Source organism: Pseudomonas putida (assembly GCF_001636055.1).
Lineage (GTDB): Bacteria > Pseudomonadota > Gammaproteobacteria > Pseudomonadales > Pseudomonadaceae > Aquipseudomonas > Aquipseudomonas machongensis.
In genome coordinates this window covers 688,126-800,996 of sequence record NZ_CP011789.1, presented here as the reverse complement: position 1 = coordinate 800,996, position 112,871 = coordinate 688,126, and the positions used below count along the sequence as shown (strand labels likewise).

Genomic DNA, 112,871 nt, shown 5'->3' with positions numbered 1-112,871 from the left:
TGGTGTGGATATCCTGCGCTCCAATCATGGCCCGCTGGTGATGGAGGTGAATTCGTCGCCGGGGCTGGAGGGCATCGAAGTCACCACCGGCAAGAACGTTGCCGGGATGATCATCGAACACCTGGAGAAGAACGGCGGACCGAACCAGACCCGGACCAAAGGCAAGGGTTGATTCGAAATCGTGTAGGTCTCTTCGCGGTTTTAGCCATAAAGAGACCACAGAACCTCACACGGCATCGCGCGGCAGCAACAACCCCAAGGGCAAGCGTACCCGCGCCTCGATCCCGCCACCGGAGCGGTTGCGCAACTCGACATTGCCGCCATGCTGGGCGGCGATCCGCTTGACGATCGCCAGGCCCAGCCCGGTGCCCTTGCCCCCACGTGCACGGTCGCCGCGAATGAACGGATTGAAGATGGTCTCCAGTTCCGATTCGTCGATCCCCGTGCCCCGGTCCAGCACGCTGAGTACCACGTACGGCGCCCCCTGCTCACCTGACACATAAGCCGCCACCTCGACGCCCTTGCCCGCATGGTGCAGGGCATTGCCGATCAGGTTGCCCAGCATGCGCTTGAGCGACACGCGCCGTAGCGGGAAGGGTGGAATAGGCTCCAGGCACAGGCGCACGCGCTCTTCGGGCTGGTTATACGGCGCCACCACCTCGCGAATCAGATCACCCAGGTCGACCTCCTCCACCGGCTCGTCGCGGCCATCGCGAATGAAGGCCAGGAACTGGTCGAGAATGGCGTCCATGTCTTCGATGTCGCGCACCATGTCGTCGCTGAGCTCACTTTCGTTCCCCATCAGCGACAGCGACAGCCGTAGCCGGGTCAATGGCGTACGCAGGTCGTGGGAGACACCCGCCAGCATGAGCTCGCGCTCGCGCCCGGCCTGCTCGACATCCTCGGCCATCTGGTTGAACGCACGGTACACCTCGGTCATCTCGCTGGGTGTATCGCTGATGGGCAGGCGCACGCTGCGCCCCTGCCCAAGCTGACGGGCAGCGAACACCAGGCGTTTGAGCGGCTGGTTGAGCTGGCGCACGAAGATCCAGGCCGACGCGGTGGACAGCAGGCCGATGGCCAGGAACCAACCGAGCACGTTCCAGATCTTCTGCCCGCGCAACGGGTGCGGATACAACGGCACCTTCAGCCAACCCGGCCCCAGGCTCGGCGCATTGACCCACAGTGCCGGCGGCGCATGGATGCGCAGGCGTACCTCGGTATCCTCGCCCAGCTCAGCCTGCATCTGGCGCTGGTAGATCTCGCTGTACGGCCAGTGCTGCTCACCCTCCGGCACACCCGAGCCGGTCACGCGGATCAGACCGGCCGCCTCGGCGATCTGGTCCCGGTTCTCTTCATCGGCCGCCCAATAGGCACGCAAGGTCAGCGCCACACCGTGGCTGTACTGGCGGTCGACCAGAACGTCCTCGTTCATCAGCAGGTACACCAGCGTCAGCGCCTTGGAAAACAGGACGACGATCAGTACCAGCCACAAGGTGCGGGCGAAGAAGCTTTGCGGAAACCAGAGAGGCGTTTTCATTGGCGACGATTACTGCACGGCGGGAACAAGCAAGGCGGGGACCACAGACGAAAACAGGGCGACCCTTGCGGGCCGCCCTGCCGTGTCATGGCAGCGGTTCATTTACCGGCATTTCCGTCCGGCACGAAGACATAACCCACACCCCAGACCGTCTGGATGTAGCGAGGCTTCGATGGATCGGGCTCGATCATGCGGCGCAGACGCGAGATCTGCACATCGATGGAGCGCTCCAGGGCATCCCACTCACGGCCGCGGGCCAGGTTCATCAATTTGTCGCGGGTCAGCGGTTCGCGAGCATGCATGACCAGAGCCTTGAGCACGGCGAATTCACCGGTGGTGAGCATGTGCACTTCATCGCCGCGCTTGAGTTCGCGGGTGGCCAACGACAGCTCGTAGTCGCCGAACGTGACGGTTTCTTCCTCGCTGCCCGGGGCGCCAGGAACGCTCGGAGCCTGGCGCCGCAGCACGGCCTTGACCCGCGCGACCAGCTCGTCGGGGTTGAACGGCTTGGCGAGATAATCGTCAGCGCCCAGTTCAAGGCCCTTGATGCGGCTAAGCTCGTCGCCCTTGGCGGTGAGCATGATGATCGGGATCTGGTTGTTCGCCGCGCGCAGGCGGCGGCAGGCGGAGAGGCCGTCTTCGCCCGGCAGCATGAGATCGAGCACCACCAGGTTGAACACTTCACGGGCCAGCAGGCGGTCCATCTGCTCGACGTTCGGCACGGCGCGGGCACGGAAGCCCTTGCTGGTGAAGAAACGCTCCAGCAGGCTGCTCAGCCCCGGATCGTCGTCAACGATGAGAATCTTTTCGCCTTCAGCAATGTTTGCGGTGCTGGTCATCAATAACTCCTCTGATATCGCCGCGCATTATGGCGTAGCCATTGCGACGCGTGCCGTGTGCATTGTTAGCAGATTTTTCCCCGGGTGCCACTTCTCGCTCGACACACATGGCTCAGCGCCATCACCGCAAGCCGGACTCGATGGGTATAATGCGCGGCTTTCATCCAGTGCCGCCGGGCCTGAACCCCCACTGCGGCCTTAGTATTCACTATTTGTCAGGTGGTTCTCATGGACAGCATCAACAGCCGTATCGCCGAGGAACTGGGCGTGCGCCCACAACAGGTCGAGGCGGCCGTGGGCCTGTTGGACGAAGGCTCGACGGTGCCCTTCATCGCCCGTTACCGCAAGGAAGTGACCGGCAGCCTGGACGATACGCAACTGCGCCACCTGGAAGAGCGCCTGCGTTACCTGCGTGAACTCGACGAGCGCCGCGCCAGCATCCTGGCCAGCATCGAGGAGCAGGGCAAGCTGACCCCGGAACTGGCCCGCGAGATCAAGCTCGCCGACACCAAGACCCGCCTCGAAGACCTTTACCTGCCTTACAAGCAAAAGCGCCGCACCAAGGGCCAGATCGCCCTGGAAGCCGGCCTGGGTGAATTGGCCGACGGCCTGTTCGACGACCCGCAGCGCGACCCTGAAAGCGAAGCCGCGCGCTTCGTCGACGCCGACAAAGGCGTCGCCGACGTCAAGGCCGCCCTCGAAGGCGCCAAGTACATCCTCATGGAGCGCTTCGCCGAAGACGCCGCCCTGCTCGACAAACTGCGCGGTTTCCTCAAGCAGGAGGCGGTGCTCACCGCGCGCGTGGTGCCGGGCAAGGAAGAGGAAGGCGCCAAGTTCCGCGACTACTTCGCCCACGACGAACTGCTGCGCAACGCCCCGTCGCACCGCGCCCTGGCGATCTTCCGCGGTCGCAACGAAGGCGTACTGAGCGCCTCGCTCAAGGTCGGCGAGGAACTACCGGGCACACTGCACCCCTGCGAGCTGATGATCGCCAGCCACGTTGGTATCGAGAACCGCGGCCGCCCGGCCGACAAATGGCTGGGCGAGGTGGTGCGCTGGACCTGGAAGGTCAAGCTCTACACCCACCTGGAAACCGACCTGTTCGGCGAGCTGCGCGACAACGCCGAAAGCGAGGCGATCAACGTCTTCGCCCATAACCTGCACGACCTGCTGTTGGCCGCCCCCGCCGGCCCGCGTGCCACCCTGGGCTTCGACCCGGGCCTGCGCACTGGCTGCAAGGTTGCGGTAGTCGATGCCACCGGCAAGCTGCTGGACTACACCACCGTCTACCCGCACGCACCGAAGAACGACTGGGACCGCACCCTCGCCGTACTGGCAGCCCTGTGCGCCAAGCATTCGGTGGAGCTGATCGCCATCGGCAACGGCACCGCCAGCCGCGAAAGCGACAAACTGATCGCTGACCTGGTGAAAAAATACCCGGCACTGCAGATCACCAAGATCATGGTCTCCGAGGCGGGCGCCTCGGTGTATTCAGCGTCCGAACTGGCTGCCCGCGAATTCCCCGATCTCGACGTCTCGATCCGCGGCGCGGTGTCGATTGCCCGTCGCCTGCAGGACCCGCTGGCCGAACTGGTGAAGATCGATCCGAAGTCCATCGGGGTAGGCCAGTACCAGCACGATGTGTCGCAGGTGAAATTGGCGCGCGGCCTGGACGCTGTGGTCGAGGACTGCGTGAACGCCGTGGGCGTGGACGTCAACACCGCCTCGGTGGCCTTGCTGACCCGCATCTCCGGCCTCAATGCGACGCTGGCACAGAACATCGTCGCCCACCGCGACGCCAACGGCCCGTTCGCCACCCGGGCGGCACTGAAGAAAGTCAGCCGCCTCGGCGAGAAGACCTTCGAGCAGGCCGCAGGCTTCCTGCGCGTGATGAACGGTGACAACCCGCTGGACGCCTCTGCCGTGCACCCCGAAGCCTATCCGCTGGTACAACGCATCGCCGCCGACACCGGCCGCGATATCCGCTCGCTGATCGGCGACAGCAGCTTCCTCAAGCGCCTCGACCCGAAGAAATTCACCGACGAATCCTTCGGCCTGCCGACCGTCACCGACATCCTCCAGGAGCTGGACAAGCCCGGCCGCGACCCGCGCCCTGAGTTCAAGACCGCGACCTTCCAGGATGGCGTCGAGGACCTCAAGGACCTGGAGCCCGGCATGATCCTCGAAGGCGTGGTGACCAACGTCACCAACTTCGGCGCCTTCGTCGACATCGGCGTGCACCAGGATGGCCTGGTGCACATCTCGGCGCTGTCGGAGAAGTTCGTCAAGGATCCGCGCGAAGCGGTCAAGGCCGGCGACGTGGTCAAGGTCAAGGTCATGGAAGTGGACATCCCGCGCAAGCGCGTCGGCCTGTCCATGCGCATGAGCGATACCCCAGGCGAGAAGGTCGAAGGCAACCGTGGCGGCCCACGCGGCAACGGCGGCAACCGTTCGCAACAGGCACCACGCCCGCGCGAAACCGCCACCGCCGCGCCGGCCAACAACGCCATGGCCGCGCTGTTCGCCAACGCCAAGCAGTTGAAGAAGAAGTGATGGACGTCCCGAAGGAATACGTCGAAAGCGCCTTCAGCCAGCTCCTGGGCTGCCGCCTGCAACGCCTGGACACAGGCGTTGCCGAGGTGGCCCTGGCGCTGGAACCACACCTGCGCAACCGTGGCCAGAAACTGCACGGCGGGGCGATCTTCAGCCTGGTGGACATCGCCATGGGCCTGGCCTGCTCGGCCAGCCATGGCTTCGACCAGCAAAGCGTGACCATCGAATGCAAGATCAACTACATGCGCGCTGTCAGCGACGGCGAAGTGCTGTGCACCGCCCGGGTGATACACGCAGGGCGGCGCACGCTGGTGGTCGACGCCGACGTGCTCCAGGGCGACAAGCTGGTGGCCAAGGCACAGGGAACCTTCGCGGTTCTCTAGCTGCCCGAGTGATAACTGCGGTATTTTTGCCGGTATTGGTCGGGCGCTGTCACTGACCCTATCGCGGGACAAGCCCGCTCCCACTGGTGCCTCGGTGCTTTTGTGGGAGCGGGCTTGTCACGCGATGGGTTCGGCAAGGCCCCGAAGTATCTGCGCTACCAGCACCGGAACCGCGTAAACCAGGCGACAACGCCAGTTCCTTTGTCCCTACCCTTGTAGACCGTCATTTCTACCCCCATATTGGGGCGACTGACGCGTGAAGGAATCCATCTTGAGCGACCTCCTCAATCGCCGCCTGAGCTTGCTCGGCGCCAATCTCTCCCTGCTCAAGCAGTGCCTGCACGGCATTGAGCGCGAATGCCTGCGAGTGACCGACGAAGGTCGGCTGGCCCAGACCCCACACCCCGAAGCCCTGGGTTCGGCACTGACCAACGAGCAGATCACCACCGATTACTCCGAATCGCTGCTGGAGTTCATCACCCCGGCCCTGCCTGATCCGGCCAAGGTGCTCGAGAACCTCGAGGAGATCCACCGCTTCGTCTACACCAAGCTCGGCGACGAATACCTGTGGAGCCCGTCGATGCCGTGCGCGCTGCCCGCCGAGGAAGACATTCCGATCGCCGAGTACGGCAGCTCCAACATCGGCAAGCTCAAGCACGTGTACCGCAAGGGCCTGGCCCTGCGCTACGGCCGCACCATGCAGTGCATCGCCGGCATCCACTACAACTTCTCGTTGCCCGAGGCCCTCTGGCCCTTGCTGCGTGAAGCCGAAGGCAGCGAACAGGACGACCGTGACTATCAGTCGTCGGCCTACATCGCGCTGATCCGCAACTTCCGCCGCTACAGCTGGCTGCTGATGTACCTGTTCGGCGCCTCGCCAGCGCTGGACAAAGGCTTCCTGCGCGGCCGCCCGCACCAGCTCGAAGAGCTGGACGCCGACACCCTCTACCTGCCCTACGCCACCAGCCTGCGCATGAGCGACCTGGGATACCAGAGCAACGCCCAGGCAGGCCTGACGCCCTGCTACAACAATCTGTCCAGCTACACCGACAGCCTGCGCAAGGCCGTTGGCACGCCTTACCCACCCTATGTCGAAGTGGGTACGCACAAGGACGGCGAATGGGTGCAGTTGAACACCAACATCCTGCAGATCGAGAACGAGTACTACTCGAACATTCGCCCCAAGCGCGTGACCTACACCGGCGAACGTCCGATCCAGGCCTTGATCTCGCGCGGCGTGCAGTATGTCGAGGTGCGCTGCCTGGACATCAACCCGTTCCTGCCGGTGGGCATCGACCTCACCGAGGCGCGCTTCCTCGACGCCTTCCTGCTGTTCTGCGCGCTTGATGAGAGCCCGTCGCTGGACAACGGCGAATGCGGCCAGTGCACCAGCAACTTCCTCACCGTAGTCAAGGAGGGGCGCCGCCCAGGCCTGGAGCTGCAGCGCGATGGCCAGCCGGTCACCCTGCGCGAATGGGCCAGCGAGCTGATCGCCCGCATCGGCCAGCTGGCCGGACTGCTTGACCAGGCGCAAGGTGGCGACGACCACGCCAAGGCCCTGGAGGCGCAGCAAGCCAAGGTCGACGACCCTGAGCTGACACCTTCTGCACAGGTCCTGGCGCGCATGACCGAGCACGACGAAAGCTTCGTCGCATTCTCGCTGCGCCAGAGCAAGCTGCACGCCGAAACCTTCCGCGAGCAAGCGCTGCCTGGCGAGCGCCAGCAAGCCTTCGAAACCCTCGCCCGTGATTCGCTGGCCGAACAGTCGCGTCTGGAGCAGCAGGAAGTCGGCGACTTCGACCTGTTCGTCGGTGCCTACCAGGCCAGCATCCTGGCGATCAGCAACTGATGAGCCGCACGCCCTCGCCGCGCAAGCCCCGCGCCAGTAGCCAGGCCAGGATCGAAGCGATCCTGGCGGCCGCTCGCGAGCTGCTGGCAGGCGAAGGTGTGGCGGGGCTGTCGATCTACAGCGTGGCCGAACGGGCGCAGATCCCTCCGTCCTCGGTCTATCACTTCTTCGCCAGCGTTCCGGCGTTGCTCGAAGCCCTGACCGCAGATGTGCACCGCGCTTTTCGCGAGGCGCTGAGCGCGCCGATCGACGCCCACGCCTTCAGCACCTGGCAGGGCTTGTCACGCCTGGTCGAGCAACGCACGCTGGAGATCTACCGCCAGGACACCGCCGCCCGGCAGTTGATCCTTGCCCAGCATGGGCTGAGTGAAGTGGCGCAAGCCGACCGCCAGCACGACCTGGAGCTCGGCAAGCTGATGCACAGCTTATTCGACCGGCATTTCCAGTTACCCAGCATGCCCACCGACGTGGATGTGTTTGCCCTGGCGATGGAACTGAGCGACCGGGTCTATGCCCGGTCGATGCAGTTGCACGAACAGATCACGCCGCGCATGGCGGAGGAAGGGATGCGGGTCTTCGAAGCGTATCTGGGGCTTTACCTGCCGCCTTTCCTGGCCAGACGCTCAAACTGAAACCTTCGCGGGCAAGCCCGCTCCTACGGGGCACCGTGGGAGCGGGCTTGCCCGCGAAGGCCTTCACAAGGACCTGGGAGTCGAACGCCATCACAGCTTGGCGATAGACACCTCGGTCGATTTCACGAAGGCAATCACTTCACTGCCAACCTGCAGTTCCAGCTCGCGCACGGAACGGGTGGTGATCACCGAAGTGACGATGCCGGAGGCGGTCTGCACGTCGATTTCCGACAATACCGGGCCTTCGAGGATTTCTTTGACGGTGCCTTTGAACTGGTTGCGGACGTTGATCGCTTTGATGGTCATGGCTTGATTCCTTTGGTTGGCTTCGCAGATTCAGTGGGCCCAACGCAGTTGCGTGGGCAAAGGGGCTACAGGCTCCGGCTCGGGCGGGGTGCCAGGGACGGACAGGACACGGTTGAGCACTTCGCTTTCCAGCGCAGCCAGGCGGTGCGAACCACGCGCCCGCGGCCTTGCCAGGTCGACGGTAAGGTCCAGGCCGACCTCGCCGTCCTCGATCAGGATCACCCGGTCGGCCACGGCGACGGCTTCGTTGACGTCGTGGGTGACCAGCAGAACGGTGAAGCCGTGTTCGCGCCACAGGCGCTCGATCAGTTGCTGCATTTCGATCCGGGTCAGGGCATCCAGCGCACCCAGCGGCTCGTCGAGCAGCAGCAGGCGCGGCTGGTGGATCAGCGCTCGGGCCAGGGCCACGCGCTGTTTTTGTCCGCCGGACAGCGCAGCAGGCCATTCGTTGGCTCGATCGGCCAGGCCCACCTCCTCCAGCGCTTGCACCGCGCGCGGCCGCCAGTCACCGGACAAGCCCAGGCCGACGTTGTCGATCACCTTCTTCCAGGGCAGCAGACGGGCGTCCTGGAACATCAGGCGGGTTTCCTCGCGCGCATCGGCCAGCGGCGCAGCACCGGCGAGCAAATCACCGGCACTGGGTTGGTCCAGACCGGCCAGCAAGCGCAGCAAGGTGCTCTTGCCGCAGCCGGAGCGGCCGACGATGGCAACGAACTGACCGGCCGGGATGTGCAGGTCGATACCGCGCAGCACTTCACGCTTGCCGAACGTCTTGCGCAGGCCGTTGGCAGCCAGCGGGATGCCACGCAGCAGGCGCGGCGGTTGTTCCTTGAGCACGGTCATGCGCCCTCCTTCTTCGCCACCTGGTAGGCGGGGTGCCAGCGCAGCCAGACACGCTCCAGGCCACGGGCGGCGAGGTCGGCGAGCTTGCCGAGCACGGCATACATGACGATGGCCAGGACCACCACGTCGGTTTGCAGGAATTCACGGGCGTTCATCGCCAGGTAACCGATGCCGGCATTGGCCGAGATGGTCTCGGCAACGATCAGGGTCAGCCACATGAAGCCCAGGGCGAAGCGCACACCGACCAGGATCGACGGCAACGCACCGGGCAGGATCACCTGCCGGAACAGCGAGAAACCGGACAGGCCATAGCTGCGTGCCATTTCCACCAGCGCCGGGTCGACATTGCGGATGCCGTGGTAGGTGTTCAGGTAGATCGGGAACAGCGTGCCCAGCGCGACCAGGAAAATCTTCGCCGACTCGTCGATGCCGAACCACAGGATCACCAGCGGGATCAGCGCCAGGTGCGGCACGTTGCGGATCATCTGCACCGAGCTGTCGAGCAGGCGTTCGCCCCAGTTCGAAAGGCCGGTGATGAACCCCAGCAACAGGCCGATGCTGCCGCCAATCAGAAAGCCCACACCGGCGCGCCAGCCGCTGATCGCCAGGTGCGTCCAGATCTCGCCGCTGCGCACCAGCTCGACACCGGCACTGACCACCGCGCTCGGTGCCGGCAGGATGCGCGTGGACAACCATCCAGCGCTGACCGCCAGCTGCCACACCGCCAGCAGCAACACGGGCAAGGCCCATGGCGCCAGGCGCTGTGTCAGGGTGGAAGAAGTTGCACGACTCATGGCCTGACCCTCAGCTCTGCGACACGGACTTGGGCAGGATGTCGTTGGCGACCATTTCACCGAACGGGCTCACATAGCCCCCGGTCTTGGCCTGCTCCGGGCGCTGCACGTCCAGGTGCGGGAACAGCAGCTCGGCGACGCGATAGGACTCTTCCAGATGTGGGTAACCGGAGAAGATGAAGGTATCGATGCCCAGGTCGGCGTATTCCTTGACGCGTGCCGCGACCGTCGGGCCATCGCCCACCAGTGCGGTACCGGCGCCGCCTCGCACCAGGCCGACGCCCGCCCACAGGTTGGGGCTGACTTCGAGCTTGTCGCGGTTGCCGTTGTGCAGGGCTGCCATGCGTTGCTGGCCAACCGAATCGAAGCGCGCCAGCGAGGCCTGGGCGCGGGCAATGGTGTCGTCGTCCAGGTGCGAAATCAGGCGATCGGCGGCAGCCCAGGCTTCTTCGTTGGTTTCCCGCACGATCACGTGCAGGCGGATACCGAAGCGCACCTCGCGGCCTTGCGCAGCGGCTTTCTCACGCACTGCGGCAATCTTCTCCGCTACGGCAGCCGGTGGCTCACCCCAGGTCAGGTACAGCTCGACCTGCTCGGCGGCCAGATCCTGTGCGGCCTCGGACGAACCGCCGAAATACAGCGGCGGACGCGGCTGCTGGATCGGCGGATAGAGCAGCTTGGCGCCCTTCACCTGGATGTGCTTGCCGTCATAGTCGACCACTTCGCCTTCCAGCACCTTGCGCCAGATGCGGGTGAACTCGACCGAGGCTTCGTAACGCTCCTCGTGGTTCAGGTGCAGGCCATCACCGGCCAGCTCGTCCGGATCGCCACCGGTCACCAGGTTGAACAGCGCACGGCCGTTGGACAGGCGATCCAGGGTCGCTGCCTGGCGAGCGGCCACGGTCGGCGAAATGATGCCCGGGCGCAGCGCAACCAGGAACTTCAGGTTCTGGGTCACCGGAATCAGTGATGCCGCAACCAGCCAGGAATCCTCGCAGGAGCGACCGGTAGGGATCAGCACGCCACCGAAACCCAGGCGATCGGCCGCCTGGGCGACCTGGGTCAGGTAGCCGTGATCGACGGCGCGTGCGCCTTCGGTGGTACCCAGGTACTTGCCGTCACCGTGGGTGGGGAGGAACCAGAAAATGTTAAGGCTCATTGGAGTTGTCTCCTCAAGGGTGGCTCAAGCCGCAGCGATGCTGCGGCGCAGGCGAATCGTTCAAGGTGCGCTGGCGACCTTGGCCGGTGGGGTCCAGATCACGTCCTTGATGCTCAAGGGCTTGGGAATCAGCTTCAGAGCCTGGAAGGTGTCGGCGATCTTCTGTTGCGCGGCGATCACTTCGGGCGTCAGCGGCGCAGCGCCGTAGCCCTGGCGCTTGACCGAGGTCAGGGTGATGTCGGCCGGCAGGCCGAGCAGCGGCGCGACCTGGTCGGTCACTTGCTGCGGGTTGGCCTGGGACCACTCACCCACGGCGCGCACCTCGTCGATCAGGGCGCTGATCACCGCCGGGTGCTGGGTCGCGTAGCTGCGGGTGGCCAGGTAGAACTGGTGGTTGTCGACCAGGTCCTTGCCATCACGCAGGGTACGGGCCTGCAACTGCTGTTCGGCGGCAGCCTGGTACGGGTCCCAGATCACCCAGGCATCGACGCTGCCACGCTCGAAGGCGGCGCGGGCATCGGCAGGCGGCAGGTACACGGGCTGGATGTCGCTGTATTTCAGGCCGGCGTCCTCAAGGGCGCGGACCAGCAGGTAGTGCACGTTGGAGCCTTTGTTCAGCGCGACTTTCTTGCCTTTGAGCTCCTTCACCGACTGGATCGGCGAGCCCTTGGGCACGAGGATCGCCTCGCTGTGCGGCGCAGGCGGCTCATAGGCCACGTAGAGCAGGTCGGCACCGGCGGCCTGGGCGAAGACGGGTGGCGTTTCGCCGGTGACACCGAAATCGATCGAGCCGACGTTCAGCCCTTCGAGGAGCTGCGGGCCACCGGGGAACTCGGTCCACTGCACGTCGATGCCCTGTTCCTTCAGGCGCTTTTCCAGCGAGCCCTTGGCCTTGAGCAGCACCAGGGTGCCGTATTTCTGGTAACCGATGCGCAGGCTCTCGGCCTGGGCTTGGGTGATGGCGCCGAAGGACACAGCCGCCGCAAACAGGGCGACCAGACCACGACGCAAGAAGACTGTGCGCATGGCGCTCTCCTGTGCGAATGAGGTTCGGGTTGCACCTGCTTGCCTCGTTGTCGGGCGAGTAAGGTGGAAAAACGGTGACGCATGTGCGGGGTCGTTCAGATGCTCCAGCGAGCACTGATCAGGCGTTCGTTGAGTACACCTGGAGCGACCGGCTTGGGCCGACGCGCCAGGGCACTGTGGAAGGTTTCCAGCGAGTCCAGCAGGCGGGCCTCCAGGGCCTCGGCCAACTGTGCCGGGCGATTGCCTTCGGCGTAAGCGACCTGGCTGTCGTCGGCGAAGATCCCTTGAAGGGTCTCCTGCGCCTTGAGTGCCGACAGCACAGGCTTCAATGCGTAATCCACCGCCAGCATGTGGGCGATGCTGCCGCCGGTCGCGATCGGCAGGACCACCTTGTGTTCCAGCGCGCGCTCGGGCAGCAGGTCGAGCAACGTCTTCAGCGCCCCGGCGAACGATGCCTTGTACACCGGGGTCGACACCACCAGCCCATCAGCCTGGGCTACCAGTTGCTGGAAGTGCTGCACCTGCGGGCTGTCGAAACGTGCGTGGAGCAGGTCCTCTGCCGGAAACTCGCGCACCTGGAAGGTCACCACCTCCACACCACGATCTTGCAACCACTGGCGCGAACGCTCGAGCAGCACGCCGGAGCGTGAACGGGTACTGGGGCTACCACCTATCGAAACAACCAGCATTGCAGCGCTTCCTTCAATTCGGTTCCGGGGTGTGGCCCCTGTGAATGACTCCGACATTAGCAGCTCGCCACATATATCTAGAAATCATATTTTTTCATTTGTTTATTCGTTATGGAGATATAGCTTTTCACCCTGAAGCGCGCCCTCTCATTCGCTTCACGGGCAAGCCTGCCCGCACGAAGAGCAGGCATAAAAAAGGGCCGTCGAAACGGCCCGAAATCCCTGCTATGGCTAAGAACAATGCAACGAGGATTCAACGATTGGGTTGCGGGGTGAGGCGCAGATAGGGTTTGACTGCCCGATAACCTTTCGGGAAGCGCTGCTTGATCTCGTCCTCATCCTTCAGCGAAGGCACGATCACTACCTCGTCGCCGTCCTGCCAGTTACCTGGGGTGGCGACCTTGTAGTTGTCGGTCAGCTGCAACGAATCGATCACCCGCAGGATCTCGTTGAAGTTGCGCCCGGTGCTGGCTGGATAGGTGATGGTCAGGCGTACCTTCTTGTTCGGGTCGATCACGAACAGCGAGCGTACGGTAAGCGTGTCGTTGGCGTTGGGGTGGATCAGGTCGTACAGGTCGGACACCTTGCGATCGGCATCGGCGATGATCGGGAAGTTGACCACGGTGTTCTGGGTCTCGTTGATGTCATCGATCCACTTGTGGTGCGAGTCGACCGGATCCACCGACAGTGCGATAGCCTTGACGCCGCGCTTGGCGAACTCATCCTTGAGCTTGGCGGTCAGGCCCAGTTCGGTGGTGCACACCGGGGTGAAGTCGGCCGGGTGGGAGAACAGCACGCCCCAGCTGTTGCCCAGCCACTCATGGAAACGGATCTTGCCGGCGCTGGAATCCTGTTCGAAGTCGGGGGCGATGTCGCCGAGTTTGAGGCTCATGGAAGCGGCTCCTGTGCTGTGTCTGGCCTTGTGGGATTCAATGTGCCTGCTTCCGATTAAAAACAAAAAGAATAAATACTGATTTATTTATAACCGGAAAGAATACGAATTCGCAGGCACAAAAAAGCCTCGCACCAGGCGAGGCTCTTTCGTTGCAGCTACGACTTACATGAAGTTGTAAGTGTAGTTGAAGATCAGACGGGTCTGATCGGCATCGTTGATGCTCTCGCCGCCGCCACGGTAGGTGCCGTGACGCAGGCTGACGCCCAGGCCCTTGAGGGTGCCTTCCTGCAGTACGTAGTCGATACGCGCGTCGCGTTCCCACTCGCTGTAGGTGCCGCTGGTGCGGGCGTTCTTGATGTCATCACCGCGCAGGTAGGCCACGGATGCCTTCAGGCCCGGTACGCCCAGACGTGCGAAGTCATAGGAGTACTGACCGAAAGTGGTGTTCTCGCCAGCACGGGCGAACTGGTTGATCATGCTGTCGGTGAACAGGTAGAAGCTCGAGCCACCGTTGCCTTCCAGCGGCGAGGTGCTGCCGTCCTTGCGAACGTTACCCTGGTTCAGCCAGACGAAACCGCCGTCGTCGCCAACCTGTTGGTGACCCAGCATGATTGCGTGGCCGCCGATGGTGTAGGTGAACATCGCGGACCAGGTCTTGTTGTCGACCTCGCCTGCGTTCTTGGCGTAGCCACCGTTGTTGTTGAAGGTGTAGCCGGCTTCGCCGTTCTTGCCGTCGCTGCTGCTCTTGAACCAGCGCAGGTCGGTCTTGAACGACTGATCGTTGGCGATCTGGTAGACGTGGGTCAGACCCAGGAAGTGCTGCTTGTAGAAGTCTTCCAGGTTCGAGTAGTAGTACTGCAGGGTCAGGTCTTTGGTGACCTTCCAGTCGCCGCCGGCGAACTGGAACTTGTTGCTGTCGCGGTAAGCGCCGCCAACGGACAGGCCGGTGCGGTTGCTCGAGGCACGACCCATGGCGTGGGTCAGCTGACCCGCGTTGAGGGTAACGTTGTCGATTTCCTTCGACTGGACGGTACCGCCCTCGAAGGTTTGCGGCAGCAGACGACCATCGTTGGAGACCAGGATCGGCAGGTTTGGCGCCAGGGCGCTACCGTAGTGGACTTCGGTCTTGGAGAAGCGAGCCTTGGCGTTACCACCGATGCGAGCCCACTGGCTCACGGCAGAGCCGTCGCTGTCGCTTGGGAAGAAGGTGTTGTTATCCGGGTGACGGCCACGGCCGCCATCGAGGTGGATACCCCAGAGAGCTTGAACGTCGACACCGAAACCAACGGTGCCTTGGGTGAAGCCGGACAGGTAGTCGAGCTTGAAACCTTGGGCGGTTTCGCGCTGGTCACCGTTACGACCCTGAGCGTTCGTGCGAACTTCATGGTCGTCGTTGTTGAAGTACATGGTGCGCGAGCTGATGGATACCTTGCTGTCTTCGATGAAGCCAGCGGCGCCCGCTTGTTGGGCGAGAACCCCCAGTGCCACGGCCAGGGCCAGGCTAGACTTGTACATGCTTTGCTCCTCTACGTTCTAATTTTTGTACTCTCAAGGCGGAGGGATCTGCTGCCCCCCTCGCCACGGGTAAGCGATTTAGCACCAAAGTGTGACTGGTAAGTCAATCGTTACCAGAAATTTCACGACTTTGGTCTAATGCACCTGCGCTACAGGATAATGACAATCCTATAAATCCAAAATGACCGTTTTATGAAATCGTCAGATTTTTCCGGAATAACTACGGAACCTTAAGCGTCATTTGGTGTATGCACATCCTTCGCTCATAGCTTCCGGTTATCTGCACCCCTTTGCCAGAGGGCGCTCCGTGAAAAGTTGTGAAAGCGTAGCTTTTCACAAAAATTTCACAACCCGTCCTCTGAAGGCGCCGATTTCTAAGCGTTTTGTCTCCTAAGCTAATTCTGAAAAGTTATTTATTTTGTAATTCTTAGATCATTTAGTCTTCACGTCATTCATCACCCGATGCCTGACGAGAGGTTCGATCATGATCCCCCACGCCCCCCTGCGCCTGTTCGCCGCGCTGACCCTGGCCAGCGCCAGCTGGTTCGCCCAGGCCGCCGACCTGACCGTGGCCTACCAGACCACCGTGGACCCGGCCAAGGTGGCCCAGGCCGATGGCAGCTACGAAAAAGCCAGCCACGCCAGCATCGACTGGCGCAAATTCGACAACGGTGCCGACATCATCGCCGCCGTCGCCTCCGGCGACGTGCAGATCGGCTACCTGGGCTCCAGCCCGCTGGCTGCCGCGACCACCCGCAAGGTGCCGGTGGAAACCTTCCTCATCGCCACCCAGATCGGTGCCGGTGAAGCGCTGGTCGCCCGCGACAGCATCAAGAGTCCACAGGACCTGATCGGCAAGAAAGTCGCCGTGCCCTTCGTCTCCACCGGGCATTACAGCCTGCTGGCGGCACTCAAGAGCTGGAACATCGACCCGTCCAAGGTGCAGATCCTCAACCTCGCGCCACCGGCGATCATCGCCGCCTGGAAACGCGGCGACATCGACGCCACCTACGTCTGGGACCCAGCGCTGGGCGTGGCCAAGGAAAACGGCAAGGTGCTGATCACTTCTGGCGAACTGGCAAAGAAAGGCGCCCCGACTTTCGATGCCTGGATCGTGCGCAAGGACTTCGCCGAGAAGCACCCGGAGATCGTCAAGTCGTTCGCCAAGGTCACCCTTGACGCCTACGCCGACTACCGCAAGGACCCGAAAGCCTGGTTGGCCAATCCAGACAACGTGAACAAGCTCGCCAAGCTGTCCGGCGCCAAGACCGGCGACATCCCGGGCCTGCTGGAGGGCAACGTCTACCCGTTGGCCGCCGACCAGACCGCGGCACTGGGCGCGCCCACCACCCAGGCACTGACCGACACCGCGACGTTCCTCAAGGAGCAGGGCAAGGTCGAGGCGGTGCTGCCGGATTACTCGCCGTACGTAACGGCCAAGTTCCTGCCCAACTGAAGCACCCGCCCAACCGATCGAACCCAGGGGCGCCCTGCGCCCCGAACCGGAGCCCATCATGGCCTTGCTCGAGCTGGAGCGCATCAGCGCACAGTACCCCGGCGCCACCACCCCGGTGCTGGATGACATCAACCTGACGCTGGGGCCACGCCAACTGCTGGTCGCCCTCGGGCCCTCCGGCAGCGGCAAGACCTCGCTGCTCAATCTCATCGCCGGCTTCGTCGCCCCCAGCGGCGGGCGCATCACCCTTGACGGTGCGCCCGTGCAAGGCCCAGGCGCCGACCGCGGCGTGGTGTTCCAGGATGACGCCCTGCTGCCCTGGCAGGACGTGCTCGGCAATGTCGCTTTCGGCCTGGAGCTGGCCGGCGTACCTCGCGCACAGCGTGAAGCCAAGGCACGTGAGATGCTGGCACTGGTCGATCTGGCCGGGTTCGGCGACCGGCGCATCTGGCAGCTTTCAGGCGGACAGAAGCAACGCGTGGGCCTGGCCCGCGCCCTGGCTGCCGACCCCCGCGTACTGCTGATGGACGAACCCTTCGGCGCCCTCGATGCCTTCACTCGCGAGCAGATGCAAGAGTTGCTGCTGCAGGTCTGGCAGCGCACCGCAAAGCCGGTGTTCCTGATCACCCACGACATCGAGGAAGCCGTATTCCTGGCCAGCGAACTGGTGTTGCTGGCACCGAATCCGGGGCGCGTGGTCGAGCGCCTGCAACTGGACTTCGGCCAGCGCTATGCCGCGGGCGAACCGGCGCGGGCGATCAAGTCCGATCCACGTTTCATCGAAACCCGCGAGCATGTGCTGTCGCGAGTCTTTTCCCAACGTGCCGCCCGCCGCGAGGAGTCCGCATGAGCAGCCTGGACCTGCCGGTCGCCGGCAAAACCGACACCCGCACCGCGTCGGCGATCAAGGCCCGCCGCCCGCTGCCGACCCGCTGGATCAGCGCCCTGACCCTGGGCAGCCTGCTGCTGGCCTGGTGGCTGGTGACCGCTGCCGGCTGGGTCGAGCCACTGTTCCTGCCCGCCCCCGGCGACATCCTGGCCAAGGCCTGGGTGCTGCTGACCCAAGGCTATATGGACGCCAGCCTCTGGCAGCACCTGGGCGCGAGCCTGGGGCGTATTGGCGTGGCGTTGCTGGCGGCAACCCTGACCGCGATTCCGGTCGGCATCGCCATCGGCTACAACCGCGTGGCCCGCGGCATCCTCGATCCACTGATCGAGTTCTACCGGCCAATCCCACCGCTGGCCTACCTGCCGCTGATCGTGATCTGGTGCGGGATCGGCGAGTTGTCGAAGGTGCTGCTGATCTACCTGGCGATCTTCGCCCCGATCGCCATCGCCACCGCCACCGGCGTGCGCACCGTCGACCCGGCCAAGCTGCGCGCCGCGCAGTCGCTTGGAGCGAGCAAGGTACAACTGATTCGCCATGTGATCCTGCCCAGCGCCTTGCCCGACATCCTCACCGGCATTCGCATCGGCCTCGGGGTCGGCTGGTCGACCCTGGTCGCCGCCGAACTGATCGCCGCTACCAGCGGCCTGGGCTTCATGGTCCAGTCAGCCGCGCAGTTCCTGGTCACCGATGTGGTGGTGCTGGGCATCTTGCTGATCGCGCTGATCGCCTTTGCCCTGGAGATGGGCCTGCGTGCCCTGCAGCGCCGCCTCGTGCCTTGGCATGGACAAAGTCACTGACCTTTCCGGCCTCATCGCGGGCAAGCCCGCTCCTACAAGTTCACAGAGCTACCTGTAGGAGCGGGCTTGCCCCGCGATGAGGCCCGCAACGACACCGCCAACCGCCCCCATTCGAGACCGACATGAGCCTGACCATCACCCCCCTCAGCCCGGCCCTCGGCGCGCAGATCAGCGGCGTCGACCTGTCCCGCGACATCACCGACGCACAGCGCGACGCCATCGAGCAGGCGCTGCTCGAGCACCAGGTGCTGTTCTTCCGCGAACAATCGATCGACCCCGCCCAGCAGGCCCGCTTCGCTGCGCGCTTCGGCGACCTGCACATCCATCCGATCTACCCCAACGTGCCGGAAACCCCGCAGGTGCTGATTCTCGACACCGCCGTCACCGACGTGCGCGACAACGCGATCTGGCACACCGACGTTACCTTCCTGCCGACCCCGGCACTGGGCGCGGTGCTCAGCGCCAAGCAACTGCCCGCCTACGGCGGTGACACCTTGTGGGCCAGCGGCATCGCTGCGTTCGAAGCCTTGTCGGCGCCCCTGCGCACCCTGCTCGACGGCCTCACGGCCACCCACGACTTCACCAAGTCGTTCCCGCTCGAGCGCTTCGGCACCACTGCCCAGGACCTGGAGCGCTGGGAAACCACCCGCCGCAACAACCCACCGCTGTCGCACCCGGTGGTGCGCACCCATCCGGTGAGCGGGCGCAAGGCGTTGTTCGTCAACGAAGGGTTCACCACGCGGATCAACGAGCTTGCCGACCACGAGAGCGAGGCGCTGCTCAAGCTGCTGTTCGCCCATGCCACACGACCGGAATTCAGCATTCGCTGGCGTTGGCAGGAGAATGACGTGGCGTTCTGGGACAACCGCGTGACCCAGCATTACGCGGTGGACGACTACCGGCCGCAGCGGCGGGTGATGCACCGGGCGACGATTCTCGGCGACGCACCGTTCTGAAACCATTCGCGGGCAAGTCGGAGCGGCGGTTCGGCGCTCCGACTTGCCCGCGAATGGAAGCGCCGCGCGTTACCTGACCAGGTGCAGGAACTGCATGTGCCGCTCGTACTGGTCGAGGATGTCGTTGATGATCTGCTCCTTGCTGTAGCCGACCAGATCATAGTTCTGGCTGCCTTCGGCCAGGTGCACCTCGGCGCGGTAGTAGCGGCGGTTCTTCAGCTCCTGCGTACCCAGCCCACCCAACGCGAACGACGGGGTGAAGTAGCCACGCATCTGCACCTGGTAGATGAACGGCTGTTCCTCGCCATGGCCGATCTTCAGGCTGACGTTGTCGTGGCTCGGGTCGTCCTGGGTGATCAGCGCCAGGCCCTTCTGCTCGAACACCTCGGTCACGTCGGCAATCGCCGGGCGCACCACGTCATCCATGAAGCGATACACCTCGTCGCGTGATGGGAAGTGCACGGCCTGGCTCAAACGCTGGCGCCAGCCACCGCGTCCGCGGCGGGACTGGGCGAACGGTGCCAGCGAGTGCATCTGCGCGATCTGCCGCTGGCTCTCCAGGTAGAACGCCTTGTGCAAGCCCCACATCATGCACAGCAAGATCAGCGAGAATGGCAGCGACGTCAGCACCACCGCCGATTTCAGCGAATCAATGCTGCCAGCGAACAGCAAGCCGCTGGTGACCAGCGCAGTCATCGCGCCCCAGAAGATCCGCAGCCAGTTCGGCCCGTCCTCGTCGGCGTCGCCGCCTTTGGCAGAAAGCGTCGACAGCACCACGGTGCCGGAGTCGGCGGAGGTGACGAAGAACACGAAGCTGATGAGCACGGTGACGGCAATCACCGTCTTGCTCCATGGATAGGTCTCCAGCAGCAGGTACAGGCTCATCGAGGGGTTGTCCAACGCCGACTGCCCCAGCGCGGTCATGCCATGGTTGATCACCTGGTCCAGCGCACTGTTGCCGAAGATCGACATCCACGCGAGGGTGAAGCCCAGCGGGATCAGCAGCACGCCGAAGACGAATTCGCGAATGGTGCGGCCACGCGAGATCCGCGCGATGAACAGCCCGACGAAGGGCGCCCAGGCGATCCACCAGGCCCAGTAGAACACCGTCCATCCGCCCAGCCAGTCGCGATTCTCGCCATAGGCATACACGTCGAAACTCTTGCGCGGCAGGGCGCCGAGGTAATCGCCAAGGTTCTGGATCAGGGTGTTGAACAGGTGCTGCGTGGGGCCGGCGAAGAGCACGAACAACAGCAGCGCGCAGGCCAGGAACAGGTTGATGTCGCTCATCACCCGCACGCCCTTCTCCACCCCGGCAACTGCAACGGCCACCGCTGCACCCATCATCAGGGCGATCAGCAGCACCTGCACCCACTGGCTGTGATCGATGCCGAACAGGTAGTCGAGGCCGGCGTTGAGGTGCAGCACGCCAAAGCCCATGTCCGCACCCAGGCCGAACACCGTGGCGATGATGCCGAAGCCGTCCACTGCGTAGCCGATCGGCCCGTTGATGCGTTTGCCGATCAGCGGGTACAGCGCCGAGCGCAATGCCAATGGCAGGTTGTGGCGGTAGGCGAAATACGCCAGGGCCATGCCGACGAAGGCGAACACGCCCCAACCATGCAGGCCCCAGTGCAGGAACAGGATCTGCATCGCCTGGCGCCCGGCCTCGGCCGTGCCCGCCTCGCCCTGGGGCGGCTGGAGCATGTGGGTCAGGGGCTCGGAGACGCAGAAGAAGAACAACGTGATGCTGATGCCGGCAGCGAACAGCATGCCGGCCCAGGACAGGTAGCTGAACTCGGGCTCGTCATGGTCGGCGCCGAGCTTGATCTTGCCGTAGCCGGACACCGCAGTGACCACCACGAACACCAGGTACAGGGTCATGGCCAGCATGTAGTACCAGCCGACCGTGTTGGCCGCCCAGTTCTGTGCAGCCAGCAACCAGTCGCCCGCCGCTTGCGGGTTGGCGATGACCACCAGGCCGAAGATGAGGATGAAACTTGCCGCGAAGTAGAACACCGGGGGGTTCATGCGGATCTTGCCATTGGCAAGGGAAGGCGTCGGTGCACTCATGAAACGGGCACCTCTACAGCAGTGAAAAGGCTCGGATTGAACGGGTTCAGCAAAGGGAATCCTCCTGTTGAACACCGGCAGCGGACCAGCGTTTTAATTTGAACAAGCGTTCAAGTTAAACATGGATCGGATTTCAATGCGACCTGTGGTCGCTGGCGGGCGACCAGTTGACCTTTGCTCTTTGCCAGCAGTTCCGGCCCTATCGCGGGACAAGCCCGCTCCACTCTGTGGGAGCGGACTTGTGCTGCGATAGGGCCCGCCGGGCCTACCTCACTGTTTGTCCTGGCAATCGAGTTGCAGGTTCGCCTGGGTGATGTTGCTCTCGGCCGGCACGCTGCGCGTCAGCCAGACATTGCCGCCAATGGTCGAACCCTTGCCGATGGTGATGCGCCCCAGAATGGTCGCACCGGCATAGATGACCACGTCATCCTCGACGATCGGGTGGCGCGCCAGGCCCTTGTGCAAGGTGCCCGACTCGTCCGACGGGAAGCGCTTGGCGCCAAGGGTCACCGCTTGATAGATGCGTACGCGCTCGCCGATGATCGCCGTCTCGCCGATCACCACGCCTGTGCCGTGGTCGATGAAGAAGCTCTGGCCGATCTGTGCGCCGGGGTGAATGTCGATGCCGGTGGCCGAATGCGCCAGCTCCGAGCTGATTCGCGCCAGCAGCGGCAGCCCGGCCTGGTAGAGGTGGTGCGCCAGGCGGTGGTGGATGATCGCCAGAATGCCGGGATAGCACAGCAACACCTCATCCACGCTGCGCGCCGCGGGGTCGCCGTGGTAGGCCGCCAGCACGTCGGTGTCGAGCAATACACGCAACCCCGGCAGCGCTTTGGCAAAGCCTTGGATCAGACCCAGTGCGTGGGCATCGACGTCCTTGGGCTCAACCTCGGTATTGCCGTGCCGCGCGGCGTAGCGCAGTTCCAGGCGCGCCTGGTCGAGCAGTGCGGTCAGCGCCGCATCCAGGGTGTGGCCGACATAGAAATCCTCGCCCTCCTCACGCAGGTCCACAGGCCCCAGGCGCATGGGAAACAACGCTCCACATAATTGCTCGAGGATGTCGCGCATCGCCTCGCGCGAGGGCAGTTCGCGCCCGCCCTGCTTGTTGCTGCAACGGCCATTGCGACTGCGCCACTGGTCACGGGCCTGGCGCAGTTCGCTGACGATGCCCGGCAATTGCCAATGGCCGGTCGATGGTTGTTCGCTCACGGTGTTCTCCTGGCTTGCGACGGTGTCGGTAGGTAGAGCCGCCACTTGTAGAAATCACTCTACGGCAAATTCTTCCCTTGGAAAAAACAACGCTTTATTCCATCCTGCACTAAGTCGGGCATAAGCAGCGATGACGGGGACCCGGTTCACGGCTACCCTCAAAACTGCCCTTCAGGGACGAAATAACAGAAAGGAATAATAGATAATTTTTTATTATTCCCTGAGCTATACAGCCCACCCTATAGTCGCCACCCACTACTTAAAACAAAGCGCGGGGACAGCCATGACCAAATTCACCAAACCACTTCTCAATGCCAGCCTGGCCATCCTGCTGGGCACCGGCCTGTTCAGCCACGCCTTTGCGGGTGAGCAGCTCAAGACCATCCAGGAAAAAGGCGTGATCAACGTCGGCCTGGAAGGCACCTACCCACCCTTCAGCTTCGTCGACGAAAACGGCAAGCTGACCGGTTTCGAAGTGGAACTCTCCGAACTGCTGGCCAAGGAGCTGGGCGTCAAGGCCAAGGTCCAGCCAACCAAGTGGGACGGCATCCTTGCCGCGCTGGAATCCAAGCGCCTGGACGTGGTGATCAACCAGGTCACCATCTCCGAAGAGCGCAAGAAGAAGTATGACTTCTCCGAGCCCTACACCATCTCCGGCATCCAGGCGCTGATCCTGAAGAAGAAGGCCGAGCAGCTGAACATCAAGACCGCGCAGGACCTGGCGGGCAAGAAGGTCGGTGTGGGCCTGGGCACCAACTACGAGCAATGGGTCAAGCAGGACGTACCCAAGGCCGACGTGCGTACCTATGAAGACGATCCGAGCAAGTTCGCCGACCTGCGCAACGGCCGTATCGACGCCATCCTGATCGACCGCCTGGCCGCCCTGGAATACGCACAGAAGGCCAAGGACACTCAACTTGCCGGCGAAGCCTTCTCGCGCCTGGAAAGCGGCGTTGCCCTGCGCAAGGGCGAACCTGAGCTGCTCGCGGCAGTGAACAAGGCGCTGGACAAGCTCAAGGCTGACGGCACCCTGGCCAAGCTGTCCGAGAAATACTTCGGTGCCGACGTCACCAAATGATCTCTGAAAGCCTGCAACTCGTTATCGACTCTACGCCCTTCCTGCTCAAGGGCGCGGGTTACACGGTACTGCTCAGTGTCGGCGGCATGTTCTTCGGCCTGGTGCTGGGCTTTGCCCTGGCACTGATGCGCCTGTCGAAGATCCTGCCGCTGGACTGGCTGGCGCGGATCTACGTGTCGTTCTTCCGCGGCACGCCGCTGCTGGTGCAACTGTTCGTGATCTACTTCGGCATGCCACAGATCGGCATCGAACTCGATCCGATCCCCGCCTCGTTGATCGGCCTGTCGCTGAACATGGCGGCGTACATCTGCGAAATCCTGCGCGCGGCGATCTCCTCGATCGACCGCGGCCAGTGGGAAGCCGCAGCCAGCATCGGCATGACCCGTACCCAGGCCATGCGCCGGGCGATCCTGCCCCAGGCCATGCGCACCGCCCTGCCGCCGCTGGGCAACAGCTTCATCTCGCTGGTCAAGGATACCGCCCTGGCAGCGACCATCCAGGTGCCAGAGCTGTTCCGCCAGGCACAGTTGATCACCGCACGGACCTTCGAAGTCTTCACCATGTATCTGGCCGTGGCCGTCATCTACTGGATTCTCTGCAGTATCCTGGCGCACTTCCAGAACCGCATGGAAGCGCGGGTCAACCAGCATGACCAGGAGCACTGAAGATGATCGTAGTAGAAGGCCTGACCAAGCAGTTCAAGGGCCAGACCGTGCTCAAGGGCATCGACCTGACAGTCGAGGCCGGTGAAGTCGTCGCCATCATCGGCCCCAGCGGCTCGGGCAAGACCACCTTCCTGCGCTGTCTGAACCTGCTGGAAACACCCGATGCCGGGAAGATCCGCATCGGCGATATCGATATCGACGCCGACCGCCCGCTCGGCAGCCAGCAAAGCGCGATCCGCCGTCTGCGCCAGCAGGCCGGGTTCGTGTTCCAGAACTTCAACCTGTTCCCGCACCGCACCGCCCTGGAGAACGTCATCGAAGGGCCGGTGATCGTCAAGAAGACCCCGCGCGACCAGGCCCTGGAGCTGGGCCGCAAGCTGCTCGCCAAGGTCGGCCTGGCCGGCAAGGAAGACGCCTATCCAAGGCGCCTTTCCGGCGGCCAGCAGCAGCGCGTGGCCATCGCCCGTGCCCTGGCGATGGAGCCTGAAGTGATCCTCTTCGACGAACCGACCTCCGCGCTCGACCCCGAGCTGGTCGGCGAAGTGCTGGCGACCATCCGCGGCCTGGCCGAAGAGAAGCGCACCATGATCATCGTCACCCACGAGATGAGCTTTGCACGTGATGTGGCGAACCGGGTGATCTTCTTCGACAAGGGCGTGATCGTCGAGCAGGGCGAGGCCAAGGCGCTGTTCGCCGATCCGAAGGAGGAACGCACCCGGCAGTTCCTGCGCAAGTTCCTCGGGACCACTGCTTCGCAAGACTGAAAAGCTCGGCTGGATCTTCGCGGGCAAGTCCCGCTTCCACAGGAGCCGCACCGGCGATGAAGCCTGTGCGGTTCTCTGTGGGTGCGGGCCTTGCCCGCGAAGAGTCCGGCACAGCCAGACAAATGCCTCTCTTCTATTCATATTCCAAAGAGTTAGTTCATAAACTTTTTATAAGCACATAAGGTATATAGACCGGACCACCGGACCCGCCTACATCCGTCGCGACCAGCTGTAGCGACGCATCTACTTCGTGAGGTTCAGGAATGGTCAGGAACACAATCACCCCAGTGCGTAACGCCAGGGCATTGAGTGCAGCCAAGGAGCGGCACTGATGTCCAGCCAACCCAATACCCAATTCCACAGCGATATCGACAGCTCGCCCCTGCTGCTGCCGGCCAAGGTGTTGCGCAATGACGCCGAGGCCCTGCAAGCGGCCCGCGAACTGGCCGAAGTCGCGCGCCAGCAGGCTTCGCGCCGCGACCAGCAACGCAAGCTGCCGTGGGCCGAGATCGAGCTGTTCACCCGCTCGGGGCTTGGCAGCATCAGCGTGCCCAAGGCCCATGGCGGCCCGGATGTGTCGTTCGCGACCATCGCCGAAGTCTTTCGCCTGATCAGCGCCGCCGACCCGGCGTTGGGGCAGATCCCGCAGAATCAGTTCGGCCTGCTGCAACTGCTGCGCCTGACCGCCAGCGAGGCGCAGCAGGCGCTGATCTTCCGCTCGGTGCTGGACGGCTGGCGCATCGGCAATGCCGGCCCCGAACGCAGCACCAAAGACACCTTGACCCTCAAGGCCCGCATCACCCGCGACGGCGACACCTACCGGATCAGCGGCGAGAAGTTCTACTCCACCGGCGCCCTGTTCGCCCACTGGGTGGCGGTAAAGGCCCTGGACGACGAAGGTCGCCAGCGCCTGGCCTTCGTACGCCGTGGCAGCCCTGGGCTGCGCATCGTCGACGACTGGTCCGGCTTCGGCCAGCGCACCACCGCCAGCGGCACGGTGCTGCTCGACCAGGTGCCGGTGGACGCGGACCTGGTGATCGACAACTGGCGTCAGGCCGACCAGCCCAATATTCAGGGCTCGGTCTCGCAACTGATCCAGGCTGCCATCGACGCCGGAATCGCCGAAGCGGCCATCGACGACGCCATCGCCTTCGTGCGTGACAAGTCGCGGCCGTGGATCGATGCCAAGGTCGAACGGGCCAGCGATGATCTCTACGTGATCGCCGACATCGGCCGTCTCAAGCTCGAGCTGCACGCCGCCGAGGCGCTGCTGCGCAAGGCCGCGCAGGTGCTGGACGAAGTCAATGCGGCGCCCATCGATGCCGCTGCGGCGGCGCGCGCCTCGATTGCCGTGGCCGAGGCCAAGGTGCTCACCACCGAGATTTCGCTGCAGGCCAGCGAGAAGCTGCTCGAACTCGCCGGCAGCCGCGCCACCCTCGCCGAATTCAACCTCGACCGCCACTGGCGCAACGCCCGGGTGCACACGCTGCACGACCCGGTGCGCTGGAAGTACCACGCGGTCGGCGCCTATTACCTCAACGGCACGCTGCCTGCGCGGCATTCCTGGATCTGACTTGAGGGCCTTTCGCGGGCAAGCCCGCTCCTACAGGTGATCGCGATCCTCTGTAGGAGCGGGCTTGCCCGCGAAACGCCCCGGAGAACAACATGACCACATCCGTGATCACCAGCGACGCCCAAGCCCTGGCCGTCGCTGAAGACATCGCCCGGCAACTGCACCGCGACAGCGCCCTGCGCGACCGCGAGCGTCGCCTCCCGCACGCCGAACTGGAGCTGTTCACCCGCTCCGGCCTGTGGGCCATCAGCGTACCCAAGGCCTTCGGCGGCGCCGAAGTGTCGAACGTTACCCTGGCCAAGGTCATCGCCCGCATCGCCCAGGCCGACGCCTCGCTCGGGCAGATTCCGCAGAACCACTTCTACGCCCTCGAAGTACTGCGCGTGAACGGCACCCTCGAACAACAGCAGCGTCTCTACGCCGAGGTGCTGGCCGGCAAGCGCTTCGGCAACGCCCTGGCCGAACTCGGCACCAGGACCTCCAGCGACCGCACCACCCGCCTGACCCGCGACGGCGGCGGCTACCGCATCAACGGCCGCAAGTTCTACGCCACCGGCGCGATCTACGCCCAGCGCATCCCCACCTCGGTGGTCGATGACGAGGGCGTGCAGCAACTGGCGTTCGTACCCGCCGACAGCCCCGGTGTGCAGGTGATCGACGACTGGAGCGGCTTCGGCCAGCGCACCACCGGCAGCGGTTCGGTGCTGTTCGACAATGTCCGTGTCGAGGCTGCCGACCTGGTGCCCTTCCAGGCCGCGTTCGAACGCCCGACCACAGTCGGCCCATTGGCCCAGATTCTCCACGCCGCCATCGACACCGGCATCGCTCGCGCCGCAGTCGAGGACGCCCTGCACTTCGTGCGCAACCACAGCCGCCCATGGATAGACGCAGGTGTCGACCAGGCTTCGGCCGACCCACTGACACTCAACAGCTTCGGTCGCCTGAGCATCCGCCTGCACGCCGCCGAAGCACTGCTCGAACGGGCCGGTGAAATCCTCGACCAGGCCCAGCGCGACAGCAACGCCAGCAGCGTGGCCGCCGCCTCCATCGCCGTCGCCGAGGCCCGCGCGATCAGCACCGAGATTTCCCTGGCCGCCGGCAGCACTCTGTTCGAGCTGGCAGGCAGCCGCGCCACCCTGGCCGAACACAGCCTCGACCGCCACTGGCGCAACGCCCGGGTCCACACCCTGCACGACCCGGTGCGCTGGAAGTACCACGCCATCGGCAACTACTACCTCAACGGCGAAAACCCACCGCTGCGAGGGACCATCTGATGAGCAAGCAGATCCTGCTCAACGCTTTCAACATGAACTGCATTGGCCATATCAACCACGGCCTGTGGACCCATCCGCGCGACACCTCGACCCGCTACAAGGACATCGAGTACTGGACCGACCTCGCGCGCCTGCTGGAGCGCGGGCTGTTCGACGGGCTGTTCATCGCCGACATCGTCGGCACCTACGACATCTACGGCGACTCGGTCGACGTCACGCTCAAGGAATCGATCCAGCTACCGGTCAACGACCCGCTGCTGCTGGTCTCGGCCATGGCCGCGGTGACCCGCAACCTGGGCTTCGGGCTTACCGCCAACCTCACCTACGAGCCGCCGTATCTGTTCGCCCGCAGGCTCTCGACCCTCGACCACCTGAGCAAGGGCAGGGTCGGCTGGAACATCGTCACCGGCTACCTCGACAGCGCGGCCCGTGCCATGGGCCTGGAACAGCAGCCCGAGCACGACCGGCGCTACGACCAGGCCGACGAATACCTGCAGGTGCTGTACAAGCTGCTCGAAGGCAGTTGGGCGGACGATGCCGTGGTCGAAGACCGCAAGCAGCGCGTCTATGCCCGGCCCGACAAAGTGCGCAAGGTCGAGCACCGAGGCGAGTTCTACAAGGTCGAGGGCTATCACCTGTGCGAACCCTCGCCGCAGCGCACACCGGTGCTGTTCCAGGCGGGCAGCTCGGCACGCGGCCTGGCATTTGCCGGCAACCACGCCGAGTGCGTGTTCATCGGCGGCCAGACCCACTCAGGCACCCGTGCCCAGGTCGACAAGGTGCGCGCAGCCGCCCTCGCCGCCGGCCGCGACCCTCAGGCGATCAAGGTGTTCATGGGCATCACCGTGATCGTCGCACCCACCGAGGAGCAGGCCCGCGCCAAGCACGCCGAGTATTTGCGTCACGCCAGCGCCGAAGCCGGTGTGGCGCACTTTGCCGCCTCCACCGGCATCGACTTCGCTGCCTTCGACCTCGACGAGCCAATCAACGCAGGCCAGGGCAATGCGATCCAGTCCGCCACCAAGCTCTTGCAGGACAACGTCTGGACCCGCCGCCGCCTGCTGGAACAACACGCCCTGGGCGGACGCTACGTGACCCTGGTCGGTGCGCCTGACCAGGTCGCCGAGCAACTGATCGGCTGGATCGACGAGACCGGCCTGGACGGCTTCAACCTGGCACGCACCGTCACCCCGGAAAGCTACGAAGACTTCATCGACCTGGTGGTCCCCGAACTGCAACGCCGCGGCCGCTACAAGACCGCCTACGCCGAGGGCAGCCTGCGCCAGAAGCTGTTCGCCAGCCCTAGCGCACATCTGCCCGCCGACCATCCCGGCAGCACCTATCGCACCCCGACCAACGCCCCCACCGGAGCCGCGCATCATGCTTGAGAAACTCTATCGGCCCGTCGCGGCCGCCCTGCTGTCCCTGGGCCTTGCCGGCGCCGCGCTGGCAGTTGAACCCCTGAAGATCGGTACCACGGCCGCCTTCGCCATTCCGCTCGAAGCGGCCGTGGCAGAAGCGCACAAGCAAGGCCTGGAGGTGAAGCTGATCGAGTTCAGCGACTGGATCGCCCCCAACGTCAGCCTCAACAGCGGCGACATCGACGTGAACTACTTCCAGCACATTCCTTTCCTGGAAAACGCCAAGGCCGCAGCAGGCTTCAACCTGGTGCCCTATGCACCGGGGATCATCAACAACGTCGGCCTGTATTCGAAGAAGTACAAGCGCTTCGCCGAACTGCCCGAAGGCGCCAGCGTGGCCATCGCCAACGACCCGATCAACAGCGGGCGCGGCCTGCAGTTGCTGGCCAAGGCCGGGCTGATCACGCTCAAGCCTGGCGTGGGTTACAAGGCCACCGAAGACGACATCGTCGCCAACCCGAAGAAGCTCAAGATTCTTCAGGTCGAGGCCGTGCAACTGGTGCGGGCCTACGACGATGCCGACCTGGTGCAGGGCTACCCGGCCTACATTCGCCTGGCCAACAGCTTCGATGCCACCTCGGCGTTGCTGTTCGACGGCCTGGAGAACAAGGAGTACGTGATCCAGTTCGTGATCCGCCCGCAAAGCAAGGACGACCCGCGCCTGGCCAAGTTCGTCGATATCTACCAGCATTCGCCGGCCGTGCGTGAAGCCTTGAACAAGGCCCACGGCAGCCTGTACCAGGCCGGCTGGGAGGGCTGAGATGAGTCGCGCCAGCGCCCTCAGGGCGCCCGTCCCCCACGCCACGCCGGCCCCGGCGCGCGAGCAGGTATTGCGCCCGGAGGTGAACGAGGCTCATGTACGCTTCATCGGGTTGGGCAAGACCTACCCCGGGCAAGCTCACCCTGCCCTGCACGGCATCGACCTGAACATCCGCCGCGGCGAGATCTTCGGCATCATCGGCCGCAGCGGCGCCGGCAAGTCGTCACTGCTGCGCACCATCAACCGCCTGGAGCAACCCAGCGAAGGGCGCGTGCTGATCGACCAGGTCGACATCGCTCCGTTCGACGAGGATCGCCTGGTGTCGCTGCGCCGGCGCATCGGCATGATCTTCCAGCACTTCAACCTGATGTCGGCCAAGACCGTGTGGCAGAACGTCGAGCTCCCCTTGAAGGTCGCCGGCGTGGCCAAGGCCGAGCGTCAGCGCAAAGTGCGCGAGTTGCTGGAACTGGTAGGCCTGGAACAGAAGCATCACGTCTATCCGGCGCAGTTGTCCGGCGGTCAGAAGCAGCGTGTCGGCATCGCCCGCGCGCTGGTGCACGATCCGCAGATCCTGTTGTGCGACGAAGCGACCTCGGCACTGGACCCTGAAACCACCGCCTCGATCCTCGACCTGCTGCGCGATATCAACCAGCGCCTTGGCCTGACCATCGTGCTGATCACTCACGAGATGGCGGTGATCCGCGACATCTGCCAGCGCGTGGTGGTGCTCGAACGTGGCGAAGTAGTCGAGCAGGGCGAGGTCTGGCAGGTATTCGGCGCGCCGCGCCACGAAGTGACCCGCACCTTGCTCGCCCCCTTGCAGACCAAGCTACCCGCAGCCTTGCAGGCCAATTTGCGGGCTCAACCGGTCAGCCAGGACGCTGCCGTGGTGTTGCGTCTGCAACTGGTCGGCGAGCCAGAGCTGTCGGCATTGTTCACCGATCTCGGCGGGCGTGTGCGTCTGCTCCAGGGGGGTGTCGAGACCATTGGCGAGCACGCCTTGGGCCAACTGGTCCTGGCCGTGCGCGGCTCCGCGCTCGGGGCTCATCAACTGCTCGAACGTGCCCGGCGCTGGGCTGCCGATGTGGAGGTGCTGGGTTATGTGGACTGAACGCCTGCTGCAAGGCCTGATCGATACCCTGCTGATGGTGGGGGTGTCTTCGTTGATCGCGCTGCTGGTGGGGATTCCGATGGCGGTGCTGCTGGTCACCAGCGGCAAGGGCGGCATCTACGAAGCGCCGCTGCTCAACCGCGTGCTCGGCGCCTTCGTCAACCTGTTCCGCTCGATCCCCTTCCTGATCCTGATGGTGGCACTGATCCCCTTTACCCGGCTGATCGTCGGTACCACCTATGGCGTCTGGGCGGCCGTGGTGCCGTTGACCATCGCTGCCACGCCGTTCTTCGCCCGAATCGCCGAAGTCAGCCTGCGCGAGGTCGACCACGGCCTGATCGAAGCGGCGCAGGCCATGGGCTGCCGACGCTGGCACATCATCTGGCATGTGCTGCTGCCTGAAGCGCTGCCAGGGATCGTCGGCGGCTTCACCATCACCCTGGTGACCATGATCAACTCCTCGGCCATGGCCGGCGCGATCGGTGCCGGTGGCCTGGGCGATATCGCCTACCGCTATGGGTACCAGCGCTTCGACAGCCAGATCATGCTGACGGTGATCGTCATGCTGGTGGCCTTGGTGGCGGTGATCCAGTTGGGCGGGGATCGGTTGGCCAAAGGCTTGAACAAGCGCTGAGCTGAAATCGAGTTCCTACGACCAGCGCAGGTTCTCGGCCGCCACGGGCCGTCCGAACCAGTAGCCCTGCCCCAGGTCGCACTGCTGCTCCAGCAGCAGTCGCGCCTGCTCGGCCTGCTCGATCCCCTCGGCATGCACCTGCATACCCATGCTCCGCGCCAGGGCGATGATCACCCGCACGATGGCGATGTCGTCTTCGTCATTGGGCAATCCGGCGACGAAGCCCTGGTCGATCTTCAGCTTCTGCACCGGCAGGCGCTTGAGCCGCAACAGTGACGAATAGCCGGTGCCGAAATCATCGATCGCCAAGCGCAAGCCCAGCTCGCGCAGACGGTGCAACTGCTCCAGCGCCACCTCCGGGTCCTCCATCACCGCGCTCTCGGTCACTTCCAGTTCCAGCAGCGCCGGGTCCAGGCCGGTCTCGTCCAGCACCTCGGCCACTTGTCGATACAGGCCACGCTGGCCGAACAGGCGACTCGACAGGTTCACCGCGACGAAGTCCAGCACTCGCCCCTCGGCTTGCCACTGCACCATCTGCCGACAAGCCTGGCGCAGCACCCAGGCATCGATATCGACGATCAGCCCGGTGCGCTCGGCGATCGGGATGAACTCGCCCGGCGGCACCAGGCCGCGCTCGGGATGCTGCCAGCGCACCAGCGCCTCGACCCCGACCATGCTCCCGGTGAACAGGTCGTGCACCGGCTGGTAGAACACGCGCAGCTCTTCCTGGGCCAGGGCACGACGCAGTTCACCGGCGGTCTCGACGCGATGCTGGGCGTGGGCGGTAAGTTCTTCGGTGTACAGCGCATAGCAGGCGCGGCCATTGCTCTTGGCCTTGAACAGCGCCGAGTCGGCATTGCGCAACAGTTGCTCGGCGCTCAGCGCGTCGCTGGGGAACAGGCTGATACCGATGCTCGCACCGATGAACAACTGCTGCCCTTCGAACGCGAACGGCTGGCGAAGGCGTTCGAGGATGCCCTGTGCAGTGGTCGCCGCCTGGGCGACTTGCTGGCACCCCTCAAGCAGTACCGCGAATTCGTCGCCGCCCAGGCGCGCCAGGGTCACGCCGCTACCCAGTTGCTCCTGCAAACGCTCGCCCACCAGCTTGAGCAACTGGTCGCCAATGGTGTGCCCCAGGCTGTCGTTGATGCTCTGGAAGTGGTCGAGGTCGAGCAGCAGCAAGGCGCAGCCACGCTTGTTCGCCTGCGCCGCCGCCAACGCCTGCTCGGCACGGTCGCTGAACAGCAGGCGGTTGGGCAGGCCGGTCAAGGGGTCGTGATGGGCGAGGTAGGCCAGCTCTTGCTCGGAATGCTTGATCGCACTGATGTCGCTGAACACCGCAACGTAGTGGCTCAGCTCACCGCTGTCGTCGCGAATCGCGCAGATCGTCTGCCATTGCGGATAGATCTCGCCACTCTTGCGGCGATTCCAGATTTCTCCGCTCCACTCGCCTTTTTCGGCCAGGGTCGCGTAGATCTGCTGGTAGAAAGGCGCCCCATGGCGTCCCGACTTGAACTTGCTCGGGCGCTGGCCCAGCACTTCGTCCTGGTGATAACCGGTGATGCGCATGAAGGCGCGGTTCACATGCACGATCAGGCCGTTGCGATCGGTCACCAGCACGCCTTCCAAGGTGCTGTCGAAGACCGCTGCCGCCATGCGCAGGCGTTCGCGATCCTCGCTGCGCAGACGCGCACCCACGCCGATGAAGTTGAGCAGCCGGGCCCGTGACACGAAGATCAGCAAGGCGCTGAGCAGCACCCAGACCACCACGTTGATCTGCCGCCCGACGGTCAGCGCCAGGTCGTTGTCGGTCATGCCACGCAGCACCCACTCCGACAGCACCAGCCAGAGGAACGACAACACAACGTAGAGCGCAGCCATGCGCAAGGCGTCGCGAACAGAAACAGACATGTCGGGTGCATCAGTCCATGGAAAATAATGGCGCAGTATAAAGGTTGAAACATGCCGTGACTTTAAATCCCGGCTCATAAATAAGTCGCGGTTCCCGCCGCCCTGGCCCGTCCAGCCTGCCTTGGCGACACCCTCGTCGACGGCAAGGTGACCGGCGGTGACGATCCCGGCGAAAGCACGACTGGTTTTATTTCCCCGTCAAGGGATAATGCGCCCGTTGTTTCCCCTGATTTCCCGAGGGTCTTTCCAACTATGTGGTACAACGGTCTGCTCGACCTGTCGGCCTGGCAACTGGTCGCGGTCACCCTGCTGATGACCCATGTGACCATCGTCAGCGTCACGATTTACCTGCATCGCTACTCGGCGCACCGCTCCCTGGAGCTCAATGCCGGGCTCAAGCATTTCTTCCGCTTCTGGCTGTGGCTGACCACGGCGCAGAACACGCGTGAATGGACAGCGGTCCATCGCAAGCACCACGCCAAGTGCGAAACCCCCGACGACCCGCACAGCCCGGTGTACAAGGGCCTGGGCACGGTCCTGCGCAAAGGCGCGGAGCTGTACCGGGAAGAGGCGCGCAACGAGGAAACCCTGCGCATCTACGGCAAGAACTGCCCGGATGACTGGATCGAACGCAACCTCTACTCGCGCTACAAAATGGGCGGCATCGCCCTGATGGCCGTGCTCGACCTGCTGCTGTTCGGCACCATCGGCATCACCATCTGGGCCATCCAGATGATGTGGATTCCGTTCTGGGCCGCCGGCGTGGTCAATGGCCTGGGCCATGCGGTCGGCTATCGCAACTTCGAATGCCGCGACGCCGCCACCAACCTGGTGCCCTGGGGCATCATCATCGGCGGCGAAGAGCTGCACAACAACCACCACACCTACCCCAATTCGGCCAAGCTGTCGGTGCGCCGCTGGGAGTTCGACATGGGCTGGATGTGGATTCGCCTGCTGTGCCTGCTGCGCCTGGCCAAGGTGCAGCGCGTGGCGCCGATCGCCCACCGAGTCGAAGGCAAGGCCTCGTTGGACATGGACACCGCCATGGCGATCCTCAACAACCGCTTCCAGATCATGGCCCAGTACCGCAAGCTGGTGATTGGCCCGCTGGTCAAGCAGGAGCTGGAAAAGGTCGATACCTCGGTGCGCCACCACTTCCGCCGCGCCAAGCGCCTGCTGTCACGCGAGACCAGCCTGCTGCAGGATCGCCACCACGTACGCATCGAATCGATGCTGACGCACAGCCAGACGCTCAAGACCATCTACGAGAAGCGTCTGGCGCTGCAACAGATCTGGGCACGCACCAGCGCCAACGGCCACGACATGCTGGCGGCCATGAAAGACTGGGTACACGAGGCCGAAGCCAGCGGTATCCAGTCGCTGCGCGACTTCGCCGCACAGCTCAAGACCTACTCCCTACGCCCTACCGGCGCTTGACTGCCGTTGATCGGCATGCCCCGCCCGAGGGCATGCCGACCGGAACTTCACCCCCCCTGCTCGACTCAAAATCGGCATATCGCCCGCGTGGCGGGCCGAGTCGTGGCCGCACGCACATTCGTCGAGATCCGATCCGTGCACATGGCCAAAGAACGTCACCCCTCGATCCAGGCCGGTCCGCCCCGCCCCGAAGCTGCCCAGACCCTGCTCGCCCTGCTGCATGCCCAGGGTGAAGTGGCGCGCCTGAGCGAGCGCGAGCAGCTCTACAGCTCGCTGCTCGACAGCGTCAACGCCGTGCTCTGGGCCTTCGACTGGGAAACCCGCCAGGTGCTGTACGTCAGCCCCGCCTACGAGCGTATTTTTGGCCGCCCGGCCAGCCTGGTGATGGCCGACTACAACGAGTGGCGCGACGCAATCCACCCCGACGACCTCGACTACGCCGAGCGCAGCTTGGCCCAAGTACTCCTCCAGGGCACGGTCGAGGACCGCGAATACCGCATCATCAACGGCGCAGGCGAAGTGCGCTGGCTCAGCGACAAGTGCTACATCAACCAGCAGCGCGAAGGCGAGCGGGTGATCATCGTCGGCATTGCCGAGGACATCACCGAGAAGAAACAGCTCGAAGGCGAATTGCAGCGCCTTGCCACCACCGACGTCCTGACCCAGAGCAGCAATCGTCGGCACTTCTTCGAATGCGCCCAGCAAGCCTTCGACCGCGCCCGCGAAGACGGCACGCCAATGGCATTCCTGCTCCTGGACATCGACGACTTCAAGCACATCAATGACAGCTACGGGCATCCGGAAGGCGACCAGGTGCTACAGCGCATCGCCGACAGCGGCAAGGCAGTGCTGCGTCGGGGCGATCTGTTCGGCCGTATTGGCGGCGAGGAATTCGCGGCGGTATTCCCAGGCTGCACGGCACAGGTCGCCGAGCAGATCGCCGAGCGCTTGCAGCGAGAAATCCAGCGCCTGAGCTTCACCTACGGCCAGCAGACCTACGGCGTGACCGTGAGCCAGGGGCTGACCGAGCTGAGCGATCAGGACACCGACCTGGACAACCTGTTCGGTCGCGCCGACGCGGCGATGTACCAGGCCAAGCGCCAGGGCAAGAACCAGATCGTGCGCGGATGAGCGGTAGCGCTCACGGTTTTTCCGTGGCGCTGTCTTCGTCGGTGTTCGGGGCCTGAGGCATCTCTTCCACAACCTCAGCTTCAACGGTCGCCGCTTCGACCTCAGGCGTTGTGATCACCGCCGGCGGCGCGGGTGGCTCGCGCAGGCGGTTGAGCTCAGGCAGGCCGAGCTTGAGCAGGCGTGCGGTCTTGCTGCTGGCGATCTTCTCGTTGCCCTGGGTCGGCAGCGCCCGCGACAACTGGCCGGCCAGGTTCATCGCCAGAATCTCTCGCGAATACACGCCACCACCCAGCTGATAGATCGCAGCGATCAGCTCGCGCAGGTTCAGCGGCAGGCGCCAGCGGGTGCGCAGGGCCGAACCGAATGGCGCGCCAAACTCATTGAGCGACAACTGCACCTGGTCTTCGTCCAGCTCGCCACCGGCCAGACGCCACTCCTGCAGGGTACGCAACACGGCCAGGTCACCCAGGCAATGCAGCAGGCCCGCGCAGTAGCAGCGCTCCTGGTCCAGCTCGAGCATGCGTGCCAAGGTACGCGCGAATTCGGCGGTATGCAGCGAGATGTTCCAGAAGCGCGCGGCATGCTGCGCCAGCAGCGGGTCGCTCAAGCGTGCGCTGCGCTTCAGCGTGAGGCCCAGGATCAGGTTCATGCTCTGGGTGCTGCCCAGCTTGTTCAGCGCCTGCAGCAGGGTCTGCACCGGCGCATCGCTATGCATGGCGGCACTGTTGGCCGCGGCGATGAGCACCCCGGTGATCTGCGGGTCATTGCGCACTTCCTCTTCCAGCACACGCAGGTTCAGGCCCTGCGGGTTGAGGGCGCGCTTGATCGCCACCTGTACATCGGCAAACAGCGGGCCGCCATCGGCAGTAGCGCGGCGCTGCTCGAGGTAGGCCGGCAGGCTGGCACCCGGCTGAAGGGGCGGCACCGGGCAGGCGATCTGCTCGCCGACTTCGAGCAACAGGTTTTCCAGGCGTTTGCGCAGGTTGTCCAGGTTCAGCGGTTTGCTCAGGTAGGCGGTGGGATGCAGCGGCAGCGCTTCTTTCACACTGGCGCTGTCGGTGCGTTCGCTCATGAGGATGAACGGCAGCCCAGGCTTGTCGCTCTTGGCGCGCACCTTGCGCAACAGGTCGAGGCCATCGACACCGGACAGCTCTCGGGCGGCGATGATCAGGTCGGGCTTGCTCGACAGCGCCGTCAGGGCCTGGGAGCCATCGGCGCAGACTTCCAGACGGGCATCGCAGCGCACGCTGAGCAGCATCTCGCGAAGCATGTCGCGCACCCAGGGATCGCTCTCGGCGATCAGCACGCGGGGTGGGAGGGGGTCTGCAGCGCTCATGGGCAACTCCTGAATAATCCTGACACGCAGTCCATCGCCGCTTCCAAATACGTCCATCGGTTAACCATAGCGCCACCTGCCGCGAATTGGCATAAAAAAACCCGCGATGGCATGCAGTTCACAGTTTGTTCATCTTCGTCGCAGCATCCGTGCATGCATTAACTACCACCTCGCCCAGCGCCCGCCCGGCTCTAGTGATGCCCCCATCACAAAGCCGTACAACACGCACGGCCAGCGAGGAGCTCATGACGCTCAACCTTTCATCCATCACCCAACAAGCCCTTTCGACCCTGCGCACCCGTATCGACCAACGCCTTGAAGAGCACCCCTCGCTTGAGCGCATGGGGCTGGTCAATCTGGACCAGGCTCTGACAGACGCAGAAGCTGCGAGCATCGAGCTGACGATCAGGAGCACCCTGCACGCCTACTGGGAGTCGCTCGAAAAGCCCGCCATGACGAGGCGCCAGTGTCACATCGAAGATATCGAGGCCACGCTGCGCCAATTGCTCGATGTCCAGATCGCCGCCGGCAGGATCCACCCGATCTATGCCACCTGCCTGCCCGCTTCGCTCGATCAGAATGACCTGACCATCAGCACCCTGAGCCTCAAGCTCGAGGCAAGCCGCACAGCCACACTGCATGGCTGCCTGATGTTCAACCTGGACAGCGGCCCGACCCTCGTGTGGCTGGCAGGCCGGCAATGGGCCGCCTTCGCCACGCGCGACCTGGCACTCGCAGCGCTGACCGCGCTGATGAACCAGCCGGTGGCCAGGGCCAGCATCACCGATACCCTGCCCCGCACGCAGCGCCTCGCAATGACCCGGGCATCGGCAGTGCAAACCTACGAACAGCGCCACTGGGTGATCAGGCCCGCACCGCGCAAGGCCTTTGCCGAGCTGCATCGACAACTGCGCAGCCTGCAACTGCACGATATCAAGCACGCCCTGCAGGCGGGGCTGGTGCCTGGTGAATCCCGTTCCGGGCGCGTCGAGGATGCCCTGCGCCTGCCGCTTGCCCTCGGGCCAGGCAGCGCGCTCGACGCCACCCTCGACGAAGCGCTCAAGACGCCGCCCAAAGCACCCGATTGGCTGCGATACGCGCCTGAGGACCAGGCCAATCAATACCTGAAGGCACTCCAGGAATACGATCACGCGCGTGCCGCCATGCTCAGTGCGCTGGGCGGCTGCGACAGTATCGAAAGCTTCGCCGCGACCCATCTGCGCAGCAGTATCGCCAACGACCTGGGCCTGGATCTGGACCCCGAGCAGATCATGCTGGTGACCAAGCGTACGCTGCCCGAAACCGCCGCCCCCTACGAGATCCGGCGCAGCCTTGTACACCTGGCGTTGCAGGGCCTGCACGACGGCGACGACCAACCGGCGTCGGAATTCATCACCGCCACGCGCTTCGAGCAACAAGACCGGCCACTGCCTGAGGCGTACGCCACACTCACGCCCGCTTATGTCTGCAAGCTGATCGAAACACTGGCGCTGCACGGCAAGTTCGCCCCCGCTCAGAGAGCCGCACACAAGCAAGAAAGCAGCAGGTCGCTGATGAACGCCGCGCTCTTGCAGCAGATCGCGGCCCAAGCCTGGTGCGCACGCCTGCAAGGCCAGATCAAGCCCGAGGACCAGCAGACGCTGGCAACCTTCGCGGCCGGAAGCGGCACGGGCTACGACAGGTTGTCCAGTGCCAACCTGCTCCTGGCCGACCAGTACCTGCTCAGCGACGCGTTGCTAGTGCGCCAGGAAGACGCCGAGGGCGCCCTGCAACGCCTGCTGCTCTGCTGCCCGCATCATCCGCACAAGCCGGTACTGGGTTTCGACAGCGAACGGCAGTTGCTCGTCGAGGTGGTGGGCTGGTTCGCAGAAGCGGACACCCAGGCCTACCTGCTGCAGAACGTTGTAGCCCAGCAGCGCACCTCGTTCGCCGCCCTGATCACTCAGATCGCCAACAAGCCATTCCCGCAAACACAGCAACAGCCAGCCAGCACCGAGACGCAGGTCTGGGACACCTGGTACCTGGATATCTACGGGCAGTCTCAGCAGATCCCTACTCCGGAAAAGCTCTACGAGCAGTTCTTGACACTGGTGCGCTTCACTGGCCAGGAGGGGGTCAAAGCCCTGACCCAGAACCGCATCGAGGTTGCCGAGGCCAACACAGCCGCGCGCGCGCCCGCCTGGTTGCTGGCGGCCAGTGCCTCCCAGCGTGGCCAGCTGACACGCCTGGAAGACCAGATCCAGGCTGCAGAGCAGCAGTATGCCAAGGCCAAGCATGCGCAACTGCCGGATTTCGAGGCGTATGTCCACGCCCAGGCCCAGGACAAACTCAAGCAGTTGCTCGGCAACAACGACGACAGCATCGATCCGGACAGCGTGATCATCAAGTCACCCAGGGAGACCCTTACCTACACCCAATTGCTGCGCAACGGCTATGACGACAGCCTGGGCCTGTTCACGGCCACAGCCGATACCACGGCAACCTTCGAAGGCCCCGCCGGGGTCGATCTGACAGCGCTGACGCCGCAGTCGGTCACCGGCTCCGTACGCGGTCAGTGGGTATCGGACCGCTACGTCAGCCTGATCGAGGAAACCCTGCTCTCCCCCATACACACCGGCTACGCCTGGCGTCGTCGGCAGAGCGTGTTGATCGTACAACTGCAGATGCAACTGGCGGCGCTGCGCAGCCTCCTGCAAGGGCATCTGGATGCCGACCAGTACGCTTGGGTGCTGGCGAGCATCCAGAGCATGCACCAGACTGCCGACACCCAGCGCAAGCGTCATGCGTTCTACCGATTGGTAGTGCGTATCGACAACGAGTTCCTGGCCGACGAGCCGGCAATCGGCAAGTTGTTCAACGCGCTCTACCGGATCATGGACAAGACCCCGCCCTACCGCGAAGAAATCATCCACGGTTGCTACCTGCTCAAGTCGCCGGAAGGGCAACCCTCGCAGACGTTGCTCTACACTCCCGCGGCTGCAGACGGCATCGACTTTCGGCCCTTCAGCAGCTTCGTCCAGTCGCTCGCCACCCCAGGCATGATCGACTACTACAAGGACCGCAGTCGCAGGCAAGCCGGGCAACTGCTGGCCTTCTTGTTCAAGGACCTGCGCGAGGGCGGGGCGAGCCCGGTGCCAAGCGTGCCCGAAGCCCCCACGGACGACCTGCGCATCCTGTGCTACGACGATGGGCTGCGCCAGCGCATCGTCGATGTACGCGATGTCACCAAGGGTCGCGCCGATATGATCGCGAGCATCGTCTGGAACACGCTGGAAACGGTGGCCCAGATCGTGACGCTGCCCTTCCCGCCCGCTGCCTTCACAGTGGGCGCCGCACTTGCCCTGCGCGACTATGTCGGCGCACTGAGCGCATTCATCAATCGCGATGCCGGCACCGCGAGCCTGTACCTGTTGTCTTCGCTGCTCAACGGCGCAGGCGCCTATGGTGACCTGGCGCACGGCATGAAAGGTTTTGGCAGCCTGCTGCGCAATGCCGAGCGGCTGCCCAGCCAACCACGGCGCTGGGCAGACACGAAAACAGCAGTGCTGGGCCTCACCGAGCGTGAGCTCAAGCCCGTCGAGCTGAAGGGCCAGTCGGTACTGCTCGGCCCCCCTTCTACCCAGGGTTTGGCGCGGATCGCCAGGCGTAACGCGGGCGGTGAACTGATCGACACCGGACGTTACGCCAGGCAGGACAAACTGGGCGACTGGACCCCGGTGGAGCACGCGGAAAACGCTGTAGTTCAGCCAGCCCCCGACAAGCACGCCGTCGCCATCTCGCTGGAAGGTGGCACACCGGCCAGTGGCACACACGCGCAAGGCATCACCCTGGTCAATGGCCGCCCCTACGTGCAGATCGACGACCAGGTGTTCCAGGTGCAATTCGATGCGCATACCGCGCAATGGTCGATCATCGACCCGGACAATCCCTTCGCCTTCTTCGGACGCCAGCCATTGGCGCGCCAGGCGGACGGTACCTGGAAGCGCGTCGACAGTGGTGGGTTGCGGGGAGGGAACCCTGGCGATAACAACCTGGTACCCCCGCCTGAAACCGTAACCCCACCTGTGGCGGGTGGCGACAACGTCGTGAGCCTGCCCAGCGATCGCTCGAGCTTCTGGGATACCCACATGAAAGAGGACGCGGCACAAAGCGAACTGCTCTCGAACCAGGCCCAGGCCCGCCATCGCGCGCTGCTGGACGATACCGACATCGCCCGCCTGGAAGATGGCGAAGATGCGCACATGGATGAACTTGACTTCGAGTGCCTGCGAACCGATGAAGGCATCACCTACACCTACAGGGAAAACGAAGACTACGTAAACCGCCTCATCGGCAACTACACGGATGAAAGCTCGCAAATCAACAGCTACCTGCGCCGCGGGGTGCATGAGTTCCCGTTCTGCGACTCGGACACTTTCGTCGACAAGCTGGTGGACTCGCTGGAAACCCTGCCCAAGAGCAACACGGTCGCTCTCTACCGCGGAGGCAACGGATCGAGAAGCACCTCGGGCGAGCACTTTCGCAGCGGAAAACTCAAGAAAGGCGACGTACTGGTCAACTCGGACCTGACGTCCTTTACCGAAAATCCCTACGTGATACGCGCTTTCGCCAGCGATGAGCTGTCCTCGCCGGACATCGTGAAGGGCACGTTCGACGACACATCGGTGGTTTTCGAGATACCCGCGGGCCAATACCAGAGCGGGGTGCCCATAGCCCCACTGTCATGGACAGCAACAGAGGCGGAAACCCTGTTCCCGCCAGGGTGCCGTTTCGAGATCGAAGACATCGGCGAGGTCGTGGGTGACGACTTCCGCTTCGTCAATGTGAAGCTCAAGGAGATCCCGAGCACAGCGCCCGTGGTGCACCCGGTATACGATCTGCGCACTGGCAACCCGTTCAAGCGCGACGAGTACGCCGCCATGCTCAAGAACGACGCCCTGGTCGAACGCTTCTTCCCTGCTGCCGACTGGACACCTCCCAGCCCTTCGAGCACCTGATCCTCAGGTTGAAAAAAAACGCCCAGGCAATGCCTGGGCGTTTTTTATCGGCTACGCGGATCGGCGATCAAGCCAGTTCAGCAAAGCACTCTTCGATGATGGCCAGGCCTTTGTCCAGCAGGGCGTCTTCGGCGGTCAGCGGAACCAGGATCCGCAGGACGTTGCCGTAGGTGCCGCAGGACAGCAGGATCAGACCCTTGTCACGGGCCTTGGCGACCACTTGGGCCACGGCGGCAGCGTTCGGGGTGTGGGTGCCCTTCTCGAACACTTCCACGGCGATCATCGAACCCAGACCACGGACGTCACCGATGATCGAGTGCTTCTTCTGGATTTCACGCAGGCCGGCGGTCAGGCGCTCGCCAACGGCCTTGCTGCGGTCCAGCAGTTTCTCTTCCTCGAACACCTGGATGACGGCCAGGGCCGCGGCGCAGGCGATCGGCGAACCGGCGTAGGTGCCGCCCAGGCCACCTGGGGCGATGGCGTCCATGTATTCGGCCTTGCCGCACACACCGGCCAGCGGGAAGCCGCCAGCGATGGACTTGGCGAAGGTGGTCAGGTCAGGCGCGACGCCCATCTGCTCCATGGCGAAGAAGGTGCCGGTACGGCCAGCGCCGGTCTGCACTTCGTCGGCGATCAGCAGGATGCCGTGCTGGTCGCACAGGGCGCGCAGGCGCTGCATCAGCTCTTTCGGCGCTGGCAGGAAACCGCCTTCGCCTTGTACTGGCTCGAGGATGATCGCAGCGATGTCGCGTGGCTCGGCGTCGTTCTTGAAGATGCGCTCGACCGACGCGATGGCGTCATCGACGCTCACGCCGTGCAGCTCGCTCGGGAACAGGGCACGGAACACGCCGCCTGGCATCAGGCCCATGCCTGCGGAGTACGGCACGACCTTGCCGGTCAGGCCCAGGGTCATCATGGTGCGGCCGTGGTAGCCACCGGTGAAGGCGATCACACCGGCACGGCCAGTGGCGGCACGGGCGATCTTCACGGCGTTTTCAACGGCTTCGGAGCCGGTGGAAACCAGCAGGGTCTTCTTGTCGAAGTTACCCGGAACCAGCTTGTTGATCTTCTCGCACAGCTCGACATAAGGCTCGTAGGCCAGCACCTGGAAGCAGGTGTGGCTGACCTTGGTCAGCTGCTCTTGAACGGCAGCGACCACTTTCGGGTGCAGGTGGCCGGTGTTCAGTACTGCGATGCCGCCGGCGAAGTCGATCAGTTCGCGGCCTTCAACGTCGATCACCGTGGAGTTCTTCGCCGACTCGACGAAGATCGGGTGGATCTGGCCAACGCCACGTGGGACGGCGGCGACACGGCGTTGCATCAAGGATTCGTTGGTCTTGCTCATAATGCCCTCATTCGCGCCGACTCTGACGGCGCTGTTATTCGGGGGTGGCTGGGTGTGCCTGCGAACAGTATTCGTTGATCGACTGTCACCGGCGCCCTGGCCACCAGGTACTGCATGTCAAAAAAACCAGCGAGACGTCGCTCTCGCGCCCCGCTGGCAGAGGTAAAGCCCTTAGCGCATCAAACGCTGATGCACAGGTATTTGATTTCGAGGTAGTCCTCGATGCCGTACTTGGAACCTTCGCGGCCCAGGCCCGAGGCTTTGATACCGCCGAACGGCGCGACTTCGTTGGAGATCAGGCCGGTGTTGATACCGACCATGCCGTATTCCAGGGCCTCGGCGACGCGGAACACGCGGCTCATGTCGCGGGCATAGAAGTAAGAGGCCAGGCCGAACTCGGTGTCGTTGGACATGGCGATGACTTCGGCCTCGTCCTTGAAGCGGAACAGCGGCGCGAGCGGGCCGAAGGTCTCTTCCTTGGCGACGGCGGCAGTCTTCGGTACGTCGACCAGGATGGTCGGCTCGAAGAAGTTGCCTTCGATCAGCTTGCCACCGGACAGCACCTTGGCGCCCTTGGAGACGGCGTCCTCGATGTGTTCCTGGACCTTGGCGACCGCTTTGTTGTCGATCAGCGGGCCAGTGGTGGTGCCTTCTTCCAGGCCGTTACCGATCTTCAGCTTGCCAACGGCAGCCTTGAGCTTCTCGGCGAACGCGTCGTAGACGCCGTCCTGCACGTAGATACGGTTGGCGCAGACGCAGGTCTGGCCGTTGTTGCGGTACTTGGAGATGATCGCGCCCTCGACCGCCTTGTCCAGGTCGGCGTCGTCGAACACGATGAACGGAGCATTGCCGCCCAGCTCCAGGGAAACCTTCTTGATGTCCTTGGCGCATTCTTCCATCAGCTGGCGACCGATTTCGGTCGAGCCGGTGAAGGACAGTTTGCGTACCAGGGAGTTGCCAGTCAGCTCGCCGCCGACTTCGCCAGCGCTGCCGGTAACAACGCTCAGCACGCCAGCCGGGATACCGGCGCGGGTGGCCAGCTCGACCAGGGCCAGGGCGGAGTAAGGGGTCTGCGAAGCAGGCTTGAGCACCATGGTGCAGCCAGCGGCCAGGGCCGGGCCGGCTTTACGGGTGATCATCGCCGCCGGGAAGTTCCACGGGGTGATGGCCGCGGTGACACCGATCGGCTGCTTGATGACGATCAGGCGCTTGTCTGGCTGGTGACCTGGGATGGTGTCGCCGTAGACGCGCTTGGCTTCCTCGGCGAACCACTCGATGAAGGAGGCGGCATAGGCGATTTCGCCCTTGGCTTCGGCCAGGGGCTTGCCCTGCTCGGTGGTCATCAGGCGAGCCAGGTCGTCCTGGTTCTCGATCATCAGCTCGAACCAGCGGCGCAGCTTGTTCGAACGCTCCTTGGCGGTCAGGGCACGCCAGGCCGGCAGGGCCTTGTCGGCGGCTTCGATGGCGCGGCGGGTTTCCGCAGCCCCCATCTTCGGCACGGTACCGATGACTTCGCCGGTGGCCGGGTTGGTCACCTTGATGGTCTGACCGCTGTCCGCATCCAGCCATTCACCGTTGATGAAGGCTTGCTGGCGGAACAACTGAGCGTCTTTGAGCTGCATGTCGGCTTCCCTTGACCGCGCCGCGCTGGCACGGAACGTCTTGTTGATTGTTGAAAGGCGCCCCTGGTGGGGCTGCCGTCAGGAATTCTGGCACCCAAACGAGCCAAGTGTTCAATATTGGGTATCGAGCGTTTGAAATCTCAAACGAATGCTAAGCGGGTGCTGGGGTGTTGGACAATAGGCTGTTCGAAAAAAAGAACGAATGGTCTTTAGACAGCGCTGGCCCTATCGCGGAACAAGCCCGCTCCCACAGGTTGTGGGAGCGGGCTTGTTCCGCGATAGGGCCAGCAAAGATTAGACGATCGAGCTGACGAAAATGTGATGCCGCTTTATCAGAAGGCCTTGTCCAACTCGATCACCAAAGCCCGATACCCCACACTCCCCGGCTGACGGCTGTGCACCTTCAACTCCACCAACACCTCCTGGGTCCCCCGGCGCACCTCATTGAGCACCGTAGTGGTGAGCTTCTCCGGCGTCAGGTAGCCCACCGAGGCGGAATAGATGAACTGGGTATCGGTCTCCGGACGGTAGGCCACCACCGAAGTGATGGGGCTATACCACTCGTCGCCTCGCTCCTTGCCGTACTCCCACACCTGCTCGACCGTGCCCTCGGCCTCATCGATCCGGTATTCCACCGCGCGACTGTAGTTGCCGCTGAGCTTGGTCGGGGCGAAATCGCGGCCCCAGCCGTTGTCGAACACGGTCAGCGTACCCTTGCCGGTGAGCCAGGCGGTGTGCTGCGTCCACGACCAGTCGAAGCCATCGCCGCCCACTGGCGTCAGCACCTTGGCCTTCAGCCGCACGGGCCAGCCCTGGGGCGAGGCGAGGATCCACTTCACCTGCTTGTCACGCCCGATCTTCACCACCCCTTGATGACGCGCTGAAACGATGATGCTGTCGTCATCGGCGTCGTAGTCGATGGCATTGACGTGCGCCCAGTTGCGCCCGGTGCCGACGCCGGGAGTGTCGCCGAACGGCAGGTCGCCTTCGGCCAGCTCGTTGGCCAGGCGCTCGTCCTGCTTGTGCACGCCCGCCGGCAACTGGATCGCCGCCTTGCCGAGGGTTTCCAGCAGGTCGCCGCGGTAGGGGTCGAGGATCTGGTTGAGGTCCCAGAAGTCCAGGACATCCCCCGCCTCGTCAACCTCGATGATGTGGTCGCGGATCGAGCGCACGCGCTTGCCGTCCGGACGCCGGTAGTCGCTGGTGCCCACCCGCAGCAGGTAGGTGCCCTGTGCCGTTTCGCGGATCTCGTGGGAGAAGTCGGCGAACTTGTCCGGCAGGTTGCGCTGCCAGACACGCCGCCCCAGCAGGTCGAACTTGGAGTAGGTCTGGCCCTGGCCCCAGATCAGCTTGCCGTCGCGGGTCTGCTGGAAGCCCATGGTCCCGCCCAGGCCATCGCGGCGGTTGGAGTCGTGGATCTGCTCGATATCCAGGTACCAGCGCACATCGCCATTGCTGTCGGCGATCCAGTTGTTGCCGACCTGATCCCACTCGGCAGCACCGCCCAGGCCGTTCCACTTGAAGGCACGGCCACCGGGGATCTCGCCCAGCAGGTGGTTGAACAGGTAGAGACGTTTCTCGAAGCCCGGCGCCACCTTGATCGGTTCGACCAGCGGCAACGCCGCCGTCTGTTTCGCCACTACCGGCAGGCGCACGGCCGGGGCGTAGATTTCATAACGCTCACGCACGCGCTCACCGTCGAGCTTGTAGCTGACCTCGACCTGGTTGACGTGGTCCGGGTAGAGCCCGAACACCGGGATGCCGCCGTAAGTCCACAGCGAGCGGTCGGAAACGTCATAGGCGATGTCCACACCCCGCTCGCCACGGCCCAGCACACGCACATGGGCGTTACTGATGGTGCGCCCGCCGTCGCGGATGATCGCAGTCAGCGGCGCCAGGCGGTACGGGTTGACGACGATGTCCCCGAGCAGCGCCTGGTCGTCGGTGGGCACTTTGGCGGTGATGCAGGCGCCCTCGGGCAGTGCGGGGGTTTCGGTCTTGGCGTTCATGGCAAAGCTCCTTGTCCTCAGAAGTCGTAGCGGGCGGTGGCGCCCACGGTGCGCGGCGTGCCGAGCACGCCGGCATAGCCGCCGTTGGCGGAATTCCACAGGCTGGTGAAATAGGTCTTGTCGCCGGCGTTCTTCACCCACAGCGACAGGTCGAGCACGCCGTCGCCCTGGTCCAGGCGCACGCCGGTGGAGAGGTTGACGATGGCGTAGCTGGGGATCTGGCCGTAGTCCGAGTCGTCGATGGTGCCCACTGCGCGAGAGCGGAAGGCGTAGCTGGCGGTGACATAGGGCTCGATGCGCTCGGCCAGTTGCCACTTGTACTGGGCATTGAGGTTGGCGATGTACTTGGAGGCACCGACCACCTGGTGGCCGGACAGGTCGCAAGTCGCGGCGGCGTTGACCAGGCTGACCTCCGGCGGGCACGGGGCGTCCTTGTACTCGGTGTAGCGCACGTCGTTCCACGAGCCGTTGAAGTTCAAGGTCAGGCCGCGCAATGGCACGGCCGTGGCCTCGAATTCGAAACCACGCGAGCGCACGCTGCCGGCGTTGGCCAGGTACTGCACGCGATTGACCTGGTCGTAGACGTTGGCCTGGTAGCCATGTACCTGCGCCCAGAACAGGTTGGCATTGAGTTGCAGGCGGTTGTCGAGCAGCGTGCTCTTGACCCCGAGCTCGGCGTTGTTGACCCGCTCGGTGCCGACCTGCAGCGAGTCGGTGCCCAAGCGCGGGGCGGCGCCGACGGTCAGGTTCACACCACCCGACTTTTCGCCGTGCGAAAGGCTGGCGTAGCCAAGCACCTCGTCGTTGAAGCGGTAACTCAGGCTCAGCAGCCCCGACGGCGCGAAACTGTACTGGCTGAGGTCGCCCGAATCGTAGGCCCCGACCCGGCCCTGGCGTGCTGTCGCTGCTGCACCGGTGACCGCGGCACCGCCAAAGGGATCGTCGCGGGTCACCCAGGCATTCTTCTCTTCATAGGTGCCGCGCACGCCTGCGGTGAAGTCCAGGCGCTCGGTCAGGTGCCAGGTGCCTTGGGCGAACAACGCATAGCTGTCGGTATCGATGTGGCCGTTGCCGAGGGTGGTGACGTTGGCCAAGGCACCGGCCGGGGTGGCGTTCCAGATGTCGGCCTGGGGGCCGTAATAGGTGAACGACTTGTTGTCCAGGTCCTGCTTGAAGTAGTAGGCCCCCAGCACGTAGTCGAAGAAGCCGCCGGTGGGCGAGGCCAGGCGCAGTTCCTGCGAGTACTGCTTGTCGCGCACCGACACGCCCGCGTTATAGGCGGCGGGCACGTTGAGGCCGTCGTCGTTGCGTGGCGTGAAATCCCACCAGCGGTAGGCGGTGATCGAGGTCAGGGTGAAGTCGTTGGGCAGCGTCCAGTTGGCCTCGACCGAAGTGCCGCCCTGGAACACCTTGACCATCTGGTCGGCATCGAAGTTGACCTTGCGCTTCTTGCCCGACACCAAGGTAGCGCCAGCCTGGCTGGCCAGGCTTTCGTAGCGGTTGACGCCGTTGATGGTCGGGCCGGTGCTGTAGAGGCTGAGGATGCCGTTGTTGGAGTCCTCTTCGTTGTACTCGCCGATCCAGCGCAGGTTGAAGGTATCGCTGGGCTTGAACAGCAACTGGGTGCGAAAACCCTGGCGCTTGCCACCGTTGAGATCGTCGCCGTTGTAGAGGTTCTTCACATAGCCGTCGTCCTCGGTGCGGTAAGCGCTGATGCGCCCGGCGAGGGTGTCGGTGATCGGGCCGGAGAAACTGCCTTGCGTTTGCCAGTAGCCGTCCTCGCCCAGCGACGATTGCACGCTGCCCTCGCGCTGGAAGGTCGGCTTGCGTGTGGTGATGTTGAGTACCCCGGCCGTGGTGTTCTTGCCGAACAGCGTGCCCTGCGGGCCACGCAGCACTTCGAGCTGCTCCACGTCGAGCAGGTCGAACACGGCCATGCCGGGGCGCCCAAGATAGACGTTGTCCAGATACACCCCGACGCTGCCTTCGAGGCCATCGCTGGCCGGGTTGTTGCCCAGGCCGCGGATCGAGATGCTCGACTGGCGCGCATGGACGTAGGCGACATTGGTGCTGGGCACCAGCTGCTGCAGGTCCTGCACTCGGTAGATACGCTGGGTTTCCAGGGTTTCGCTGCCCAGCACGCTGATGGGCGTGGGCACGCTCTGCGAGGTTTCCTCGCGGCGCCGGGCATTGACCGTGACGGTGCCAAGCTTGGCGTCCTGTTCGACGGTGGGCGCAGCGTCGGCAGGCGCCGGCTCGGCGAGGACATGACCGGCGGTCGCCAACAGCACACCAGCGGCCAGGGGTTGCAGGGTGAACAGCGACGCACGCGTCGGCCAACGGAAAACTCGCGACATGCAGATGCTCCTTGAGGCATGGGCCCTGGCGAGCATTTCCGTTGACGGAACCGAATCGCAGTCAGAGGGGCTTATATTCTTTTAAGAGATATAAATATTTGCATTTCATATTTTGTGGAATAAGTAACTGCATTTATAAGGTTCACAACCCTTGTCAGCAATTGCATTTCACCGAAAGTTTTCATGTAGAAAATGCATATCGATCTCCGTCAGCTTCGCCACTTCATCGCCCTGGTCGAGCACCGCAGCTTCGTCGCCGCCGCCGCGGCCGTGAACCTGTCGCAATCGGCCTTCAGCCGCAGCATCCAGACGCTGGAGCACAACGTCGGCTGTCGCCTGGTCGACCGCGCCAGCAAGGAGCTGGCACCGACCCGCCAGGGCCAGTTGGTACTGGAGCATTCGCGGCGCCTGGTGCATGGCGCGCACAACCTGGTCAACGAGATCAACCAGTTCAATGGCGCGACGACCGGCATGGTGCGCTTCGGTTCGGGGCCGGCGCCTGCCGGTGGGCTGGTGCCGCGCGCGGTGGCGCGCTTCGTGACCGAGTTTCCGGCGGCGCGCACCTGCTTCCAGGTGGATAACTGGCAGGCGTTGAACCGCAGGCTGATGGCCGAGGAGATCGAGTTCTTCGTCGCCGACACCCGTCAGTTCGAAGCCGACCCGGACTACCGGGTGCACAAACTCACGCCGCAACGCTGGTACTTCTGTTGCCGCGCCGGGCATCCGCTGACCGAGCGCAACGAGGTGCGCGCGCGTGACCTGTTCGACTACCCGATGGCCACCACCTTGCGCCCGCCGAACATCCGCAAGGTGCTCAGCGAGATGAGCGGCCGCCAGGACTTCCTGCCCAACGTGGAGTGCGAGCATGGCTATGCGCTGCTCAACGTAGTGATGCAATCGGACACCATCGGCATCGCCTGCCGGGGCAACTTGCGGCCTTATCAGGACGAAGAGCGGCTGGTGGCGCTGGAGCTGGTGGACCTGACGGCGGAACAGGAAGAGGCTTGCCATACCCGCTACGGCATCGTCAGCCGGGTGGGCTATGGGTTGTCCCCATTGGCGCAGGGGTTGGTGCGGCAGTTGATTGCTTGTGACGGGGAAGGTTAGGGATCGGTCGTGGACTTTTCGCGGGCAAGCGCGATCCCACAGGGAGCGGACTTGCCCGCGAAGAAGCCGAGACACCCGCTACAGGATCACCCCTTGCGCGTGGTCCGACTCAACTGCCCATCCACCCCCACCGGCACTTCACCGGCCAGGGTCACCCGCCGCACGATCCGCGGCTGGGTGCCGTAATCGTCCACCGCATAGTGCTGCGTCGCGCGGTTATCCCAGATCGCCACGTCCCCCGCCTGCCAGCGCCAGCGCACGGTGTTCTCCAGACGCGTCACATGCCCCTGCAGCAAGTTGAACAGGTGGTTCGAATCCGCCTGTGAATACCCCTTGATGCGCTTGACGAAGTGCCCCAGCTGCAGCACCCGTTCACCGCTGATCGGGTGCACGCGCACCAGCGGATGCTCGGTCTCGTACACGGTCGAGGTGAACACCTTGCGATAGCGCTCCAGCCGCTCGGGGTCCACATCCGGCTTGGCGCCGGCATAGTCGTACTCGTTGCTGTGCACGGCCCAGAGCTTGTCGGCCAGCTCGCGCAGCGGTTCAGGCAGCTCTTGATAGGCGCTCGCGGTGTTGGCCCAGACCGTATCGCCACCGGAGGCCGGCGCCACCACGCTGCGCAGGATCGACGCCTTGGGGTAGGCGTCGACGAAGGTCACGTCGGTGTGCCAGGAGTTGGCGCGCTGGCCCTCGGCGCCGTCGAGCTGCAACAGGTAGCGGGTGCCATCGACCACCGGCACGGTGGGGTGAGCGATTGGCTCGCCGAGCCGCTTGGCGAAGGCTTCCTGGCCCTGGTCGTCGAGGTGGGTCTGGTTACGGAAGAAGATCACCTTGTACCGCACCAGCGCCGCCTGGAGGGCGTCGACGGTGGCAGTGTCCAGGTCAGCGGACAGCTTCAGGTTGCGGATTTCGGCACCGATGCGGCCGGCGACCGGATGGATATCGAGTTCCAGGGCTTGTGGCGCGGCGGCCAATGCGGCGTTGCTCATGTCGTGCTCCTTACGATGGATTCAGCGGGCGGCCTGGACGGCCTGTTCCTGTTGCAGGGCGGTATCGATGAAACGGGGGTCGATCCAGTCGGATACCTGGAAACTGCGGCGAATCAGGCGCTCCTTGGCGGCCAGGTCGACGCCCTGCTGCAGCAGGCCGACGAATTCGCCATCCAGGCGCGGATCGAAATAGTGGGCGAGATTTTCCTGGGCCAGGTCGTCACTGAGCACGCTGCGCGGCCAGTTGGCGGTGCTCGACACCAGATCCAGGTACGCCTCACGGTTGCGCTCGTCACGCAGCCAGTTCACCGCCTGCTGCTGGGTGCTGACCAGGCGCTGGACCAGGTCCGGGTGCTGGCGGATGAACTCGCCCGTGCCTACCAGTACCGACTGGGTGCTGCCAGCGCCTTTGAGGTCGCGCGAGTTGACCGGCAGCTCGACCAGCCCGCGGTCACGCAGCGACAGCAGGTTCGACAGGCCCCAGGTGGCGTCGATCTGCTTGGCGGCGAGCGCCGCGTTGGACGCGTTGAAGTCCAGGTTGATGACTTTCAGGTCGCGCTCCGAGAGCCCCTGGCTGGCCAGGGCACTGGCAAACGACAGCTGGTTGGCGGTGCCACGGAACACCGCCACGCGCTTGCCCTTCAGATCCGCCAGGCTGCGGATGCCGGAGCCCGGCACCACCCCCAGGTAGCTCTTCACCCCACGCACCCCGGCCGCCAGCACATGGGTGTCCAGGCCGCTGGACTTGCCGATGATCGCGGCCAGGTCGCCCAGGTAGGCGAAGTCTGCCTGGCCGTTGGCCAGAGCTTCGTTGACTGCAGGCCCGGCACCCTTGAAGAAGCGCCAGTCGATGCGGATGCCGTCCTGGGCGAAGGCTTTTTCCAGCAGTTGCTGATCACGTAGCACATCGACCACGCCCCCGGCGCTGGGTTTGCTGCCAGCGCTCAGGTCAGGCACGGCGATACGGATGACCTCGGGCCTGGTGCTGTCAGCGGCCTGAGCGGTCAGCGGCAGGACGCTGCACAGTGCGGCGAGCAATAGGTGGCGGAACGGGGTTTTCATGGCGTGGCTCCTTGGCAGGCTGCCGCCGGCGATGACCGGCGCGTTGGCCAAACGCTAGGCCGCCCCGCTTAGAACCGGCAAAGACCGAAAACTCATGCTCAAGTAACCGAAAGCTATAAATGAGCAAAGACGCGGCTCTGCGCCCGGCTTGCGCAGGACGCATCGCAAATATGAGCAAAACGCAATGTCCGGGGGCTTCCCGATGCACAGGATGCATGCTCTTATTTCTTTGATATTGGCATTGAATATTTTTTATTCCTTTAGCGCATAAGCTTGAAACGCTTCAAGAGAGGGATCGATGAGCGAGAGCACGACAGCGTTGAGCCAGGGCGGTTGGCGGGTATCCTTCGCGAGGCGCGGCTGGGCAGACAAGGCGATCCCTTGGGTGATCCCGGTCGCCGTGGCGCTTTTGTGGTGGGTGGCCAGCCAGCGGCACTGGATGAGCGAGCAGATCCTGCCGGCTCCGTCATTGGTCTGGCAGACGGCTCTGGAGTACGGCTCGGGCGAGCTCTGGGGCCACCTGTGGATAAGCCTGCAGCGCCTGCTCTGGGGTCTGCTCGCCGGGATCGTCAGCGGCCTGTTGCTCGGCACCTGGCTGGGCAGCTCTCGCCGCGCCCAAACCCTGGTGCTACCCACCTTCATCGCCCTCGCGCAGATCCCGACACTGGCCTGGATCCCGCTGTTCATGCTGTTCTTCGGCATCGGCGAATGGCTCAAGCTGGTCGTGCTGGTCAAGGCCGTGGTGGTACCGGTCACCCTGCACACACTGATCGGTATACGCGACGCCCAGCCCCGGCTGCGCGAGGCCGCCGCCGTACTGCGCCTGCCGCCACACCTGTTGTTCCTGCGCCTGTTGCTACCCGCCGCCCTGCCCGCGTTCCTGGCCGGCGTGCGCCTGGGCCTGGCAACCGGCTGGACCTCATTGCTGGCAGTGGAACTGCTGGCCTCCAGTGAAGGCATCGGTTACCTGATGGTCTGGGGCCGGCAGTTGTTCATGCTCGACCTGGTGTTTCTCTGCATCCTGCTGATCGGTGTGGTCGGGGCCGGCATGGAACACGGCTTCTCGCACCTGGAGCGCCGGCTGCTGTACTGGCCGCAATCGGCGACCGGCGAACAACGCCTGCGTGATACCTCACGCGCCTGGCAGGGCTGGCTACTGCCGCTGGCGTTGCTGGCGTTGTGGCAGGCCAGCAACAGTTTCGGTTGGGTCGACGGCAATATCCTCACCTCACCGCTCGAGGTGCTGCGCAGCCTGATTGGCGGCCTGTTCGATGGCTCGCTCCCCGACGCCATGGCGCGCAGCCTGCAGCGCACCCTGCTCGGCCTGCTGCTCGGCGGGGGCGCAGGCTTTGCCGTGGGCCTGGTGCTGGGATTGTCGCGCACCGGCGAGCGCCTGTTCGGGCCAAGCCTGTCGGCGCTGCGCCAGGTCGCGCTGTTCGCCTGGGTGCCGCTGCTGACCGCCTGGTTCGGCCTGGGTGAAGGGTCGAAACTGGTGTTCGTCGGGCTGGCAGCGTTCTTCCCGTTGCTGATCGCCACCCAGCGTGGCATTGCCAGCCTGTCGCCGCAGCTTGGGGAAGCGGCACGCACACTGCGCCTGGACCTGCCCCATCGCCTGCGCCTGCTGGTGTTGCCCGGCGCCGCCCCGGCTATTTTCGCCGGCCTGCGCCTGTCGTTGATCTACGCCTGGCTGGGCACCATCGGCGCGGAATACTTCATGCCTTCGGACGGCGGTATCGCCAGCCTGATGCTGGGCGCTCAACAGCTGTTTCGCATGGACCAGGTGATGGCCGCGATGGTGCTGATCGGCCTGGTCGGTGCCCTGCTCGGCAACCTCGGACAACGCCTCGAATCGCGCGCCACGCGCTGGAGAACCGCATGAACGCCTTCAACACCTCGGCCCTGCACGCCGCCAATCAACCCGACGCCACCCCGCCGCTGGTCAGCTTCGAAAACGTCGGTAAGACCTTCAGCGTCGACGGCCAACCGTTCGAGGCCATTCTCGGCTTCGACCTGTCGATCAACGAAGGTGAATTCATCGCCATCGTGGGCGCCTCGGGCTGTGGCAAGTCCACCCTGTTGCGCCTGCTGGTGGGGCTGGACACCGACTTCAACGGCAGCATCCGCATCGACGGCAAGCCGGTGACCGGCATCGGCGGCGAACGCGGCATCGTGTTCCAGGAGCATCGCCTGTTCCCTTGGCTGACGGTCGAGCAAAACATCGCCCTGGGCCTGGTCAACGACCCGCTCACCCAGGGCGAGCGAGCGCGCAAGGTGCATGAGTTCGTGCAACTGGTGGGGCTGACGGGGTTCGAGTCGGCCTATCCGCACCAGCTATCCGGAGGCATGGCACAGCGCGTGGCGATCGCCCGCGGGCTGGTGGCAAGCCCGCGCATCCTGCTGCTGGACGAGCCCTTCGGCGCACTGGATGCCTTGACCCGGCAGCAGTTGCAGGACGAATTGCTGGCGATTCGCGAACGGTCGGGGGTGACCATCTTGCTGGTCACCCATGATGCCGAAGAAGCCACGTATCTGGCCGACCGAGTGGTGGTGCTGGAGCCACGGCCAGGGCGGATCAAGGCGGTGGTCGAGATCGAGCTGCCGCATCCGCGCTTGCGCACGGGCGTGGCCTTGCACGGCCTGCGCGAAAAGGTGCTGCAGCAGATCACCGGGGCGGGTGACCATCTGAGACCCGCGCCGAGCCGGGTGGAGGGGTTGCGGCCGGAGCTGATTGCACTGTGAGTGCTTCGCGGGTAAGCCTGCTCTTGGAGGCTTGGGTTCGCGTGCAACTTGTGTGGGAGCGGGCTTGCCCGGGAAGGAGCCTGCCCGGTCACTGCAGCTCGCGCAAATACGCCCAGGGATAGATCCCTCGATCATGCCCATCGCTGAACATCAGTTGCAGGCCATATCCCTGCAGCTCGATGCGCTCTATCCGCACACCTTCCGCCACCAGGCTGATACCCCCGCGCAATCGCGCCGCACGGCACTGCGAGCAAGGGCAGGCACCGCGCAGGCGAGCATGGCTGATCACCTGGCGCACCTCGCCCCATTGCAGCGCCAGCTCGCCCTCGCTGCGCTGGTTCGACACGCCACTGGGCACATCCATCACGCCACACCCTGCAACTGCGCCAGGGCGATACGTATTGCCTTGCGCACTTCGGGGTCGCTGTCGTCTTCGCCCCCCCGCAGCACCGCCAAAGCCCGCGCATCGCCCAGCTCGCCCAGGGCCAGGGCTGCCTCCTTGCGCAGGTTGGCGATGCCATGGCCGAGCAGCACGGCCAAGCCGTCCAGCGCTGGGCGGTGGCGCAGGCGGCCAAGCGCCCGGGCGGCCCGCAGACGCACTTGCCAATAGCTGTCATTCAACGCGGCAATCAGTGCATTGCCCGCCTCCGCCTCGCCCACCTTGCCCAAGGTCGTGGCGGCTTCTTCGCGCACCTGCCAGGCGGGGTCGCCCAGCGCGGCAATCAACGCCGGCAATACACTGCCGTCACGGGCCAGGCCCAGTGCGCCGATGGCCGCGCGGCGCACGTCGGTATCCACCTCTTCACCAGCCAGCCGTGCCAAGGCCGGCAAGGCCGGCTCATGCTTGAGCCAGCCAAGAATCCCCACCGCCTCACGGCGCACCGCTGCCTCGCTGTCGCCCAGCGCCAGCAACGCAGGTGCGGCGGCTTCTTCCAGGCGCAACTCGCGCAGGGCGCGCAGGGCACTGGCACGCACGAAAGGCTCGGCGTGGTTGACCCACGGCAAGATCAACAGCCCTGCCTCCAAGCTCTTAAGCTCACTCAAGCTCTGGGCCGCCGCCAGGCGCACGGGTTCGGCGGCATCGGCCAACGCCGCACACAGGGCCTGCACCACTTCGGGTTCCTCCCAGGCCTCCAGCAGGCGCGCGGCCTCGGCGCGCACTTCGGCGTGGGTGTCGACCAGCAGCGCATCAGTCAGCCAAGGCAGGCTTTCGGGGTCTTCGAGATCGGCCAGCTCGATCAGCGCGATGCGCCGTACGCCAGCGTCGCCATCGCCCAAGCGTGGCAGCAGGTCGAGGATATCGGGGTTGTCGGTGATTCGATCAGTCATAGGGCGATCCGTAGCGCAGGAGGGTCGGTGTCGGGCAGGCCCAACGGTGTCAGGCGCGGCAGTTCGCGGCCTTCTTCATGGCGCAGCAGCGCCAGGCAGTGACGCTTGAGGTGGGTGAACGCCGGGCTGGTCAGCAGGCTCGCGCGACGCGGGCGGGCGAAGTCCAGCCGCAGGTCTTCGATGAAGCGCCCAGGGCGCGGGCTCATCACCAGGATGCGGTCGGCCAGGAACAGCGCTTCGTCGATATCGTGGGTAACGAACACCACGGTGGTGCGGATGCGCGTCCAGATATCCAGCAGCAACTCCTGCATGCGCGAGCGGGTCTGTGCGTCGAGGGCACCGAAGGGTTCGTCCATCAACAGCAGGCGCGGATGGTTGATCAGCACCCGGGCAATCTCGGCCCGTTGCTGCATGCCGCCAGACAACTGGCTGGGCCAACGCTCGGCGAAGTCGGCAAGCCCCACGAGTTGAAGCATTTCATGGGCGCGGCGCTGGCGTTCGGGCTTGGCCACCCCCTGCATCTTCAGACCGAAAGCGACGTTGTCGAGCACGCTGCGCCAGGGCAGCAGGGTGTGGTGCTGGAACACCATGCCGCGCTCGGGCGACGGGCCGTCGATGGGCTGGCCATCGACGTGCAACTGGCCGCCGGCCGGCATCAGGTGGCCGGCCAGGGCACCGAGCAGAGTAGACTTGCCACACCCGGAGGGGCCAAGGATGCACACGAATTCGCCCGGGGCGATGGCAAAATCCAGCGCCTGCACGGCCTCGAACGCCTCGCGGCCCTGCCCCAGACGTATCGACACGCCCTGCGCCTCGATACGCCCCGGCGTTGGCGCCTGTTGATAACGGCCCATCACGAACTCCTCCGCGCGCGGTACCAGGGCGTGGCCAGCGCACCGAGGCGCTTGACCAGGGCACTACTGCCCATGCCCAACAGGCCGATCAGCAACATCCCGACGATGATGTCCGGGTAGTTCTGCAAGGTGTAGGACTCCCAGGTGTAGTAGCCAATGCCGAACTGCCCGGAGATCATCTCGGCGGTCACCAGGCAGAACCACGAGGTGCCCATGCCGATGGCCAGGCCCGTGACGATGCTTGGCAATGCACCAGGCAGCACCACTTCCCGCAGGATCGCCCAGCGCCCTGCTCCCAGGCTGCGCGCCGAGGCGACCAGCCGTGGGTCGACCGCCTCGACGCCATGCACGGTGTTGAGCAGGATCGGGAACAACGCGCCGGTGAAGGTGATGAACACCATCGACAGCTCCGAGGACGGAAGCATCAGGATCGCCAGGGGAATCCACGCCACCGCCGGGATCGGCCGCAGCACTTCCAGCGGCGGCAACAGGGTGTCTTCGGCCCATTTCGAGCGACCGATCAACAGCCCCAACACCACCCCCAGCACTGCTGCGGCCAGATAGCCGGCGAATACCCGCGACAGGCTGCTGCCCAGGTGCGCCAGCAGCGCATTGGAGGCCAGCAGCTGCCAGGCCGCATCGAGCACCGCGCCGGGCGTCGGCACATAGGTGAAGGTGAACAGGCCGAAGTTCAGCTTGTGGCTGGCCGCCACCTGCCAGAACAGCAGGCAGGCCAGCAACGAAGCCAGGCGCAACGGCCAGCGCGCGAAGGAACGGCTCATGTGGATTCTCCCGGCTCCATTCACTCAGCGCTGAGCGATGAGCTTGCGGTTGGCGTCACCGAAGTCCAGCGCTTCGCCGCCGTGGGCCTTGGCGTACTGCTCGGCCTGGTCCTTGAGCAGGAAGGCTGACAGCTCGCCCTTGGCGTTGCGCACGAACCACGCCTGGTTGGCCAGCAGCTTGATGCCGCTGTCGGCGGCCTGGGCGTAGATCGCGCGGATATCCTTGCCCTCCTGCTCGAGCTGGGCGAGGGCGGTAAGGGCGGCTTCCGGCGAGGCGTAATGACGGACCTTGTCCTCGCCGCGCACCCAGATCTGCGCCAGGCGGCTGAAGTCGGTGATCGGCTTGCCGGTCAAGGCGTCATTGGCATTCAGCGGCGATGGGGCATAGTTCTTGAGTGCCTTGTCGTAGTCCAGGCCAGCCTGCTTGAAAGCGGCGCGGAGGTACTGGTCGTCGATGAAGCGGTCGGTATCCAGGCCGCGATCGGTCTTTTTCAGCAGCTTGAGGGTGTCGATCGAGGTGGCGACGGCCTGGCGATACTCGGGCTTCCAGGTCAGGTCACGGGTCTGCAGGCCGAGGGGGCCGTGGAACAGGTAATTGACCTCGGCCTCGATGCCGGTGACCTTCTCGATCAGCTCGCTGTACTTTTCAGGTTCGGCCGCGATCAGGCGATCGGCTTCAAGGCTGGCGCGCAGGTAGGCGGTGACCACCTCCGGGTATTTCTTCGCATAGTCCGCATCGACCAGTGCGCCGTGGAAGGTCGGCGCGTTGGCCTGGGAGCCGTCGTAGATCTTGCGAGCGAAGCCACGGTTGGGGAACAGCTCGGCAAAGGGCACGAAATCGGCGTGGGCTTCAATGCGGTTGCTGCGCAGGGCAGAACCTGCAATTTCCGGGGCCTGGGCGATGATCCGCACATCCTTCTGCGGGTCCCAGCCCTGGGCGGCGATGGCGCGCAGCAGCATGCCGTGGGCGGTGGAGGCGAAGGGCACGGAGATGGTCTGGCCCTTGAGTTCGGCCAGCGACTGCACGCTGGAGGCGGCGGGTACCACGATGCCGTTGCCGCTGCCATGCACGCTGCCCGACAGCACGCTGATGAACAGGCTGCGCTTGCCGGCATCGAGGTGGGCGACACCGTTGAACGAGCCGGGGAAGTCGGCCATGGCGCCGAAGTCGAGCTTGCCGGCGACCATTTCGTTGGTCAGCGGCGCGCCGCTGGTGAAGTTCTTCCACTCGACCTGGTAGGTCGCGTCCTTGTACTTGCCGTCGTGGGGCAGGTACTTCTCCAACAGGCCCAGCTCACGGATCAGCAGGCCGCCAGTGGCGCAGTTGATGGTGGTGTCCTGGGTGCCGATGGCCACACGGATGGTTTCGGCGCTGGCGTTCAGGCCAGTGATCGCCAGCGCGAGGCCGGCCACGGTTGCTGCAAGGCGCATGGGTGTTTCCCCTCGAATCGTCTAGGTATTGGAATCGTCTCCGCCACCAGGCTTGGGTGGTGGGAAACGAGGGGCTTGCGGTGTGGGCGTCCGGTGGTTCGCCGGATGGCGGGGGTGTTTTCAGCGCAGCAGGTAGGGGATATCCACCTTCACGGCGCCGGTCGGGCAGTCTTTTTCGCAGGGCATGCAGTACCAGCACTCGTCGAAGGCCATGTAGGCCTTCTGCGTGGCTGGGTTGATGGCCAAGAGGTCCATCGGGCACACCTCGACGCAGACGGTGCAGCCTTTTTCGGCGATGCACTTGTCTTCGTCGATGGTGACCGGGGCGCTGCTGCGAAAGAAGATTTCCTGGGGTTGGTAGGCCATTTCACGGGGTCCTCGGGGCCTTTGGCCCTCTATCTCTGTAACGGTGTCCACGGCCCCCTGTAGGAGCGGGCTTGCCCGCGAAGAAGTCACTGCGGGTATGGCCAGGGCTTCGCCCTGGTTCGCGGGCAAGCCCGCTCCCACAGGGCTTGCGGCGCTCTAAGCGGCGTCGGCCTTCACCCGCAGTCGGTCGTAGGCACTCTGCTCCTCGGCATCCAGGGCAATCAGGTACGGCTCCACCGGCTTCTTGAAGCTGGTCATCTCGCCGTCCTCACCCTTCTTCAGATGGCAGTGGCAGAACCACTCGGCATCGTTGCGCTCGGGGAAATCGACCCGGTGGTGGTACAGTCCCCAGCGGCTCTCCTGGCGGAACAACGAGGCCCGTGCCGCCATCTCGGCGCAGTCGCGGATCACGCTTACTTCCATGGCTCGCATCAGTTCATGGGGGTTGCTGGCCTTCATCTGCTCGAGGTCGCGCTCGATCTCGGCGAAACGGGTCAGGCCGATCTCCATTTTCTTGGTCACTTTCGGCGGCTGCAGGTAGTCGTTGACCATGCGCCGCAGCTTGTACTCGACCTGCGCCGGCGGCAGGCCGTGCTCGCGCTGCAGCGGCGCGAACACCCGCGCCTGCTCGCGCTCGACCTGGGCCACATCGACCTCGGCCAGCTCGCGCCCGGCGACGTAACGCGCGGCATTGATCCCGGCGAACCAGCCGTAGGTGAAGGCACCGAGCATGTAGTTGTGCGGCACCGCTGCCATGTCACCGGCAGCATACAGGCCCTTGACGCTGGTCTCGGCCTTCTCGTTGACCCACACCCCCGAGGCCGAATGCCCGGAGCAGAAACCGATTTCGGAGATGTGCATCTCGACCATGTGCTGGCGATAGTCGGTGCCGCGCCCGGCGTGGAACTGGCCACGGCTGGGGCGCTCGTTGCTGTGCAGGATCTCTTCGATGTTCTGGATGGTTTCCTCGGCCAGGTGATCGAGCTTGAGGAACACCGGGCCGTTACCACCCTCGAGCTCCTGGTGGAACTCCCACATCATCTGCCCGCTCCAGTAGTCGCACTCGATGAAGCGCTCGCCCTTGCTGTTGGCGGTGTAGCCGCCCAGGGGGCCGGTGACGTAGGCGCAGGCCGGGCCGTTGTAGTCCTTGATCAGCGGGTTGATCTGGAAGCACTCGAGATTCGCCAGCTCAGCACCGGCGTGATAGGCCATGGCATAGCCGTCGCCGGCGTTGGTCGGGTTCTCGTAGGTGCCCATCAGGTAGCCCGACGAGGGCAGGCCGAGGCGCCCGGCCGCGCCGCAGGCGAGGATCACCGCCTTGGCACGGACCACGCGGAATTCACCGCTGCGGCAATCGAAGCCCAGCACCCCGGCCGCAGCGCCTTCAGCGTCAAGCAGCACGCGGGTGCAGACCATGCGGTTGCTGATCTCCACACGTGCGCGCTTGAGCTGGCGGTACAGCACCTTCTTGATGTCGTGGCCTTCGGGCATTGGCAGCACGTAGGCGCCCATGTGGTGGACCTTCTTCACCGCGTAGTCGCCGGTCTCGTCCTTCTCGAACTTCACGCCCCAGCGGTCGAGCTGCTCGATGGTCTCGAAGCTCTTGGTGGCATAGGCGTGCACCGTGGCCTGGTTGACGATGCCATCGTTGGCGACGGTGATTTCCTTGGTGTACTGCTCAGGGGTGGCGTGGCCGGGGATGATCGCGTTGTTCAGGCCATCCATGCCCATGCTGATGGCGCCACTGCGCTTGACGTTGGCCTTGTCGAGCAACAGCACGCGCAAGCGCTTGTCGTGCTCCTTGGCCTTGATCGCCGCCATCGGCCCGGCGGTGCCGCCGCCGATGACGATGATGTCGTAGTCCTGGGTCTGGATGCTCATGCCTTGCCCCCTTTCTGGCGGTCGATGCGCAGGCGGTACTGGAAGGCATCGCCGCGGTAATAGAGGTGTTCGAAGTCCAGCGGCGTGCCGTCGGCGGCGTGGGTCAGGCGCTCGATGCGCATGATCGGCGAGCCCTCTTCCACTTCCAGCGCCTGGGTCAGGTCGCTGTCGGCGAGTACCGCGTCGATGGCAAGGTCGGCATGGCCCAGGGCGATTCCACAGTCGTTTTCCAGCAGCAGGAAGATGTCGCGGGTGACCAGGTCGGCCTTTTCCAGCTTCTCGCCGACATGCTTGGGCAGCCAGGTCAGCTCCAGCGAGATCGGCTCGCGGTTGATCAGCCGCACCCGGCGAATCTCGGTGACCAGGCTGCCCTCCTCGACCTGCAAGCGCGCCGCCACCAGCGCAGTGGCCGGCACATGGCGAAAGCTGCGCAGGCGGTTGAGCACTTCGTAGCCCATCTGCGTCATCGACTCGGCCAGGCCCTGCAGGGTGCTGACGTTCTGGAACGCCTTGGGCTTGGCGACGAAGGTGCCCTTGCCATGGATCTTGAAGATCAGCCCCTCTTTCTGCAGATCACCCAGCGCCTGGCGCACGGTGATACGACTGACCTCGAACGCCTTGCCCAGCTCGCTTTCCGACGGCATGCGGCTGTGCGGCGGGTAAGTGCCATCGAGGATGCGCTCGCGCAGCAGTTCCTTGAGCTGGGTGTAGAGCGGTACCGGGGACAGGGGGAGCAGTTCGGCCATGGGTCTCTTCGCTAGTTGGCTGACTTGTTATAACAAGTTGTGACCAGAGGATAGGGGTATAAGCGGGGTTGGGGGAAATATCGATATGGCATATGGATAGTTTGGATCGTGATGTGCTGGAAAGACTCACGAAAATTTCCACCCCAGAAACGAAAAAACCGGCTCGAGGCCGGTTTTTTCACCTCAACGGCCAGCGAACTTAATCGCTGCGTACGAGGCTGAGTAGTACTGCGATAATCGGTCATCCGAGAAGGAATTTCGAGCTTTCTTTTGCATTTTTCGACAATGAAGCCTGGCCCTGGGCAAGTCCTACATCAGATTTTCCCCATTGCGCGTAGTCCATTTCCCAAAGACACTTTTGCCGCACTCAAGCCATTGCGAGAGGCCTGCGGCGCGCTCTAGGCTCGCCCGCTCGTTGCCAAATCAACGATCGGGTTTAGCCACTCGGATCAAAGACGGTCGCACCTCGCCTCCACTATTCCAGAGTATTGCTCTGGTGCTTCATGGCGGCTGTGCGTGGGGCACCTTCGGGTGCGCCGGGTGCCGTCTTCCCGGTTGGCTAACCCGCGTACAGCTGCCACCTATTCGTTTAGCCACGGATCTGCGGCAGCTCTAACAAGACGGAGCTGTAGCCATGAAAAAACGCGTCCCCGACCCACCCCGCCTCACCCTCATCACCAATCCCGCCTTCTCCATCCAAACCGACATGATCGCCCCCGACGCCCTGGCCCACGCCAGCGCACTGCTGCTCGGCGTTGCCGAGACCATCGACGAACACTGCCGCTCCTGCGCCGGAGCGCCCGGCCTGAACATGCTGGCCAACGCTGCCCAAAGCGCCGAAACCGCGCGGGCACTGGTTGAACATGCCTTGAACCGGATCTGAGGGAATGTCCATGGACGATCAATCGAACCACTACACCACTGCCGGCATCGCCACATTCCTGGATATATTCAGGGTGCAGCCCGGCGTACCGCTGGAGCGGGTGCTGGAGGAAGTCTCGGTCGTGCTCGGCTGCATCCGTGACCTGAGCGACCAGGAAGACGCGCGCCCTGCCGCAGTAACGGCACTGCACTACCTCAGCGCCCTGGCCAAAGGGTTGATGAATGATCTGGAGATTGCGCGCAACAGCGTGCATTGAGCCATCCAGTACTCTGGTGACCTCTTCGCGGGTTTGCCCGCGAAGCAGGCAGCGCCGGTCCCCCGGGAAAAACAGCCACAGATCAAGGCGATGGACGCCACCGGCGCAGATGGGTATCATTGCGCCGCGTTGCACTCGTAGCTCAGCTGGATAGAGTACTGCCCTCCGAAGGCAGGGGTCGTGGGTTCGAATCCCGCCGAGTGCGCCATCTCCGAAAGCCCCGGGAAATCTCCCGGGGCTTTTTCGTTTGTGCGCCACGTCGCGTTCCCGCCCCTCCCCCGACACCGCCCATTGGTGTTAGCGTGGGCATGTTTCCTACCAATGGACATCCCTTTTAAACCCTTCGCGAAGGAATGCGCTTACCCATGCCCTTGCCCAAGCTTTCTGCCGTCTCCGTAATGCTCGCCAGCCTTGCGCTGTTCGCCATCCCAGCCCACGCCAACCTCAACCCGCAACAGTCTGCCGCCATCCTCAAGGCCTACGATGGCAGCGACCCGGCCGACTTCAAGCAATTCATCGACAAGCTGGCCAACAGCGAACTGGCCAGGGCCGACAAGCTCGACGAAACCCTCAAGGCCTATCTCGCTGGCAAACCGCTCGCCGCCGAGCAGCAGAACGAAATCAACCGCCTGCTGGGCCTGTACACCCGCATCAAGTACGGCAAGGCCGCCACCGAGACCCTGCGCGAGCTGGTAGAGATCCCGACCTTCCAGGTCGAGGGCCTGCCACAGCACGAGAACCCTGAATTCCACAAGATCGCCGACAAGATCAAGGCACTCGCCGAAAGCTTCGGCCTCGAGTTCCGCAACATCGACAACCGCGTCTACGAGATCACCCTCGGCGAAGGCAAGGAAGTGATTGGCATCCATGCTCACGCCGACGTGGTGCCGGTCAATCCGGACAACTGGAAGCTGGAGGACGGCACGCGCCTCGATCCGTTCAAGGTCACCCTGGTGGGTGATCGCATGTACGGCCGTGGCACCGAGGATGACAAGAACGGCATCGTCGTCGCGCTCTACGCACTGAAGGTCGCCAAGGACGAGAAGCTGCCACTGGCGCGTCAGTTCAAGCTGTTGGTGGATACCACCGAAGAAACCTCCGGCGACGCCATTCCCTACTACTTCGCCCGCAACGCCACGCCGGACTACAACCTGGCGCTGGATGGCGGCTACCCGGTGGTGATCGCCGAGAAGGGCTATGGCACCGTCATGGCCAGCTTCAGCAAGCGCGCGGGTGAAGGCAAGGGCGCCGAGGTGATCAACCTCACAGGCGGCCTGGCCACCAACCAGATCCCCACCACCTCGGTGGCGACGCTGATCGGTGACCATCCGGCCGATCTGGCCCGGCGTCTGAAAAAGGCTGGCAACGAGTACCGCAAGGCCAACGGCAAGGACTTCAAGATCGACACCGTGGTCTCCGGCAAGCAGGTGATCCTGACCGTGACCGGCGTCTCCGCGCACTCCTCCTCGCCACAGTCAGGGGTCAACCCGGTGGCACGCATGCTCGACTTCCTCAACGGCCTGGGCGATCGCGTGCCGCTCAAGCACAACCACATCACCGATGCCGCACGCTACGCCGCCGACAACTGGGGGCTGGACTACCTGGGCACCAAACTGGGGGTCGGTTTCAAGGACGATTTCATGGGGCCGCTGACCGCCTCGCTGACCTACGTCGGCCTGGACCAGAAAGCCCTGAAGCTGGCGGTGAACCTGCGCATCCCGAAAGGCAAGCCGATCGACACGATCAAGGACGAATTGGCTGACAAGCTCGGTGATTGGGCGCGTACCAGCCACACCTCGGTGGCCTTCGAGTACACCCTGGACGAGCCGATGTACCGCAACCCCGAAGGCGAGTGGGTGAAGGCGCTGCTGGATGTGGCCACCGAGAACCTCGGCCTGCCCCATGAGTTCGGCACCTCTGCTGGCGCCACCTCGGTGCACGACTTGCCCAACGGCGTACAGTTCGGCCTGTCGATGCCCGGCGTGAAGTACACCGGCCACAACGACAACGAGTTCAAGACCGTGGAGCAGTTCATGCTCGACCTGCAGGTGATCAGCGAGATGGTCGCGCGGATCGGGCAGATGCCCAAGCTCTGAGCGAATCCCGGCGAGGGCCGCCCGTCGGCCCTCGTGCGCCGCGACCAATGACGTTTTTCAATCGCCTCGATGCCGTTTCCTGCATTGCCGTGCAGAGCGCGGTCCCGGATGCTTTATTTATTCCAGGACAGCGCTTTTTCCACCCACGAGGCCCTCATGAAGAACGTCGAACAGATACTCAAGACCAAGTCCCAGCACCAGACCGTCTACACCATCGGGCCTGACGACTCGGTGCTCGAGGCGCTGAAGCTGCTGGCAGAAAAGAACATCGGCGCGCTGCCCGTGGTGGAGAACAAACAAGTGGTGGGCATCGTCAGCGAACGCGACTATGCGCGCAAGCTGGTGCTCAAGGGCCGATCGTCGGCAGCCACGCCCGTACGCGAGATCATGAGTTCGCCGGTGGTCACCGTCGATCCCAAGCAGAACCTCGAGTACTGCATGAACCTGATGACCAACCGTCACCTGCGCCACCTGCCGGTGGTCGACAATGGCCAACTGCTGGGCCTGCTGTCGATCGGCGACCTGGTCAAGGAAACCATTGCCGAACAGGCCAACCTGATCCTGCAACTGGAACAGTACATCCGCGGCGAATGAGCCGCCGGTTCAGTGGTAGGCGCGCTCCAGCTCGTCCAGCTGATGATCGAAGCTGCGCAGACGCGCCGACCAGGTGTACACCAACACCTCCAGGTCACGATTGAGCACCGCGGTATTACCACCGTCACGCCCCTGCGGGTCGCACAGGTCGAGCTGATACCGCTCACGCGCCATGGCCGTGGCCACGCTAGACAGGTCACGGGCATTGGCCAGCCAGTGATGATGGTGATCGTGCACCTCCCGGTCCAGCGCTCGGCACTGGCGCTTGAGCGCATCCAGGCACTGGTCCAGCGGCGTGCCCTTGAGCTCGCCCATGACCTCCTCGAAGGTGCGTCCGGAATGCCAGTAGCTGCCCCAGAAATAGCGGTCGAACACCGTCTCGACCCGACGCAGGGCGACCTTGGTGTTCCAGATGGCAACCAGCGTTCGGCCCTGGGCCACTTCACGCTTGTTCAGATGCAACTGCTGCCAGGCGATCCACGCCAGGCCGCAGAGGGCCACCGCCGCGGTGACCGCAGCGGCGGCATACAGGAACTGCACCGCCTGGTTCATCTGATGGGTGTGCCGGATACCGTAGAAGTAGCCAGCCGTCAGGGTGCCCAGGATCATCACGGTGCACCAGAAGCCTGGTGCGTAGGGATCTTTCATCGCGCTATCCCCTTTTTGTTTTCCTGAGCATAGCAACGCTGAAATCAACCATCAGGTGCCGCTCGGCGCTTTATTGCTTGCGTGGGTGCAGCGCCTCGTTCAGTTGATCGATCATGACTATCCAATCGGAATCGGCGATGTAGTTTTCCTTGAGGAACGCGCGCTGGGAATCGTTCCAGAACGGCGCATCCACCAGTTTCACGCCATCGTCCAGCGGCGAGTGGGTAGTGATGAAACGGTCGATCTCGACCGGGTCGTCATCAAGGCCCAGTTGCTTGAAGATTTCAGAGAACGGATGAATCGGTGCGTCCATGGTGCATGCCTCCGGCTTGGCCTGGTTTGATTGCCTACCACTAGACAGCGTAGACCCCACCCTGACTCGATCGAATGCGCTGCACCATGAAAAAAGGGGCCGCTGTGGGCCCCTTCATGGCCTGACCGTACGATCAGATCGGCGCGCGACGCAAGGTGGCGAGGAAGGTCGCCGCACCGATGAACAGCCCCGCGAAGGTACGGTTCAGGCGCTTCTGCTGTTTCGGCGTGCGCAACAGGCGCAGCACCCGCGAGGCCAAGCCGGTGTAACCTGCCATCACCAGCATGTCGACGCTGATCATGGTCGCGGTGATCGCCAGGTATTGCGCCAGCAGTGGCTGGTGCGGGTCGATGAACTGCGGCAACACCGCAAGCATGAACACCAGCGCCTTGGGGTTGCTGACGTTGACCAGAAAGCCCCGGAACACCAGGCTCAATGGCTTGCCGATGGGGCGCACGGCAGACTCTTCGCTCATGTCCATCGGCAGCGCACGCCATTGCCGGTACGCCAGGTACACGAGGTAGGCGACACCGAACCACTTGATGATCTGGAAGGCAGTAGCCGATGCGGCGAGGATCGCGCCGACACCGGCGGCGATGATGGCGATCTGCACGATCAGGCCCAGTTGCAGGCCCAGGGCGTTCCAGTAGCCACGCCAGAAACCGTATTGCAGGCCGCTGGACATCGAGGCGATGGCCCCGGCCCCCGGCGACAGGCTGATGACCCAGCACGCGGCAAAGAAGGCCAACCAGGTTTCCATCGACATCACACACCTCGCTCGAACGAATGTTGCAAAACGTTAAGCTAAGGTTTTGGTGAAAAAATAACCAGTGGAATTTGTCGCGAGGCCCTGGTTTTTTCTGTGCCTTGGCCGGCCCCGCGACAGGGTCGGCAGAGGTTCAATCAGTCTCGGCCGATGTACCGTTGTTGGCGCCCTGCACCTCAGTCCCCCGCCAGCGCCGCACCGACTTCTGGAAGAACTGACTGTTGGGCACCTGCACCAGTGCCCCACCCGCCTCCGGCGTTTCCATCAGCGTGGTGTACAGCAGGTTGATAGCGATCACCCGTCCCTTCACTCCCGGCTTGTCGAGGGTATCGACCAGCTCGACCACGTCGCCAATGCGAAACGGCCCGACGGTGAATATCAGCACCGCGCACAGCAGGTTCGACAGCACGCTCCAGATCGCGAAGAACGCCACCGCCGCCACCGCGACGAAGCCCGACAGCGCCGTCCACAACACCGTGGCCGACACGCCCATGCGCTCCAGCACGAACAGCAGCGCACTGCCCATGATCAGCCAGCGTAAACCGCCGCGCACCGGCACCAGCAGCTCCGGCGGCAGCGGGTAGCGCTGGCCGAGACGGCTCAAGGTGCGGGCGACAACGCGCTGCAGCACGAAGGCCAGCGCCAGGATCAGCAGGATCTGCAAGCCCAGCCAGAACGCATCCATCCATTGCCCCGGCAACAGCGAGCGCAGCGCCTCCATCAGGACAGCGCCTCCAGCTCGGCCTGCATGCTTTCCAGCGTTTCCAGCGCCTCCATCCAGGCCTCTTCAAGCTCGCCTTCGCGCTGCTTGAGCTTGGTCTGGCGAGCCAGCAGGTCGCGCAGCTCATCCTTGCGGGCGGCGTCGTAGAGGCCACTGTCGCCCAGCGCGGTCTCGATCTCGGCCAGTTGCGCGTGCACCTGGCCCAGTTCGGTCTCCAGCTTGTCGGCCGCCTTCTTGTGCGGTGCCAGTTGCTGACGCAGGGCGGCGGCGGCCTGGCGCTGGGCCTTCTTGTCGGTCTTGTCCGGGTTGACCGGCGTGTTGCTGACCGGGGCCGTGCGCTGGCGGTAGTCGATCAGCCAGCGGCTGTAGTCGTCCAGGTCGCCATCGAAGGTGTCGACCTTGCCATCGGCCACCAGCAGGAAGTCGTTGGTGGTGCTCTTGAGCAGGTGACGGTCGTGGGACACGACCACCACGGCACCGGCGAACTCCTGCAACGCCATGGTCAGGGCCAGGCGCATCTCCAGATCGAGGTGGTTGGTCGGTTCGTCGAGCAGCAGCAGGTTCGGCCGCTCCCAGGCGATCAGTGCCAGGGCCAGGCGGGCCTTCTCGCCACCGGAGAAGTTGACCACCGGCTCGTCGATGCGATCGCCACGGAAGTCGAAGCCGCCGAGGAAGTCGCGCAGGGTCTGCTCGCGCTCTGCCGGGGCGAGGCGCTGCAGATGCAGCAGCGGGCTGGCCTTGTCGTCCAGCGAGTCGAGCTGATGCTGGGCGAAGTAGCCGACAGCGAGGTTCTCGCCACGCGCCAGGCGCCCGGACAGCGGTTCGAGTTCGCCGGCCAGGTTCTTGATCAAGGTGGACTTGCCGGCACCATTCGGGCCGAGCAGGCCGATGCGCGCACCGGGGGTGAGTTGCAGCTTGACCTTCTCGAGAATGGTCTTGTCGCCATAACCCAGGCGTCCCTCGGCGAGATCAAGCAGGGGGCTGGAGATCTTGTGGGCTTCGCGGAAGACGAAGTCGAACGGCGAGTCGACATGCGCCGCCGACAGCTCCTCCATGCGCTCCAGGGCCTTGATCCGGCTCTGCGCCTGGCGGGCCTTGGTGGCCTGGGCCTTGAAGCGGGCGATGTACTTTTCCATGTGCGCGCGCTGCGCCTGCTGCTTCTCGTAAGCCTGTTGCTGCTGCGCCAGACGCTCGGCGCGGGTGCGCTCGAAGGCGCTGTAGCCGCCCTTGTAGAGATTGAGCTTGCGCTGTTCGACATGCAGCACATGGTCGACCACGGCATCGAGGAAGTCGCGGTCGTGGGAGATCAGCAGCAGCGTGCCCGGATAACCCTTGAGCCAGTCTTCGAGCCAGAGGATCGCGTCGAGGTCCAGGTGGTTGGTGGGCTCGTCGAGCAACAGCAGGTCGGACGGGCACATCAGCGCCTGGGCCAGGTTCAGGCGCATCCGCCAGCCACCGGAGAAGTCGCCGACGCGGCGGTCCATCTGCTCGGCGGTGAAGCCCAGCCCGGCCAGCAGCTTGCGGGCGCGGGCGTCGGCGGTGTAACCGTCGGCGCTGTCCAGCTCACTGTGCAGGCGCGCCAGCGCCGTGCCGTCATGGGCCTGCTCGGCAGCAGCCAGGTCAGCCTGAACCTTGCGCAGGCGCAGGTCGCCGTCGAGCACATAGTCCACCGCCAGGCGATCAAGGGTGTCGACCTCCTGGCGCATGTGAGCGATGCGCCAATCGGCGGGGATCTGGCAATCGCCGGCGTCGGGCGACAACTCACCGCGCAGCAGGGCGAACAGGCTGGATTTGCCGGCGCCGTTGGCGCCGATGAGGCCGGCCTTGTGACCGGTGTGCAGGGTCATCTCGGCGCCTTCTAGCAAGCGCTGAGGACCACGCTGTAAAGTGAGGTTGGATAGTCTGATCATGATGGTCGCGGAGTCTATCAGCTTCCGGGTGGCCCACACAGGCCACTCGATCATTGGCGCGAGTCGAATCATGCACAGCGAATTGTGGAACCACGCCCTGGCCCTCTACGGCCGTCCAGGGGTCGAGAATGCCTGCCTGACCTTGCAGGCCTTGGGCGGCGATGTCTGCCTCCTGCTGTGCGGCACCTGGCTGCAGGCACGGCGGGTAGCCCCCGATGCGCGGCGGGTGGAAGCTCTACGGCAACTGGCCGGCCCCTGGCAGCAAGAGGTGGTTACACCCTTGCGCACGCTGCGTCAGGCGTGGCGTGCACAGGCACAAGGCGATCCGCACCTGGCGGCATTACGGGAGCAGGTGAAAGGGTTGGAACTAGAGGCGGAACGAACCTTGCTGACGCGGTTGCAGACGTGCGCCGCAAAGTGGTCGGCGAGCCCGGACGGACACGCCGACGATTGGCTGGAGCGGCTAGCGCCGGACCAGGCCCGTGACCACGACGCGCTGCATCAGCTGCGCGCCGCGGCCAGAGCGCTTCAGGACGCCGAAGACGGCGACTGAGCCGGGGTGCTGGCCGGAGCCGATGGCGCTGGAGAGGCCGGAGTGCTGCTGGCAGCAGGAGCTGCGGGCTTGGCTTCGACAGGCTTGGCAGGAGCCTTGGTGGCAGCTGGCTTGGCGGCAGGTTTCGCAGCGGGTTTGGCTGCCGGTTTCGCAGCCGGTTTTGCCGCTGCTGGCTTCACGGCAGGTTTGGCTGCCGCTGGCTTGGCTGCTGGTTTAGCTGCTGGTTTGGCAGCCGCTGCAGGCTTGGCTGCAACCGGCTTGGCGGCGGCTTTGGCTGGAGCTTTGGCAGCAGCGGGCTTGGCAGCAGGTTTAGCGGCTGCTGGTTTGGCGGCAACCGGTTTGGCAGCAGCTGGCTTGGTCGCAGGTTTGGCCGCAGCTGCTTTGGCTGCTGGCTTGGCCGGGGCCTTGGCAGCCGCAGGTTTGGCAGCGGATTTGGCAGCAGCAGGTTTGGCCGCAGCGGTTTTCGCAGCAGGCTTGGCGGCTACCGCTTTGGCCGGAGCCTTGGCAGCGGCCGGTTTGGCGGCGGCTTTAGCAGCAGGCTTGGCAGCGGCGGTTTTCACGGGTGCCTTGGCGGCGGGCTTGGCAGCAGGAGCCTTGGTGGCAGGAGCCTTGGTGGCAGGCTTGGCGGCCGCGACCTTGGTGGCAGGTTTTGCAGCAGCCTTGGTCGCAGGCTTGGCTGCCGCACGCAGGCCGAGTGCCTTGCCAGCGGCTTCACGCACCTTGCCAACACCCTGGGCCAGTTTCAGGCTCTCCTGGGCATCACGCTTGAGTTGCTGAATATAGGTACGCGTCTGGGTCTGGCGATCTTTCAGCGAATCGAGAAGTGCTTCAAGTTCACCGACTGCCCCTTGGGCCTTGCTTTGTGCCTTGGCCTTGCCGGCCTTGGCAGAGTCCTGCAACTTCAGGCGGGCATTGTGCAGTTTCTCCTGCGCCTTGCCGCGTTGTTTTTCCAACTTGGCGAGCAGTTTCTCTGCATCCGCCAGCGCTTGCGAGCAAGCCTCTTCCAGATGTTCGAGCAGGCTACCGGAAAGTTGCTGGAGCAGATGCAACGGCGTACTGACGGGCTTCTTTTTGGCCGACATGGCTTACCTCCTGGCTGACGAGATTGCGGCTCATACTATGCTTCTGCTGCTACCGCCGCTAGGGCATGTTGACAGTATTGTTTGCGCCGCGTTGCATGCCTGGGCAAAGTTGTTATCTTGCAGCTCGGTGCAAGTGTAGTAGTCGATTAAATGATTGCTGACATTTACACATTGGCCGACAACAAAGGCTGGCATACTTCGCCTTCATCGCCGCAGGAGTTGCCCGTGCCTCGTTATCTGATTCTCGGCTTGAGCCTGTTGGCAGCCTCTGCCCTGGCCGCCCCTCAAACGCCCCCCGCCAATGACCAGGACCTGGCCTACAGCCTGGGCGCAAGCCTTGGAGAACGCCTGCGCCAGGAGATGCCCGACCTGCAGCTCGATGCGCTGGTCGAAGGTCTGCGCCAGGCCTACCAAGGCCAGCCGCCGCGCATCGACAAGACGCGCATGCAGGCGATCCTCCAACAGCATGACGAGCAGGCGAACGCTGCCGCACAGCAGGCGCAGGTCGACAAGCTGCTGGTGGCAGAGAAACGCTTCATGGCCAACGAGCGCGCCCGCAGCGGCGTGCACGAACTGCCCGAGGGTGTGCTCTACAGCGAGCTGGCCAGCGGCAGCGGCGCGCAACCCAAGGCGGGTGGGAAAGTGCAGGTTCGGTATGTCGGCAAGCTGCCGGACGGCTCGGTGTTCGACCAGGGCCAGCAACCGCAGTGGTTCAGCCTGGGCTCGGTGATCGAAGGATGGCAGGTGGCATTGCCACACATGAAGGCAGGCGCCAAGTGGCGACTGGTGATTCCGTCGGCGCAGGCTTATGGTGCCGATGGGGCGGGCGACCTGATCGCGCCCTATACCCCGCTGGTGTTCGAAATCGAACTGCTGGCAGTTGGCGACTGAGACAGGCCGTCAGGCCTGTACCGCATCCTCTTCCTTGTGCGCGTTGTGCAGCACTTCGATCAGGCAGTCTTCGAGCTCGAAGCGTTCGTGCAACAGGCTGCCCAGCTTGCCGAGCTTATCGGCGAAACGCTCGGTATCCGTGCACTCGCCTTTCTCGCAATGGTCATTGAAAGCCAGAGCGATCTGGGTGATGTCATTGATCCGGGGGTTGATTTCCTCGGCCAGCTTGAGCGCCTGCTCGTCGCCGAAAGCCTTGGCTTCAGTGACCAACTGCTCGCTGACCTCGAAATGCCAGGCCGACACGTAGTCGACCAGGACCGCGCAGAAGTCGCGGTTCTTGTCCTTGTCGGCGAAGGCTGGCTTGGCATCGCGCAGTGCGCGGAAGGCCTGCACCAGTTCATGACGCTCCTTCAGCCAACGGTCGATCAGCTTGTGAACCCCGCCCCATCGTTCCTGGGCGTTCTGGCAACTATCGAGCATGGCAGTCTCATCCCTAGCTGGGCAGATGCCGCTGCACCTCGCGTCACAACTACGCGACACAAAGGTGACATCCGCAGAGCGGCATCGAACCGTATGTTTTCAATGTGCGTGCAGGGGAGATTATTCCCGCGCGTGCTGACCATCAAGGTACGCAGTGGACTAAGTTCATACAAGCGTTTGATGCCCATGCACGGGACCATTGGTCGCGCAATTGCGCTGGGTCAACTGCCGCCAGGGTTGCGGAAACGATACGCCAGCAGGTAGTACAAGGGCAGCGCGGCCAGCAGCAGGAAGGCCATCAGGCTCCATTCGGGGAGCGTGAGGTCGAGGAAGCTCCAGCTGATCGAAACGCATTCGGAGCCGCCGATCAGCAGACGCTCCAACGCCTCTGGCCAGGAGCGCTGGAGTGTCTGCGCTAAAGGTTCGGGGGTAACCGCAAGCCACTCACCTTGCAGCCACACCTGTCGTGACGCCAGGGCGACACCGGCACAGGCAAAACCACCTGCCAGCCACGCATAGACACGCATGCCGGATGCACCCGGGGCATGCAGCATGGCGCACAGGCAGACCAGGGCGTAGAGCCCCAGCAACAGGCGCTGGGTCAGGCACAGGGGGCATGGAACCAGGCCGAGCCAGTTCTCAAGCAAACTCGCCCCGCTCAAGGTGGCGAGCGAGGCGAAGAAGGCTGCAAAGAACAAGGAGCGCGAGCGAGCCAGCGACATGAGTGATGGAAATCCCGGAAGAGCAGTAGGGGCTTGAAACGGTAGAGGAAAGAGGATCACTGTTTCAAGTTACTACAGCTGGGACAAGTCGCTGATTCAAAGGGAAAGTTTACGGATCTTGGTAGGAGATATCCGAAGCTTCGCCACTGGGCAGATACCGTCCTACCACTGCCACGGGAAATAGCCCATTGAATGTGCCCGATCGCAACACCAGGCAGCAGGTGCTGCCTTGTGTTGCGATCGGGCTACGCAATGGCCCAGGCGAGCTCAGGAAGCGTGCACACCCTCAGGCAACGGCAAGGCCAGCAAGCGCTCGTCCAGTAGGCCAAGGCCCTCCTGGAACAGCTGGTTGCTGCGCTCGGTCTCGCCCAACCCAGCCAACAACCGCGCAAGCTCGGCGCAGGTTTCCGGGTTGCGCTCCATGCGCAGGCTGCTTTCGAGGTAGTCGCGCGCCTTGCCCCATAGGCGGTTCTGCAGGCTCAGGCGACCCAGGGTAAGCAGCAAGCTGGGGTCTTGGGGATGATCCTTGAGCCAGCTTTCGGCGGTCTGCAATTGGCGCGCCGGGTCATCGCCGCGCACCAGGCCATAAAGGCGCGCCAGGTGGCTTTCGAACTGACGCTTCAGCGCGGTACGCAGCACCTGCTCGGCTTCACCCTGGGCGCCGACCTGGCGCAGTTGCTCGGCATAGGCCAGCACCAGTTGCGGCTCCTGGCGCTGGGCCGAGGTGAGCTGTTGCCAGGCGCGCTCCAGCGACTGGCGGGCGGCTTGAGAGTCCTCGCCCCGGGTTGCGGCCAGCGTCAGGTTCTGGCCCCAGGCACGCTGCTCCAGCTCGGCCAGCTCGTTGCCCGGCAGCACCTTGCCCTTGCGCAGGTCCGGCAGCAGGCGGATCAACGCCGGCCAGTCACCGCGCTCGCGGTGCAACCGCTGCAGCAAACGCAGCACCTGGGCGTTGTGCGGATGCCGTGCCTGCATCGCCAGCAGGGTTTCCAAGGCACCGTCACTGTCGCCGCGGTCCATCTGCAGCTGCGCATGGGTCAGGGCGATACCCAGCTCCGCCTGGGGCTGACGCTCCAAGGCGCGCTCGAGCAGGTTGTCGCTGTCTTCGGTGCGCCCCTGCTCGTTGGCCGCGCGGGCGGCGCCGAGATAGTAGAGCAAGGGTTGACGCTCGGCTTCGGCGGCGCGGTGCAGGTGGCGCTGAGCGCTGGCCCAACGACCTTCGGCGAGGTCCAGTTGGCCCTGCTCGATGGCGATACGCACACGTCGGCTGCGATTGCGTCGCGACCAAGGGTTGACCACCCCGCTGGAGGCCAGCACCAGGCCGACCAGGTAACGCAGCAACAGCAGCGCCAGCACCAGCACCACCAGTGCCGCGAGCGCCGCCCACAGCCCTGACTGGTAACGGAAGCCGCCATAGGCGATCAGAACATAGCCACTGTGCTTGGCGATGGCGACGCCCAAGGCCGCGGCGATGACGATCGCCACCACCGCCAGCAGGTAGACACGCTTCATGGCTTGCCCCCTTCGCCTTCGGCCGGCAGCTGGCGCCGCTGGATATAGGCCTGCACAGCGGCGAGGCTTTCGCTCAGGTCAGGCACGACCACCGAGACGGGCTGCTCGGCCAGTGCGTTGAGGCTGTCGAGCATGGCCTTGCTTTGCGGGTTGTCCGGGTTGAAGTTGGCCAATAGCACGCTGCGCGCATCGTCCAGCGCCTGGCTGTAAACCTTGGCCTGGCCATTGAGCGCCGCCCACTGGGCCTGCTCGATGGTGAGGCTCAATGCGAGGCGCAGCTGGTTGAGCGATTGCCCGGCCAGCAATGGACGTACGTTCTGGTCGGCGTCGAAATCGATCTGGAAGTACTTGGAAATCTCTGCCCACCACCGGGACAGGCGGCTTGCACCATCGCCGTCGGCGGTCAGCGCACCAAGAGCATCGGCATCGCTGTTGAATTCAGGCGACTGGGCACTCAGTTGCTGTACCTGCTCGCGCTGGGCGGCGAGCTTGAGGAACAATCCGGTACGGTCGGGTTGCTGGGTGCTGTTGAGCGTCGCCAGGCTGCGCGCCAGTTGCTCGCGCGCCGCGAAGGCGCCCGGGTCGCTCTGCTCGCGCAGGATCTCGTCGGCACCTTCGACCAGCGCCTTGGCACTGGCGATATCCTGCAGCGCCGACAGGCGCAGGGTGGCCAGGCGCAACAGATGCTCGGCCTCGGCCAGACGCCACTCCTTGCGGCTTTCGCCAAGCACGGTTTCCAGGCGCTGGCTGAGCCTTTGCTGGTCACTCTGCAACTGTGCCACCAGGCGGCGGCGGTCTTCGAGTTCGCTGGCTGCGGGCAAGGTCGCGAGTTGCGAGCCGAATTGCTGCTGGCGTTGTTGCAGCGCTTCGGCGCGCTGGTTCAGCGCCTCGATATGCTCGCCCTGCCCCTGCTCGCTGCCTTGCAGTTGGCGCACCTGCCATGCGCCCCAACCACCGACGGCCACACCGGCGGCGCCGATCAACAGCGCCAGCAGGGCCAGGCCATTGCCGGCACGCTTGGCCGGCTGCTCGACGGGAGTCTGCGGCGCATCGATCGCCGAAGGTTGTTCGTTGTTGGACAAGACAGTCTCGCTCACGTATCCATCCTTTGCATGGGGGCGTCGTCGCAATCCGCTCGACGCCTTAGGAGGCAGGTGCAGCGCTGCGCTGCACGGCTGCCAGCAAGGCCGCGGCGCTCGCGCCACGGCAATCCACAACCTGTTGGGCGCCTGCCGCCCTGGCCTGTTCGGCCACGCGCGGGCTTGGCACGAACAGCGCAAGCCCCGCCAGACGCGGCCAATCCGCACCGGCCAGCTGGAGCAGGTGTTCGAAACCCTGCCCACTGCTGACCACCAGCCCGTTCAGGCGTTCCGCTTGGATCCGGCGCATCAGGCTGCCTGGGGGATAATCCGGCAGGCGACGTTCATACAGTTCCAGATAATCGACACTAGCACCTTGCTCACCAAGACGCTCGGCCAGCCATTCACGACCACCGACACCACGGACAATCAGGACGCGTGCTGTAGGAACTGCGACAGCCTCTCGCAGGACAGATAGACCGAGCAAGGCCTCGCTGTCATCACCCGCTGTAGGGAACGTCACCTGCAGATCGGCAGCCTGGAGAATGCGTGCCGTCGCCTCCCCCACAGTGAACCAGCCCTGGAGCGGCGCCGCGATGCCCTCGTCGGCAAGCCGCTCGAGCAGCAGGCGCGCCGCAGGCTTGCTCACCACGATGATCGCCTGGTACTGGCCGATGTCGGCCAGTCGCGCCTGGGCCGTTTGATCCAGGGTCAGCGGGTCGATCGCCAGCAAGGGCAAGCGGCTGCTGGCGATTCCGACAGCAGCCAGGCTCTGCGCCAAAGCCGCGCACTCCTCTTCGGGGCGGGTCAGCAGCAGGCGCCAGCCGCTCACGGATGGCCGGCCTCGCCGTAGACTTCCTTGAGGATCGCCTCGGCGCCCTGCCCCAGCAGGTCTTCGGCCACCTGCACGCCCAGGGTTTCGGCGTCGGCACGCGGAGCGCGGGCATCTGCCACCAGTAACGTCCCGCCACTGGGCTGGCCGACCAGGCCACGCAGCCACAATTGATCGCCTTCAAGCACGGCATAGCAGGCGATCGGCACCTGGCAGCCACCGTTGAGGTGCTTGTTCATCGCCCGCTCGGCCTTCACGCGGTCAGCGGTATCGGGGTGGTTGAGCGGCGCCAGCAGGGCGTGGATCTCGCTGTCGGCGCTGCGACACTCGATACCGACAGCCCCCTGGCCACCGGCCGGCAGGCTGTCATCGACACTGATGCTGGAGGTGATGCGGTCTTCGAAGCCCAGGCGGATCAAGCCTGCGGCAGCCAGGATGATGGCGTCGTACTCACCGGCGTCGAGCTTGGCCAGGCGGGTATTGACGTTGCCGCGCAGAAAGCGGATTTCCAGATCAGGGCGGCGCGCCAGCAACTGGGCCTGGCGGCGCAGGCTGGAGGTGCCGACGACGCTGCCGGCCGGCAGCGCCTCAAGGCTGTCGAACGTGTTGGAAACGAAGGCGTCGCGCGGGTCTTCGCGCTCGCAGATGCAGTACAGCCCCAGGCCTTCGGGGAAGTCCATGGGCACATCCTTCATCGAATGCACGGCGATATCGGCTTCGTTGTCGAGCAGGGCGGTTTCCAGTTCCTTGACGAACAGGCCCTTGCCGCCGATTTTCGCCAGGGGCGAGTCGAGCAGCTTGTCGCCGCGGCTGACCATCGGCACCAGGGTCACGACCAGGCCCGGATGGGCCTGCTCAAGGCGAGCTTTGACATAGTCGGCCTGCCACAGGGCCAGGGCACTTTTACGGGTAGCAATGCGGATTTCGCGAGTGGACATGTAACGCCCCGAAGCAGAGAAATGCCGCCGATGATAACAGCTCCGCCAGCCTCGCTAGCAGATCCAGGTCATCACCTGGCCCGCCATCCCTGGCAGCGGCCGGCATTCACCTCGGTCAGAGCGTCTGCATCATCTTGCGCACACCGGCCACATGCCGGCGGCTGACAGTCAGGGCATCGCCGTCGAGGCCTTTGAGAAACAGCTGGAAATGCCCCAGCGGTGTGCGCTGCAGGCGCTCGATACGCTCGCGGGCCACCAGGGCGTTGCGATGGATACGCACGAAGCGCTCGCCGAATTCGTCTTCCAGCGATTTCAGCGGCTCGTCCAGCAGCACTTCGCCAGACTCGTGGCGCAAGGTCACGTACTTGTGGTCGGCAATGAAGTAGATCACCTGGGGCAGGGGAATCAGCTCGATACCCTTGCGCGTTCGCGCACTGATATGACTGCGCGGGCCGCCTCCGCTTTCGGTGGACGGGCGGGTCAGGGCGGCGAGCTGGGTGCGGTTGGGTTTTTCTGCCTTGCGCAGGGCATCGCGCAGGGCCTGGGGCTGGGTCGTGCGACCTACATGGCTGAGGGCGCTCTGGCTGAATGCCTCCTGCTCGTCGTCATCGAGGCAGAACACCAGCGCCGGTGGCGCCTCGCGTTCGCACAGACGCGCCGCCACCTGCAGGCCATCGAGGCCCGGCATGCGGGTGTCCAGCAGGACGACATCGGGTTTGAGGCTATCGATCAGCGCCAGGGCCTCCTCGCCATTGGTGGCACTGGGCTCAAGCACCGTATAGCCCTCGAGCTCACCAAGCAGTCGGCTCAGGCGCTCGCGGGCCTGGGGTTCATCATCAACGATCAGGACATTCATAATTGCGCTGGATTCCTGAGTGAGTCTCGCAGTGGGTACAAGCGTAGACAGGAGTCGGTGACCGTTGTAACGGTCACGCTACAGACCCATGCGAAGGCCAAAGATTCACTGGTCTGGCAGAATCGCTGCCAGTCCTCTGTCCAACTGTAGACGGTCCGTGGAACACTGCCGTTCAATCGTTGAATATCCTGTGGCGCCCGCCACCCGGTGTAGACCGGCAATTTTCTCGCGACCGGCGCCCTGCTTAGCGAAGCCCAACCCTGCTATGATCGGCGCCACTTTTTCATTCACGCCTTCTATGAGTGGATCCATGAGCACCGACAAGACCAACCAGTCCTGGGGCGGCCGCTTCAGTGAGCCCGTCGACGCCTTCGTCGCCCGTTTCACCGCCTCGGTCGATTTCGACAAGCGCCTGTACCGTCACGACATCATGGGTTCGATCGCCCACGCCACCATGCTGGCGCAGGTCGGCGTACTCTCCGACGCCGAGCGCGACACCATCATCGATGGCCTGCAAACCATCCAGGGTGAAATCGAAGCGGGTCAGTTCGACTGGCGTGTCGACCTCGAAGACGTGCACATGAACATCGAGGCGCGCCTGACCGACCGCATCGGTATCACTGGCAAGAAACTGCACACCGGCCGTAGCCGCAACGACCAGGTCGCCACCGACATCCGCCTGTGGCTGCGTGACGAGATCGACCTGATCCTGGACGAGATCACCCGCCTGCAACAGGGTCTGCTGGAGCAGGCCGAGCGCGAAGCCGAAACCGTCATGCCCGGCTTCACCCACCTGCAGACCGCCCAGCCGGTGACCTTCGGCCACCATCTGCTGGCCTGGTTCGAAATGCTCAGCCGCGACTACGAGCGCCTGGTCGACTGCCGCAAGCGCGCCAACCGCATGCCGCTGGGCAGCGCGGCGCTGGCCGGCACCACCTACCCGATCGACCGTGAGCTGACCTGCAAGCTGCTGGGCTTCGAAGCCGTGGCCGGCAACTCGCTGGACGGCGTCTCGGACCGTGACTTCGCCATCGAATTCTGTGCGGCCGCCAGCGTGGCGATGATGCACCTGTCGCGCTTCTCCGAAGAGCTGGTGCTGTGGACCAGTGCGCAGTTCCAGTTCATCGACCTGCCTGATCGCTTCTGCACCGGTAGCTCGATCATGCCGCAGAAGAAGAACCCGGACGTCCCGGAGCTGGTGCGTGGCAAGACCGGCCGCGTGTTCGGCGCCCTGACCGGCCTGCTCACGCTGATGAAAGGCCAGCCGCTGGCCTACAACAAGGATAACCAGGAAGACAAGGAACCGCTGTTCGACGCCGCCGACACCCTGCGCGACTCGCTGCGTGCCTTTGCCGACATGATCCCGGCGATCAAGCCCAAGCACGCAATCATGCGTGAAGCGGCGCTGCGTGGTTTCTCCACCGCCACCGACCTTGCCGACTACCTGGTGCGCCGCGGCCTGCCATTCCGCGACTGCCACGAGATTGTCGGGCACGCCGTGAAGTACGGCGTCGACACCGGCAAGGACCTGGCCGAGATGAGCCTGGACGAGCTGCGTCAGTTCAGCGACCAGATCGAGCAGGATGTGTTTGCCGTACTCACCCTGGAAGGCTCGGTGAACGCGCGCAACCACATCGGCGGCACCGCGCCGGCACAAGTGCGTGCAGCGGTGGCGCGCGGCAAGGCGCTGCTGGCTTCCCGCTAGGCGCGTACCGAGGGCCGCGCCCTCGAATCACCACACAAGGCCGCTGCCACAGGACACCTCGAACCCTGTGGAAGCGGCCTTGTGCCGTGATGGGCCGCACAGCGGCCCTTCTTCCCATCACCGCTTGTTCTGCACCATCTCCATGAACCTTGGCATCGCCGCCTCCTTGTCCGCCACGATCCGCGCCATGTGCGGATGCTCGCGCAGCTTCCCCAACAGCGCCGCTGCCTGTGGGTAGTCCGCCAGGAAATCGATCCCCAGCACCTTCTTGCCTACCGCACACGCCAGGTCGACCGAGAAGCAGAACATCAGGTCAGCCAGGGTCAGCTTTTCGCCAGCGACATAAGGCGCGAACTTGCCGTTGCGCTTGAGCGTGGCAAAACCTGCCAGCAGCTCGCTGCGCGCCCGCTCCTTGATCAGCGGCTCCACCGCCGTACCGAAGAACGCTTCGGCGTAGCAGGTACGTGCAGGCAGTTCGATGTACAGCTCGATCTCCTTGAGCAGCTCACGCACCTTGGCCTGCCCGAATGCATCACTGGGCAGCAGCGGATGCTCGGGGTGGGTCTGCTCGATGTAGTCGAGGATCACGTTTGTCTCACTGAGAAAGCCGTGTTCGGTTCCCAGCACCGGAACCTTGCCACGCGGGCTGATGGCCAGCACCTCGGGCGTCTGCCCGGAAACGAACGGCACTTCCTCGAAGGGCACGCCTTTTTCCAGCAGGGCCAGCTTGACCATGTTGTAGTAGTTGCTGACCGCGAATCCGTAGAGCTTGAGCATGAACGACAGCCTCCAGGCCGTAAGGGGTTGGCCTGGCTGTTATAGCCGCCTGGCCACCCCCTGACCAGCATCATGGCGCGCGTCGATGACCGGGCATTGCCGACACAGGCATGGCACACTGTCGCTTTCATCACAGGAGTAGCGCCATGAGCGAACCCACCGACATCGAAAACGACGACGAAGAATTCGCCGAGGCGACGCTGACCCAGGCCATCGAGAACCAGATCGAGAGCGGCAATCCGCCTGCGGCCAAGGCCACCTTCAACAAGCTGACCCTGGTCGGCTACGAACGCGAAGACATCCTCAACCTCATGGCCCACGTGCTGGCCATCGAGATCGACGCGCTGCTCACCGAGGACCGCGCATTCGATACCGAGTGGTACGAAAATGCCCTGCGTGCCCTGCCCGAATTGCCACCTGAGGCAAATCAAGGCGACGACGACGAAGCCTGACTACACTCCTGACTTCCATCCTCGTCTGAGAAGTCAGGAGTCGCCCCATGTCCTTTACCCCCGAATTGGTCGCCGAACTGGAAGTCCTTGCGCTGTTCAACCTCGACAGCAGCCAGGAAGGGATCAAGATTCACGCCAATGCCTCGCCAGCCCTGGTCGCTGCGGCCAAACGCCTGCATGACAAGCAACTGACCGATCAGCCAGACGGCGGTTACCTGACCAGCCTGGGACACGATGCGGTGGAGAGCGTGCAGTTGCTGCTGAATGTTCTGAAGACCCCACAGCCTGCATAACTGCACCGGCCTCATCGCGGGACAAGCCCGCTCCCACAGGTGCAGCACCGTTTTCAAGGGTCTGGTTGGATCTGTGGGAGCGGGCTTGTCCCGCGATGAGGCCCGCAAAGACACCGCACTTTCTTGGGCGCTGGAAAAATGGCGTCAAAATGCCACTCACCCTCTTATCCGACCTCGCCACTCAGGCTAAACTCGCCGGTGCTCCCCCGGCCTGTCTGAGTGCGTCATGAACCACCCCCATGAAATTCGCCCCGATCTGCACGACGGTATCGACCGCAAGGTGCTGTCGACCCTGCGCGGGCGCTTTCTCCAGCTGAACCAGGGGCGCCTCGAGCGGGCCATGGAAGGACTGTCCAGCCGCCAGCAGCAGGTACTGACGCTGCTGCCGCTGTTCTTCCACGTCAATCATCCGCTGCTGCCGGGCTATGTGTCGGGCAGCACGCCAGCGGGCGTCTCGGGCTTCGAGCCGGACGCCGATCTGTTGGCCGAGGCCCAGCGCCTGACCCGCTCCTTCACCTACAAGGCCCGCCACGGCAACCCGCCACGGCCGATTCACGGCCTGTTCCTCATGGGCAGCCTCGGCACCCTGGCCCAGGCCGAGCAAAGCGACATGGACCTGTGGGTCTGCCATGCGCCGGGGATTGGCGAGGGCGCCCTGGCCGAGCTGCGGCGCAAATGCCAGTTGCTCGAGGCCTGGGCCGCTACCCAGGGCGCCGAGGCGCATTTCTTCCTGATCGAGCCCCAGGGCTTTGTCCAGGGCGAACGCGACAGCCAGCTCAGCTCCGACGACTGCGGCACCACCCAGCATTACCTGCTGCTCGACGAGTTCTATCGCACGGCGATCTGGCTGGCCGGGCGCACGCCGCTGTGGTGGCTGGTGCCGGTCTACGAAGAGCACAACTACCAGGCCTACACCCAGACGCTGCTGTCCAAGCGCTTCATTCGCGCCCAAGACGACCTCGACCTGGGCCACCTCGCGCACATCCCCCCCGGTGAGTTCGTCGGCGCCGGACTGTGGCAACTGTTCAAGGGCATCGACTCGCCCTACAAATCGCTGCTCAAGCTGCTGCTGACCGAGGTCTACGCCAGCGAGCACCCCGAAGTGCGCTGCCTGAGCCTGGACTACAAAACTGCGGTGTTCGCCAACCGCCTGGACCTCGACGAGCTGGACCCTTATGTCATGGTCTACCGGCGGATCGAGCAGTACCTGCAGCGCCGCGGCGAGCACGCGCGCCTGGAGCTGGTGCGACGCAGCCTCTACCTGAAGGTCAACAAGAAGCTCAGCGCCCTGGCTCGCACACGCAGCACCGGCTGGCAGCGCCAGCTCCTGGAGCGCCTGACCGAGGAGTGGGGCTGGGACGAGCGCCAACTGGCCCTGCTCGACAGCCGCAGCCAGTGGAAGGTCCGCCAGGTGGCGGTCGAGCGTCGCGAGCTGGTTGCCGAGCTGAACTACAGCTACCGCTTCCTCAGCCAGTTCGCCCGCGACCAGAACGCCAGCAGCCGCGCTGATCAACGCGACCTCAACGTACTGGGTCGGCGCCTGTACGCAGCCTTCGAGCGCCGCGCCGGCAAGATCGAGGTCATCAACCCGGGCATCGCCCCGGACGTCGCCGAAGACACGCTCACCCTCGTCCAGTCGCCCAACCGCAAGGAGCCGGGCACCCACCACTGGGGCCTGTACAACGGCAACCTGGGCGTGCACGAGTGGGAACATTTCAGCCCGATCAAACGCTGCCGCGAACTGCTCGAACTGCTGACCTGGGCGCACCGCAACGGCGTCATCGACAGCAGCACCCGCCTGGCTCTGCACCCTGGTGTCAGCGACCTGAGCGAATTCGAGCTGTTCAACCTGCTCGGCAGCCTGCAGCAGACCATCGCGCTACCGCTGGAAACCGTCAGCGAAATCCGCCTGCTGCAACCAAGCGTGGCCGACGAAATCCTGCTGCTGGTCAACGTTGGCATCGACCCGCTGCGTCATCACCGCGACCTGAACATCCTGATGACCACCGAGCGCACCGACTCGCTGAGCTATGCCGGGGTGCGCGAAAACCTGGTGCTGACCTTCGACCAGATCACCCTGAACAGCTGGAACGAAGTGCTGGTGCAGCGCTACGACGGCGAGCACGCGCTGATGCGCTGCCTGCGTGATTTTCTCAACAGCCAAGGCCCACGCACGCAGCGTCCGCGGTTACGGGTGCGCTGTTTCTGCCACAACCGCGCGCAAGCGATCGCCCAGCGCGTCGAGGACATCTTCGAGACCGTGCAGTCGCTGCTGGATCAGGGCCTGAACCACCGCTACCTGCTGCAGGTGGCGCAGCACACCCATGTGCTGGACCTGGTGCCCGGCCAGGTCAGCCTGACCACCCTGGACGACCAGGATGCCGTGCTCGCCCACCTCGGCGAGGAGCGCAGCCAGTACAGCCCGCTGTACCTCGACGCCAACGCCCTGCAGGACCACGACCTGCCGCTGGTGCTGGAGCAGGGCCAGCCGGGTTGCATCCAGGTGTTCTATCGCCTGCACGAAGGCTGGGCCGAACTCTACGTACTCGATGAGTACAACGCACTCTGGCAGCAGCGGCTGCCACTGCAGGACGAAAGCCACCTGCTGCTGCCCCTGCAACGCTTTCTGCAGTCGGTCGTGGTACGCCGCGATGCCCAACTGCCGCTCGACAGCCTGCAACAGGCCGCGCTGGACATCCTCTACTACCAGCTACTGCCCAACGGCCCAGGCAAATGCCGTGCCCTGGAGCCTCGGCCCGCGCCACAGGTCGCGGGCGGCCAGCCGTACTACGAAGTGCAGGCGATTCTCCAGGCAGGCGCGGGGGATGACGTGCATGTCACGCTGTATTGCGACCAGCAGGAGTTTTCCCAGCTCGATCACGGCGACCAGCTGTATGCCGTGGTCGCCCGGCAGATTCTCCGCCAGCGCCGCAGCGCCGGGAACTACCGCTGCTACATCACCGACCTGGATCTGTCCGAACTGCTTGAGGACGAACAGGGCTCGACGGTGCTGTTCCTGCGCTACAAGCGCGAACTGGAGCAGTCGCTCAATGATGGGCTGGAGCAGCTACAGGCTGGTTTGTAGGTGATGCCGTTCAGAGGTCGAAATCACCCGCCGCTTCAGGCTGGTATTCCACCTCGAGCAGCTTGAGCTTCAGCGTCTTGCCACCCGGCGCCGGCCAGTCGATCTGGTCGCCCACCGACAACCCCAGCAGCGCACAGCCGATCGGCGCCAGGATCGAGACGTTGCCTTCCACGCCTGCGTCCTTCGGGTAGACCAGGGTCAGGTGATAATCCTTGCCGGTGGCTTCCTCGCGGCAGTGCACGCGCGAGTTCATAGTCACCACGCCCGCCGGGACCTCCTCGTGGCCGACCACCTGTTCGGCGCGGTCCAGCTCGTCCTGCAGGGCGAGCACACCCGGCGTGCTTTCGTCGAGGCTGTCGAGCAGACGCTCAAGACGCTGCACGTCCAGTCGGGTGAGGATGAGGGAAGGCTTGGTGCTCATGGTCCAGTCAGACTCCTTTCAACGAAGTATTTCAAGCTGTAGATAAAGCAAAACCCCGCCCAAGGGCGGGGTTTGAGAATGCTTCTGGCGCGGCCAGTACCGGATTGACACTACCACAGCCGGGCAAATACTCAAGCCTGTGGCGTCGAAGCCCTCAGCGCGTCGGCCTCGCGGCAGATCTGCCGCCGCCGTTCGTCATCGGCCGAACGCCATTCACGGATATGCTCCACATGCCGCATGCATCCGGTGCAGACCCGACGCTCGTCGAGTCGGCAGACGCTGATGCACGGCGAAGGCACGGCCGGGCTGACGTTGCTGTAGAGCGGCTTGGGCGGCCGCGGTTGCTCGCTCATCTCAGATCTCGTCGAAGTCCAGCTTCTCGCCGACTCGCTCCCAGACGATGCGCTCGAGCATCTCACCGAGCAGTTCTTCGCTCTTCTCGCAGACCCACTTGCCACTCTCTTCGTCATAGTCGAAGTGGAAACCGCCCGAGCGGTCGGCCAGCCACAGCTGACGCAGCGGCTCCTGGCGGCTGAAGATCAGTTGGCTGCCGTTGTCGAACTTGATCGTCAGGACACCGGCGGAGTTTTCCATGTCCAGGTCCAGGTCGGTCTCATCGAACAGATCCTCCAGGGCCTGTTGGGTCGCGTCGACCAGGTCGTGGAAACGCGCTTCGCTCAAACTCATTGCAGGAACCTCGAAAATGGCTGCACACACGCAAGCCGGGCACGATACGACCGCTGGGCGCTGATTGCAAAGACTAGCGACCGGCAGCACCGAGCCCAACCCTCACAACGAGCAAGCCTGGCCCGCCCGACGGACCGGCCCTTGCATAGGCAATCCGCCGGTCGCTCGGTATACTCGGGCGCAATACTGCTTATTTCAAAGGATTTCACCCATGAAGCGCCTGATTTCCTCCATTGCGGCGCTGGTCGCTGTAGCCTGCCTCGTTTCGGCCTGCGGTCAGAAAGGCCCCCTGTACCTGCCTGAAGACGGCAAGGACGGCAAGAGCGCACGCAAGTCGTCGCACCAGCACGCGCAGCCGGCCAAGGCCGCCCCGCAAGACGAAGAATCGCTGCCCGAGCAGTCGCCAGAGCAGTAAGGAAATCCAATGGACGCATTCAACTACCGCGACGGTGAACTGTTCGCGGAAGGCGTGGCCCTGTCGGCCATCGCCGAACGTTTCGGCACCCCCACCTACGTCTACTCGCGCGCCCACATCGAGGCCCAGTACCGTAGCTACACCGACGCCCTGCAAGGGGTCGAGCACCTGGTGTGCTTCGCGGTCAAGGCCAACTCCAACCTCGGTGTGCTGAACCTGCTTGCACGGCTGGGCGCGGGCTTCGACATCGTTTCCGGTGGCGAACTGGAGCGTGTGCTGGCCGCCGGCGGCCGGGCCGACCGCGTGGTGTTCTCCGGCGTCGGCAAGACCCGTGAAGACATGCGCCGCGCGCTGGAAGTCGGCGTGCACTGCTTCAACGTCGAATCCACCGACGAACTCGAGCGCCTGCAAGTGGTAGCCGCCGAGATGGGCAAGGTCGCCCCGGTCTCGCTGCGGGTCAATCCGGACGTCGATGCCGGCACCCATCCGTACATCTCCACCGGCCTCAAAGAGAACAAGTTCGGCGTCGCCATCGCCGATGCCGAAGCCATCTACGTGCGCGCCGCACAGTTGCCCAACCTGGACGTGGTCGGTGTCGACTGCCACATCGGCTCGCAGCTGACCACCGTCGACCCGTTCCTTGACGCCCTCGACCGCCTGCTCGACCTGGTCGACCGCCTTGCCGACTGCGGTATTCATCTGCGTCACCTCGACCTGGGCGGTGGCGTCGGCGTGCGCTATCGCGACGAACAACCACCGTTGGTGGCCGACTACATCAAGGCCATCCGTGAACGCGTCGGCGCACGCGACCTGGCCCTGGTGTTCGAGCCGGGCCGCTACATCGTCGCCAACGGCGGCGTACTGCTGACCCGCGTCGAATACCTCAAGCACACCGAGCACAAGGACTTCGCCATCATCGATGCGGCGATGAACGACCTGATCCGTCCGGCGCTGTACCAGGCCTGGATGGGCGTCAGCGCGGTCAAGCCACGTGAAGGCGAAGGCCGTGCCTACGATCTGGTCGGCCCGATCTGCGAAACCGGTGACTTCCTCGCCAAGGATCGCCAGCTGAACCTGGCCGAAGGCGATCTGCTGGCCGTGCACTCCGCGGGCGCCTATGGTTTCGTCATGAGCTCGAACTACAACACCCGTGGCCGTTGCGCCGAAATCCTGGTCGATGGCGACCAGGCCTTCGAAGTCCGCCGCCGCGAGACCATTGCCGAACTGTTCGCCGGCGAAAGCCTGCTGCCGGAGTGAACCCATGCTGCTGCGTTTCACCAAGATGCACGGGCTGGGCAACGACTTCATGGTCCTGGACCTGGTCAGCCAGCACGCGCACATCCAGCCCAAGCATGCCAAGCAGTGGGGTGATCGCCACACCGGCATCGGCTTCGACCAGCTGCTGATCGTCGAGGCACCGAGCAATCCGGAAGTGGATTTCCGCTACCGGATCTTCAATGCCGATGGCTCCGAAGTCGAACAGTGCGGCAACGGCGCGCGCTGCTTTGCCCGTTTCGTGCTGGACAAGCGCCTGACCGCGAAGAAGCGTATCCGCGTCGAAACCAAAGGCGGTGTCATCGAGCTTGATGTGCAGAACGACGGCCAGGTCTGTGTCGACATGGGCCCGCCGCGCTTCAACCCGGCCGATATCCCCTTCGTTGCCGACCAGCAGGCGCTGAGCTATCCACTGGAAGTCGATGGCCAGGTTCACTCGATCGCCGCCGTGTCCATGGGCAACCCGCATTCGGTGCTGCGCGTCGATGACGTGCGCAGTGCCCCCGTGCATGAGCTGGGCCCTAAGATCGAGCACCACCCGCGCTTCCCGCAGCGGGTCAACGCCGGCTTCATCCAGGTCGTCGACCGCCACCGTGCCAACCTGCGGGTCTGGGAGCGCGGTGCCGGCGAAACACAGGCCTGCGGTACCGGCGCCTGCGCCGCCGCCGTGGCAGCCATCGCCCAGGGCTGGATGGACTCTCCCGTGTCCATCGACCTGCCGGGCGGGCGCCTGAGCATCGAATGGGCTGGCCCCGGCAAACCGGTATTGATGACCGGCCCAGCCGTACGCGTCTACGAAGGACAGGTTCGTCTCTAAGCGAGTATCCGCCATGACCGATCAGCCACAGGTTGTACCCGAGCAAGCCGCCGACCTCGACGCCGAGGCGGTGGTCGCCTACCTGCGTGCCCACCCAACCTTCTTCTCCGAACATGACGAACTGCTCATCGAGCAGCGCATCCCCCACCAGCGCGGCGACAGCGTGTCGCTGGTGGAACGTCAGCTCAAGCTGCTGCGTGACCGCAACATCGAAATGCGCCATCGCCTGTCGCAATTGATGGATGTGGCCCGCGACAACGACCGACTGTTCGACAAGACCCGCCGCCTCATCCTCGACCTGCTCGACGCCAGCAGCCTGGAGGAAGTGGTGATGGCGGTCGAAGACAGCTTGCGCCAGGAGTTCCAGGTGCCCTTCGTCAGCCTGATCCTGTTCGGTGAAAACGCCGCGCCGGTCGGCCGCTGGGTCAGCGGTGCCGAGGCGCAACAAACCATCGGTGGCCTGCTGGGCAGTGGCAAGACGGTCAGCGGCAACCTGCGCGAGCATGAGCTGGCATTCCTGTTCGGCGAAGACCAGCGCAAGGACGTCGGCTCCAGTGCCGTCGCCTCGCTGGAGCATCAGGGCCTGCACGGCGTGCTGGCCATTGGCAGCCGCGACCCGCAGCACTACAAGAGCAGCGTCGGCACCCTGTTCCTCACCTACATCGCCGAAGTCCTCGGTCGCGTGGTTCCGCGCTTCACCCAGACGCTGCGCTCGGTACGCTGATGGAACGCCAGCTGGAAGCTTATTGCGCGCACCTGCGCAACGAGCGCCAAGTGTCCGAGCACACCCAGCTGGCCTACCGCCGCGACCTGGAGAAAGTGGTCGAATTCTGCAACACCCAGGGCATCGCCAGCTGGCAGGCCCTGCAGATCCAGCAACTGCGCCAGTTGATCGCACGCCTGCACCACCACGGCCAGTCATCGCGCAGCCTGGCGCGCCTGCTCTCGGCGGTGCGCGGCCTGTATCGCTACCTCAACCGTGAGGGGCTGTGCCAGCACGATCCGGCCAACGGCCTGACCCCGCCCAAGGGTGAGCGTCGCCTGCCCAAGACCCTCGACACCGACCGCGCCCTGCAACTGCTCGACGGCGGCGTCGACGACGACTTCATCGCCCGTCGCGACCAGGCCATTCTCGAACTGTTCTACTCCTCGGGCCTGCGCCTGTCGGAACTGACCAACCTCGACCTCGAACAACTGGACCTGGCCGGCGGCCTGGTCCAGGTGCAGGGCAAGGGTGGCAAGGCCCGCGTCCTGCCGGTCGGGCGCAAGGCGCGCGAGGCGCTGCAGGCGTGGCTGAAACTGCGCGGGATCAGCGCGCCACGCGACGGTGCGATGTTCGTCACCCGCCAAGGCAAGCGCCTGGGACCACGGGCCATCCAGTTGCGGGTCAAGGTCGCCGGAGAACGCGAACTGGGCCAGCACCTGCACCCCCACATGCTCCGCCACTCCTTCGCCAGCCACCTGCTCGAATCGTCCCAGGACCTGCGCGCGGTACAGGAGATGCTCGGTCACGCCGACATCAGCACCACGCAGATCTACACCCACCTGGACTTCCAGCACCTGGCCGCCGTCTACGACAGCGCCCATCCCCGAGCCAAACGCAGCAAAGGCAGCGACTCATGAGTATCAAGCTGATCACCTTCGACCTGGACGACACCCTGTGGGACACCGCACCGGTGATCACCAGTGCCGAAACCGTCCTGCGCGACTGGCTTGCCGCCAATGCCCCAACCCTGGGCGGTGTGCCGGTCGAGCACCTGTATGCCATCCGCGAACGCCTGGTGCAGGCCGAACCGGGCCTCAAGCACCGCATCAGCGCCCTGCGCCGGCGCGTGCTGTTCCACGCACTGTCCGAGGTCGGCTACAGCGAGCAACAAGCCCAGTCGCTCGCCAATGAGGCCTTCGAGGTGTTCCTGCATGCCCGGCATCAGGTCGAGGTGTTTCCCGAAGTGCAGCCGGTGCTGCAGATCCTGCGCCATCACTATGTGCTGGGCGTCGTGACCAACGGCAATGCCGATGTGCGGCGGCTGGGGATTTCGGACTACTTCCGCTTCGCCCTGTGCGCCGAGGACCTGGGGATCGGCAAGCCCGACCCTGCGCCCTTCCGCGAAGCCCTCAAGCGCGGTGAAGTGGAGGCCAGTGCCGCAGTGCATGTCGGCGATCATCCGGGGGACGACATCGCCGGGGCCCAACGCGCCGGCTTACGCGCAGTCTGGTTCAACCCCCAGGGCAAGGCCTGGGCCGGCGAGCAGGCGCCCGATGCCGAGATCCAGCGCCTGTCGCAGTTGCCCGAGGTGCTGGCACGCTGGCGCTGACGGCCCTATCGCGGGCTAAGCCCGCACGAACACCCAAATTCCAACCACAAAAAAGCCCGCAGCGACCGCGGGCTTTTTTGTATCCAGCCACTCAGATAGGGCGGCTGCCGTACTTGTTGTCCGGCTTCTTGGGCGGATCGGCGACCACGTTGGCCTCGACTTCCTGGACCTTGCCACCGCGTGCCAGGAACTCTTCCATGGCGCGCGCCAGCGCGTCGCGTTCCTTCTGCTTGGCTTCCATGCTCGGCATCTCGTCTACCGAGACTGCCGCCTTGGACTTGCCTTTGGCGGCAGGTGCAGGGCTGCTGTCGTCGTCGCCGGCGTCTTCCGCGCCGTCGTCGGATGCCGCTTCAAGGGCCTCATCACCCTCGTCTTCGTCGCCTACTTCGAGGTCATCATTTTCCAGATCGTCGTCGCTCATGTTCTACCTCATGACTTGCGAAAAGCAGGTTAGTTATAGACCAGTGATGCCGTAGACCGGCAGCCACCAGTGAAAATTCAACTGGCCGTGGGTTGGCCACTGCCTTGGATGTACGGCCCCTGGTGAGGGCGTTTCACCCAGCAGATCCCAGCTCCTGGCGGGATCTGACGAAATCCTTGAGCCACCGCTGCTGGCCTTGCGCTATTGGCAAGCCTAGCAAAGCGTGGCGAAGTGTGTGGAAGGCACTGCAAACACCCTTCGGGCGCGCATTCTAGCGCGCCGGGAGAAAAAACAAAGCTCCATCAGTACCCGCTTTTCTGTAAGTTTTCTGCCTGCGTCACGAACGTGCCGGATAAACCGTTTGCCTACCGGCGAAACGGTAAAAATCAGGCAAAAAAATGCCCGGACAAGCCGGGCAAGTTTTTTACTGCAGGGCGGTTACAGGTTGTAGCCGCGCTCGTTGTGCTGAGCCAGGTCGAGGCCGACCGACTCTTCTTCTTCGTTGACCCGCAGGCCCATTACCACGTCCAGCACCTTGAGGATCACGTAGGTGACGATGGCGGTGTAGGCCACGGTGAAGATCACGCCCTTGGCCTGGACCCAGACCTGCGCACCGATATCGGTGACCGCGCCGAAGCCGCCCAGGGCCGGTGCTGCGAACACACCGGTGAGAATCGCGCCGACGATACCGCCGATACCATGCACACCGAAGGCATCCAGCGAGTCGTCGTAACCCAGCTTGCGCTTGAGGCTGGTGGCGCAGAAGTAGCAGATAACACCCGACGCCAGGCCGATTACCAGGGCGCCCATCGGGCCGACGGTGCCGGCAGCCGGAGTGATGGCGACCAGGCCGGCGACCACACCCGAAGCGATGCCCAGGGCACTAGGTTTGCCGTGGCCGATCCACTCGGCGAACATCCAGCCCAGCGCGGCGGCGGCGGTGGCGATCTGGGTCACCAGCATGGCCATGCCGGCAGTGCCGTTGGCCGCTGCAGCGGAACCTGCGTTGAAGCCGAACCAGCCGATCCACAGCATGGCAGCGCCGACCAGGGTGTAGCCGAGGTTGTGCGGAGCCATCGGCGTGGTCGGGTAGCCTTTGCGCTTGCCCAGTACCAGGCACGCCACCAGGCCTGCGATACCGGCGTTGATGTGCACCACGGTGCCGCCCGCGAAGTCCAGTACGCCCCAGTCCCACATCAGTGCGCCGTCACCGCTCCAGACCATGTGCGCGATCGGCGCATAGACCAGGGTGAACCAAACGCCCATGAACACCAGCATGGCGGAGAACTTCATGCGTTCGGCAAAGGCACCGACGATCAGTGCCGGGGTGATGATGGCGAAGGTCATCTGGAAGGTGATGAACACCGCCTCAGGGAACAGCGCGGTGGCCGAGGTCAGGCCAGACGGCGTCACACCAGCGAGGAAGGCTTTGGAGAAGCCGCCGATGAACGAGTTGAAGTTGAGCACGCCCTTTTCCATACCGGTGGTATCGAAGGCGATGCTGTAGCCGTAGATGACCCACAGGATGCTGATCAGACCGGTGATGGCGAAGCACTGCATCATCACCGACAGCAGGTTCTTGGAGCGCACCATGCCACCGTAGAACAGGGCCAGGCCCGGGATGGTCATGAACAGTACCAGCGCCGTGGCCGTGAGCATCCAGGCGGTGTCGCCGGAGTTCAGTACCGGGGCGGCTGCTTCCTCTGCCAGGGCCAGGCCAGGCATTACGAGGGACAATAGGGCTCCTAGCCCTGCGATCTTGCGCAGAGTCATTTGTTTTCTCCTGGGGCGTTTGGGTTTGGTGAGGCTTGTTGTGTCGCTTAGATCGCGTCGGTATCGGTTTCGCCGGTACGGATGCGGATCGCCTGCTCCAGATTCACCACGAAGATCTTGCCGTCGCCGATCTTGCCGGTGTTGGCCGCCTTGGTGATGGCTTCGATCACCCGGTCCAGGTCCTTGTCATCGATGGCGACATCGATCTTGACCTTGGGCAGGAAATCGACCACGTATTCGGCGCCACGGTACAGCTCGGTGTGGCCTTTCTGCCGGCCGAAGCCCTTGACTTCGGTCACGGTGATGCCTTGCACGCCGATTTCCGACAGCGACTCGCGCACGTCGTCCAGCTTGAACGGCTTGATGATGGCAGTGACTAGCTTCATGAAACTCTTCTCCCGATTTGGTGGACTTGCCCCAGGAAAACAAACCCGTCTCAAGTCTAAGCGCAGCGCCTGGCTTTGTAACGCGTCGTCGGCTCCATTCCCCCACCGACACACGTTTCGGCGGGTGGAGAGGGAGCCTTGCGGCTCCGCCTGCACACTGCCCGATCACAAGGGACTGCATCAGTGCATGGCGCACAGAGGCCTTTGCAGAAACCTTGCCAGATCCGGCAAAGGGCCAGAAAACAAGTAGTTGCGCACAATGCTCGGGATTAGCCCATGGCCAGTACGCTGAAAGCTGCTCGATTCTGGTGCATCGAGCCACCAGCAGCTGCTCAAAAAGTGTGCGCCCGACCGTCGAAATGCGCCGTGCTACACTGCCCACCTTTCACACGCCACGGAACAGCCTGACCCATGCTCGCGCCCAAAGCCCTTCTCGACGCCCTGAGCGACCAAGCCTCGCGCCTGTTCAGCGGCGACACCGCGCAGCCGCGCGCCGAACTCGAAAGCCAGTTCAAGATCCTGATGCAGAGCGCGTTCAGCAAGCTGGACCTGGTCAGCCGGGAAGAATTCGACAGCCAGATGGTGGTCCTGGCGCGCACCCGCGCGCGCCTCGAAGCCCTGGAGAAGCAAGTGGCCGAGCTGGAAGCGCGCCTGGCGCCACCGGCCCAGGACTAGCCCCCCTGAGGGATATACGGCCTGCCTCCGCGCAGAGGTCGGCCGCAAACTTCAAACGCTTCCTACAAACACCAGGGAGCATTCAAACAAGATGAAACTTATTTAAAGTTCACCTCCCCGGTTGACTTCGATACTACCCTTGAATAAAGTTCGCTCGCCCTGAGAAAAGGGGCCTTTTTTCCATTCACTGAAGAATTCAATGGACACAGTATCTAGTCGCTGCCTGACCACCGCCGTACGGCCCGGTCAGGCACTTGAACCGGAACACCGGTCCCGACACCCTGGTCGGGCAAGCCGCGCCAGAGCCTGATGCTCCGCCGTGACTTGCCACAGCCGGTGTCCGCCGGTTGGAGGCAAGCTCATGAACCTCACGTCATTCGTTTCACATCGCCTGCACGCCTGCCTGGCGCGTTTGCAGGCCAGCGCCTGGCCGCCCCGTGGCCCGTGCGCTCCAGCCCAGCCCTCGGCCGCCGTGCGCGGCCCGCAGTTGCGTGCCGTATGGCAGGCACACCCCTGCCACGGAAAACTCCAGTTGCGCCTGCACTGGCACCATGAAGACAGCCAGGACCCTCCAGGTAGACGGGGGCCGCTGGCACGCGTTTGCGCTCGCCTGAGACCCCACACGCTCCACTGAACGACTGATATTGAACAGTAACTTTTTATCGAACTTTCAACATTGAAAGTTCGCCGGACCGTTATTGCCCATTATTTATCAACGAGGAATACAAACATGGACTGCGCGAGTAGAAAGTTCGCTGCCGAAACAACTTCCGACTCTCGGCAGCGGACAGACAACTGTCGGAAAAACCAAGCTTTTTTCTGCGACCCGACATGCCTTCGTTCACCCCCTGAGTGAAACGTCTGTGTGTCGTGCCGCCGCAGCGGCAGGAGCACAGCAACATGACCGTCAAACACCGCAACACCGCACCGGCCAAGGCCGAACGCGAAACCCGCCTGTCCACCCGCGCCGCCCGTGAAGCGCGCAATGGCCTGTCCGTCACCCTCGCCAACCTCGATGCCAGCGAGCATGGCCTGACCGAACACGAAGCCGCCAAGCGCCTGCAGCGCGACGGCGCCAACCAGGTCGCCCACGACCAGCAACCACACGCCCTGGTGCAACTGCTCAAGGCCCTGCACAACCCCTTCATCTACGTCCTGCTGACCCTGGCCGTGATCAGTTTCGTCACCGACTACTGGATGCCGATCAGCGCAGGTGAAGCGGACGACGCCGACCTGACCAAGGTCATCATCATCATGACCATGGTCAGCCTCAGCAGCCTGCTGCGCTTCTGGCAGGAGTACCGCTCGAACAAGGCCGCCGACGCCCTCAAGGCGATGGTGCGCACCACCGCCACCGTGCTGCGCCGCGAACAGTTCGGCCAGCCGCCGCGCCTGCGCGAAGTGCCCATGGACGAACTGGTGGCCGGCGACATCGTGCAGCTTTCGGCGGGCGACATGATTCCCGCCGACATCCGCCTGCTCGAATCACGCGACCTGTTCATCAGCCAGGCGGTGCTCACCGGCGAGGCACTGCCGGTCGAGAAGTACGACACCCTGGGCAATGTCGCGCAGAAGTCCGCCACCGATGACAGCGGCAACCAGGACAACCTGCTCGAGTTGCCGAACATCTGCTTCATGGGCACCAACGTGGTCAGCGGCCGCGCCCGCGCCGTGGTGGTCGCCACCGGCCGGCGCACCTACTTCGGCTCCCTGGCCAAAGCCATCGCCGGCTCGCGCAGCCAGACCGCCTTCGACCGCGGCGTGAACAGCGTCAGCAGCCTGCTGATCCGCTTCATGCTGGTGATGGTACCGGTGGTGTTCATGATCAACGGCCTGGTCAAGGGCGACTGGGGCGATGCCTTCCTCTTCGCCCTCGCCGTGGCCGTGGGCCTGACCCCGGAAATGCTGCCGATGATCGTCAGCGCCAACCTGGCCAAGGGCGCCGTGGCCATGGCCCGGCGCAAAGTGGTGGTCAAGCGCCTGAACGCCATCCAGAACCTCGGTTCGATGGATGTGCTGTGCACCGACAAGACCGGCACCCTCACCCAGGACCGGATCATCCTCGAGCACCATGTGCGCATCGACGGTGAGCGCGACAGACGCGTGCTGGAACTGGCCTGGCTCAACAGCCACCACCAGAGCGGCGTGCGCAACCTGATGGACCAGGCCGTGCTCCACTTCGCAGGTCAGGAGCGTGAATTCCAGGCGCCCTACGCCTACGCCAAGGTCGACGAGTTGCCGTTCGACTTCATTCGCCGTCGCCTGTCGGTGGTGGTGAAGAACGCCCTGGGCGATCACCTGATGGTGAGCAAGGGCGCCGTGGAGGAAATGCTCGCCATCGCCACCCATGTGCAGGAAGGCGACAGCGTCGTGGCCCTCGATGAGCGTCGGCGCCAGCGCCTGCTGGCCAGCGCCGATGCCTTCAACCGCGACGGCTTCCGCGTGCTGGTGGTCGCCACCCGCGACATTCCGGCAAGCGAAGGCAAGGCGCAGTATCACACCGACGACGAGCGCGACCTGGTGATCCAGGGCTTCCTGACCTTCCTCGACCCGCCCAAGGAAACCGCCGGCCCAGCCATTGCCGCCCTGCGTGAGATGGGCGTGCGGGTCAAGGTGCTGACCGGCGACAACCCGGTGGTCACCTGCAAGGTGTGCCGTGAAGTCGGCCTGGAGCCCGGCCTGCCGCTGCTCGGCCAGGACATCGAGCGCATGGACGACACCACCCTGAAGATTCAGGTCGAGGAACGCACCGTTTTCGCCAAGCTCACCCCGCTGCAGAAGTCCCGCGTGCTCAAGGCGCTGCAGGCCAACGGTCACACCGTGGGCTTCCTTGGCGACGGCATCAACGACGCTGCCGCCCTACGCGACGCCGACGTCGGTATCTCGGTAGACAGCGGCACCGATATCGCCAAGGAATCGGCAGACATCATCCTGCTGGAAAAAAGCCTGATGGTGCTCGAAGAGGGCGTGCTCAAAGGTCGCGAAACCTTCGGCAACATCATGAAGTACCTGTGCATGACCGCCAGCTCCAACTTCGGCAACGTGTTCTCGGTGCTGGTGGCCAGTGCGTTCATTCCCTTCCTGCCGATGCTGGCGATCCACCTGCTGCTGCAGAACCTGATGTACGACTTCTCCCAGCTGTCGCTGCCGTGGGACCGCATGGACAAGGAATTCCTCAGCGAACCGCGCAAGTGGGATGCCCGCAACATCGGCCGCTTCATGCTGTGGATCGGCCCGACCTCCTCGATCTTCGACATCACCACCTTTGCCCTGATGTGGTACGTGTTCGCCGCCAACAGTGTCGAGATGCAGGCGCTGTTCCAGTCTGGCTGGTTCATCGAAGGCCTGCTGTCGCAAACCCTGGTGGTGCACATGCTGCGTACGCGCAAGGTGCCGTTCTTCCAGAGCACTGCAGCGCTGCCGGTGATCCTGGCCACGGGCCTGGTGATGGCGCTGGGCATCTACATCCCGTTCTCGCCGGTGGGCGCTATGGTCGGTCTGGTGCCGCTGCCGTGGGAATACTTCCCTTGGCTGGTCGCCACCCTGCTGGGCTACTGCGTGGTCGCACAGACCATGAAGACCCTCTACATCCGCCGCTTCGGACAGTGGTTCTGAGCCTGCAGGGAGAGCAGACCATGCGCGTACTGATCTGTGCGGGACGCAACTACGCCGACACCCGGCGCTGCCGCCAGGCCCTGGACGATGTCCAGCGCCAGCGGCCGATCCGGGTGTTGATCCACGGCGGCAGCCAGTTCCTTGGTGGCGAGATCGAAAGCTGGGCACGCGAGCACGGCGCCGACCTGGTGCGCTACCCGCCCAACTGGCAGCTGCACGGCAAGCAGGCCGAACGCCTGCGCAACCTGTTCATGTTCACCGACAGCCGCCCCGAGCTGTTGCTCGCCCTGCCCGGGGGCGACGACACCGAGGAGCTGCTGGCCAGGGCCCGCGGCGCGGGTGTGCAGGTGATCTGCGGCAGGCAACCACGACAACCCGAGCGAGAGGAGCATTGCCATGACGCCTGAAAAGCCTGATGAGAGAGCCCGTTTCTCGCTCACCCACGACCTGCCACCCGCCCAGGCCCGGGCGGCGCGGCGCAATGTGCTGTTTGTGATCGTGACCTTGGTGTTGAGTGGGGTGTTGGTAGTGTTGTTTGGGGTCGAGGCGCGGTTGTCTGGATGATGCGCCGCAACAGGCTTGTGGGGCGCCGCGAACGCCGGCACTGCCGGTGCCAACCACCACGGTGTCTGCTTCGCGGGCAAGCCCGCTCCCACAAGTGCTGCACCGACTCCGGTGCCTGTGCCCCCCCTGTGGGAGCGGGCTCGTCCCGCGATCGGGCGCGCAGCGGCCGCCAACGTACGAAAGTTCTGAAACCTCTAGCAGGAGCCTTCGATCCGTAAACCTTGGGAAGTATCCTACGCGCTTTGCGGAAGCCTCTTAATTGTCGGGGAAATACCTCAGGGATAACTTCGCTGGGTCGCCCACATTGGCGACTGGGTGTGAGAAGCCCAAGTGTTTCAGGAATGGCTTCCCGTCATGGTAGCCGTGCGCGAGCAGGTTTCGACCTGGCCGTGTCCCTGGACCACGGACTTCTCACCTCGTGCACGGCTGCCACCCTAATCCGTGAGAAGGGTTCTGATGGCAGCTCCAGATGTCGTCCAGGAGTTGAACCATGAAGAAACTCGTCCCCGACCCACCCCGCCTCAAGCTCATCAACAACCCCTACTTCTCCATCCACACCGACATGACCCCTCCCGACGCCCTGGCCCACGCCAGCGAGCTGTTGCGCGGTGTTGCCGAAACCATCGACGAACACTGCCGCACCTATGCCGGTGTACCCGGCCTGCACATGCTGTCGAACGCCGCGCACTCCGCCGAAACGGCTCGCGCGCTGATCGAACATGCGCTGAACCGGATGTGACCCTGAGCCCGTCAAGGAGTGATGAACATGAGCGGTAACCAATCCGGTCGCACCACCGCAGGTGTTGCCACCTTTCTCGAGATGTTTCGCGTACAGCCCGGTATCCCCTATGAGCGCGCCATCGAAGAAATCTCAGTGCTGGTGGGCTGTACACGTGATCTGAGCGATCAGTTCACAGGGGAGGCAAACCCTGCGGCAATCACCGCCCTGCACTACCTCAGCGCCCTGGCCAAGGCGTTGTTGAATGATCTTGAAGTCAGCCGCAACGCTGGCGTCTGAAACCTCACGAGCAATCCTCGATACCGCCTCGGCATCGAGGCCCAGGCAAATGCTGCACGAGCACGCTTCAATGAGCTGAAGTCTCAGGCCGCGCAAGAATCCGTCACTAAAGTATTCCCTCCCTGTGCCGTTAACTGCCTCAACTGGAAGGATTTATTTAGCTGGACTTTGCGTAAGTCGAGCTAACCCATGGAAGGCACCGATGCAAAGTGACCGGAAAGGACATGCAGCTGCCGTAACGCTGCAGACCGGGCAAGGCGGACTGTTGTCCGTCGTGCGACATACGAAAATGTCAACACATGGAAAATACGCTATGCAATTCAAGAAACGGATCTTCGCGGCCCTGGCCGTTACCTCCCTGTTCGCTGCCGGTGCAGCGCATGCAGGCCCTCCCGTGCAGATCACCGTCAAGAATCTGGGCACTGCCGAAGCCAAGTACTCGATGATCGGCAACAACGAAGCCCTGACCAACGCCAGCGCAACGCCCAAGCCCAAGGATTCGATCCTGCCGAACCAGGCCTTCACCTTCGTCGTGACCGGCCCCCTGAGCCCAGACATCACCACCGCCTTCGTGCGCTACGCCATCGGCGGCAAGTCCTGCGTGTTCCGTACCTCGTTCGTCAACACGATTGCCCCGGGCGGGCTGGGTGGCACCATCACCAAGATCCCGAAATGGACCAAGGATGCCGATGCCAGCGGCGGCGCTCGCTGCACCGCAACCATCACCTCGACCAGCCTGTCGAACTATTCGTGGAACGTCGAATTCACGATCAAGTAAGTCGCTGAACGTTCTGCCCCGGAGCGATCCGGGGCAGAACGGGTCCAAAGTAGACGCAGCATCCCCGCTGCCCAGAGAGATACGGAGACGATCATGGATGGTGTCAACAGCCTGCCGGCGTCACAGGTAAAAACCCTCAACGCAACTCAAGGCACTGGCAAGCCAGATGAAAAGCCTGACGCCACGGCCTCGGTCGCGTCGCCCCAGAAAACGGGCAGCTCGGATAACGCCAGCATCTCGCCACTGGCGCAGTTGCTCAGCGACGCAGCAGCACGGGCGGCAAAGCGCGACGCCAGCACTGACCGTAGCGGCCTGAAAGCCATCGCCGAGCAGGTAACCCGCGCTATTCACAGCCCGGCGTTCGAGCAGTCCAAGGTCGAACGCGATGCCGAAACGCCCGCTTCGGACGACCCACAGCGCCTCGAGCAAGCACGTCAGGCAACCGCCTTCCTGAACAACAAAGGTTCCAACCCGTTCGCGGGCATGTCCATGGAACAACTTTCTCTGATCGTGCATGACGACAGCGGTGCATTTACAGTCAACGAACGGCGCGCAGCGCTGGTGGAGACCGGTGCACAAGAAGAGGCTTGGTCCAGGGCGGTTTCGCAGAAGTTGATGGACGAGTACAACCGCGACGGGCACATGTCACCTAAAACCCTTCAAGGCATCCTGGATTATTACAAGGGCCTGCCGCCGATCATGGAAGCCCAGCTTCCCGACAACTACGAACACGATTTGAACAAACTCATCCAGTACGCCGAAAAAGAACAATCGCACAGCAAGGATCAACTGCAATCGCTGCTCGATCTGGTCTTGGCAAAACGCCTTGAATACACCGACAAGACAGTAACGCAAGACACCTGAATTTATTCAACCAGGTGCCCATCGTGTTGAGTGGGATACCTGGACAGATTCCCAAGGATCGTGGGCAATGGATGCCTGAGTCACCCAACCAGACGCTGATTCGCCTGCAAGGCGTGACGCATGCGTACAGCTCCCATAGCGCCGCGCGGCCCGTGCTGCGTGATGTCTCGTTGTCGGTCGAGGCCGGCCAAAGTTGCGCCATCGTTGGCGCCTCGGGCTCGGGCAAGAGCACCTTGCTCAGCCTGATCGGTCTGCTCGACCAGCCCACCCAAGGACACCTCCACCTGGCAGGCCGCGACATGACCCTGGCAACCGATGGCGCCCGCGCAGTGATGCGCAACCAGCACATCGGCTTCGTTTTTCAGGGCTTCAACCTGCTGCCGCGTCTGGATGCCCTCGACAATGTCGCCTTGCCGCTGCTTTACCGTGGCGAGCCACGCAACTCGGCACGGGAGGCGGCGCGCCAGCAGTTGCGGCGGGTAGGCCTCGGCGAACGGCTGCACCACCGCCCGGCAGAGCTCTCCGGGGGCCAACGCCAGCGAGTGGCCATTGCCCGCGCCCTCGTCGGTGAGCCCCAACTGCTGCTCGCCGACGAGCCCACCGGCAACCTCGATGGCCAGACTGCACAAGACATCATCGAACTGCTGCTGGCTCTCAACCGTGAGCAGGGCGTCACCCTGGTCATCGTCACCCATGACCTGGGGATTGCCCGTCGTCTGCAACGCTGCCTGCAGGTTGTCGAGGGCTGCATACGCGAGGTCGTGCATGGTTAGCACGCGAGCCTACGGCCCATCCCTCGCTCAGCGCCTTTCTGAACCATTCGATAGCCTCCAGCGCCTGGGACGCCGGGCCATTCTGGCGTTGCTCGGTATCGCAGTCGGCTGCGCAGCCGTGGTTGCGCTGCTGAACATTGGGCACAACGCCCAGCGCCAGGCGATGGCGGTGTTCAAGGGCATGGGCAGTGACCTGCTGGTCGCCGACGTGCAATGGCCTGCAGGCGCCCACTTGTCGGCACAGGCAACGCAGCCCTTCGACGCCCAAGCCGTGCGCGAAGCCGAGCCGGGACTGCGTGCAATCAGTCCGCTGAGCCTGTCGTCGGTACGCGTGAGTCTGCACGGACGAACACACGACGCGCTGCTAGCCGGGGTAGATCCGCAACTGGCCGAAGTACTCGACCTGAGATTGATAGAGGGGCGTTTCATCAGCCCTTACGACAGCCGCAGCACCCATGCGGTACTGGGCGAGCGCCTTGCCGCCGATCTGGCCGCACAGGGCATGCCGGTCATGCCTGGCGCACAGCTACAGATCGCAGGCTACGTGTTCCAGGTGATCGGCGTATTGCACGGCATCGGACAAAACCCACTGCTGCCGCTGTCGATCGACGACAGCTTGCTGATCCCGCTCGAAGGTATGCGACGGCTGGTCAGCGCACCTCAGGTGGGTACCGTTCTGGCGCGCACTGCCGACGGTGCCGACCCACTTGCCGTCGCCCCTCGCCTGCAGGCGCGGTTGCAGACCGCACTGCCCGGTCGCACGATCGATGTCCAGGCTCCCCAGCAGTTGCTCGCCGGTATCGCCCAGCAGTCGCGGCTGTTCTCCTGGCTGCTGGCAGGGCTGGGCGGCATTGCCCTGCTGGTGGGCGGTGTCGGGGTGATGAACGTGATGCTGATGAACGTCTCCGAACGCCGCCGCGAGATCGGCGTGCGCATGGCACTAGGCGCCCGCCCGCAAGATATCGCCTGGCTGTTTCTCCTCGAAGCGGTGGTACTGGCCGTGACCGGCGCAGCTTGCGGTGCAGTGCTGGGCGTGGGCGCGGGGTGGCTGTTTACTTTGCTGTCTGGCTGGGCCGACTTCAGCCTCGCCCCCCTGTCGTTGCCACTTGGCATCGGAGGCGCAGTCCTCACCGGGCTGTTCTTCGGCTTGAGCCCGGCGCTGTCTGCCGCCCGCCTGCAACCGGTACAGGCGTTGCGCGATGATTGAGCGCTGCCTGGCCTTGCTACTGCTGATCATGAGCACCGGGCCTGCCCTGGCCAGCCTGGCGCTCGCGCCTTCCCAGGCGACCCGGTCGAGCGCACCTTCGCCAGCCGTTTCCAGCCTCTCGCTGAAGGCACAGCGCATTGATTTGAGCCTAAGCGACGCGATCTACCTCGGTCTGCGCGACAACCGCGGGATCCGCAGCGCCTATCTGGATCGAATTGCTCAGAAGTTCGACCTGCGGGTGGCCGAGGATCGTTTCAGCCCCAAGCTGCTCATCCGCGGCAACTACCTGTCCAATCACAACCAGGCCGACCGCTATCGCCAAGGGGATATCACACCCACTACGACCCTGCTGACTCCTTACGGCACCCGCCTGAGCCTGGGCTGGACCTATCGTCACACCGAGGCCGATCTGGCCGGGCTGACCCGTAACGACGGCGCCAACATCACGGTCATCCAGCCGCTGCTGCGCGGTGCCGGCAGGGATGTCGCCACGGCACCGGTGCAACTGGCCCGCCTGGGCGAGCAGGTCAACCGGCTGGCGTTGAAAGACACCGTGGCGCAGACCATCACCCGAATCATCATCGGTTATCACACTCTGCTGCAGACCCAGGAGCAGTTGCAGATTGCCCGCGACGCCCTGCAGCGGGCCAATCAATTGCTCGAGGTGAACCAGGCAATGATTGCTGCCGGTCGCATGGCAGCCTTCGAGATAGTCCAGACCGAAGCCGAAGTCGCCACCCAGGAGCTCGGACTGGAAGACGCCCGCAATCAACAGCAAGCCGCGCGCCTGGCTCTGTTGCAGATGCTGGCGCTGGATCTCGATACCCCCATCGTCGCCAGCGACACGGTCCATGCAGACGCGATCGATGTCGACACCTCCTTGGCCCTTCAACAGGCTCAGGCCCTGCAACCGACCTACCTCATCGAACTGATTGCCGGCGAGCAAGCAACGATCAACCTGACGGTGGCGCGTAACGAGCGCCTGTGGGACGTCTCTCTGGTCGGTGGTGGCGCCCAGGTACGTGAACGCAACAACCTCAACGGCAGCGCGCGCAGTTGGGAGAATTATGTGGGTGTTCAAGTGGAAATTCCGATCGGTGACCTGAGTACCCGTCAGGCTGAAGTACATGCGCGTGTCGGGGTGGAAACCCAGGAAGTCCGGTTGCAGGAAGCACGTCAGCAACTCCAGCGGGACGTGACCAATGCCGTGCGCGACATCGGCGTGCGCTGGCGCCAGTACCAGATTGCCCTGCGCGCGCAGGAATTGTCGCAACGCAAACTAGCGATCGAACGAGAAAAACTCACCGTCGGCCGATCGAGCAACTTCCAGGTTCTGAGTTTCGAGAACGACCTGCGCACGGCGCAGAATACGCGCCTGGGTGCGCTCATCAGCTACATGAACGCCCAGGCCGAACTGGACCAGACCCTGGGCACCACGCTGGACAGTTGGGACATTGCACTGAATGACTAGGTTTTGCTCGATCACTGGCGGCCGCGCGCTACTGGTGCTGGCCCTCGCCAATCTGCCGGGCTGCTACGGCGATGCGGATGAGCAGCCGGGCGCTTCCCCGCAAGCGCAGTGGGTGCAGGTAGCACCGCGCCTGCTGGAAAATCGCCTGGGCCTGGTAGGCCACCTGCAGTCAATGGACCACATCACCCTCGCTGCACCTTTCGATGGGCTGATCGCCGACGTGCGCGTACAGGAGGGCCAGCACGTCGAGAAAGGCCAGGTGCTGGTGACGCTGGACCCTGCGCAGTTGCAAGTGCAATTGCGCCAGGCACAGGCTGAGCTGCTCAAGGCCCGTCGAGAGGCGCAACGCCTGGAACGTTGGAGCTCCAGCCCGGAAGTCGCCCGCGCACGGCGCGCAGTGGCGGCCGCGAACCAGAACCTGTCCCGCAGCGAGAATAGCCTGCGCGATACCCAGGCGCTGTTCGAGCGCGGCATCGTCGCGCGAATGGAGGTCGAAAGCCTGGCTCAGCAAGTGAACACCCAGCGCCAGGACCTGACCGCCGCCAACGAGGATCTGCTTACAACACTTGCGCACGGCCACGGCGAGGAGCTCAGCATCGCGGCAATGGAACTGGCCAACGCCCAAGCGCGCCATCAGGCCCTCGAGCAGTTGTATGCACGACGCGAACTGCTCGCTCCGCTGGCCGGGTATGTGGTTCGCCCGGCCCCTCAAGAGGGCGGAAAATCCGTTCCCCTGCAAACGGGTGTCGCCGTTACCCAGGGGGTACCGCTGCTCGGCGTGATAGGCCAGGAGCGCTTCCAGGCCTTGAGCCGGGTGGAAGAGACCGACCTGCGCCTACTCCACGAAGGCATGCCGGTGCAGATCAGTGGCGACGGCTTTTCCGGTGAACTGAGCGGCCGCCTGACCGCCATCGGTATCCAGAGCGAGACGGCTGATACGCAAGGCGCCGGAGCCCAGTACCCAGTGAAGGTGTCGATCGACCTGCCAGCACAGCCCTTGCAGCACCCCATGCGCGCGGGGATGAGCGCACGCCTGTCGATCATTCTGCAGCGTGACGAACAGGGTATCGCCATTCCCCCGCACGCATTGCGCGATGATGGGCAGGGGGGACGCTACGTGGTGTATCGAGCGACGCCACAGGCTTCGGTCGAGCAGATTCCGGTGACGACCGGTGCAGCGGTGCCCGAGGGCGTGATGGTGCGGGGGCTGGAGGCTGGGCTGGTGGAGGTGCAGGCGCGCACGCCTGACTGAAGAACTGCCACGTCCGAAGACCAAAATCCGGAAACCAGGGTGATCTGACAGTGTTCAATGCGTGAACTGAGCTGCAAGGTCCGCATGTATACATCGCCTTCCATGCGGACCTCGTGGCTGGCCACCACCGCACCATGCCCGCAGTCTGTTCCCAAGGCTTCCAATGCCGATATCGCCTCAGGCCGTGACGATGGTATTGCCCAAGGGCTCGAGCAGGCCCTGGCGAGTGGCCCTGCACACGGCACTGACCAAAGCCTGCAGCGAAGCCTGGAGAATGCTGCTGTCTTTACCAACACCGAAAAGCAGCTGGTTGTTGACGCGAATTTCCACATAGGCGATCGCCTCGGCCTGGGCGCCATCACGTACCGCATGCTCATGGTAGTCGGCGATGTCGAAATTCAGGCCAAGTGCGGCAAAGGCGTTGACCAGCGCGGCGAGCGGCCCGTTGCCCTTCCCGGTCAATGGCAGGCGGCCACCGTCAACGAGCAGTTGAGCATTCACGTAGGTGCTTGCTTGGTCACTGGTGAGCATGGGCTGGGTCAGGGTGTAGGGCCTGCCCTGCTGCAGATAGGTTTCAGTGAAGCAGGACAGGATCATATCGCTGGTTACTTCCCGGCCTTCGGCATCGGCAACCCGCTGGACTACGCCGCTGAACTCCATTTGCAGACGCCGCGGCAGCATGATGCCCTGCTGCTCCAGCAGATACGCCACGCCTCCCTTGCCCGACTGGCTGTTGACCCGGATCACCGCCTCATAGCTGCGCCCCATGTCGGCAGGGTCGATCGGCAGGTAGGGGATTTCCCAATAACCGTGAGGGTTTGCGCGGCGGCGCGCAAAGCCTTTCTTGATCGCGTCCTGATGAGAGCCGGAGAACGCAGTGAACACCAACTCACCGGCATAGGGATGACGAGGATGGGTAGGTAACTGGTTGCAGTACTCGACCTCACGCTGAACGTGGGTGATGTCCGAGAAGTCCAGTTCAGGGCTGATGCCGCTGGTATACAGATTCATGGCCAAGGTCAGGATATCGACGTTGCCGGTGCGCTCGCCATTGCCGAACAGCGTCCCCTCGACCCGTTCGGCACCCGCCAGGCACGCCTGCTCGGCAGTTGACACCCCGGTGCCGCGGTCATTGTGTGGGTGCACGCTGATGATCACGCTGTCTCGCTGGCTCACATGCCTGCAGAACCATTCGATCTGGTCGGCGAACACGTTGGCCGTCGACACCTCGACGGTTGTGGGCAGATTGAGAATCATCTTGTTGGACGGCGTTGGCTGGAACTCGGCGATGACCGCGTCGCAGATTTCCAGGCCGAAGTCCAACTCGGTGAAGCAGAACGTTTCCGGCGAATACTGGTAGGTCCACTGGGTTTGCGGATTGGCCTGCATCAACGCCTTGATCTCACGGGTGGCCTGGGTGGCAATATCGATACAGCCAGCGCGGTCGACACCGAACACGACTTCGCGGAACACAGGGGCCGTGGCGTTGTAGACATGCACAATGGCCCGCGGCACGCCCTTGAGCGCCTCGAAGGTGCGCTCGATCAGGTGAGTACGCGCCTGAGTCATGACCTGGATGGTGACATCGTCAGGGATTGCGCCGCTTTCGATAAGCTCACGGACGTAATCGAAATCAGTCTGCGATGCCGCCGGAAAACCTACCTCGATCTCCTTGAACCCGACCTTGACCAGCAGATCGAAGAAGCGACGCTTGCGCTCGGCGTTCATCGGTTCTATCAGGGCCTGGTTGCCGTCGCGCATATCAACGCTGCACCAGACCGGTGCGGCTTTCTGTACCTGGCCAGGCCAGGTGCGGTCCGGCAGATCAACCACGTTGAAATGGCGGTATTTAGTGGAAGGGTTCTTCAACATCATGGTGGCGTTTTCCTTGGCCTGTAAGCGATCGTGCTGGCGCTGGATGAGGTGAGCGTATATCTAATATTGGATCCAATTTATGCTGAAAGCGCTTAGTCTGGATTGCGTTCTGTTTACCCAGAAACAGGGTTATGTTTTTTAAAATTGCTGAGAAATCAATTTTCTTAGTGAATACTTGCCATATGACATAAAAAGTATCTTCACGCTGCTGCGCCACGGTGGGCCTGACGGACTGTGTCCACTCAACAAAAAAACGCCATGCCTTGGCAAAATCTCGTCGCACTCTTCACCCCCCACTGCCCACGCCCCTGGCTATCCTTGCCCCTGCCGCAGGACGCGGCATCCCCAGTGACCAAGGAGTGTCCATGTCCCTCGCCCTCGTCCACAGCCGCGCCCAGGTCGGGGTGCTGGCGCCCGCTGTCAGCGTCGAAACCCACCTGGCCAACGGCCTGCCCAACCTCACCCTGGTCGGCCTGCCCGAGGCCACGGTCAAGGAAAGCAAGGACCGGGTACGCAGTGCCATCGTCAATTCCGGCCTCGACTACCCGGCCCGACGCATCACCCAGAGTCTCGCCCCCGCCGACCTGCCCAAGGATGGCGGGCACAGGTTAGATAAAGTCATGGACGTCACATAGTACTTAATACACCTATGGACGTTTTCGAGCTCCAAGCTACGCTTCTCGTAAAGCATATATTTGAAGCCCACGCTCGTTCGTTGGCTTTTCTGACGGGAACATACCCATGGCCCGACTTGAGTCGATTGATCACACACCCTACCGCTCAGAGGCCCATGAAGACCGCTTAAACTGGGAGAGGGTTGTAGACGGACGCATGATTAAAGGGCTCCCACAATTATTCTGGGCAGACGGAAAACCATGGCGTGAAGCAAACCTGTGGCTAATGGAAGGTGCCTGCAACCAAGAAGTCGATCTGAAGACGGTTCAAGCTAAAGCGACATGCTTGCATACCTATGCGAATTGGTTGGAAACGTCAGACAACAAGTGGTGGGACTTCCCTGCTAGAAAGGAGAATCGGTGTCTAGTTCGCTACCGAGGCGCTCTTGTAGCGGCCAGAGACAACTCAGAACTATCCTCTTCGACAGTTTCTCAACGAATGCGAGTAGTTGTCAGCTTCTATCGCTGGCTCGCAGCTACGAACCTTCTTTCACCTGCCTGGCCCATGTGGAAGGAGCGAACGGTAGGTGTGCATTTATCTAACCCTTTTGGCTTTAAGCGCACCCTTGCGATAACCACCACTGATCTGGCCATACCTAATAGAGCGCGACCAGGTGAACGACTAGAAAGCGGGTTACTTCCCGTATCTGCATCTGATCGAAATCAAATTTTAGACTTCGCTCAAAGCCAAGCGTCTGAAGAGCTTTTTCTTCTATTAATCACCGGCTTCTTTACGGGCATGAGAATTCAAACATTAACAGACCTAAAAGTCAAAACGCTATCTAACGCAACACCTGACCCTTGCGATCCGAATTTATACCGAATAAACGTAGGCCCAGCAGCATCTCCCTCCGTGGCTACAAAATTCGACGTTACAGGGCAAGTTTGGATCACAAGGGAGTTATTAGAGAAGCTTCTCCGTTACTCTCATAGCGAACGTCGCCTGAAGCGAGAGATAAAAGCATCGCCAGACCATAAGGATCTCGTGTTTTTGACTCGCTTTGGCAATCCATATGCGCAGCGAGGATCAAATAAATCTGCAGCAATAAATGTAGAGATGCATGGATTTAGAAAGATTGCATTAGCTAACGGAATCCAAAGCATGCGAAATTTTCGGTTCCATCAAACTCGCTGCACCTTTGCCACTGAGCTAGCACGACTTGCAATCAGCTTTGGTGGCGGACTTCACGCAGTAGCGATAGTGAAAGAAGCTCTCCTACACAAGAACGAATCAACAGCACTTAAATACATCAAATTTGTAGAAAAAACTCCGATAAAGCGAGAGCTAGCAAACTCGTTCACCAAAGCCTTTCTTGGAATTATCTCGGGAAAGCACTGATATATGTATAAACTAGACGTGCCAGTACCAAACTTAAAGTTTACAGGTGTAGCCTATGGAATCAGGGAAACACCTCTAGATCTAAAAATACTACTTTATTATGGAGGAGCAGCCACCGACATTCGTAAATTCGAGGACTTTCTTTCGAAAGGAAAATTTGGACCACCGCTTTTTGAACGCCTACCCTTACTGGTAAGAATTCACAGCGTCATACAGACGACTATTACAGCAGGTGGCAGTCGGTTCACGGCGAAAACCAGCATACATTGCCTTAGACAATTTTATTCTTGGGCTGAGCAAGCAAGACTTCCCCTTTCATTAAGTTCCATAGATGACACTTTCATAGCGTGGACGGATCATTTGCTATCTCGGCAACGCAGAGACAAGACGCTGAAGACAGTGACTATCGCAGGAAAGGCAACGATAGTAAGCTCATTACTTGATCAGGCTTTAGACCTGAAAATTGGACTTTACCGCAGTACACGTATACCAAAAAAATACAACAAGAAAAAAGTGCTAGGCACTAACGCAGACAAAACAAAGCTGAGTGAATCTTTTGATTTTGGAACCTGCCTACTAGACATTGTCAACGCATTATCAAGTGAGGCAATTCGCGGATCACTCCCAGTGCGCATCAACTTTCGCAACGGCAGATTTCTTGACGAGTGGTCCGGACTAAGGCCGGCAGACACTGTTAAATATCTACTTCCTGGGCACGGGAGCTCTGTGGATAGAAAAAAAGTGCGAGAAGCTCGCGAGCGCTGGGAGAAAGATGCCTCATGGCGCACTCGCTTCCCACTAATCAATCTACGAATACAGGCAGAGTTGCTAATTTTTATTTCGCAAACCGGCATGAACTTGTCGCAAGCACACAAACTAAAAATAGAAAAATGTACATTCCAAAGCTTTCTAGGCGGATACCAAGTCCGCCGTGTCTATAAGGGACGCAGGCAGGGAGAAATAGAATTCGAAATATTCAGTGAGTACCGAGAGGTTTTTGAAAGATACTTAAGGTGGCGAAATGACTTCTTCCCTGATAATTACTATGACCTCTTATTTCCTGAGTCGTCACCTCAAAAAAGATCTAAAGATATCGCTCCAAAATTTCAGGCGATTAGAAGAATATGTAAGAAACTGAATGTTCGCTACATCTCACCAAGAGAGCTTCGAAAGACGAGAGTAAACTGGCTTATTAGAACATCTAAAGACGTATCCTTAACCTCAGAAATCGCACAGCATACTCAGCAGACACTTCTTCAAGTTTACGACCAGCCGCACCACCAGTGCGCTGTTTCTGAGATTAGTAAATTTCATGCTTTTACCGAAAAAACATATGAACCTCCAGGTCCTGGGACATGTATCAATCCGACCCCCAGCCCTCAGAATAATTCGCCGCCTCTATCTCCGGCGCCGAATTGCCTAAGCGCTGCCGGATGTATTTTCTGCGCCCATCATCGGGATCTAGATGACGCGGACCATGTATGGTCACTTGCAAGTTACCGACATTATAAATCCCTAGAGCTGACATGGAGTAGAGCTCTAGTTATGGATTCGAGTGATAGTCCAGCAATGTTGACTATCGAACGTCTCACCGAAAAATTGAACGCGTTTAAGTTAAGTAGCTCCGTACGCGCACTCTGGGTGATTGAGGCGTTAGATCGTATTGAAGAAGGCTATTACCATCCAAAGTGGTCTGGC

At 63.5% G+C, this 112,871-nt stretch carries 104 protein-coding genes, 1 tRNA gene and 1 pseudogene (2 of these 106 only partly in view); 56 read left to right on the top strand and 50 right to left on the bottom strand.

Features of this window, described 5'->3' with window-relative positions; genetic code table 11:
- A protein-coding gene (gene rimK / locus AB688_RS03550) for a 30S ribosomal protein S6--L-glutamate ligase (RefSeq protein WP_015268602.1) crosses the window boundary here: on the top strand, window positions 1-172 show its 3' end. Its footprint begins 734 nt before the window's first position; only the last 172 of its 906 coding nucleotides appear in the window; its start codon lies beyond the left edge, outside the window; the stop codon is at window positions 170-172.
- Window positions 173-226: 54 nt separating this feature from the next.
- Here rimK and AB688_RS03545 read toward each other — a convergent pair whose 3' ends face one another.
- Together AB688_RS03545 and ompR are read right to left on the bottom strand one after the other, a co-directional pair.
- Window positions 227-1,540 carry an ATP-binding protein gene (locus AB688_RS03545; protein ID WP_063542220.1) on the bottom strand — a complete coding sequence of 438 codons (1,314 nt, stop codon included), beginning with the start codon at window positions 1,538-1,540 and terminating at the stop codon, window positions 227-229.
- Window positions 1,541-1,638: 98 nt separating this feature from the next.
- Window positions 1,639-2,379: a two-component system response regulator OmpR gene (gene ompR, locus AB688_RS03540; RefSeq protein WP_054891673.1), complete on the bottom strand. Its 741-nt coding sequence runs from the start codon at window positions 2,377-2,379 to the stop codon at window positions 1,639-1,641.
- Between the two features lie 228 nt (window positions 2,380-2,607).
- Here ompR and AB688_RS03535 point away from each other — a divergent pair, with 228 nt between their 5' ends.
- From AB688_RS03535 to AB688_RS03520, 4 genes are all read left to right on the top strand, one after another.
- Complete coding sequence (locus tag AB688_RS03535) at window positions 2,608-4,932, top strand: Tex family protein (protein WP_063542218.1); 2,325 nt, start codon at window positions 2,608-2,610, stop codon at window positions 4,930-4,932.
- A complete protein-coding gene (locus AB688_RS03530; RefSeq protein WP_054891671.1) occupies window positions 4,932-5,315 on the top strand; it encodes a PaaI family thioesterase in 384 nt (127 codons plus the stop codon). The genes AB688_RS03535 and AB688_RS03530 overlap by 1 nt, the downstream gene beginning before the upstream one ends.
- Before the next feature lie 271 nt (window positions 5,316-5,586).
- Window positions 5,587-7,164: a glutamate--cysteine ligase gene (gene gshA / locus AB688_RS03525; RefSeq protein ID WP_162714340.1), complete on the top strand. Its 1,578-nt coding sequence runs from the start codon at window positions 5,587-5,589 to the stop codon at window positions 7,162-7,164.
- Window positions 7,164-7,796 (top strand): TetR/AcrR family transcriptional regulator, encoded by a 633-nt coding sequence (locus tag AB688_RS03520; RefSeq protein ID WP_063542214.1) that lies wholly within the window; start codon window positions 7,164-7,166, stop codon window positions 7,794-7,796. Before gshA ends, AB688_RS03520 begins: the two co-directional genes overlap by 1 nt.
- A 90-nt stretch (window positions 7,797-7,886) precedes the next feature.
- Here the strand turns inward: AB688_RS03520 and AB688_RS03515 are convergent, their stop codons facing one another.
- The 8 genes from AB688_RS03515 to AB688_RS03480 all read right to left on the bottom strand — a co-directional run bounded on the left by AB688_RS03515 (window position 7,887) and on the right by AB688_RS03480 (window position 15,023).
- Window positions 7,887-8,102, bottom strand: a complete 216-nt coding sequence (locus tag AB688_RS03515) for a TOBE domain-containing protein (protein ID WP_003255829.1) — start codon at window positions 8,100-8,102, stop codon at window positions 7,887-7,889.
- A gap of 30 nt (window positions 8,103-8,132) precedes the next feature.
- Window positions 8,133-8,945 (bottom strand): aliphatic sulfonates ABC transporter ATP-binding protein, encoded by an 813-nt coding sequence (ssuB, locus tag AB688_RS03510; RefSeq protein ID WP_063542212.1) that lies wholly within the window; start codon window positions 8,943-8,945, stop codon window positions 8,133-8,135.
- Window positions 8,942-9,739: an aliphatic sulfonate ABC transporter permease SsuC gene (gene ssuC, locus AB688_RS03505; protein ID WP_054891667.1), complete on the bottom strand. Its 798-nt coding sequence runs from the start codon at window positions 9,737-9,739 to the stop codon at window positions 8,942-8,944. The genes ssuB and ssuC overlap by 4 nt, the downstream gene beginning before the upstream one ends.
- A 10-nt stretch (window positions 9,740-9,749) precedes the next feature.
- Window positions 9,750-10,898, bottom strand: coding sequence for an FMNH2-dependent alkanesulfonate monooxygenase (gene ssuD / locus AB688_RS03500; RefSeq protein WP_054891666.1), 1,149 nt, complete (start codon window positions 10,896-10,898; stop codon window positions 9,750-9,752).
- 60 nt (window positions 10,899-10,958) lie between these two features.
- On the bottom strand, window positions 10,959-11,924 hold the full coding sequence (locus tag AB688_RS03495) for a sulfonate ABC transporter substrate-binding protein (protein WP_063542210.1): 966 nt from the start codon (window positions 11,922-11,924) through the stop codon (window positions 10,959-10,961).
- A gap of 95 nt (window positions 11,925-12,019) precedes the next feature.
- Window positions 12,020-12,613, bottom strand: coding sequence for an NADPH-dependent FMN reductase (ssuE, locus tag AB688_RS03490; protein WP_054891664.1), 594 nt, complete (start codon window positions 12,611-12,613; stop codon window positions 12,020-12,022).
- Window positions 12,614-12,866: 253 nt separating this feature from the next.
- Entirely contained in the window at window positions 12,867-13,505 is a 639-nt protein-coding gene (locus tag AB688_RS03485) for a peroxiredoxin (protein WP_054891663.1), read from the bottom strand.
- Between the two features lie 165 nt (window positions 13,506-13,670).
- Window positions 13,671-15,023: an OprD family porin gene (locus AB688_RS03480; protein ID WP_054891662.1), complete on the bottom strand. Its 1,353-nt coding sequence runs from the start codon at window positions 15,021-15,023 to the stop codon at window positions 13,671-13,673.
- A gap of 484 nt (window positions 15,024-15,507) precedes the next feature.
- Here AB688_RS03480 and tauA point away from each other — a divergent pair, with 484 nt between their 5' ends.
- The 4 genes from tauA (at window position 15,508) to tauD (ending at window position 19,121) form a co-directional block, all read left to right on the top strand.
- Window positions 15,508-16,479, top strand: a complete 972-nt coding sequence (gene tauA, locus AB688_RS03475; protein WP_063542208.1) for a taurine ABC transporter substrate-binding protein — start codon at window positions 15,508-15,510, stop codon at window positions 16,477-16,479.
- A 58-nt stretch (window positions 16,480-16,537) separates the two neighbouring features.
- Entirely contained in the window at window positions 16,538-17,329 is a 792-nt protein-coding gene (gene tauB / locus AB688_RS03470) for a taurine ABC transporter ATP-binding subunit (protein ID WP_054891660.1), read from the top strand.
- Window positions 17,326-18,165, top strand: coding sequence for a taurine ABC transporter permease TauC (gene tauC / locus AB688_RS03465; protein ID WP_063542206.1), 840 nt, complete (start codon window positions 17,326-17,328; stop codon window positions 18,163-18,165). The genes tauB and tauC overlap by 4 nt, the downstream gene beginning before the upstream one ends.
- 122 nt (window positions 18,166-18,287) lie before the next feature.
- A complete protein-coding gene (gene tauD / locus AB688_RS03460; RefSeq protein ID WP_063542204.1) occupies window positions 18,288-19,121 on the top strand; it encodes a taurine dioxygenase in 834 nt (277 codons plus the stop codon).
- Between the two features lie 69 nt (window positions 19,122-19,190).
- Here tauD and betT read toward each other — a convergent pair whose 3' ends face one another.
- On the bottom strand, window positions 19,191-21,152 hold the full coding sequence (gene betT, locus AB688_RS03455) for a choline transporter BetT (protein WP_196759892.1): 1,962 nt from the start codon (window positions 21,150-21,152) through the stop codon (window positions 19,191-19,193).
- Window positions 21,153-21,464: 312 nt separating this feature from the next.
- Window positions 21,465-22,403 carry a serine O-acetyltransferase EpsC gene (gene epsC, locus AB688_RS03450; RefSeq protein ID WP_063542200.1) on the bottom strand — a complete coding sequence of 313 codons (939 nt, stop codon included), beginning with the start codon at window positions 22,401-22,403 and terminating at the stop codon, window positions 21,465-21,467.
- Between the two features lie 283 nt (window positions 22,404-22,686).
- Here epsC and tcyJ point away from each other — a divergent pair, with 283 nt between their 5' ends.
- From tcyJ to AB688_RS03405, 9 genes are all read left to right on the top strand, one after another.
- Window positions 22,687-23,481 (top strand): cystine ABC transporter substrate-binding protein, encoded by a 795-nt coding sequence (gene tcyJ / locus AB688_RS03445; RefSeq protein WP_054891655.1) that lies wholly within the window; start codon window positions 22,687-22,689, stop codon window positions 23,479-23,481.
- On the top strand, window positions 23,478-24,146 hold the full coding sequence (gene tcyL, locus AB688_RS03440; protein ID WP_054891654.1) for a cystine ABC transporter permease: 669 nt from the start codon (window positions 23,478-23,480) through the stop codon (window positions 24,144-24,146). The genes tcyJ and tcyL overlap by 4 nt, the downstream gene beginning before the upstream one ends.
- Window positions 24,147-24,148: 2 nt before the next feature.
- The gene (tcyN, locus tag AB688_RS03435; RefSeq protein WP_063542198.1) at window positions 24,149-24,910 is read left to right on the top strand and encodes an L-cystine ABC transporter ATP-binding protein TcyN; all 762 of its coding nucleotides are present in this window, start codon (window positions 24,149-24,151) and stop codon (window positions 24,908-24,910) included.
- A gap of 331 nt (window positions 24,911-25,241) precedes the next feature.
- Window positions 25,242-26,483 carry an SfnB family sulfur acquisition oxidoreductase gene (locus AB688_RS03430; RefSeq protein WP_063542196.1) on the top strand — a complete coding sequence of 414 codons (1,242 nt, stop codon included), beginning with the start codon at window positions 25,242-25,244 and terminating at the stop codon, window positions 26,481-26,483.
- A gap of 92 nt (window positions 26,484-26,575) precedes the next feature.
- Window positions 26,576-27,757, top strand: a complete 1,182-nt coding sequence (locus AB688_RS03425) for an SfnB family sulfur acquisition oxidoreductase (protein WP_063542195.1) — start codon at window positions 26,576-26,578, stop codon at window positions 27,755-27,757.
- Entirely contained in the window at window positions 27,757-29,145 is a 1,389-nt protein-coding gene (locus tag AB688_RS03420) for an LLM class flavin-dependent oxidoreductase (RefSeq protein WP_063542194.1), read from the top strand. Before AB688_RS03425 ends, AB688_RS03420 begins: the two co-directional genes overlap by 1 nt.
- On the top strand, window positions 29,138-29,938 hold the full coding sequence (locus AB688_RS03415; protein ID WP_054891649.1) for a MetQ/NlpA family ABC transporter substrate-binding protein: 801 nt from the start codon (window positions 29,138-29,140) through the stop codon (window positions 29,936-29,938). The genes AB688_RS03420 and AB688_RS03415 overlap by 8 nt, the downstream gene beginning before the upstream one ends.
- A gap of 1 nt (window position 29,939) precedes the next feature.
- On the top strand, window positions 29,940-31,049 hold the full coding sequence (locus AB688_RS03410; RefSeq protein ID WP_063542192.1) for a methionine ABC transporter ATP-binding protein: 1,110 nt from the start codon (window positions 29,940-29,942) through the stop codon (window positions 31,047-31,049).
- Window positions 31,039-31,683 (top strand): methionine ABC transporter permease, encoded by a 645-nt coding sequence (locus AB688_RS03405; protein WP_054891647.1) that lies wholly within the window; start codon window positions 31,039-31,041, stop codon window positions 31,681-31,683. The genes AB688_RS03410 and AB688_RS03405 overlap by 11 nt, the downstream gene beginning before the upstream one ends.
- 15 nt (window positions 31,684-31,698) lie before the next feature.
- Here the strand turns inward: AB688_RS03405 and dibA are convergent, their stop codons facing one another.
- On the bottom strand, window positions 31,699-33,594 hold the full coding sequence (dibA, locus tag AB688_RS03400) for a phosphodiesterase DibA (RefSeq protein WP_063542190.1): 1,896 nt from the start codon (window positions 33,592-33,594) through the stop codon (window positions 31,699-31,701).
- A gap of 252 nt (window positions 33,595-33,846) precedes the next feature.
- Here dibA and desA point away from each other — a divergent pair, with 252 nt between their 5' ends.
- Window positions 33,847-35,031, top strand: coding sequence for a delta-9 fatty acid desaturase DesA (gene desA, locus AB688_RS03395; RefSeq protein ID WP_063542188.1), 1,185 nt, complete (start codon window positions 33,847-33,849; stop codon window positions 35,029-35,031).
- Between the two features lie 141 nt (window positions 35,032-35,172).
- Window positions 35,173-36,162 carry a GGDEF domain-containing protein gene (locus AB688_RS03390; protein ID WP_054891729.1) on the top strand — a complete coding sequence of 330 codons (990 nt, stop codon included), beginning with the start codon at window positions 35,173-35,175 and terminating at the stop codon, window positions 36,160-36,162.
- 10 nt (window positions 36,163-36,172) lie between these two features.
- Here AB688_RS03390 and AB688_RS03385 read toward each other — a convergent pair whose 3' ends face one another.
- The gene (locus tag AB688_RS03385; RefSeq protein WP_063542186.1) at window positions 36,173-37,498 is read right to left on the bottom strand and encodes a response regulator; all 1,326 of its coding nucleotides are present in this window, start codon (window positions 37,496-37,498) and stop codon (window positions 36,173-36,175) included.
- Window positions 37,499-37,743: 245 nt separating this feature from the next.
- Here AB688_RS03385 and AB688_RS03380 point away from each other — a divergent pair, with 245 nt between their 5' ends.
- A complete protein-coding gene (locus AB688_RS03380) occupies window positions 37,744-42,495 on the top strand; it encodes a dermonecrotic toxin domain-containing protein (protein WP_063542184.1) in 4,752 nt (1,583 codons plus the stop codon).
- 67 nt (window positions 42,496-42,562) lie between these two features.
- Here the strand turns inward: AB688_RS03380 and gabT are convergent, their stop codons facing one another.
- From gabT to AB688_RS03360, 4 genes are all read right to left on the bottom strand, one after another.
- Entirely contained in the window at window positions 42,563-43,840 is a 1,278-nt protein-coding gene (gene gabT / locus AB688_RS03375; RefSeq protein WP_063542182.1) for a 4-aminobutyrate--2-oxoglutarate transaminase, read from the bottom strand.
- A gap of 179 nt (window positions 43,841-44,019) precedes the next feature.
- A complete protein-coding gene (gene gabD, locus AB688_RS03370) occupies window positions 44,020-45,462 on the bottom strand; it encodes an NADP-dependent succinate-semialdehyde dehydrogenase (protein WP_054891643.1) in 1,443 nt (480 codons plus the stop codon).
- 332 nt (window positions 45,463-45,794) lie between these two features.
- Window positions 45,795-47,471 carry an aryl-sulfate sulfotransferase gene (locus tag AB688_RS03365; RefSeq protein ID WP_063542180.1) on the bottom strand — a complete coding sequence of 559 codons (1,677 nt, stop codon included), beginning with the start codon at window positions 47,469-47,471 and terminating at the stop codon, window positions 45,795-45,797.
- A gap of 17 nt (window positions 47,472-47,488) precedes the next feature.
- Window positions 47,489-49,828 carry a TonB-dependent receptor gene (locus AB688_RS03360; protein ID WP_063542178.1) on the bottom strand — a complete coding sequence of 780 codons (2,340 nt, stop codon included), beginning with the start codon at window positions 49,826-49,828 and terminating at the stop codon, window positions 47,489-47,491.
- A gap of 192 nt (window positions 49,829-50,020) precedes the next feature.
- Here AB688_RS03360 and AB688_RS03355 point away from each other — a divergent pair, with 192 nt between their 5' ends.
- Complete coding sequence (locus tag AB688_RS03355) at window positions 50,021-50,935, top strand: LysR family transcriptional regulator (protein WP_063542176.1); 915 nt, start codon at window positions 50,021-50,023, stop codon at window positions 50,933-50,935.
- Between the two features lie 86 nt (window positions 50,936-51,021).
- On the opposite strand, the gene AB688_RS03350 is transcribed toward AB688_RS03355, so the two are convergent.
- Together AB688_RS03350 and AB688_RS03345 are read right to left on the bottom strand one after the other, a co-directional pair.
- Window positions 51,022-51,927, bottom strand: a complete 906-nt coding sequence (locus AB688_RS03350) for a TauD/TfdA dioxygenase family protein (RefSeq protein ID WP_054891639.1) — start codon at window positions 51,925-51,927, stop codon at window positions 51,022-51,024.
- A gap of 21 nt (window positions 51,928-51,948) precedes the next feature.
- Window positions 51,949-52,989, bottom strand: a complete 1,041-nt coding sequence (locus AB688_RS03345; RefSeq protein ID WP_063542174.1) for an ABC transporter substrate-binding protein — start codon at window positions 52,987-52,989, stop codon at window positions 51,949-51,951.
- Between the two features lie 298 nt (window positions 52,990-53,287).
- Between AB688_RS03345 and AB688_RS03340 the strand changes: the two genes are divergently transcribed.
- Together AB688_RS03340 and AB688_RS03335 are read left to right on the top strand one after the other, a co-directional pair.
- Window positions 53,288-54,868, top strand: a complete 1,581-nt coding sequence (locus AB688_RS03340) for an ABC transporter permease (protein WP_081255185.1) — start codon at window positions 53,288-53,290, stop codon at window positions 54,866-54,868.
- Entirely contained in the window at window positions 54,865-55,728 is an 864-nt protein-coding gene (locus tag AB688_RS03335; protein ID WP_063542172.1) for an ABC transporter ATP-binding protein, read from the top strand. The genes AB688_RS03340 and AB688_RS03335 overlap by 4 nt, the downstream gene beginning before the upstream one ends.
- Before the next feature lie 88 nt (window positions 55,729-55,816).
- On the opposite strand, the gene AB688_RS03330 is transcribed toward AB688_RS03335, so the two are convergent.
- The 8 genes from AB688_RS03330 to AB688_RS03295 all read right to left on the bottom strand — a co-directional run bounded on the left by AB688_RS03330 (window position 55,817) and on the right by AB688_RS03295 (window position 63,117).
- Window positions 55,817-56,092 carry a DUF971 domain-containing protein gene (locus tag AB688_RS03330; RefSeq protein ID WP_054891636.1) on the bottom strand — a complete coding sequence of 92 codons (276 nt, stop codon included), beginning with the start codon at window positions 56,090-56,092 and terminating at the stop codon, window positions 55,817-55,819.
- Window positions 56,092-57,057: a HEAT repeat domain-containing protein gene (locus AB688_RS03325; protein WP_063542170.1), complete on the bottom strand. Its 966-nt coding sequence runs from the start codon at window positions 57,055-57,057 to the stop codon at window positions 56,092-56,094. The genes AB688_RS03330 and AB688_RS03325 overlap by 1 nt, the downstream gene beginning before the upstream one ends.
- Window positions 57,054-57,911 (bottom strand): ABC transporter ATP-binding protein, encoded by an 858-nt coding sequence (locus AB688_RS03320; protein ID WP_063542168.1) that lies wholly within the window; start codon window positions 57,909-57,911, stop codon window positions 57,054-57,056. The genes AB688_RS03325 and AB688_RS03320 overlap by 4 nt, the downstream gene beginning before the upstream one ends.
- Window positions 57,911-58,693, bottom strand: a complete 783-nt coding sequence (locus tag AB688_RS03315; RefSeq protein ID WP_063542166.1) for an ABC transporter permease — start codon at window positions 58,691-58,693, stop codon at window positions 57,911-57,913. Before AB688_RS03315 ends, AB688_RS03320 begins: the two co-directional genes overlap by 1 nt.
- Before the next feature lie 24 nt (window positions 58,694-58,717).
- On the bottom strand, window positions 58,718-60,124 hold the full coding sequence (locus AB688_RS03310; protein WP_063542164.1) for an ABC transporter substrate-binding protein: 1,407 nt from the start codon (window positions 60,122-60,124) through the stop codon (window positions 58,718-58,720).
- A 120-nt stretch (window positions 60,125-60,244) separates the two neighbouring features.
- Window positions 60,245-60,490 carry a 4Fe-4S dicluster domain-containing protein gene (locus AB688_RS03305; RefSeq protein WP_008096634.1) on the bottom strand — a complete coding sequence of 82 codons (246 nt, stop codon included), beginning with the start codon at window positions 60,488-60,490 and terminating at the stop codon, window positions 60,245-60,247.
- 156 nt (window positions 60,491-60,646) lie between these two features.
- On the bottom strand, window positions 60,647-62,371 hold the full coding sequence (locus AB688_RS03300; RefSeq protein ID WP_063542162.1) for a fumarate reductase/succinate dehydrogenase flavoprotein subunit: 1,725 nt from the start codon (window positions 62,369-62,371) through the stop codon (window positions 60,647-60,649).
- Window positions 62,368-63,117 (bottom strand): GntR family transcriptional regulator, encoded by a 750-nt coding sequence (locus AB688_RS03295; protein ID WP_063542160.1) that lies wholly within the window; start codon window positions 63,115-63,117, stop codon window positions 62,368-62,370. The genes AB688_RS03300 and AB688_RS03295 overlap by 4 nt, the downstream gene beginning before the upstream one ends.
- Before the next feature lie 634 nt (window positions 63,118-63,751).
- Between AB688_RS03295 and AB688_RS03290 the strand changes: the two genes are divergently transcribed.
- The 5 genes from AB688_RS03290 to AB688_RS03270 all read left to right on the top strand — a co-directional run bounded on the left by AB688_RS03290 (window position 63,752) and on the right by AB688_RS03270 (window position 66,946).
- On the top strand, window positions 63,752-64,000 hold the full coding sequence (locus AB688_RS03290) for a hypothetical protein (protein WP_063542158.1): 249 nt from the start codon (window positions 63,752-63,754) through the stop codon (window positions 63,998-64,000).
- A 10-nt stretch (window positions 64,001-64,010) separates the two neighbouring features.
- A complete protein-coding gene (locus tag AB688_RS03285) occupies window positions 64,011-64,256 on the top strand; it encodes a DUF3077 domain-containing protein (RefSeq protein ID WP_063542156.1) in 246 nt (81 codons plus the stop codon).
- Between the two features lie 131 nt (window positions 64,257-64,387).
- A tRNA-Arg gene (locus AB688_RS03280) sits at window positions 64,388-64,464 on the top strand.
- 157 nt (window positions 64,465-64,621) lie between these two features.
- Window positions 64,622-66,352, top strand: a complete 1,731-nt coding sequence (locus tag AB688_RS03275) for a dipeptidase (RefSeq protein ID WP_063542154.1) — start codon at window positions 64,622-64,624, stop codon at window positions 66,350-66,352.
- Window positions 66,353-66,508: 156 nt separating this feature from the next.
- Entirely contained in the window at window positions 66,509-66,946 is a 438-nt protein-coding gene (locus tag AB688_RS03270; RefSeq protein WP_063542152.1) for a CBS domain-containing protein, read from the top strand.
- Window positions 66,947-66,955: 9 nt separating this feature from the next.
- Here AB688_RS03270 and AB688_RS03265 read toward each other — a convergent pair whose 3' ends face one another.
- The 5 genes from AB688_RS03265 to AB688_RS03245 all read right to left on the bottom strand — a co-directional run bounded on the left by AB688_RS03265 (window position 66,956) and on the right by AB688_RS03245 (window position 71,304).
- Window positions 66,956-67,594: a hypothetical protein gene (locus tag AB688_RS03265; RefSeq protein WP_054891625.1), complete on the bottom strand. Its 639-nt coding sequence runs from the start codon at window positions 67,592-67,594 to the stop codon at window positions 66,956-66,958.
- A gap of 70 nt (window positions 67,595-67,664) precedes the next feature.
- Window positions 67,665-67,907, bottom strand: coding sequence for a DUF2789 domain-containing protein (locus AB688_RS03260; protein ID WP_054891624.1), 243 nt, complete (start codon window positions 67,905-67,907; stop codon window positions 67,665-67,667).
- A 133-nt stretch (window positions 67,908-68,040) separates the two neighbouring features.
- Window positions 68,041-68,673 (bottom strand): LysE family transporter, encoded by a 633-nt coding sequence (locus tag AB688_RS03255; protein ID WP_054891623.1) that lies wholly within the window; start codon window positions 68,671-68,673, stop codon window positions 68,041-68,043.
- Window positions 68,674-68,806: 133 nt separating this feature from the next.
- Window positions 68,807-69,394, bottom strand: coding sequence for a mechanosensitive ion channel domain-containing protein (locus AB688_RS03250; RefSeq protein WP_063542150.1), 588 nt, complete (start codon window positions 69,392-69,394; stop codon window positions 68,807-68,809).
- Window positions 69,394-71,304, bottom strand: a complete 1,911-nt coding sequence (locus AB688_RS03245; RefSeq protein ID WP_063542148.1) for an ATP-binding cassette domain-containing protein — start codon at window positions 71,302-71,304, stop codon at window positions 69,394-69,396. Before AB688_RS03245 ends, AB688_RS03250 begins: the two co-directional genes overlap by 1 nt.
- Window positions 71,305-71,374: 70 nt before the next feature.
- On the opposite strand from AB688_RS03245, the gene AB688_RS03240 reads away from it, so the two are divergent.
- Window positions 71,375-71,857: a TIGR02444 family protein gene (locus AB688_RS03240; RefSeq protein ID WP_063546608.1), complete on the top strand. Its 483-nt coding sequence runs from the start codon at window positions 71,375-71,377 to the stop codon at window positions 71,855-71,857.
- On the opposite strand, the gene AB688_RS03235 is transcribed toward AB688_RS03240, so the two are convergent.
- Window positions 71,833-72,939, bottom strand: a complete 1,107-nt coding sequence (locus tag AB688_RS03235; protein ID WP_063542146.1) for an AlgP family protein — start codon at window positions 72,937-72,939, stop codon at window positions 71,833-71,835. The genes AB688_RS03240 and AB688_RS03235 overlap by 25 nt on opposite strands.
- Window positions 72,940-73,164: 225 nt before the next feature.
- Here AB688_RS03235 and AB688_RS03230 point away from each other — a divergent pair, with 225 nt between their 5' ends.
- Window positions 73,165-73,830 carry an FKBP-type peptidyl-prolyl cis-trans isomerase gene (locus AB688_RS03230; protein ID WP_063542144.1) on the top strand — a complete coding sequence of 222 codons (666 nt, stop codon included), beginning with the start codon at window positions 73,165-73,167 and terminating at the stop codon, window positions 73,828-73,830.
- Window positions 73,831-73,839: 9 nt separating this feature from the next.
- Here AB688_RS03230 and AB688_RS03225 read toward each other — a convergent pair whose 3' ends face one another.
- The 7 genes from AB688_RS03225 to AB688_RS03195 all read right to left on the bottom strand — a co-directional run bounded on the left by AB688_RS03225 (window position 73,840) and on the right by AB688_RS03195 (window position 80,246).
- A complete protein-coding gene (locus tag AB688_RS03225; protein WP_063542142.1) occupies window positions 73,840-74,310 on the bottom strand; it encodes an Rsd/AlgQ family anti-sigma factor in 471 nt (156 codons plus the stop codon).
- A 221-nt stretch (window positions 74,311-74,531) separates the two neighbouring features.
- Window positions 74,532-75,032 carry a disulfide bond formation protein B gene (locus AB688_RS03220; RefSeq protein ID WP_063542140.1) on the bottom strand — a complete coding sequence of 167 codons (501 nt, stop codon included), beginning with the start codon at window positions 75,030-75,032 and terminating at the stop codon, window positions 74,532-74,534.
- 267 nt (window positions 75,033-75,299) lie between these two features.
- A complete protein-coding gene (locus AB688_RS03215; RefSeq protein WP_063542138.1) occupies window positions 75,300-76,541 on the bottom strand; it encodes a heme biosynthesis HemY N-terminal domain-containing protein in 1,242 nt (413 codons plus the stop codon).
- Complete coding sequence (locus AB688_RS03210) at window positions 76,538-77,638, bottom strand: uroporphyrinogen-III C-methyltransferase (RefSeq protein ID WP_063542136.1); 1,101 nt, start codon at window positions 77,636-77,638, stop codon at window positions 76,538-76,540. The genes AB688_RS03215 and AB688_RS03210 overlap by 4 nt, the downstream gene beginning before the upstream one ends.
- A 46-nt stretch (window positions 77,639-77,684) precedes the next feature.
- Window positions 77,685-78,452 carry a uroporphyrinogen-III synthase gene (locus tag AB688_RS03205; RefSeq protein WP_063542134.1) on the bottom strand — a complete coding sequence of 256 codons (768 nt, stop codon included), beginning with the start codon at window positions 78,450-78,452 and terminating at the stop codon, window positions 77,685-77,687.
- Complete coding sequence (hemC, locus tag AB688_RS03200; RefSeq protein ID WP_063542132.1) at window positions 78,449-79,390, bottom strand: hydroxymethylbilane synthase; 942 nt, start codon at window positions 79,388-79,390, stop codon at window positions 78,449-78,451. The genes AB688_RS03205 and hemC overlap by 4 nt, the downstream gene beginning before the upstream one ends.
- A 115-nt stretch (window positions 79,391-79,505) precedes the next feature.
- Entirely contained in the window at window positions 79,506-80,246 is a 741-nt protein-coding gene (locus AB688_RS03195; protein WP_054891613.1) for a LytR/AlgR family response regulator transcription factor, read from the bottom strand.
- A 310-nt stretch (window positions 80,247-80,556) separates the two neighbouring features.
- On the opposite strand from AB688_RS03195, the gene argH reads away from it, so the two are divergent.
- Entirely contained in the window at window positions 80,557-81,951 is a 1,395-nt protein-coding gene (gene argH / locus AB688_RS03185) for an argininosuccinate lyase (RefSeq protein ID WP_063542128.1), read from the top strand.
- A 117-nt stretch (window positions 81,952-82,068) separates the two neighbouring features.
- On the opposite strand, the gene AB688_RS03180 is transcribed toward argH, so the two are convergent.
- Entirely contained in the window at window positions 82,069-82,728 is a 660-nt protein-coding gene (locus tag AB688_RS03180) for a glutathione S-transferase family protein (RefSeq protein WP_063542126.1), read from the bottom strand.
- Between the two features lie 146 nt (window positions 82,729-82,874).
- Here AB688_RS03180 and AB688_RS03175 point away from each other — a divergent pair, with 146 nt between their 5' ends.
- From AB688_RS03175 to AB688_RS03165, 3 genes are all read left to right on the top strand, one after another.
- The gene (locus AB688_RS03175; protein ID WP_054891610.1) at window positions 82,875-83,180 is read left to right on the top strand and encodes a hypothetical protein; all 306 of its coding nucleotides are present in this window, start codon (window positions 82,875-82,877) and stop codon (window positions 83,178-83,180) included.
- Window positions 83,181-83,227: 47 nt separating this feature from the next.
- Window positions 83,228-83,473 (top strand): TIGR02647 family protein, encoded by a 246-nt coding sequence (locus AB688_RS03170; protein ID WP_054891609.1) that lies wholly within the window; start codon window positions 83,228-83,230, stop codon window positions 83,471-83,473.
- Between the two features lie 226 nt (window positions 83,474-83,699).
- On the top strand, window positions 83,700-86,558 hold the full coding sequence (locus AB688_RS03165) for a class I adenylate cyclase (protein WP_063542124.1): 2,859 nt from the start codon (window positions 83,700-83,702) through the stop codon (window positions 86,556-86,558).
- Between the two features lie 10 nt (window positions 86,559-86,568).
- On the opposite strand, the gene rnk is transcribed toward AB688_RS03165, so the two are convergent.
- From rnk to cyaY, 3 genes are all read right to left on the bottom strand, one after another.
- Window positions 86,569-86,979, bottom strand: coding sequence for a nucleoside diphosphate kinase regulator (gene rnk / locus AB688_RS03160; protein WP_054891607.1), 411 nt, complete (start codon window positions 86,977-86,979; stop codon window positions 86,569-86,571).
- 131 nt (window positions 86,980-87,110) lie between these two features.
- Complete coding sequence (locus tag AB688_RS03155) at window positions 87,111-87,332, bottom strand: DUF1289 domain-containing protein (protein WP_054891606.1); 222 nt, start codon at window positions 87,330-87,332, stop codon at window positions 87,111-87,113.
- A 1-nt stretch (window position 87,333) separates the two neighbouring features.
- Window positions 87,334-87,666, bottom strand: coding sequence for an iron donor protein CyaY (gene cyaY / locus AB688_RS03150; RefSeq protein ID WP_054891605.1), 333 nt, complete (start codon window positions 87,664-87,666; stop codon window positions 87,334-87,336).
- A gap of 211 nt (window positions 87,667-87,877) precedes the next feature.
- Here cyaY and lptM point away from each other — a divergent pair, with 211 nt between their 5' ends.
- From lptM to AB688_RS03120, 6 genes are read left to right on the top strand one after another with little or no spacing between them, the layout of a single operon-like run.
- Window positions 87,878-88,081 (top strand): LPS translocon maturation chaperone LptM, encoded by a 204-nt coding sequence (gene lptM / locus AB688_RS03145; RefSeq protein ID WP_054891604.1) that lies wholly within the window; start codon window positions 87,878-87,880, stop codon window positions 88,079-88,081.
- Window positions 88,082-88,090: 9 nt separating this feature from the next.
- Entirely contained in the window at window positions 88,091-89,338 is a 1,248-nt protein-coding gene (lysA, locus tag AB688_RS03140) for a diaminopimelate decarboxylase (protein WP_063542122.1), read from the top strand.
- Between the two features lie 4 nt (window positions 89,339-89,342).
- Entirely contained in the window at window positions 89,343-90,173 is an 831-nt protein-coding gene (gene dapF, locus AB688_RS03135; RefSeq protein ID WP_063542120.1) for a diaminopimelate epimerase, read from the top strand.
- 13 nt (window positions 90,174-90,186) lie between these two features.
- Window positions 90,187-90,897: a DUF484 family protein gene (locus AB688_RS03130; protein WP_063542118.1), complete on the top strand. Its 711-nt coding sequence runs from the start codon at window positions 90,187-90,189 to the stop codon at window positions 90,895-90,897.
- On the top strand, window positions 90,897-91,796 hold the full coding sequence (gene xerC / locus AB688_RS03125; protein ID WP_063542116.1) for a tyrosine recombinase XerC: 900 nt from the start codon (window positions 90,897-90,899) through the stop codon (window positions 91,794-91,796). Before AB688_RS03130 ends, xerC begins: the two co-directional genes overlap by 1 nt.
- Window positions 91,793-92,488, top strand: coding sequence for an HAD family hydrolase (locus AB688_RS03120; RefSeq protein ID WP_063542114.1), 696 nt, complete (start codon window positions 91,793-91,795; stop codon window positions 92,486-92,488). The genes xerC and AB688_RS03120 overlap by 4 nt, the downstream gene beginning before the upstream one ends.
- Before the next feature lie 91 nt (window positions 92,489-92,579).
- On the opposite strand, the gene sutA is transcribed toward AB688_RS03120, so the two are convergent.
- The 3 genes from sutA to glnK form a co-directional block, all read right to left on the bottom strand.
- Window positions 92,580-92,909 (bottom strand): transcriptional regulator SutA, encoded by a 330-nt coding sequence (sutA, locus tag AB688_RS03115; RefSeq protein WP_054891598.1) that lies wholly within the window; start codon window positions 92,907-92,909, stop codon window positions 92,580-92,582.
- A 438-nt stretch (window positions 92,910-93,347) separates the two neighbouring features.
- A complete protein-coding gene (locus AB688_RS03110) occupies window positions 93,348-94,682 on the bottom strand; it encodes an ammonium transporter (RefSeq protein WP_054891597.1) in 1,335 nt (444 codons plus the stop codon).
- Window positions 94,683-94,729: 47 nt separating this feature from the next.
- A complete protein-coding gene (gene glnK / locus AB688_RS03105) occupies window positions 94,730-95,068 on the bottom strand; it encodes a P-II family nitrogen regulator (protein WP_002555808.1) in 339 nt (112 codons plus the stop codon).
- A 411-nt stretch (window positions 95,069-95,479) separates the two neighbouring features.
- Between glnK and AB688_RS03100 the strand changes: the two genes are divergently transcribed.
- Entirely contained in the window at window positions 95,480-95,743 is a 264-nt protein-coding gene (locus tag AB688_RS03100; RefSeq protein WP_063542112.1) for an accessory factor UbiK family protein, read from the top strand.
- Between the two features lie 382 nt (window positions 95,744-96,125).
- Here the strand turns inward: AB688_RS03100 and AB688_RS26705 are convergent, their stop codons facing one another.
- Window positions 96,126-96,296: a hypothetical protein gene (locus AB688_RS26705; RefSeq protein ID WP_155738181.1), complete on the bottom strand. Its 171-nt coding sequence runs from the start codon at window positions 96,294-96,296 to the stop codon at window positions 96,126-96,128.
- Between the two features lie 347 nt (window positions 96,297-96,643).
- Between AB688_RS26705 and mgtA the strand changes: the two genes are divergently transcribed.
- From mgtA to AB688_RS03050, 11 genes are all read left to right on the top strand, one after another.
- Window positions 96,644-99,358 carry a magnesium-translocating P-type ATPase gene (gene mgtA / locus AB688_RS03095; protein WP_063542110.1) on the top strand — a complete coding sequence of 905 codons (2,715 nt, stop codon included), beginning with the start codon at window positions 96,644-96,646 and terminating at the stop codon, window positions 99,356-99,358.
- A gap of 20 nt (window positions 99,359-99,378) precedes the next feature.
- A complete protein-coding gene (locus AB688_RS03090; protein ID WP_063542109.1) occupies window positions 99,379-99,765 on the top strand; it encodes a DUF2493 domain-containing protein in 387 nt (128 codons plus the stop codon).
- Window positions 99,755-99,922, top strand: coding sequence for a hypothetical protein (locus AB688_RS26700; protein WP_153772505.1), 168 nt, complete (start codon window positions 99,755-99,757; stop codon window positions 99,920-99,922). The genes AB688_RS03090 and AB688_RS26700 overlap by 11 nt, the downstream gene beginning before the upstream one ends.
- A gap of 490 nt (window positions 99,923-100,412) precedes the next feature.
- Window positions 100,413-100,661 carry a hypothetical protein gene (locus AB688_RS03085; protein WP_054893665.1) on the top strand — a complete coding sequence of 83 codons (249 nt, stop codon included), beginning with the start codon at window positions 100,413-100,415 and terminating at the stop codon, window positions 100,659-100,661.
- A gap of 27 nt (window positions 100,662-100,688) precedes the next feature.
- A complete protein-coding gene (locus tag AB688_RS03080; RefSeq protein ID WP_063542107.1) occupies window positions 100,689-100,940 on the top strand; it encodes a DUF3077 domain-containing protein in 252 nt (83 codons plus the stop codon).
- 313 nt (window positions 100,941-101,253) lie between these two features.
- Window positions 101,254-101,718 carry a hypothetical protein gene (locus AB688_RS03075; protein ID WP_054893667.1) on the top strand — a complete coding sequence of 155 codons (465 nt, stop codon included), beginning with the start codon at window positions 101,254-101,256 and terminating at the stop codon, window positions 101,716-101,718.
- A gap of 93 nt (window positions 101,719-101,811) precedes the next feature.
- Window positions 101,812-102,582, top strand: coding sequence for a hypothetical protein (locus tag AB688_RS03070; RefSeq protein ID WP_063542106.1), 771 nt, complete (start codon window positions 101,812-101,814; stop codon window positions 102,580-102,582).
- Between the two features lie 71 nt (window positions 102,583-102,653).
- Window positions 102,654-103,355, top strand: a complete 702-nt coding sequence (locus tag AB688_RS03065; RefSeq protein ID WP_063542102.1) for an ABC transporter ATP-binding protein — start codon at window positions 102,654-102,656, stop codon at window positions 103,353-103,355.
- Window positions 103,348-104,562 carry an ABC transporter permease gene (locus AB688_RS03060; protein ID WP_063542097.1) on the top strand — a complete coding sequence of 405 codons (1,215 nt, stop codon included), beginning with the start codon at window positions 103,348-103,350 and terminating at the stop codon, window positions 104,560-104,562. The genes AB688_RS03065 and AB688_RS03060 overlap by 8 nt, the downstream gene beginning before the upstream one ends.
- A gap of 28 nt (window positions 104,563-104,590) precedes the next feature.
- A complete protein-coding gene (locus tag AB688_RS03055; RefSeq protein ID WP_416766238.1) occupies window positions 104,591-106,033 on the top strand; it encodes a TolC family protein in 1,443 nt (480 codons plus the stop codon).
- Complete coding sequence (locus AB688_RS03050; RefSeq protein WP_063542093.1) at window positions 106,026-107,285, top strand: efflux RND transporter periplasmic adaptor subunit; 1,260 nt, start codon at window positions 106,026-106,028, stop codon at window positions 107,283-107,285. Before AB688_RS03055 ends, AB688_RS03050 begins: the two co-directional genes overlap by 8 nt.
- A gap of 177 nt (window positions 107,286-107,462) precedes the next feature.
- On the opposite strand, the gene leuA is transcribed toward AB688_RS03050, so the two are convergent.
- Window positions 107,463-109,160, bottom strand: a complete 1,698-nt coding sequence (gene leuA / locus AB688_RS03045; RefSeq protein ID WP_063542090.1) for a 2-isopropylmalate synthase — start codon at window positions 109,158-109,160, stop codon at window positions 107,463-107,465.
- A gap of 365 nt (window positions 109,161-109,525) precedes the next feature.
- On the opposite strand from leuA, the pseudogene AB688_RS03040 reads away from it, so the two are divergent.
- The 3 genes and pseudogenes from AB688_RS03040 to AB688_RS26695 form a co-directional block, all read left to right on the top strand.
- Window positions 109,526-109,762, top strand: a pseudogene (locus AB688_RS03040) (magnesium chelatase domain-containing protein); the annotation flags it as partial.
- Between the two features lie 139 nt (window positions 109,763-109,901).
- A complete protein-coding gene (locus tag AB688_RS03035; RefSeq protein WP_063542088.1) occupies window positions 109,902-111,173 on the top strand; it encodes a site-specific integrase in 1,272 nt (423 codons plus the stop codon).
- Window positions 111,174-111,176: 3 nt separating this feature from the next.
- Window positions 111,177-112,871, top strand: partial view of a site-specific integrase gene (locus tag AB688_RS26695; protein ID WP_063542086.1) — the 5' portion only. It continues 30 nt past the right edge of the window; the window shows 1,695 of its 1,725 coding nt (coding positions 1-1,695); the start codon lies at window positions 111,177-111,179; its stop codon lies beyond the right edge, outside the window.

What these genes read in the sequence shown, in the direction of transcription:
- AB688_RS03380 (WP_063542184.1), top strand. Translation starts at nt 37,744, where the DNA reads ATGACGCTCAACCTTTCATCCATCACCCAACAAGCCCTTTCGACCCTG.
- gabT (WP_063542182.1), bottom strand. Translation starts at nt 43,840, where the DNA reads ATGAGCAAGACCAACGAATCCTTGATGCAACGCCGTGTCGCCGCCGTC.
- ssuE (WP_054891664.1), bottom strand. Translation starts at nt 12,613, where the DNA reads ATGCTGGTTGTTTCGATAGGTGGTAGCCCCAGTACCCGTTCACGCTCC.
- AB688_RS03070 (WP_063542106.1), top strand. Translation starts at nt 101,812, where the DNA reads ATGGATGGTGTCAACAGCCTGCCGGCGTCACAGGTAAAAACCCTCAAC.
- AB688_RS03295 (WP_063542160.1), bottom strand. Translation starts at nt 63,117, where the DNA reads ATGGCCGAACTGCTCCCCCTGTCCCCGGTACCGCTCTACACCCAGCTC.
- AB688_RS03425 (WP_063542195.1), top strand. Translation starts at nt 26,576, where the DNA reads ATGACCACATCCGTGATCACCAGCGACGCCCAAGCCCTGGCCGTCGCT.
- AB688_RS03495 (WP_063542210.1), bottom strand. Translation starts at nt 11,924, where the DNA reads ATGCGCACAGTCTTCTTGCGTCGTGGTCTGGTCGCCCTGTTTGCGGCG.
- AB688_RS03080 (WP_063542107.1), top strand. Translation starts at nt 100,689, where the DNA reads ATGAGCGGTAACCAATCCGGTCGCACCACCGCAGGTGTTGCCACCTTT.
- AB688_RS03480 (WP_054891662.1), bottom strand. Translation starts at nt 15,023, where the DNA reads ATGTACAAGTCTAGCCTGGCCCTGGCCGTGGCACTGGGGGTTCTCGCC.
- AB688_RS03100 (WP_063542112.1), top strand. Translation starts at nt 95,480, where the DNA reads ATGCTCGCGCCCAAAGCCCTTCTCGACGCCCTGAGCGACCAAGCCTCG.
- AB688_RS03325 (WP_063542170.1), bottom strand. Translation starts at nt 57,057, where the DNA reads ATGACTGATCGAATCACCGACAACCCCGATATCCTCGACCTGCTGCCA.
- AB688_RS03055 (WP_416766238.1), top strand. Translation starts at nt 104,591, where the DNA reads ATGAGCACCGGGCCTGCCCTGGCCAGCCTGGCGCTCGCGCCTTCCCAG.
- ompR (WP_054891673.1), bottom strand. Translation starts at nt 2,379, where the DNA reads ATGACCAGCACCGCAAACATTGCTGAAGGCGAAAAGATTCTCATCGTT.
- AB688_RS03345 (WP_063542174.1), bottom strand. Translation starts at nt 52,989, where the DNA reads ATGAAAACCCCGTTCCGCCACCTATTGCTCGCCGCACTGTGCAGCGTC.
- AB688_RS03170 (WP_054891609.1), top strand. Translation starts at nt 83,228, where the DNA reads ATGTCCTTTACCCCCGAATTGGTCGCCGAACTGGAAGTCCTTGCGCTG.
- AB688_RS26705 (WP_155738181.1), bottom strand. Translation starts at nt 96,296, where the DNA reads ATGGTGCCAGTGCAGGCGCAACTGGAGTTTTCCGTGGCAGGGGTGTGC.
- AB688_RS03285 (WP_063542156.1), top strand. Translation starts at nt 64,011, where the DNA reads ATGGACGATCAATCGAACCACTACACCACTGCCGGCATCGCCACATTC.
- lptM (WP_054891604.1), top strand. Translation starts at nt 87,878, where the DNA reads ATGAAGCGCCTGATTTCCTCCATTGCGGCGCTGGTCGCTGTAGCCTGC.
- gabD (WP_054891643.1), bottom strand. Translation starts at nt 45,462, where the DNA reads ATGCAGCTCAAAGACGCTCAGTTGTTCCGCCAGCAAGCCTTCATCAAC.
- AB688_RS03350 (WP_054891639.1), bottom strand. Translation starts at nt 51,927, where the DNA reads ATGAGCAACGCCGCATTGGCCGCCGCGCCACAAGCCCTGGAACTCGAT.
- AB688_RS03355 (WP_063542176.1), top strand. Translation starts at nt 50,021, where the DNA reads ATGCATATCGATCTCCGTCAGCTTCGCCACTTCATCGCCCTGGTCGAG.
- AB688_RS03215 (WP_063542138.1), bottom strand. Translation starts at nt 76,541, where the DNA reads ATGAAGCGTGTCTACCTGCTGGCGGTGGTGGCGATCGTCATCGCCGCG.
- ssuB (WP_063542212.1), bottom strand. Translation starts at nt 8,945, where the DNA reads ATGACCGTGCTCAAGGAACAACCGCCGCGCCTGCTGCGTGGCATCCCG.
- tauC (WP_063542206.1), top strand. Translation starts at nt 17,326, where the DNA reads ATGAGCAGCCTGGACCTGCCGGTCGCCGGCAAAACCGACACCCGCACC.
- mgtA (WP_063542110.1), top strand. Translation starts at nt 96,644, where the DNA reads ATGACCGTCAAACACCGCAACACCGCACCGGCCAAGGCCGAACGCGAA.
- AB688_RS03410 (WP_063542192.1), top strand. Translation starts at nt 29,940, where the DNA reads ATGAGTCGCGCCAGCGCCCTCAGGGCGCCCGTCCCCCACGCCACGCCG.
- AB688_RS03300 (WP_063542162.1), bottom strand. Translation starts at nt 62,371, where the DNA reads ATGAGCATCCAGACCCAGGACTACGACATCATCGTCATCGGCGGCGGC.
- AB688_RS03130 (WP_063542118.1), top strand. Translation starts at nt 90,187, where the DNA reads ATGACCGATCAGCCACAGGTTGTACCCGAGCAAGCCGCCGACCTCGAC.
- AB688_RS03515 (WP_003255829.1), bottom strand. Translation starts at nt 8,102, where the DNA reads ATGACCATCAAAGCGATCAACGTCCGCAACCAGTTCAAAGGCACCGTC.
- AB688_RS03405 (WP_054891647.1), top strand. Translation starts at nt 31,039, where the DNA reads ATGTGGACTGAACGCCTGCTGCAAGGCCTGATCGATACCCTGCTGATG.
- AB688_RS03155 (WP_054891606.1), bottom strand. Translation starts at nt 87,332, where the DNA reads ATGAGCGAGCAACCGCGGCCGCCCAAGCCGCTCTACAGCAACGTCAGC.
- tauB (WP_054891660.1), top strand. Translation starts at nt 16,538, where the DNA reads ATGGCCTTGCTCGAGCTGGAGCGCATCAGCGCACAGTACCCCGGCGCC.
- AB688_RS03420 (WP_063542194.1), top strand. Translation starts at nt 27,757, where the DNA reads ATGAGCAAGCAGATCCTGCTCAACGCTTTCAACATGAACTGCATTGGC.
- tcyN (WP_063542198.1), top strand. Translation starts at nt 24,149, where the DNA reads ATGATCGTAGTAGAAGGCCTGACCAAGCAGTTCAAGGGCCAGACCGTG.
- AB688_RS03065 (WP_063542102.1), top strand. Translation starts at nt 102,654, where the DNA reads ATGCCTGAGTCACCCAACCAGACGCTGATTCGCCTGCAAGGCGTGACG.
- AB688_RS03220 (WP_063542140.1), bottom strand. Translation starts at nt 75,032, where the DNA reads ATGTCGCTGGCTCGCTCGCGCTCCTTGTTCTTTGCAGCCTTCTTCGCC.
- AB688_RS03085 (WP_054893665.1), top strand. Translation starts at nt 100,413, where the DNA reads ATGAAGAAACTCGTCCCCGACCCACCCCGCCTCAAGCTCATCAACAAC.
- AB688_RS03260 (WP_054891624.1), bottom strand. Translation starts at nt 67,907, where the DNA reads ATGGACGCACCGATTCATCCGTTCTCTGAAATCTTCAAGCAACTGGGC.
- AB688_RS03275 (WP_063542154.1), top strand. Translation starts at nt 64,622, where the DNA reads ATGCCCTTGCCCAAGCTTTCTGCCGTCTCCGTAATGCTCGCCAGCCTT.
- AB688_RS03365 (WP_063542180.1), bottom strand. Translation starts at nt 47,471, where the DNA reads ATGAACGCCAAGACCGAAACCCCCGCACTGCCCGAGGGCGCCTGCATC.
- glnK (WP_002555808.1), bottom strand. Translation starts at nt 95,068, where the DNA reads ATGAAGCTAGTCACTGCCATCATCAAGCCGTTCAAGCTGGACGACGTG.
- AB688_RS03320 (WP_063542168.1), bottom strand. Translation starts at nt 57,911, where the DNA reads ATGGGCCGTTATCAACAGGCGCCAACGCCGGGGCGTATCGAGGCGCAG.
- AB688_RS03240 (WP_063546608.1), top strand. Translation starts at nt 71,375, where the DNA reads ATGCACAGCGAATTGTGGAACCACGCCCTGGCCCTCTACGGCCGTCCA.
- AB688_RS03245 (WP_063542148.1), bottom strand. Translation starts at nt 71,304, where the DNA reads ATGATCAGACTATCCAACCTCACTTTACAGCGTGGTCCTCAGCGCTTG.
- AB688_RS03340 (WP_081255185.1), top strand. Translation starts at nt 53,288, where the DNA reads ATGAGCGAGAGCACGACAGCGTTGAGCCAGGGCGGTTGGCGGGTATCC.
- leuA (WP_063542090.1), bottom strand. Translation starts at nt 109,160, where the DNA reads ATGATGTTGAAGAACCCTTCCACTAAATACCGCCATTTCAACGTGGTT.
- betT (WP_196759892.1), bottom strand. Translation starts at nt 21,152, where the DNA reads ATGAACCCCCCGGTGTTCTACTTCGCGGCAAGTTTCATCCTCATCTTC.
- AB688_RS03265 (WP_054891625.1), bottom strand. Translation starts at nt 67,594, where the DNA reads ATGAAAGATCCCTACGCACCAGGCTTCTGGTGCACCGTGATGATCCTG.
- AB688_RS03360 (WP_063542178.1), bottom strand. Translation starts at nt 49,828, where the DNA reads ATGTCGCGAGTTTTCCGTTGGCCGACGCGTGCGTCGCTGTTCACCCTG.
- tauD (WP_063542204.1), top strand. Translation starts at nt 18,288, where the DNA reads ATGAGCCTGACCATCACCCCCCTCAGCCCGGCCCTCGGCGCGCAGATC.
- AB688_RS03545 (WP_063542220.1), bottom strand. Translation starts at nt 1,540, where the DNA reads ATGAAAACGCCTCTCTGGTTTCCGCAAAGCTTCTTCGCCCGCACCTTG.
- AB688_RS03335 (WP_063542172.1), top strand. Translation starts at nt 54,865, where the DNA reads ATGAACGCCTTCAACACCTCGGCCCTGCACGCCGCCAATCAACCCGAC.
- AB688_RS03535 (WP_063542218.1), top strand. Translation starts at nt 2,608, where the DNA reads ATGGACAGCATCAACAGCCGTATCGCCGAGGAACTGGGCGTGCGCCCA.
- AB688_RS03390 (WP_054891729.1), top strand. Translation starts at nt 35,173, where the DNA reads ATGGCCAAAGAACGTCACCCCTCGATCCAGGCCGGTCCGCCCCGCCCC.
- xerC (WP_063542116.1), top strand. Translation starts at nt 90,897, where the DNA reads ATGGAACGCCAGCTGGAAGCTTATTGCGCGCACCTGCGCAACGAGCGC.
- lysA (WP_063542122.1), top strand. Translation starts at nt 88,091, where the DNA reads ATGGACGCATTCAACTACCGCGACGGTGAACTGTTCGCGGAAGGCGTG.
- AB688_RS03305 (WP_008096634.1), bottom strand. Translation starts at nt 60,490, where the DNA reads ATGGCCTACCAACCCCAGGAAATCTTCTTTCGCAGCAGCGCCCCGGTC.
- dibA (WP_063542190.1), bottom strand. Translation starts at nt 33,594, where the DNA reads ATGTCTGTTTCTGTTCGCGACGCCTTGCGCATGGCTGCGCTCTACGTT.
- AB688_RS03310 (WP_063542164.1), bottom strand. Translation starts at nt 60,124, where the DNA reads ATGCGCCTTGCAGCAACCGTGGCCGGCCTCGCGCTGGCGATCACTGGC.
- AB688_RS03180 (WP_063542126.1), bottom strand. Translation starts at nt 82,728, where the DNA reads ATGCTCAAGCTCTACGGATTCGCGGTCAGCAACTACTACAACATGGTC.
- AB688_RS03330 (WP_054891636.1), bottom strand. Translation starts at nt 56,092, where the DNA reads ATGGATGTGCCCAGTGGCGTGTCGAACCAGCGCAGCGAGGGCGAGCTG.
- AB688_RS03035 (WP_063542088.1), top strand. Translation starts at nt 109,902, where the DNA reads ATGGCCCGACTTGAGTCGATTGATCACACACCCTACCGCTCAGAGGCC.
- tauA (WP_063542208.1), top strand. Translation starts at nt 15,508, where the DNA reads ATGATCCCCCACGCCCCCCTGCGCCTGTTCGCCGCGCTGACCCTGGCC.
- AB688_RS03290 (WP_063542158.1), top strand. Translation starts at nt 63,752, where the DNA reads ATGAAAAAACGCGTCCCCGACCCACCCCGCCTCACCCTCATCACCAAT.
- AB688_RS03050 (WP_063542093.1), top strand. Translation starts at nt 106,026, where the DNA reads ATGACTAGGTTTTGCTCGATCACTGGCGGCCGCGCGCTACTGGTGCTG.
- hemC (WP_063542132.1), bottom strand. Translation starts at nt 79,390, where the DNA reads ATGTCCACTCGCGAAATCCGCATTGCTACCCGTAAAAGTGCCCTGGCC.
- dapF (WP_063542120.1), top strand. Translation starts at nt 89,343, where the DNA reads ATGCTGCTGCGTTTCACCAAGATGCACGGGCTGGGCAACGACTTCATG.
- AB688_RS03270 (WP_063542152.1), top strand. Translation starts at nt 66,509, where the DNA reads ATGAAGAACGTCGAACAGATACTCAAGACCAAGTCCCAGCACCAGACC.
- sutA (WP_054891598.1), bottom strand. Translation starts at nt 92,909, where the DNA reads ATGAGCGACGACGATCTGGAAAATGATGACCTCGAAGTAGGCGACGAA.
- AB688_RS03250 (WP_063542150.1), bottom strand. Translation starts at nt 69,394, where the DNA reads ATGGAGGCGCTGCGCTCGCTGTTGCCGGGGCAATGGATGGATGCGTTC.
- AB688_RS03225 (WP_063542142.1), bottom strand. Translation starts at nt 74,310, where the DNA reads ATGCTCGATAGTTGCCAGAACGCCCAGGAACGATGGGGCGGGGTTCAC.
- AB688_RS03315 (WP_063542166.1), bottom strand. Translation starts at nt 58,693, where the DNA reads ATGAGCCGTTCCTTCGCGCGCTGGCCGTTGCGCCTGGCTTCGTTGCTG.
- AB688_RS03090 (WP_063542109.1), top strand. Translation starts at nt 99,379, where the DNA reads ATGCGCGTACTGATCTGTGCGGGACGCAACTACGCCGACACCCGGCGC.
- AB688_RS26700 (WP_153772505.1), top strand. Translation starts at nt 99,755, where the DNA reads ATGACGCCTGAAAAGCCTGATGAGAGAGCCCGTTTCTCGCTCACCCAC.
- AB688_RS03235 (WP_063542146.1), bottom strand. Translation starts at nt 72,939, where the DNA reads ATGTCGGCCAAAAAGAAGCCCGTCAGTACGCCGTTGCATCTGCTCCAG.
- ssuD (WP_054891666.1), bottom strand. Translation starts at nt 10,898, where the DNA reads ATGAGCCTTAACATTTTCTGGTTCCTCCCCACCCACGGTGACGGCAAG.
- tcyL (WP_054891654.1), top strand. Translation starts at nt 23,478, where the DNA reads ATGATCTCTGAAAGCCTGCAACTCGTTATCGACTCTACGCCCTTCCTG.
- cyaY (WP_054891605.1), bottom strand. Translation starts at nt 87,666, where the DNA reads ATGAGTTTGAGCGAAGCGCGTTTCCACGACCTGGTCGACGCGACCCAA.
- AB688_RS03430 (WP_063542196.1), top strand. Translation starts at nt 25,242, where the DNA reads ATGTCCAGCCAACCCAATACCCAATTCCACAGCGATATCGACAGCTCG.
- AB688_RS03385 (WP_063542186.1), bottom strand. Translation starts at nt 37,498, where the DNA reads ATGAGCGCTGCAGACCCCCTCCCACCCCGCGTGCTGATCGCCGAGAGC.
- desA (WP_063542188.1), top strand. Translation starts at nt 33,847, where the DNA reads ATGTGGTACAACGGTCTGCTCGACCTGTCGGCCTGGCAACTGGTCGCG.
- AB688_RS03255 (WP_054891623.1), bottom strand. Translation starts at nt 68,673, where the DNA reads ATGTCGATGGAAACCTGGTTGGCCTTCTTTGCCGCGTGCTGGGTCATC.
- AB688_RS03110 (WP_054891597.1), bottom strand. Translation starts at nt 94,682, where the DNA reads ATGACTCTGCGCAAGATCGCAGGGCTAGGAGCCCTATTGTCCCTCGTA.
- AB688_RS03520 (WP_063542214.1), top strand. Translation starts at nt 7,164, where the DNA reads ATGAGCCGCACGCCCTCGCCGCGCAAGCCCCGCGCCAGTAGCCAGGCC.
- AB688_RS03415 (WP_054891649.1), top strand. Translation starts at nt 29,138, where the DNA reads ATGCTTGAGAAACTCTATCGGCCCGTCGCGGCCGCCCTGCTGTCCCTG.
- AB688_RS03060 (WP_063542097.1), top strand. Translation starts at nt 103,348, where the DNA reads ATGGTTAGCACGCGAGCCTACGGCCCATCCCTCGCTCAGCGCCTTTCT.
- AB688_RS03175 (WP_054891610.1), top strand. Translation starts at nt 82,875, where the DNA reads ATGAGCGAACCCACCGACATCGAAAACGACGACGAAGAATTCGCCGAG.
- AB688_RS03530 (WP_054891671.1), top strand. Translation starts at nt 4,932, where the DNA reads ATGGACGTCCCGAAGGAATACGTCGAAAGCGCCTTCAGCCAGCTCCTG.
- AB688_RS03165 (WP_063542124.1), top strand. Translation starts at nt 83,700, where the DNA reads ATGAACCACCCCCATGAAATTCGCCCCGATCTGCACGACGGTATCGAC.
- ssuC (WP_054891667.1), bottom strand. Translation starts at nt 9,739, where the DNA reads ATGAGTCGTGCAACTTCTTCCACCCTGACACAGCGCCTGGCGCCATGG.
- AB688_RS03195 (WP_054891613.1), bottom strand. Translation starts at nt 80,246, where the DNA reads ATGAATGTCCTGATCGTTGATGATGAACCCCAGGCCCGCGAGCGCCTG.
- AB688_RS03485 (WP_054891663.1), bottom strand. Translation starts at nt 13,505, where the DNA reads ATGAGCCTCAAACTCGGCGACATCGCCCCCGACTTCGAACAGGATTCC.
- argH (WP_063542128.1), top strand. Translation starts at nt 80,557, where the DNA reads ATGAGCACCGACAAGACCAACCAGTCCTGGGGCGGCCGCTTCAGTGAG.
- tcyJ (WP_054891655.1), top strand. Translation starts at nt 22,687, where the DNA reads ATGACCAAATTCACCAAACCACTTCTCAATGCCAGCCTGGCCATCCTG.
- rnk (WP_054891607.1), bottom strand. Translation starts at nt 86,979, where the DNA reads ATGAGCACCAAGCCTTCCCTCATCCTCACCCGACTGGACGTGCAGCGT.
- AB688_RS03075 (WP_054893667.1), top strand. Translation starts at nt 101,254, where the DNA reads ATGCAATTCAAGAAACGGATCTTCGCGGCCCTGGCCGTTACCTCCCTG.
- AB688_RS03120 (WP_063542114.1), top strand. Translation starts at nt 91,793, where the DNA reads ATGAGTATCAAGCTGATCACCTTCGACCTGGACGACACCCTGTGGGAC.